We start from the raw sequence: 115,343 nt of genomic DNA on the forward strand, positions 1-115,343 counted from the left end.
GAAAAAGTATAAGAACAAGGACACCCAGGCGCGCCTTGAGACCTTCCTCGACAGCATGCGTCCGACGCCGATCCGCATGGCCGCCGTGCACCGTTACCTGCTGCCGCACGCCAGTCAGGAGAGCTTCAACACGTTCGTGCGCTCGCACCTCACCAACGAAAAACTCACCGAGAAACTCACGGACGAACGCCTGAAACAACTCTACGAAAGTTACGGTCCCGGCGCGTACGACCTGCCGGACCAGGGCTTCATCGCCAAGGTCCACCCGCTGGACCTGTGGATGATGGGTTACCTGCTGGGCCACCCGGACGCCACGTTCAAGGATATCGTCAAGGCCAGTCAGTTCGAGCGCCAGGAAGTTTACAGCTGGCTGTTCAAAAGCCGTCACAAGGGCGCCCGCGACAGCCGTATCCGCACCATTTTGGAGATCGAAGCGTTCCTCGACATTCATCAGCGCTGGCAGAAAGTCGGCTATCCGTTCGATCACCTGGTGCCATCGCTGGCGACCGCCATCGGCAGCTCTGGTGACCGTCCCGCCGCGTTGGCCGAACTGATCGGGACCATCCTCAACGACGGTGTGCGGATGCCGACCTTGCGCATCGACAGCATGCATTTCGCGGCGAATACGCCCTATGAGACCAAGTTGATCAATGACCCGGATGCCGGTAAACGGGTGATGCCTTCCGAAGTGGCAACCGCCATGCGCGAGGCCCTGTCACAAGTGGTGGATGCCGGTACCGCCAAGCGCGTGGCCGGCAGCTTCAAACTGCCCGACGGCACTCCGCTGGCCATGGGTGGCAAGACCGGTACGGGCGACAACCGGATCGAGGCCATCGGTTCTGGCGGACGGATCCTCAGCTCCAAGTCACTCAACCGTACGGCCACGTTTGTGTTCTACATCGGCAGTAACCATTTCGGCACGCTGACCGCTTTCGTGCCGGGACGCTCGGCCGAGAATTTCACCTTCACTTCGGCACTGCCGGTGCAGGTGCTCAAGGGCATGGCGCCGATCCTGACCCCTTACTTGCAACCGGGCACCCACACCATGTGCCAGCCAACCGAGGTCACCGCCGGCCGCTGAGAGAACTCAATGGAAGGGTGGCGGTACCTATGTATTTTTCACTCTTGAATTTTGCGAAATAGGTGCCGACAACGGTGCCGATTCAAACCGATTTTTGCGCTTTTTTTGGGCCTCATGCCTACCTAGTCTGGTCGTCCGATTCATGATCAAAGGACGATCAAGCAATGCCCACTACCCCCTCGACGAGTCAAGGATCAGCCCTGCTCGACCTCCCACCTTTCGATAAAAGCATCCACTTCCATCAAGTCAGAAAGGCGATTCCTGCCTGGCTGCTGAACACCTCGCCATCGCGTGTCGATGCCCTGAAATCGGTCAGGCTGACGCTACCCGACTGGGACAGGAACGCGTCAACAACCGCTCACCGCAAGTTGAAAAAAACCATCCAGCTCGGCTGGACCGCGCAGAACAATGTGGATAAGGCACTGAGCGATGTGCAGGATATTTCCGCCTTTGCCAAACCCTTGCTGCAGAAAGCCTTGAAGAACCGCTTCGGCGTCGAAGACGATGTCGAGCAAACCTGGCTGCGCCTCTATGCCCCGGTGAAAACCGCCTGGTGGGTGCATGACTTTTCTGGCGGAACCACCAGTCGCACCGTCTCGCTGCTGGACGCAGCGCTGCACAACTTTTCCCGGGACGAGGCATTCACCCAGGACTCGGAATTCATCACCCGCCCCGACGCGCGCGGCCATTTCAACGTCAGACAGCTCAAACACAAACTGAGCATCGAGCAGTTCAAATCGCTGTGTCGCGAACTGGACATCGGCGCCCAGTACCAAAAGCACTTGAACGATTCGTTACTCCCGAGCGACAAAGCGGCGAGCAATGTCCTGCGCCAAAAAGTCATTCTCAGCCAGAAAAGTGCGCTGAATGTCGCCGCGCAAATGGCCTTGATGAAAAAGGACATCGACCAGGCCGCCTATGACGTGGTGCAAGGCATGCTCGACGATCGTTCAGGGCTGAAATGGGACGGCAAACCTGTCGACTATTACAACCTGGCAATGATGGACACGCGCCTGAGCGGCATCATCCTGATCGCGGCGGACGCCGCCAGCGCCAGTGGCCCGGTCCCGTTGATCGCCTATGTTCCCCATGACCCGCTGCACCCGCTTAAACAATACCCCTCGTCACTGGCATTCATGGCTGAACTGACGCGCCAGTTGCGCGATGGCGCCTCCGCCAACAGCTATCAACGGTTCTTCAGTCAATTCGTACCGCATGAGCAACGCGGCCATTTTTTTGCCGGGTTGAACGCGCGTCTCAGCACCGTGAAATGGCAGCCGGTGGCAGCAGGCTCCAACCTGCCGACCTGGCGCGAAACGGCTGTGGATAAACCCGATCTGCAATTTGCTGTGTCGAGCATCCAGAGCGACCGCGAGACGACCTTCAACAATGACCTGTGGAGCTACCGCTACCGGCAAACGCTCAACAAGGTGCTCAACGATGCTCGGGAAATCGCCATCGCCACCGCTTACGCCGACCGAATGGCCCGCTGGGCCTGGTGGGACAACCTGGAAAAAATGCTCGCCGACATTCTCAACATTGCCTTGCTGGTGGCGACGCCGTTGGTGCCTGGCCTGGGCCAACTGATGCTGGCGTACACGGCTTATCAATTGACGGACGGAGTGGTCGAAGGCCTGGTCGACCTGGCCGAGGGACGCGTGGCCGAGGCCGGTGAGCAGACCCTCGGCGTGCTCGAAAGCGTCGTGCAGTTGGGCGCGTTCGCGGCGGCAGGCGCCATCGGCAATGTCGCTAGGGCGAAGCTCTCGCCGTTCTTCGAAGGCCTGAAACCGGTGCAGTTGGCAAACGGTGAGACGCGGTTGTGGAACCCTGACCTCAGCCCTTATCAGCGAACCGACGTGGTTTTGCCCACCGACGCCCGGCCTGATACACAGGGTATTCATCAGCATCAGGGTCGGCGTATTTTGCGCCTGAACGAGCAACACTTCGAAGTGCTGGACGACCCGCTCACCGGGCAACAACGCATCCGCCATCCGCAGCGTTTCGATGCCTACACCCCGACCCTGCGCCACAATGGCCAAGGCGCCTGGGTCTGCGAAACCGAAAACCCGCGCGAGTGGCAAGGCTCGACCCTGATGCGCCGCCTCGGCCACAGCACCGAGGGCTTCAACTACGAACAACTGGAGCAGATTCGCCAGATAAGCGGCACCGATGAAGGCGTGCTGCGCCGAATGCACGTTGAAAACGCACCACCGCCGCCGCTGCTGACCGATACCCTGCAACGCCTGTCGTCACCGCCCATTGCAGCCGCTGCGTTGCCCCCTGAAATTGCGCCGCTGTTCAGCGATTTCCCCGAGCTGCCGGCCACCGTCGCGGAGCAAATCCATGCGCGTGCCAGCGCCACGGAACGTCAGCGGATGACCAATGAAAACCGTCTGCCCCTGCGCCTGAGGACCCAGGCACGAGAGCTGGAATTCGAAACGCAAACGGTACGAGCGGCCCAGGGTTTGTATCCGAGCGCCGCCATCACGCCCGAGACCGAGCGCCTGGTGCTCGGCACCCTGCGCTTCAACACCGATACTTTTGGCGACCTGCGCCTGGAGGTTCGTCAGGGAACATTCGATGGCGAACTGCGCTACAGCGTCGGCCCCGATGACGCAACAAAGGTGCGGGTGCTGATTCGTGACGAGGCCGGGCAGTATCAGGTGCGTGATGGCGAGGATCAGCCGATCCATGAAGCCGATGACTTTTTCGAAGCCGTCCTGCAGGCCACGCAGGAGAATGGTCAAAACAGCCTGGGCTACAAACCGGGTGACGGCGACATGTTCCGCCAATGGGTCATGGTCAAATCGGCCCCGCCCAGTGAGCGTCGGACGGTGCTTGCCGACCCGCCCATTCGCCCGGTGGCCGAGCATGAAACGATGTTGTTGGTGCGTGGGGGTGGGTTGAGCCGGGAGGGCCAGACCGTGCACGAACGCATTCATGACCTTTATCCGCACTTCAACGATGCCGAGGTCGATACGTTCGCCAATGCCCTGACCGAACGGGGTGAGCCGATGAGGCTCCTGGAAGAACAGGAAAACGATCTCAACCAACTGCGTAATCTGATCGAACTCTGGCAACTGCAATCCGCCGGGCTGGATGCCGATAATCCGATTCCGTTGCGCGGCGCTCGGCAACACATTTCTCGGTGTTTGCTCGCCTGCTTCGGGCGAAAAAACACCGAGCTCGGCAGCCGTACCGATCTGCATGGCTATGCGCTGGATCTGTCATACGATCAATTTCTTTTGCCTCTGAACCTGCAATCCGAGTGGCCCGCACGGCCGCAACTGCAACAGTTTCTGGACAAGGTCACAATCCTGAAACTCGATAACACACGCTTCTCCAGCAAGTCGAATGGCTTGCTGAAGGACTTCCCCAACCTGCGTGAACTCAGCGCCAACCGATGCTTCCTGACGAGCCTGCCGGAAAACATCAGCGCCCTGCATCGGCTCGAACGCCTGCGCTTGAGTGACAATAAAATCGTGCTGGACGCCGCCGCTGTCGAGCAACTCAAGCACCTGACCTATCTGGAGATCCTGCGTCTCGATAAGAACCCTCTGGGTAGGCCTATCGACATTTCGCGCATGCCTCGGTTGAAGGTCGTCGGGCTGCGGGACACGGCGATTAACAGTTGGCCCGAAGGTACGTTGAGCAAAACCAGGCCTCGCGGTTTTCTGCTGGATCTTCGGGACAACCCGATCAGCCTGATTCCCGAAGTGGTCCCCGGCTCAGCGCAGGCCTGGGTCGTGGCCCGCACCCGGTTGGATGTCGGCAATCTGTCGGAACTCAACCAGGTTCGCTACCAGGCTATCCGCCGCTCGATGGCATTGCCCCCGGAACCCATCGTGCCTGCCAACAGCCAGGCCGGGTGGGTGGTCAGCTCTGACTACAGCGCGAACCACTGGAGCGATGTGCCCGGTTGGGGCGTCGACCGGGCCAATCTCTGGTTGGAGCTGGTCGATGAGCCCCAGGCCGAGCGTTTCCTGAACGTGCTGCTCGATACCCGGCTTTCTGCCGACTACCGGGCCGGCGGCCCGGCGCGGGATCAACTGGTGCAGCGTGTCTGGCGCATGCTCGATGCCGTCTACGTCGACACATCTCTACGGGAAAAGCTGTTCACCATGGCCATCGCGCCGGTGGATTGTGCGGATGCCGGGACGCAATTGTTCAACCACATGGGCATCCATGTGCTCGCCTACGAGGCCTACGCGTACTCCACCAACAACGTCGAAATTGAACGCAAACTGGTCACCCTGGCCAAAGGCGCGGCGCGGCTGGAACAGGTCAACGACATTGCCCGGGCCGATGTCGCCAGTCGTGGCGGCAACCCGGACGAAGTCGAGGTCTACCTGGCCTATCAGACCGGATTGGCAGAGCGCCTCGACTTGCCCTGGCAATCGAAGGGCATGCTGTACCGGCCGGTCTCCGGCGTCACTGACGCAATGATCGATCAAGCCTATGACACAGTGCTGGCCTTGAGCGAAGGCGATGGTCTGGTCGATCGAATGCTCGAACAGGATTTCTGGCAAGACCATTTGAAGGAACGCTATGCGACCCAAATGGAAACCAACAAACATCGCTATCAGCGCCTGTCAAATCAACTCGACACCCTGCGCGATACACAACGTGAATGGGTCGAGTCGACATCGGATCTACGCCGCGCTGAATTGCGCAGTCGGCTCAGGGAATTGATGAACGATATGCCGGCGCCGGACACGGTGGTCTTTGCCGATGAGCCGTTCAGCGATGCGGTTTTCGACCGTTTGCTGGTCGACCTGGGCGACGCCGAGAAAGAACTGTCGAGGCGCTTGACCCGCGAAGCCATGAGGCACGCCGGCCAGTAAAAGCGGAGGCGTGAGTATCAGGTTGGATTGATGCAAGACGTGCTGGCCTCATCGCGGGCAAGCCCGCTCCTACAGTGACCTCGGTTGGTCGCGGATTTTGCGTACGACCATAAAACCTGTAGGAGCTGGCTTGCCAGCGATGGCGGTCTGCCTGCCAGCATCGTTGTTGAATGTACTGGCCTCATCGCGGGCAAGCCCGCTCCTACAGTGACCACGGCCGGTCGCGGATTTTGCGTACAACCACAGAGTCTGTAGGAGCTGGCTTGCCAGCGATCGCGGTCTGCCTTCCTGCATCGTTATTGAATGTACTGGCCTCATCGCGGGCAAGCCCGCTCCTACAGTGACCTCGGTTGGTCGCGGATTTTGCGTACGACCATAAAACCTGTAGGAGCTGGCTTGCCAGCGATCGCGGTCTGCCTGCCAGCATCGTTGTTGAATGTTCTGGCCTCATCGCGGACAAGCCCGCTCCTACAGTGACCTCGGTTGGTCGCGGATTTTGCGTACAGCCACAGAACCTGTAGGAGCTGGCTTGCCAGCGATGGCGGTCTGCCTGCCAGCATCGTTGTTGAATGTACTGGCCTCATCGCGGGCAAGCCCGCTCCTACAGTGACCTCGGTTGGTCGCGGATTTTGCGTACAACCACAGAATCTGTAGGAGCTGGCTTGCCAGCGATGGCGGTGTGTCAGGCAGCGGTGCTGTCTGCCCGACCTCAGATTTCCGAATCCCAGATCACCGTGACCTTGCCCTTGTAGAAGGGACCAGCACCGGGTTCCAGCATGAACTCCATCTGGCTTGGCGGTACTTCGAAGTGCAAAACACCGGGCGCCCTGTCGACGTAGAAACCCGGCTGCAAATACAGCGCATTGGCCGCGCCCGCTCGCAGACGCCTGTGCCTGACGGGTTGCCCGCTCATGTCGGTCAGGCCATTGGGCAAGGTGACATAGACCTGCAGTTCCACGGCTCGCTTGGACACCCGGTCATCGAGCATGCAATCGTAAACAGTGCCCCCCCGCTCACATTCCATGTGCATCTTGAAACGCGATGACGCCGAGATATTGAAGGTCTGGTCACGGAACAACCGTACCGGTGTACGACCCGCCTGCAACCAGCTCTGCCAGCCGCCGGCCGGGACCAACTGGACTTTCTCGCCACCCGGCGGGACATCGACCTTGAGGGTGTGTTGAACCTCGAGGTTGAAATTCAGGGTCAACACCGGACTGCTCGGCAGCATGACATCGCCGAAATCGAAATCACCGCTGGGGCCGACGGTATAGGTCAGCGAGCCCGTGTAATGACCGGCCAACATGCCCAATGGATTGGGTGTGACCAGCTCATAGGAGAAGTCCAGAAAGTCGTAACGCATCCACGGAACATTGAATTTGGCCTGTTTGACACACGCGGCTTCCACCGGTGTCTTCCAGAAAAAACCGTAGTAGTTGGTGTCGTAGTAACCCACACCACTGTAAAGGCATGGCGCCGGGGTATTCACCCAGCTCGATCCCCAGAGGAGGTTGTGCGCAAGCCTGTAATCATCGGCGCCCCCTACCAATTCCATCACATCTTCCGTCACGTACATGGAGCCCACGCCGGTAATCCGCATTTTTACCGTCTCCACCGCTCCGGATTCATGACGAACCGTCAGCTCGCGCCATTGCGCCGGCACCTTGAACGTAGCGCCCTGGCGCGGCGACGCATGGTTGGCCGGGATCGCTTGACTGGAATGGAATTGAATCGGCACTTGCAGGCTGAACGTCTGATTTAAGTCGCATTGCCCAGGGTATCGCTCGCAGTACCCACTGAGTGGCGTGGTGTTCTTGAATTGGTTGAGGTGCGGATACGCCGAATCGGGCTTGAACAGCGCGGTGATTGAAACGTCCTGGGCCAAGGCCTGGGGTATCAGCCACCACACCATCAAAAGATTCCATGACCAAAGACGCCTTGTTGAAAACAAAAAACCTGTGACGTTCATCTGTATCCATCTCCAAAGAAAACCTCCCTGTTCCTTGGGAGGGTCGATATCCACTCGACATTCAAACGCTGAAAAAACCGGCATCACGAAAAGGGATCAGGGCGCAGCAGCGCTGAAAATCAACTGAACCGTTCCGTAGTAAGTGCCCGGCTTATAGCCACCGGCCGGCACCTTCGGCTGGATTTCCAGAGCAAAGCGCCCGCCGGCCCTGGCCTGCGCCGCCGACACAACTTGGCGCGGTTTCGGATCATGGCTCAGCTCCTGACCGTTGAAGCTGACCCGCAAGTAGATGCTCTGGTCTTCACGCCCGTTGAACAGATAGGGCTCGGCGTCCAGCCGTGCTTCGATCGCACTGGTGTCGTGCTTGACGTCGAAGTTTTTGCGCAGCCCGTCGAGCCTCGACGTGTTGAGGTTCCACGGCAGGGTCTGTTCGAGATGGATCCAGTTCGTCTCGGCCGGTGTCACGTAAAAGCCCAGGGTCGGAATATCTACCTGCACCTCGAACGTGCGCTCTTCCCGTGCCGCGAAAACCTGGGCACACGTCATCACGCCCACACATAGGGCAAAGGCCGATTGCTTGATCATGTCAGTTACCTGTTGCGTGAAAAAAAGCGGCGAGTCCTCCAGCGCAACTCGCCTTTGGCGGTGTTACTGGCTGGCAATGCGCAACGCCTTTTTGTCGGCGCCTTCGATCAGGTTGAAGCGGTATTCCCGACCGGGTTTCTTCTCGAACTCGAACGACTTGCCCGCCAGCACGTGATGCTTGGTGGTCGGCTCGCACTCGGTTTCGTTCTTCAGCGAGCAGTTGCGAAACTCATCGATCACCACCACGGTGTTGCCGTTATTGCGCAGTCGATAAACACCGGCGCTGTCATCGATCACGCTGTCGAAACGGCTGTTCTTCGGGCGGACAAAAAACACCGTGCCGAAGCCGGTCATGACGTTGACCCCCGCCGACAGGTTCTCCTTGTAGGCGTCGCGCTCTTCGCTGGACACCGCGAACTCGTCTTCCTTTTCCGGTACCACCGGCACGAAGCGCACACGGAAATAGCGCTCGGTGTCACGGTCTCCCATGAGCAGCAAGCGTGTGCCCTGCATGCCTTTGGCCGGCACGATCAGACGCGCCGGGCTGGCCATCAAGCCATTCCGGCCGCTGCCATCCGCCTGCGTTGCGACCGGTATTTCGCGGTGGCTGCCATCGGCGTCGTAGATGATTTCGAGAATGTTGACCTTGACGAATGCGGTGCTATCGCCGCTGTTGTAAACGCGCTTGAGATAGGTGCTCTTGTCGCTGTCCAGATAGTCGTACACCGTTCCGACGTTGATCTGCGGACCGGCCTGAACCGCCAGAGATATCCCGCTCATACCCAACAGCAACCACAGACGTTTCATACCCTTGAACCTCATGACATTGAACACAACACAGGCGCTGTCCATCGATAGGCGGCCCATCAGATTTCCGAATCCCAGATCACGGTGACAGAGCCGGTGTACGGGCTCGCCACATTGGGTAGCCAAGGCCCAATAGATGAAACAAAAGAACGCGAGACGTTCATGTAAGCCTGACCTCCAATAACCAAATTCAACGGGGCCATTCAGCCCGCTGTCTCGGCGTTGTGGGTGGCATCCGCCAGGGTGTCTGGCGAACAGCGCAAATCACCGATCATCAGCACGTTGTTTTCACTGCGGTGTTTGTCGACATCGAGGCGGAACTGGCACAGCAACTGGTCGGCATAACGCACTTGCAGGGTCGGCGAGCCGGCGTTCATTTCCATCGAGAAGAAGCCATCGACCTCGCTGACCCCACGGCTGGCGTGGTTGATCACGTGGTGGCCCTTGAGCGGCCGCCCCTGCGGATCGAGCAGACGTCCGAGCACGGTCAGGGTTTTCATCACCCGCACCTTGCGATACTCCACACCACCCTTGTTCAGGTGATAGCGGGTACGCGCCGGTTCGATGCTGGCCGCCGGCACGTGATTGCCTTCGAAGTCGAAGCTCACCGAGCTGTTTTTGTAGGCTGTGAGCGGAATGAAATTGCGTCCCGGGCGCAAGGCTGCGCTGCCGCCACTGAGATCGTCGGCGCGCAAGGCGATACCGTCGATGTCGGACTCGACGTCAACGATCATCCCGGCGCCGCGCCCTTGGTGTTGGCTGGTCAACGCCATGCGTTGCGCGCCGACCACCAGCGTGCTGTCGAGGTTCACGCCACCGGTGAATTTGTTGTTGAACGACGAACGCTGGATAAAACCGTCGCCATTGATTTCGTCGGTACGAAAGTTCGCCAGGCTCGAAAGGCCGACGCCATAGGTGTCGGTGAGCGCGGTCACTGACACGCTTTGCAGCACGTGGTCTTGCAGGTCTTTGCGGAAACCGAGCGAGGCGTTGGTGTCACGACTGCCGTCACGGGCGGTGCGGCTGCCGATGCTGCCGGAAATCTGCTGGCCGGGGCTACCCAGGGCCATGTTGATGCTCAGGTCGACCCCGCGATTGCGCGCATCACCGCTGCTGTAGCTGCCCGGACGGTCGAACAGCGACAGGCGCCAATTGGCATCGCTGCCGAACAACTGGGTCCGTTGGGTCCAGCCGAGGTCGATGCCGACACCTTCGACGTTGCCCTCACTGTGGGATACCCGAGCATTGAGCGAATTCTTGCGGCTGATGCGGTGGTTCAGTGCCAGCGACGAGTTGCTGGTCTGGCCGGTGAATACATTGCGTTGGCGCACGCGGGTGCCGTCGGGCAGTGTTTCGTAGGTGTTGGTGGTGTCGAGCCAGCTGCGGTTGTGGCTGATCACCAGGCTGCCAGAGCCATAGTTGTACAGGCCTTGCAGGTCGGCCCCGGTGCCGTGGTCTTCGGTCTGGTAGAGGTTGGCGTAGACACTGGTGCTGTTGCCCAGGGTCCAGTCGATCGAGCTGCCGTACTGGAGTTTTTCCCGCACCTGGCGTGCCGACAGGCCAAGAATCACCCGCGGGTGCAGCAGATAGTTAATCGAGGCGCCTGCCGTGGCATCACCACTGCTTTGTTGGTCCCAGTTGCTCAGCAGTTTGCTTTCCTGGCCGGCGAACAGATTGTAGCGCCAGCGATCATCGTGGTTGCGCCAGTTGCTCGGCTTATAGATCAGTTCCTGAATGGTCGAGGTGATTTGACCGTCCTCGATCAGCCGCACTTCCACTTCGTAAATGCCGCCGGGCAATGGCCGAGTGTCGAGGGTCTGCAAACCGGCCGGGACCGACTGCGTGTTGATCAACAGGCCATCGCGGTAGATTTCCACCGACGCCTGTCGGTTGGCCGTGACATAAACCGGGTACACGCTGGGTTTTGGACTGTCGATGGCCAGGCTATCGGAGCTGCCATACATCACGCCCACGGCCGTGTCAGGGCTGGTGCCGAACGAACGAGGCTGACGCGTCAGGCCTTCGGAGTTGGGCGTGAAGTAGCCCAGGCGGAAAAAACTGCCCTCCAGTTCGCGCTGGGTGAAAAGCTCATGCACGGCGTGGTAGGTCTTGTCGTCCGGCCCACCCAGACGCGCCAGTTGAATGTTGAAGGTCTGGCTCCAGTTGCCCAGGCTGCCGCTGGCCTCCAGACCGAAACGGCCGCCGAGGTCTTGATCCTGGCCACCGTTGAGGTTGAGTTGGTTACGTACCATCAGGCCGCTGCTGCCACCTTCGGGTTGGTCGAAATAGCGTTTGGCTTCGCTGTCGCGCTCGGCATTTTCAGTGACGATCGACAGCAATGAATTTTCCAGGTTGTAGTGAACCGCCAACATTTGTTCCGGGCATTGCCCCGTGCAGGCACCCAGGGCCACGCCAGGCTTGAGGATGTCAGCCCAGGTCTGGCGTTCTGTGGCACCGAAACGGCTTTCACTGGTGTCGGTGAAGTCGAGCAACGTCACCCGGTCATCGCGGGACAACACAATCATCGCCTCGCCGAGCGGTTGCTGGTCGAGTTCGACCCGAACCGCCAAAGGAACGTCGAAGAAATGCTCCTCGAACTCTGCCGGCAAGCCTTTGGCCTGGGCCAGCAAACTTCGCGGTGTATTATCAACGGAGGTGGGCGCCGCAAATGCACTGCTACATAACAGCAACGCAAGCGCAGCCGCGATGGGCGTCATCGGGAACATGAACGAATACTCTAATAACAAAGAAGTTGAATCACGACCGGCAACTTTTAAGATTGCCGGCCGGTCACGTTACTTATGCAAGTAAGCGCTTATGACTCTTGATCAAGGAGCAGGAGGAACAGCATCGAACATCATGGTGACCGCACCGGTGTAGTCACCTGGCGCAAAGGTGGTGCCCAGCGCCTTGATATTCAGTGGGGCGCGATAGTTGACGTTCGATTCGGTTTCGCCGACCACCATTTGCGGCGTCGTAGTGAGGACGACGTTGTTGAGTGCCACTTGCAGGCCGATCTCGGAAGCGCCACCGATCAGCTTCGGCACACTTTCAAGGCTGGCGTGCACCGAGCCATTGTTGTTGCGTACGTCGAAGAAACCGTTGACCTCATCCATAGTGCCCTTGCTTGGCACGTAGTCCATTCTCTGATCCTTGTTGACCAGGTCCGGATCGACCGGCACCACGTAGAAACCATTGGTGGGTACATGAGCGACAAGGTTGATGGAATGACGGGCTTCGCCCGCGGCAAATACGGCGGAAGAACTCAATGCCAGAACAGCCAGAGGAGCAGCGAACGCGATTTTCTTGAACATCTTTCAATACCTGTCTTTAAAAAGGATTAAGTGCTGAAAGTTCATGAAGGGCAAAACCGTCACGAGCAGCTATTTGCCCAGCTGAACTTTCAACGCCGAAAGATGATCAGCCAATTTATCTGGAAAGTAAGCAGGCAAGTTCCTGCAAGTGCGTAGCCAAAGTGCTATCGACACAGAAAGAAAAAACCTGAAATACGATAAAAATCAATGTTTGACTGTAAGAGACAGACTACAAACCGCACATTATAAGCCATGAGAACGAGATACTAACGAAGTAACTTCTGTAAGACCAAGACTACATATCCCGCAATCAATGGGCGAAAACAGAACATTAGAGAGTTAACACTAATTTGAACTTGCGGCCGAGGGAAATTACGATTTTTTTTGATTGAGCACATCGATGGGAATTGCGGAGCGACCTGAAGCCTTCACTCACGAGGCTTCAGGTCCATGGCTTCAGATCACTTCGGAATCCCAGATCACCGTGACATTGCCCGACCAGGTTCGCCCGGTGCTCTCGTCCAGCATCTGTTCGACATGCTCCCGGGCCACTTCAAAGTGCAAGGTGCCCGGCTTGCGTTCGACGTAGACACCCGGTTGAAACAACTCCGTACCAGTGCCATCGAGCAGCAGTGGTCGACGCTGGACCGGTTGGCCTGCAGCATCCGTCAGGCCGCCGGGCAGACTCACGCTGATGTCCAATGGCACCTGCTGCGCAGACTCGGTGTCGCGCAACGCACAGGTATTGCCAGCGGAATACTGGCATTCGAGTTGCACCTTGAAGCGCGATGACGCCGAGACATTGAACGTCTGGTCGCGGAATAACCGCGCTGGTTTGCGTCCCTGATTCAACCAGGCTTGCCAGCCGCCCTGAGGAAGCAGTTCGACTTGATGGCCGCCCGGCGGGATTTCGACCTTGAGGGAGTGCTGGACATCCAGTTTGAAATTGAGGGTGATGGATGTGTCGTTGGGCAGCATGACATCGCCCATGTCGAAGTCACCGCCTGGCCCTACGCTGTAGGTCAATGAACCTCGATATTCCCCCGATGACATACCCAGAGGGTTGGGTGTCTTGAGTTCGTAGACGTATTCGACTGCGGAGTGCTGGAACCAGGGAATATCCTTGGTGGGCACTACGCCGCAGGCCCCTGCGCCCTCAGGAATAAGCCAAAAGAAAAACGCAAAAGCGACTCCGGCGACATTAATATCGAGACCGCTACAGGGGGGCGGCGGTGTTGTCCATGGTTTTCGCCAATAGCTGCTACCCGGCGGCGTCCAGGCACTGACTCCCGGTGGCCTCGCGATGTTCCAAGTACCACCAATTCCGGCGATGCGTACTTCAACGGTCTCTCGCTCACCTGTGCGACTGTGGACAACGTCCACTGGGCGCCAGCTTGACGGCACACTGAAGGTCGCTCCCTGCCTGGGATCGGTATGCCCGGCCGGAATCGGCTGTATAGAGCGAAATTTCAGGTCGGGCACCCGCAGACTGAAGATGCCTAATTGCGCACAACGGGCAGCGATATAGTTTGGGCACACCCCGGTCTGTGGCGTTGTGTTGACAAACCGGTTGACCAACTGGTTCGCCGGATCAGGCACGAACGTCGCGGTTATGTCTTGCTCCACTGCGCCGACAGACGAGACATGCAACCCGGCCAGCAAGCCACCCGCCAACGAGAACGCAGCCATCGTTCCTGGCGAAAAAAATAACTTCATTTTGAATTAACCTGGAATTTCAATAGGGCGAAATAAGCGCCACGCGGTTACCCCTGAGGCATCAAGGAGCGAGGGCCTCAAAAATCATATGCACACTGCCGTAATAGACTCCGGGCTTATAACCATCATCCGGCCTGACTGCCGCAATCAATAACTCCACGCGCTTTCCGGTTTTCCCATCCAGCTCCGAAATGACTTCGGCATTGTCCACTGTGAGTTTTATCCGGTTGAACATGACCTCCAGCGCAATGTTGTCGACGTCCCTGCCGTTACTGATATAAGGCTCTGCACTTAATCGCGCGACGATCCCGCCGTTAGCATTTTTCACATCGAAATATTTACGCAGGGAACTCAACTCCTGCGTTGTCAAATTCCAGTGCAATTCCTGCTCGACTCCCATCCAGCCCGGGTCTACCGGAAGCACATAAAACTCTGCAACAGGGACAGTGACCGACACTTCGAAGGTTTCGCGCTCCACCAATGCAAACGCACAAACACTGGCTAGCGTCAGACACACCATCGAGGTGACAGTGATCCATTTTTTGAACATGACCTTCACCCGCAGCTAACACTTCAATGTTGTAAAAAACTGGATTAATTGAACTGGTTACTTCAAGGAAACTTTATCCGCTCACCTGGGCGGCCTTATCCCTTGACGTCCAGATTTTGGTTTTTACTGCCTTCGACCATCGTAAAACGGTAGTGACGACCGGCCTGCTTTTCGAACTGGAAACTTCGACCCGGCAGAATGTGATGTTTGCTGGGTGGCTGGCACTCCAGTTCGTTCTTTATCGAGCAGTCTTTGAATTCCTCGATCACCACCACGCTATTGCCGTTGTTGCGGATCCGGTACTGCCCTGCATCATTCTCGATCACGCTGTCAAAGCGGGTTTCTTTTGGACGGACGAAGAACACCGTGCCATAACCGGCAAGTACGTTAACCCCGGCCGACAGGTTTTTTTTATAGTCTTCTTTCTCTTGTGCCGACACGGCGAATTCATCTTCTTTTTCCGGTACTACCGGGATATAACGCACGCGGAAGTAACGTTCTTTCTCACGCTCGCCGACGTACAGCAAACGCGAGCCCTGCATGCCGTCGGCCGGCACGATCAATCGCGCCGGGCTGGCCATCAAGCCGTCACGCGAAGTGCCGTCGGCCTGGTTGACCAAGGGTATTTCCCGGGCTTTGCCATCTGCGTCATAAATAATTTCAAGAATATTGATCTTGACGAAAGCTGTACTGTCACCACCGTTGAACACGCGTTTCAGATACGAACTTTTGTCACCATCGAGATAGTCGTAGACTACCCCGACATTAATTTGCGGAGCCGCTAGGGCGGCGTGAGAAAACATGGAAAAACCAAACAATGCCAACAGGCGTTTCATGACTTGCTACCTCAATATTAAATTCAGCGAAACCTGACTATCGGTGTCCAGTTCATTCAACCAGCCTTATAAAAATCACGATTTGCGTCGGCTAACGTCTCCGGCGTACAGCGCAACTCACCAATCATCAGCACATCGTTTTCACTACGCGCGTTGTTCGGGTCCAGACGGAACTGGCAAAGCAACTGATTACCGAAACGCACTTCCAGCGTGGGTGAACCGGCATTCATTTCCATGGAGAAAAAGCCGTCGACTTCACTCACGCCACGACTGGCGTGATTGATGATGTGATGGCCCTTGAGCGGCTTGCCTTGGGGGTCGACAAGACGGCCGAGTACGGTGACGGTTTTGCTGATGGTGATCTTGCGGTACTCCACGCCGCCCTTGTTCAGGTGATAGCTGGAGCGTGGCGGCTGGATGCTCGCGGCAGGCACGTGATTGCCTTCGAAATCGAAGCTCACCGAGCTGCTTTTGTAAGCCGTAAGGGGTACAAAGTTGCGCCCTGGCCGCAGCACCGCGCTGCCGCCGCTCAAGTCGTCGGCGCGCAAGGCAATGCCGTCGAGGTCCGACTCCACGTCGATGATCATGCCCGCGCCCTCACGGTGGGCCTGGCTGGTGATGACCATTTTCCGCGCACCGACCGCGAACGTGCTGTCCAGATTGAGGCCGCCTGTGAGGTCATTGTTGTAGGAAGAACGCTGGATAAAGCCGTCACCGTTGACCAGGTCCGATTGCATCATCGCCATGGCGGACATGCCCACGCCATAAGTGTCGGTGGTCGCCGTTGCCGAGACACTTTGCAGCACGTGATTCTGGAGTTCTTTGCGATAGGTGATCGACGCGTTGTTGTCACGCTCACCGTCACGGGCCGTACGGGTACCGATACTGCCGGACAGTTGTCCCCCAGGTCCGCCCAACTCAATGTTGAGGCTCAAATCGACCCCGCGATTACGGTGGTCTCCGGAACTGAAACTGCCCGGACGATCAAACAGGGAGAGCCGCCAGTTGGCGTCGCTGCCAAACAGCTCGCTGCGCTGGGTCCACCCCAGATCCACGCCGGTGCCTTCGGTATTGCCCTGGCTATGTGATACCCGGGCGCTGACGGAGTTTTTTTGGCTCAAGCGGTGGTTGAGCGATAAAGAGGACTGGCTGGCCTGGCCGACAAACACGTTGCGCTGTCGCACTCGCGTGCCATCGGGCAGGGTGTCGTAGAGGCGGGTCGTGTCGAGCCAGCTACGGTTATGGCTGGCGACGACGCTGCCCTTGCCGTAAGAGTACAAACCTTGCACATCAAGGCCCGTGCCGTAGTTCTCAGTCTGATAGACGTTGGCAAACAAGCTGGCATTATCGACGACCGCCCAGTCGACCGAAGAGCCGAATTGCAATGTATCGCGCACCTGCCGACTACTCATGCCGAGGATCACCCGCGGGTGCAACAAGAAGTTGAGCGCCGCGCCGGCGGTCAAATCGCCGTCGTCCTGCTCTTCCCAGTTGCTCAGCAGTTTTGATTCACGGCCGGCAAACAAACTGTAGCGCCAGCGTTCGTCGTGATGGCGCCAGTTGTTCGGTTTGTAGACCAGTTCCTGAGTGCTGGAGGTGATTTTTCCGTCTTCAATCAGTCGCACTTCCACTTCATAAATCCCCCCGGGCAGCGATCGGGTGTCGAGCGTCTGCAATCCAGCGGGCACGGCTTGCGAGTTGATCAGCAAACCGTTGCGGTAGATTTCCACGGAGCCCTGGCGATTGGCCGTGACGTAAATGGGATAAACCGCCGGTTTGGGGTTGTTGATGACCAGACTGTCGGAACTGCCATACATGACACCTAATGAGGTGTCGGGACCTGCGCCGAACGAGCGTGGTTGACGGGTCAAGCCTTCAGTGGCGGGCGTGAAGTATCCGAGGCGCAGAAAACTGCCTTCCAGTTCACGTTGGGTGTAAAGACTGTGCACGGCGTGGTAAAGCGAGTGGTCGACTCCCCCCGTGCGGGACAATTGCACGTTGGCGGTCTGGGTCCAATTGCCCAGGCTGCTGCTGGCCTCCAGGCCGTATCGCCCGCCCAGGTCCTGGTTCTGACCGCCATTGAGGTTCAATTGATTGCGCACGATCAGGCCGCTACTACCGCCGTCGGGCAACTGGTAATAACGCTGCAGCTGATCGTCGTGCTCGGCATTTTCCGTAAGGATCGAGACCATCGAATTTTCCAGGCTGTAATGCACAGCCAGCAATTGTTCCGGGCACTGGCCCTGACAACTGCCGAGTAATACGCCTTGCTTGAGGTAATTCGACCAGATGTCCCGTTGATCGGGTTTAATCCGGCTGTCGCGGACGTCAGTAAAATCCATAAGGGTGATGCGATCATCGCGGCTCAGCACGACCATCGCCTCCCCGACAAACTGTTGATCAAGTTCCACTCGCACCGCCAACGGCACATCAAAAAAGTGCTCTTCGAACTCGGCCGGCAATCCTTTGGCCTGTGCCAGCAAACTACGAGGTGAATGGCCATTGTCCGTTGGCGCCGCCAAAGCGCTTGCACTTAAAAAAAAAGCGAGCGCTGCCGCGATGGGAGTCATCGGGAACATGAAGTCATTACTCTGGATATAAAGATAAAAACTCGATCGACGAACATTAAATGCCCGCCGACCGATAACACCATCGAACAATCGATGTTTTTAGTTCACAGCGAGTTAAGGACCAACTTTCGGGATCGCATCAAACACGACGACCGGAGTTGCGGTGTAAACACCGTTCTTACCCGCGGCTGGTGTGGCTGGAACAATCGAAAGTTCGGCCTTGATGCCGGGCTTCGCTGCGGCTTCAGTCACAACTTCCTTGGAAACTGCCGTCAGTGCTATACCGTTGAAGGTGTAGGTCAGAGCAATCTCATCAGCACCATTGAACAAAGGCTGCGGACCGCCTTCAACATAGGCGCCTACTGCACCGTCAGTGTGCTTCACATAGTAATCCGCACGCAGCGAACTCAGTGTGCCAGACGGGATGTCGTAATCCATTGTTTCGGCTTTACCGAAGTTCGGATCAACCGGTTGCGCGTGGAAAACGCTGCTTGGGACTTTGGCGGTGATGTTGATGGTGCTGCGAGACTCTTCGACGGCAAATGCGAAAGAAGAGCTCAATGCCAGAATGGCTAATGGAGCGGAAAAGGCGATTTTCTTGAACATACTTTCAGACCTTTCTTAGTAAGTGACAGGCAATTGAAAGTCCAACCAAACCATCAAGCCTTATTGACCGCATAGAAATAAGGATCGTGATTGATAACTTGGCCAGACTTTCAATGGCGCAGATCCTCTAGAAAATCATAAGAAAAGTATGTAGGAATACTCTGAGTACTTAGTAGGTAAAACAAACCAATCCGTAACGATTAATTTATTGATTGAAAAGTCCTACTCATGTGTTTTCAAACACTACAGACACAAGTGCAATATTTTTTTACTTCTTAATTTCTCGCCCTACGCCGGACATTTTTTGTGTGTGGCCCCGTCACCGTTGGTCGACGTCGCTTGCATTCTCCATAAGATATATCTTAAGTTGTATCTAAATAAGACGAGAGAGCACAGAAATGAGAGACCATCATTCCCCCCACCGCGAACACGGCGACGGCCGCGACGGCTTCGAGAAACGCCCCGGCCGCGAACGCGGCGGTCGCGGTCCACGAGTGTTCGCCCCCGGCGATCTGAAACTGCTGCTGCTGGCGTTGATTGCCGAGCAGCCATGCCACGGCTACGACTTGATCCGCCAGATCGAAGGCATGTTCGACGGTGCCTATAGCCCGAGCCCCGGCGTGATCTACCCGACCCTGACCTTTCTGGAAGAAAGCGAAATGATCCAGGGCGACGCCGAAGGCGGGAAAAAACGCTACAGCGTGACCGACGCCGGGCGTCAGTCCCTGACCGAACAAGCCGTCGCCCTGGAAGGTGTGCGGGTGCGCATCGATGTGAGCAAACGCTCGCTGCGCGGCCATGATCGCCCGCCAGAAATTCACGAAGCCGTGCATAACCTGCGTCATGCATTGCAATTGCACCACGGCCGCTGGAGCGCGGAAGAAATCCAGCGCGTCGCTGCCCTGCTCAACGACACCGCCAAAGCCATCGTCGACGGCCCCGCCGTTCAAGCTGCCCAGGAGAAAGCCGAATGACTGAAGTGATTGCACAACAAACGATTCACCGCGTCATGCACGAGATCAAACGCCGTCGTCTGGAGGTCTTGCGCGTGGTCGACCTGACGCCGCGCATGCGTCGGATTACCCTGGGCGGACCTGAGTTGGCGGGCTTCGTCAGCCTCGGTACGGACGACCACGTCAAGCTGCTGTTCCCGCAGAACGCGGCGGAACAAGCGGCGATGGAAACCATGAAACTCGGTGCCGGAAAAAGCGAAGGTCCAATGCCGGCCATGCGCGACTACACACCACGCCGCTACGACCTCGACACCCTGGAACTGGACATCGACTTCGTGCTGCACGGCGATGGCCCTGCCTCGACTTGGGCCGAACAGGCCAAGCCGGGACAATTCCTGCACATCGGCGGACCACGGGGTTCGATGATCGTGCCGGACATGTTCGACAGCTACCTGTTGATCGGCGACGAAACCGCCCTGCCCGCCATTGCCCGGCGTCTTGAAGGCCTGGCCGCGAATCGCCGTGCATTGGTGATTATCGAAGTGGAGAACGGCAAGGAGCAGCAGGTGCTGGAGAGCGCGGCCGAGGTCAATGTGATCTGGGTGCTGCGCGAGGGTGGCAAGGACCATTTGCTGAACACCGTGAAGCAGGTGCAAGTGCCTGCCGGCAATCTGTATGCGTGGGTCGCGACCGAGACCAAAGTGTCACGGCAGATTCGCCGGGTGTTACTCGATGAGCACGGGCTGGATGAGCAGTTCGTCAAGGCTGTGGGTTACTGGCGGCTGGATGACAGCGACGAAGAGTGAATTGTTTCTGTAGGAGCCGGCTTGCTGGCGATGAGGCCCTTCAACCCTGCGTTGAACGTTAAGCCGCCGTCGCTAGCAAGCCAGCTCCTACAGTTTCGGTGTGGAGTGGCCAGGGTTAACGACGTCGATCCAATCCGATCAGCACCAGTGAAATCACCACAAACCCCGCCAACAATCCCCCGGCATTGATAAACACCTGTGGATAACCCAGCTTTTCCACATCAATGAACGGATACGGATATGCAGCCAGCAAATGCCCGCGCAGCAGCGAATAGGCGAAGTACACCAGGGGATAAATTATCCACAACCCGATGTGCCGCATTCGCAACGTACCCTTCGGAACACAACACCACCAATACGCCAGAAACAGCAGCGGCATGACGTCATGCAGCAGCTCATCGGCCAGCCATTGCCAACCTTCGGGATGCCACAAATGGCGCAGCAGCAGGTTGTAGGCCAGGCCCACAATCGCAATGCTCACAGCAATGCCGCTAGTGACCCACGGCTGCAAAAACCAGCGACGCGCCGCCGATTCGCGGGAGGTCAGTTCACAGGTCAGGACGGTCGCCACCAGGGTATTGCTCAGCACCGTGAAGTAGCTGAAGAAACTCACCAGCCCTCCGAGCAAACTGGCTGCCAAGGTCCAGCGCGAATAGAAAATCAGGTACAGCTGAATGCTTAATCCGGCCCAGCCGAGAACGGCAGCCACGGCGACAAAACGACGCCGCGTGGCAGCCGCTGACGTCGACGAAATGAGCATGTTCAGAGCGGACGCTTGGTGCGCATCAGCTTTACGTACAGGCGTTCGACTTTCTCGCGCGCCCATGGGGTTTTACGCAGGAACGTCAGGCTCGACTTGATGCTCGGGTCACTCTTGAAGCATCGGATATCGACGCGCTCGGCCAGCCCCGACCATTCGTAGTGTTCAACCAGGGCGTTGAGGATTTGCTCCAGTGTTACGCCGTGCAGCGGGTCGTTGTTCTGTTCGGTCATGCCGGGCCTTTGAACGAAGAGGATGGGAAGCCGCGCACCTTAGCCGAGGGCTTCGTTGGGGGGAAGCTCATTAAATGTAGGTGAGCCCTGAATATCGCGCCGATCAGACTGTTACCAAATCCGAAACGATGCATGTCAGTAAAAGCCCTTTCTCTATTTGCAACAGAACATTATCCTTGCACCCGCCTTAGCTGAAACGCTTCTGCCAAGCCGTTTTTCTCCCGTCGCTTCCGTTTATCCCCTAGAAAAAGATCAAGAAATTCTCCTCTATGCCTGATTTACACTCCTCGCAAGACAGCGCTGTCTTTACGATGGCCAACTGCCCGAAAGTACTGAACCTGATCGGCGGATTGACCGCTTTGAGCCTTGCCACCTGCGCTCACGCTGCACCGGCATTCGATAGTGACTCTCCTTGGATGCTCGGCGACTGGAACGGCACTCGCACCGAACTTGCGGAAAAAGGCTACGACTTCAAACTCGATTACACCGGTGAAATGGGCAGCAACCTGCACGGCGGCTACGATCACGACCGCACCGCGCGCTACAGCGATCAGTTCGCCCTCGGCACGCATATGGATTTGCAGAAAATCCTCGGCTGGGACGATGCCGAATTTCAGCTGACCGTTACTGAACGCAGCGGCAACAACATCAGCAACGACCGCATCAACGATCCGCGCGTGGGTGGTTTCACCTCGGCTCAGGAAGTCTGGGGCCGTGGCCAGACCTGGCGCCTGACGCAGATGTGGTATCAGCAGAAATTCTTCGACCAGAAGCTCGATATCAAGGTCGGCCGCTTTGGCGAAGGCGAAGATTTCAACAGCTTCCCCTGCGACTTCCAGAACCTGGCGTTCTGCGGCTCGCAGGTGGGTAACTGGGTGGGTGGCATCTGGTACAACTGGCCAGTCAGCCAGTGGGCAATGCGGGTCAAGTATCACCTGACATCGGAGTTGTACGCGCAGGTTGGCGTGTACGAACAAAACCCGTCGAACCTTGATCGCGACAACGGCTTCAAGCTCAGCGGCAGCGGCACCCAGGGTGCAATCCTGCCGGTGGAACTGGTGTGGACGCCCAAGCTCAACGGCCTGCCGGGCGAATACCGCGCCGGTTACTACTACAGCAACGCCAACGCCACCGACGCCTACAAGGACAGCAACGGCCAACCCGCTGCCCTGAGTGGCGAGGCTTACCGCAGTGCGTCGAGCAAGCATGGTGTGTGGCTGGGGATTCAGCAGCAGATCACCAGCATCGCCAGCGATCACAGCCGCGGTTTGAGCGTGTTCGCCAACGGTACGATGCATGACAAGAAGACCAACGCCATCGACAACTACGTCCAGGCCGGCGTCGTCTACAAAGGTCTGTTCGACGCCCGCGCCAAGGATGACATCGGCTTCGCCATGGCTCGCGTGCACGTCAACCCGGCCTATCGCAAGAACGCAGAAGCGACCAATCAGGCCCACACGGTTTTCGACTATGACGACCCGGCCTTTTTGCCGCCGCAAGACACCGAATACAGCGCCGAACTCTATTACGGCGTGCACGTGACCAACTGGCTGACCGTGCGCCCGAACCTGCAATACATCCGCCACCCCGGTGGCGTGAACGAGGTCGATGACGCACTGATTGGCGGGATCAAGATCCAGTCATCGTTCTAAATAGCACCACAAAACCCTGTAGGAGCTGGCTTGCCAGCGATGGCGGCGTATCAGTCAACATTGATGCGACAGGTATACCGCTACCGCCAGCAAGCCGGCTCCTACAGAGAGGTGATCAACCAACCGGTTTTTATCTGAACCCTGCCCGCACAGGATCGTCATCTACAGTGAACTTGCGCGGGACTACTTGAAACATCACGGAGAATCACACTATGAGCACTGATGGTGCCTTGAGTCGAAGCCGTCTATTGCCGAGCCTGCTCGGCATTCTGCTTCTGCTGATGGGCCTGGCCATGCTGGCCGGGGGGATCAAGCTGAGCATGCTGGGCGGCTCACTGTATTACCTGCTGGCCGGTATCGGCCTGGCGCTGACCGGCGTCTTGCTGATCGCCGCCCGCCGCGCCGCGCTGGGCCTCTACGCCCTGGTACTGTTCGCCAGTACCGTGTGGGCCCTGTGGGAAGTCGGCCTCGACTGGTGGCAACTGGTGCCGCGTCTGGCACTGCTGTTTGCCTTGGGCATCGTCATGCTGCTGCCGTGGTTCCGCCGTCCGCTGCTGCGCGCAGGCGCGGCGCCGATGGGCACGGGCGCCCTGGGCGTGGCCGTGGTCATTGCCGGCGTTGCCGCACTGGCCAGCCAGTTCACCAACCCAGGTGAAATCAAGGGTCAACTGGACCGTGACAGCGTGCCAGGCATGACCAACACCGCCCCGGCCATGCCCGACGGTGACTGGAACTCCTACGGCCGCAGCGCCCATGGCGACCGTTACTCGCCACTGGCGCAGATCACCCCGCAGAATGCGCACAAGCTGGTTGAGGCGTGGAGCTATCGCACCGGCGACCTGCCAGGGCCGAACGACCCGGGCGAAACCACCGCCGAAAACACCCCGCTGAAAGTCAACGGCATGCTTTACGTGTGCACGCCGCACAGCCAGGTGATCGCGCTGGACCCGGACACCGGCAAGGAAATCTGGCGTTTCGATCCGAAGCTTTCCACGCAAAACGCGGCGAACTTCAAGGGTTGGGCGCACATGACCTGCCGTGGCGTGAGCTATCACGATGACGCCGTCTACGCCTCCGAACAGAGCCCGACCGGCAGCGCCAGCCCGGCAGCTGTCAACAACGTCTGCCCGCGCCGGATCTTCCTGCCGACCGCCGATACCCGTCTGATCGCCCTCAACGCCGACACCGGCAAGATGTGCGAAGACTTCGGCGACAAGGGCCAGGTTGACCTGCGTGCCAACATCGGCGGCTTCGCTGCTGGCGGTTACTATTCCACCTCGCCACCCGCGGTCACCAAGGATCTGGTGGTCATTGGCGGCCACGTTACCGACAACGTCTCCACCGACGAACCGAGCGGCGTGATCCGTGCGTTCGACGTGCACACCGGCAAACTGGTGTGGAACTGGGACAGCGGCAACCCGGACGACACCACGCCGATTGCCGAGGGCAAGACTTACACCCGCAACTCGCCGAACATGTGGTCCATGTTCGCCGTCGATGAAAAACTCGGCATGCTTTACCTGCCAATGGGCAACCAGACCCCGGACCAGTTCGGTGGTGCTCGCACCCCTGAATCGGAGCTGCACGCCGCCGGCCTGACTGCGCTGGACATCGCCACCGGTCAAGTGCGCTGGCACTTCCAGTTCACTCACCATGACCTGTGGGACATGGACGTCGGTGGCCAGCCAACCCTGATGGACCTGAAAACCGCTGACGGCGTGAAGCCAGCCGTTCTCGCGTCCACCAAGCAAGGCAGCATCTACGTGCTGGACCGCAGCACCGGCCAGGCCATCGTGCCGATCAATGAAATTCCGGTGCCGCAAGGCGCGGTGGAAGGCGACCACACCTCGCCAACCCAGCCGAAGTCCGACCTGAACCTGATGCCGCCTCCGTTGCAGGAACGCGACATGTGGGGTGTCACGCCGTTCGATCAACTGATCTGCCGGATCGACTTCAAGTCCATGCGCTACGACGGCCCGTTCACTCCGCCGTCGCTGCAAGGTTCGATCGTTTATCCGGGCAACTTCGGCGTGTTCGACTGGGGCGGTATCTCGGTTGACCCGGTGCGCCAGATCGCTTTCGTGAACCCGAGCTACATGGCGTTCAAATCGAAAATGATCCCGGCCGCCGAAATCGCTGCCCAAGGCCCGCGCAAAAGCGAAACCGAAGGTGTGCAGCCGAACAAAGGCGCGCCGTACGGTGTAGTCCTCGAAGCGCTGCTGTCGCCTATGGGCCTGCCGTGCCAGGCGCCAGCGTGGGGTTATGTGGCGGCGGTCGACCTGACCACCCACCAAGTCCTCTGGAAGCACAAGAACGGCACCGTGCGCGACAGCTCGCCGGTTCCGATCCCGCTGAGCATGGGCGTGCCAAGCCTGGGTGGCACCTTCACCACCGCCGGTGGCGTCGGTTTCCTGAGCGGCACCCTCGACCAGTACCTGCGTGCCTACGATGTGAAAAACGGTAAGCAACTGTGGGAAGGCCGCCTGCCGGCCGGCGCGCAAACCACGCCAATGACCTACACCGGCAAGGACGGCAAGCAATACGTGCTCGTCGTCGCCGGCGGTCACGGCTCGCTGGGCACCAAGCAGGGTGACTATGTGATTGCGTACAAACTGTCCGAGTAAGTTGTAACGGCAGTAGTACAAAGGCGACGCCCCCACAGGCGTCGCCTTTTTTGTGCCCGTGTGAAAAACACTGTAGGAGCCGGCTTGCTGGCGATTGTGTCAGGCAACATCACCGTGGCTGACACACCATCGCCAGCAAGCCGGCTCCTACAGATGGCTGCATCGTCTCAGTATCCAGCTAACCTGAATCCCTGCTGAACACACCTTCGAATGATCCATTAACGCCAAGGCATCATTGAAACCACCGCCAACCTGCCCCATCTAAGACCCATACCCATTGCGCAGGTGCCCAAATGAGCGACCAGCAAGAATTCCCCGAAGACCCGAGTGAATACGCCGACCCGGAAAACGACACACACCACTCCACCGGCAAAGGCCTCGCCCTGCCCGGCCAGAACCTGCCGGACAAGGTCTATATCATCCCGATCCATAACCGACCGTTCTTCCCGGCCCAAGTGCTGCCGGTCATCGTCAACGAAGAACCGTGGGCCGAAACCCTCGACCTGGTCAGTAAGTCCGAACACCACTCCCTGGCCCTGTTCTACATGGACACGCCCCAGGAAGACCCGCGCCACTTCGACACCTCGGCCCTGCCGCTCTACGGCACGCTGGTCAAGGTGCACCACGCCAGCCGTGAAAACGGCAAACTGCAATTCGTCGCCCAAGGCCTGACCCGCGTACGCATCCGCACCTGGCTCAAGCACCATCGCCCGCCGTACCTGGTGGAAGTCGAATACCCGCACCAGCCCACCGAGCCGACCGACGAGGTCAAGGCCTACGGCATGGCGCTGATCAATGCGATCAAGGAACTGCTGCCGCTTAACCCGCTGTACAGCGAAGAGCTGAAGAATTACCTCAACCGCTTCAGCCCCAACGACCCGTCGCCGCTGACCGATTTCGCCGCCGCGCTCACCTCCGCCACCGGCAGCGAGCTGCAAGAAGTGCTCGACTGCGTGCCGATGCTCAAGCGCATGGAAAAAGTCCTGCCGATGCTGCGCAAGGAAGTCGAAGTCGCGCGCTTGCAGAAAGAGATTTCCGCCGAAGTAAACCGCAAGATCGGCGAACATCAGCGCGAATTCTTCCTCAAGGAACAGCTCAAGGTCATCCAGCAGGAGCTTGGGTTGACCAAGGACGACCGCAGCGCCGACCTCGAACAGTTCGAACAGCGGCTGGAGGGCAAAGTCCTGCCGGCACAGGTGCAGAAGCGCCTCGAAGAGGAAATGAACAAGCTGTCGATCCTCGAAACCGGTTCGCCGGAGTACGCGGTCACCCGCAACTACATCGACTGGGCGACCTCGGTGCCGTGGGGCGTTTACGGCGAGGACAAACTCGACCTCAAGCATGCGCGCAAGGTGCTGGACAACCACCACGCCGGCCTCGACGACATCAAGGACCGCATCCTCGAATTCCTCGCGGTGGGTGCCTACAAAGGCGAAATCAGCGGTTCCATCGTATTGCTGGTGGGGCCGCCGGGCGTGGGTAAAACCAGCGTCGGCAAATCCATCGCCGAATCCCTCGGTCGGCCGTTCTACCGCTTCAGTCTTGGCGGCATGCGTGACGAAGCGGAGATCAAGGGCCACCGCCGCACCTACATCGGCGCGCAGCCTGGCAAACTGGTGCAGGCGTTGAAAGACGTTGAAGTGATGAACCCGGTGATCATGCTCGACGAGATCGACAAGATGGGCCAAAGCTACCAGGGCGACCCGGCCTCGGCGCTGCTGGAAACCCTCGATCCGGAGCAGAACGTCGAATTCCTCGACCACTACCTCGACCTGCGCATGGACCTGTCGAAAGTGCTGTTCATTTGCACCGCCAACACCCTGGATTCGATTCCCGGCCCGTTGCTGGACCGGATGGAAATTATTCGCCTGTCGGGCTACATCACCGAAGAAAAAGTCGCCATCGCCAAGCGTCACCTGTGGCCGAAACAGCTTGAGAAGGCCGGCGTATCGAAAGGCAGCCTGAGCATCAGCGACAGCGCACTGAAAGCCTTGATCGACGGTTACGCCCGTGAAGCCGGGGTCCGTCAGCTGGAGAAAAACCTCGGCAAACTGGTACGCAAAGCGGTGATGAAACTGCTCGACGACCCGAACGCGGTGATCAAGCTCGGCCCCAAAGACCTCGAACCTTCACTCGGCAAACCGGTGTTCCGTAACGAGCAAGTGCTGTCGGGAACCGGCGTGATCACCGGTCTGGCGTGGACCAGCATGGGCGGCGCGACCTTGCCGATCGAAGCGACGCGCATCCACACCCTCAGCCGTGGCTTCAAACTCACCGGGCAATTGGGTGACGTGATGAAGGAATCCGCGGAAATCGCCTACAGCTACGTCAGCTCCAACCTGAAGTCTTTCGGCGGCGATCCGAAGTTCTTCGACGAAGCTTTCGTGCACTTGCACGTACCGGAAGGCGCGACGCCGAAAGACGGCCCGAGCGCCGGCGTGACCATGGCCAGCGCCCTGCTCTCCCTGGCGCGCAACCAGCCACCGAAAAAAGGCGTGGCCATGACCGGCGAACTGACGTTGACCGGGCACGTGCTGCCGATTGGCGGCGTGCGCGAGAAGGTGATTGCAGCGCGGCGGCAGAAGATTTTCGAGCTGATCTTGCCGGAGGCCAATCGCGGGAATTTCGAGGAATTGCCGGAGTATCTGAAGGAAGGGATTACCGTGCACTTTGCCAAGCGCTTTGCGGATGTGGCGAAGGTATTGTTCTGACCTTTCTGTAGTGCCTGCACCGCCGCTATCGCTGGCAAGCCAGCTCCTACAGTGAGCGTGCGTCGTTCATATATTTTTCGATCGACACACAACCACTGTGGGAGCTGGCTTGCCAGCGATGGCGTCGGCACTGTCAACGCCAACTCCCTGGCTGTCACACCTTGTCTCATCTCGGTTATGCTCGCCGTTCGTCGTGAACGCCGGAGCCCCTGACCTTATGTCCCCCACTCGCCTGTTTGTCCCCCTCGCCCTCGCGCTGCTGGCCGCTTGCGCCACGCAACCGAAACACAACGTGACCGTGGAAAAACAAAGCGAATGCCCGGTGAAACTCACCAACGGGCAAAACCTGATCCTGACCCTGCCGAGCAATCCGACCACGGGTTATCGCTGGGCCATTCAGGATTCGGCCGGTGGCGTGTTGCACGCCCTCGGGCCAGAGGTGTATCGAAACCCGGAAGACGCCGGCATCGTCGGCGCGGCGGGTGTGTCGACCTGGCGCTTTCAGGCCTTCGCCCCCGGGACCGGGCGCCTGCGTCTGACCTCGCAACAACCTTGGGCGCCAGAAGTGCTGCCGGTGGATTCCTTCGACTGCAACATCTCGGTCAACTGATCGTGGGCTGGCTGATTCTGGCGCTGATGGGCGCGGTGACTTTTCTCTATGGCCTGAGCGTGCACGCCGCGCTGCTGTGCCTGCTGGTCAAGCCTTTGCCCGTTCTGGCGCTGCTCGGCTGGCTGCACGACGCACCACCCAGCGAGTATCGGCGCTGGATCAGTCTCGGATTGATTTTCTCCCTGATCGGCGATGTGTTGCTGGCGTGGCCGGGGGATTTGTTTGTGTTTGGCCTTGGGGCATTTCTGGTCGCGCACCTGGCTTATCTGAAAGCGTACTTGAGCGATTGCCGGCGATTGGCCGTGTTGCCGCTGATCCTGGCCCTTGGCGTCGGTGCGGTGCTGCTGGGGATTCTGATCTCCCACGGACTCGGGCCGCTGCTGATCCCGGTGATTGTCTATGGTCTGGCGATCAGCGCCATGCTTTGGCGTGCGATGGCGCGACTCGGCACCGATGTTCCGAAACGTTCAGCGTTGCTGGCAGCGGCCGGTGCGGTGGCGTTCGTGTTCTCGGACAGCGTGATTGGCATCAGCCGCTTCGTGGTGCCCTTCGAAGCCGCGCCATACGTGATCATCCTCAGTTATTGGCTGGGGCAATGGGGCATCACTGCCTCGGCGTTCACTCAGCAACCGCGTTGACCCTATCGCGAGCAGGCTCGCTCCCACGGGAACGGTGATCAACCTGTGGGAGCGAGCCTGCTCGCGAAAGCAATATCACTGATGGCGAAGATTCCGAGGCATGCCTCTTTATCAGACAACCCGCGCATCCCCGCGCCAACTTGGCTAAAATGCCGGCCTTTTCCACCTACGCCGCTGGAACCGCCGTGAGCAAAGAACCCGATCGCCTTTTCGCCCAGCCTTTGGCCCAGGTGCCTGACTTCGCCTTCAACGAGGACGTGGTGCGGGTGTTCCCGGACATGATCAAGCGCTCGGTGCCAGGTTATCCGACCATCGTCGAAAACCTTGGCGTGCTCGCCGCGCAGTTCGCCCAGCCTAATAGCGTGCTTTACGACTTGGGCTCGTCCCTCGGTGCCGTGACCCAGGCCCTGCGCCGCCACGTGCGCACCGACGGTTGCCGGGTAATCGCTGTGGATAACTCCGCCGCGATGGTCGAGCGCTGCCGCGAATACCTCAACGGCCAGGACTCGATGTTCCAGGAGTTGTTGCCGGTCGAAGTGATCGAAGGCGACATTCTCGCCCTCGACTTCCAGCCAGCCTCGGTGGTGGCGCTGAACTTCACCCTGCAATTCATCGCCCCGGAGCAACGTACGGCGTTGCTGTCGCGTATCCGCCAGTCGCTGTTGCCGGGCGGTGCGCTGATCCTCTCGGAAAAACTGCGTTTTGAAGACGAACAGGAACACGCGCTGCTCACCGACTTGCACGTCGCCTTCAAACGCGCCAACGGCTACAGCGAACTGGAAATCGCCCAGAAGCGCAGTGCCATCGAAAACGTCATGAAGCCCGACAGCCTTGAAGAACACCGCGAACGCCTGTTGGCCGCCGGCTTCTCGAAAGTCGTGCCGTGGTTCCAGTGTCTTAACTTTGCCTCGTTGATTGCCTTGCCATGATTGATCTGTCTCCACTCGCCCGCCGTCTGGCCGGTACTCCACTGGCCGAATGGGCGAACACCCTGCAAGCGCAACTCGACAAGAAAATGGAAAAGGGTCACGGCGACCTGGAGCGCTGGCAGAGTGCGCTGGACGCCCTGCCGAAGATCCAGCCGAGCGAAGTCGATTTACTCAACGGCCTGAAGCTCGATACCGATTGCGACGACGCAACCCGCGCGCAGATGCGCACCGCGCTGATGGGCTTGTCGCCATGGCGCAAAGGGCCGTTCGACCTGTTCGGCGTGCACGTCGACACCGAATGGCGCTCGGACTGGAAATGGTCACGGGTCGCCCCGCACCTGGACCTGAAGGGCAAACGTATCCTCGATGTCGGCTGCGGCAACGGCTACTACATGTGGCGCATGCTCGGCGCCGGCGCGGACAGTGTGATCGGCGTCGACCCGAATTGGCTGTTCTTCTGCCAGTTCCAGGCCGTGCAACGTTACCTGTCCGAGCCCAACGCCTGGCACCTGCCCTTCCCGTTCGAAGACCTGCCGCCGAACCTCGAAGGTTTCGACACGGTGTTTTCCATGGGCGTGTTCTACCACCGCCGTTCGCCGATCGAGCATTTGCTGGCGCTGAAGGATTGCCTGGTCAAGGGCGGTGAACTGGTGCTGGAAACCCTGGTGATCGAAGGCGACAAACATCAAGTGCTGGTGCCGGAAGACCGATACGCACAGATGCGCAACGTGTGGTTCCTGCCGTCGGTTCCGGCGCTGGAATTGTGGTTGCGGCGTGCCGGTTTCACCGACGTTAAATGCGTGGACGTGAGCGTGACCTCGGTCGAGGAACAACGCGGGACGGAGTGGATGAAGTATCAGTCGTTGAGCGACTTCCTTGATCCGCAAGATCACAGCAAGACCATTGAAGGGCTGCCGGCGCCGATGCGGGCGGTGATTGTGGCGAAGAAGTAACCCAATCCCCCCAAACACCAATTGAACCTGTAGGAGAGCTTGCCAGCGATAGCGCTGCATCAGTCGCCATCAATGTTTGATACGCCGACGCCATCGCTGGCAAGCCAGCTCCTACAGTGTCGAGTTCAGTCTGAGGGCTTCGCGCGGCGGGCCTTGAAGAATTCGCTAAGCACTGCCCCGCATTCCTCCGCCAACACCCCGCCTTCAAACAACACCCGATGATTCAAAAAGCCTTGGGTAAAAAATTGCCCCTGGCTCTGCACGATCCCCGCTTTCGGCTCCAGCGCGCCGTACACCACCCGCGCAATCCGTGAATGGACGATCAGCCCGGCGCACATGCTGCACGGCTCCAGCGTCACATAGAGGGTGCTGCCCGGCAGGCGATAGTTGCTAACAGCCTGGGCGGCGGCGCGGATCGCGACCATCTCGGCGTGAGCACTCGGGTCGTTGCCGCTGATCGGGCAATTGAAGCCGCGACCGATGATTTCACCGTCCTGCACCAGCACTGCGCCCACCGGCACTTCGCCGAGAGCAGCACCTTGGGCAGCCAACGCCAGCGCTTCACGCATGAAGTCGCGATCACGGCTGCGGTCGATGATCGCCGCGGGACGAATCTGACGCATCACACCACCTCGATAGCGGCCATCAGGCCGGTTTCCATGTGGTCGATCACATGGCAGTGGAACATCCACACGCCGGGGTTATCGGCCACCAGCGCCACTTGCGCGCGCTCGTTCTTGCCCAACAGGTAAGTGTCGGTGAAGTACGGAATGACCTTGTGCCGGTTCGAGGCGATGACCTTGAAGCTCATGCCGTGCAGGTGAATCGGGTGCTGATACTGAGTCATGTTTTTCAATTCGAAAATGTAGCTCTTGCCCTTTTCCAGTTTGGCAATCGGGCGGTCGGCGCAGGTCTTGTCGGTGATGTCCCAGGCTTGGCCGTTGATCTGCCACAGGCTCGGCGGTTTGCCGTTATCGACGTTCACCGACACCGAACCGACCCATTCGAAATTGAAGTTGAGTTTCTCGGCATTGGCCAGGTCCGGCTCGGCCACCGGGTTGGCGGGCAGCGCGGGTGGCCATTCGGTCGGGGCGTCCGTGTGGGCGACTGACCGCAACGTTCCCAGTCGCACCGGGCCGTTGCGCAGGGACAATTCTTCACCGGCCGGCGGGGCCTTGATCGCCAGGCAAATGCGCATGCCGGGACCGAGCCAGTATTCCTTGCCAAGCGGACGCGGCTCGATGGGGTTGCCGTCCAGCGCATAGATCTGCGCTTCGACGCCGGGAATGTTCAGGCGATAAGTCAGGGTGTTGTCGAGATTGAGCAGGCGTACTCGGGTGATCTGCCCGGCCGGCAAATCAATCACCGCTTGCGGGATGCCATTGATGGTCGACAGACGCCCCGCCGTTCCGCCACGGGCCGCTTCACGGGGAATACTGAAGTCGACGAACGCACCCTGTTCATCGATGTGCCAGTTCTTCAGGCTCAAGGTTTTTTCATACTTGAATCCGGTGGGCTCGCGCTCTTCGACGATCAGCGGGCCGACCAGTCCACGACCGAGTTCTTCGCTGCTGTTGACGTGGGGGTGATACCAATAGCTGCCGGCATCCGGCACGCGGAATTTGTAGTCGAAGTATTCACCCGGCAGCACCGGCAGCTGCGAGACGTACGGTACGCCGTCCATTTCCAGCGGCAGGCGGATGCCATGCCAGTGGATGGTCGTGGCAACCGGCAGGTGGTTGATGAAGCGCACCCGCAGCCATTCACCCTGGCGCACGCGCAACTCGGTGCCCGGTGCCGACGGGCCGAACGCCCAGGCTTCGGTCTTGTGTCCTGGCACCAGCTCGACGTCCAGCGGTGCGGCAATCAGTTCATAGTCGTGACCGGCATCCGCGTCGGCCCTCTTGCCCAGCCAGTAACGCGACGCACCGCCCGCCCCCACGCCAACCACCACAAGACCGGCCAGACCACCGAGTATTTGTCGACGGGAAAAGGACATGAACTCAACTACCTCACAAATCAGCGTCAGGCCCGGGGCCTGCAAAAGGCGAATACGATACACCTGCAACTGCGAAACAGTAAGGGCGACCTGTGGCCGCACATCAGCCCGGATATAACTATGTAGTGCACAGGCCTTGCACGAACGGGTCATCCTCGACGTCCCGTTCTTCTCAAGGAGAGAGAGTGCATGAACCCGAACGAAATACGTCCGCTACCCAATGCCGCCGACAAAGCCGCGCTAAAAGCCATCGCCAAAAGCGTCATCCAGACCTGCCCCGGCCTGCAGGACACCGCGCACGAAGCCGCCAGTGACCTGCTGAAAAAAACCGGCCTCACCGGCCTCGATCCGGATCAGGTGTATTTCCACCGTTTCGACGCCGCCCAAAGCAGCTCGAGAACTTTTACCGGTTGGGAGCATGTCAAAGCCACGCCGACGTCCTCCATGACCCTGACGCAGTTGGTAATCCACCGCTTTCGCGCCAGCGACCAGGACAATGCCGACCTGCTGGACGTCTATGCGGGCTTCTATACCGCCGGCTCGAACGCCGGCACCTTCAATGAAACCAACGAAGTGCGCCTGCACGGCAACGAAGTGCTCAAGGAATTCTGGAGCATCGATTTCAGTTCGATGTACCGCGAGCGCCTGACAACCTTCTGGAACACATCCGCTGCCGACTTCCGTACCCTGGCCAAGTGCAACTTTCTCATCGAGGCGGTGAAGGCACGGGACAAACGCCAGTTGAGCGACGAGGATTTCCAGTTCGTCACCGACGCTGTCATCGGTCCGGTCACCTGGCCTGTCACCCTGCAATTGCTGCAAGCACAGCATCCTTGCGCGGATAACGTTCGGGCGCTGGATGTCGATGGCTACGTCGCCACCAATGTCCTTCGTTTCGTTGCGCCCAAGGGCCGGCAAATGGTTTACCTGCCCGGTGAAACCGTCGCCTTCAAGGTGCTGGAAACAGAGACGGACATGCACTACTGGATGTTGCAGCAGATGAACAAAGACGCTGCACGTCAGGCGTTCATGACGCACTTTTCCATGGCCGATCGCCAGACCATCGCCGAGAATATCACCGACTTGATGAATCGGCTGGTCAGCACTTGGGGCAAGTACGACCATCACCTCATCAACAAGACAAACCGGATCATCAGCGGTGATGCCTTCAACTGGCTGCGCGATTCGAGCAAAGACGCGATGTTCGCCGAGGCCGATCTTTCATTGACCTCCAATGGCGACCTACGCAAGAAGCTGTGGATCGGCTACCTCAGTGCCGGTGTGAAAGTGTTTGGCCCGATGGCGGTCGTCGGCTGGCCGATTGCATTGCCCCTGGTCGGGGCCAGCATCGCCAACCTGGGCCTGAACATCGATCAGGCCCAGAATGCGAAGACCGCCGAAGAGCGCAAGGCCGGTGTCCTGGGTGCGGTGTTCGCCAGTATCGATGTGCTGTTCAACTTGCTCGTTCTCAAGGGCCCGGGCTCGCTGGAAGAAATCGGCCCCGAAATTGATGCCGCCGAAGCGAGTGAAATGGCCGAGTATCGCGAAGCATTAATACCGGATGAAGGCAGCGAGTCCGTTGGTGAATCGACGGAAACGTCTGAGCCGTCTGGACCTGTAACGGGCACACCCGGCAACACGGGCACAGGCAGTTCACCGTTATCAGTGCCGGATGCCTACAAAGTCGATGTGGTTCTGGACGACGCAACACTTGTCCGTGAGCCGGGCAAGTTCCAGGGGACCTATCGACTCCAGTCCAATCCCTCCAGCGCGATCAAGCTAAGGGGCAATGCCTACTACACACGCTACGAAAACAACCTCAATGGCCGTGGCCAGTGGGCAATCATCGACCCGGCCAACCCCGACTCGTTTTCAAGATCGATTCCGGTGCGGTTTTTGACTGCCGCTGAAGAGTGGGAAGTCGTACCCAAGCTGGGCCTCAAGGGCGGCATGGAAGCACCCATTGAGTTTGCCGAGGGCGTAAGTGGCGGGGCTGACGTCGAAGAGTGGGCACGAACGCCAGGCATTCATCTGCCGGGCCTTGAAGACCCTGCGATGAGGAAATGGGCGCTCGGGGGTGCAGACGTTCGCAGTCCATTCAGGCGAATTTGGTCGGTTGGCGGAATCGACGTCGAGAGCGTGGTGGGACGCGACGTCAGGGCAAACATCCAGAGTTGGCTCAGGCTTCCTGTCGTTGAAGAGGAAGTCAGTTTCAGCGAGTTCGAAATGGCTCAGGAAGTACCTCGCCAAACGCTCGTCAGTGATGCCAGGGCCTGGTACGACCTTCACCCCCCCGTACCCCGTTTACCGGTTGCTTCAGCGCAGTCGATCGCATCGCCCGGCGACCTGCTTGAAACGGCATTCGCGCAAAAACCGGGACTTGTCATCGGCGAAAGCCAAGGCAGCATCGGCAGCAAACAGTTCCTGATCGAGAACATGCCCGCCCTCGCTCAGCGCGGGGTGAAGACGCTGTACTTGCAGGAACTGCTGGTGAACGTCAATCAACCCGAACTGGATGCTTTCGCACGAACCGGCGAAATGCCCGCCGAGCTGGATAACTACCTGCAAAAACTCGATATCAAGGCCGGCAACGATCCCACTGGCAAATTCAATCTGATGAATTTGGTGAAAGCCGCCAATGCCCAGCGCATTCGGGTACAGGCCATCGACATGTCGACGACCTACAACATCAACAAAGAAGCTTTCGCCTGGGAGTCGGATTACCAGTCGTCACGGAGTTTTTTTGCAAGCGAAGTCATTCAATTCAATGAAGCGTTAAAAGCGCCAGCTAAATGGGTGGCCCTGGTCAATCACGAGAACATGGCGACGTTCAGAGGTTATCGAGGCATCAGCGAACAGACGGACGCGTTGAGCATCCGCATCGACGACGTGGCACCAGGACAAGCGCAATCCATTGGCGCCGACCCGGGGTTACCCGTGGAATACGCAGACTATCCGGACTCCCCCGTTTATGAAGTGTCGGACGGGACCGACGTCGACAGCATCCATGACTCGATCAAAGGTGACTGGCGTCTTCAGGTGGAAACCCAATGGGCGTACAGAACCCCGCATGACCTCAGAGTTCTGTTGCCGAAACCGGGGATGTTCACCTTCCAGCGCTACCGAAGCAGCGCCCTGGTGGTGTATCGCAACGCCGAAGGTCGAATGGCCGACAGCGTGATCAGGACGACACCCGGTGGCAGGCTCAACCTGGATACTCCGCTTCGGCCCGCCTACGAATCCATGACGGTGAATAACCTCGATGAACTGAAAGAGGCATTGATCGCCAAAGGCATGAAACCCATGGGTTGGCCCGCCGAACTCGCTGAAGAAGTCGACTCAGCCTTGCCTGAAATCTCCCAACGCGTCGAAGTACCCAGCCACTGGCAAGCCAACGAACTGCTCGAAGGTCAAACGCCAGTGAGCGAGCCTGGGAAATTCCAGGGTATTTATCAGCTCGAGTCCAACCCGTCATCCGCCATCCTGATGAACGACCTCGCGTACTACGTGCGCTACGAGAGCGACCTCAATGGTGCAGGGCACTGGGCAATCATCGACCCGGAAAACCCGAACAGCTTCACGAACTCGATTCCGGTACGCATCAACGCCGAGGGTGAATGGGAAACCCTGCCACGCAACGGTCTACAGGGTGGTGGCAATAACCTGCCGGGAAGGTCACAAATAGCTGTTCCAAACCCTCCACAAGCAAACCCGGGCCGCCCCGTCACTCCCTATGATGTGTCTGGGGGACTGCGCCTGAGAAAGCTCGCGCTGGGCATAAGAGAGACCCACATCAGAATCGTCCGCCAGCCAAACGGCAGTCTGCGCGGAATGTCCACTTACGATGAATACGTTGCAGCGTCTCGTGCCAAGTTGTCGAAAGACGCTCGTGAGTTTTTTTCCCACAGCGGCTTCACACGTTCATTGCCCCCACGCCCGGAGCTTCCTGCCGTTACACCTTCGACTACGGTTACTGAACTGATTCAAAAAGTATTCGACGCGGCACCGGGCCTGGTGGTCGGCGAAAGCCAGGATCGCATTGCCAGCATGCAGTTTCTCATCGAGAACATGCCGACCCTCGCGCGTCAGGGTGTCAAGACGCTCTACTTCCATCGTCTGCTCAATGACTTCAGTCAACTGGACCTCCTCCAATTCTTCCAGACCGGGGAAATGTCCAGCGACCTCGAGGAGTATCTGCAACGGCTGGAAAGCGACCCCTCCGGACGATACACGCCGCTTCAAGTGGTCAAGGCTGCCCGACTCAACGGCATTCGCGTTCAGGCAACAGACTGCCTGGCGAGCTACCGCTACCCCGCTTCGCCACTTCCCGACATGCACGAACAAGCCATCAAGACTTACCTCACCCACTCCATCATGCAGGCGGAAAAATCCCTCAACGGAGCTGGCAAATGGGTGGTACTGACGGATCAGCAAAACATAAACACCTTCCGCGGCATGGCGGGCATCAGCGAAATGCAGGGCGGTATCGGATTGCGCATAGAGGAGGTGCTGCCTGAAAACCACCTGCTGATCGAAACGGACAGAGGGATTGAAATTGGGCGCGGTTTTGCCACTCAACCCGAATCCACAGTCGGCAATTACGACACTCTGTACGCTGACATGAGTTTGCAGTCGCCACTGCCGTTGCTCGAAAGGACACCGGCCGAGCTCGAACGACTACTGTTCCGGCAAGGGATGTTCACCTTCGTGAAATCGAATGGGAACTGGACGCTGATTCATCGCAGCAGAGTCGGTCAACTTGTCCGCACTCTCGTCGAGCATACGGCTGACGGCAAATACCTGATCAATCGCCCGTCATGGACCGATGTGCATCAGGTGCCGTATGACAACATCGTCGAACTGACCTGGGCTCTCAGCCGCATGGGCATGGATCTGGTAGGCCGTTTGCCGCTTTAACTGACCACCCGCTTTTTCACGGGTACGCATCCCCCCGAAATGCAAAAAGCCCCCGATCTCACGATCGGGGGCTTTTTTGTCGCTATCGTTTCGAGCCTGCGTTTATCGGCTCAATCACGATCATTCCCACTCAATAGTCGCTGGCGGCTTGCTCGATACGTCGTAGGTGACGCGGGAGATGCCTTCGATTTCATTGATGATGCGGCCGCTGACGGTTTCCAGCAGTTCGTAAGGCAGGTGAGCCCAACGCGCGGTCATGAAGTCGATGGTTTCCACGGCACGCAGGGCCACGACCCACGCGTAACGACGGCCATCGCCCACCACCCCAACCGATTTCACCGGCTGGAACACCACGAATGCCTGGCTGACCTTGTGGTACCAGTCGGCCTTGCGCAGTTCTTCGATGAAGATGTGGTCGGCGCGACGCAGCAGGTCGGCGTATTCCTTCTTCACTTCACCGAGGATCCGTACGCCCAGGCCCGGGCCCGGGAACGGGTGACGGTAGACCATGTCGTACGGCAGGCCCAGTTCCAGGCCCAGACGACGGACTTCATCCTTGAACAGTTCGCGCAGTGGCTCGACCAGTTTCAGGTTCATTTCTTCCGGCAGGCCGCCCACGTTGTGGTGCGACTTGATCACGTGGGCCTTGCCGCTTTTGGCGCCAGCCGACTCGATCACGTCCGGGTAGATGGTGCCCTGGGCCAGGTACTTGATGTTTTCCAGTTTGTTGGACTGGGCATCGAACACGTCGATGAAGGTACGGCCGATGATCTTGCGCTTCTTCTCCGGGTCGGACTCGCCGGCCAGGTTGTTGAGGAACTGGTCCTCGGCGTTGGCGCGGATCACCTTGACGCCCATGTTCTCGGCGAACATGGCCATCACTTGCTCGCCTTCGTGCAAGCGCAGCAGGCCGTTGTCGACGAATACGCAAGTCAGCTGGTCGCCGATGGCTTTGTGCAGCAGTGCGGCAACCACGGACGAATCCACGCCGCCGGACAGGCCGAGCAGCACGTTGTCGGTGCCGACCTGGGCGCGAACCTGGGCGATGGCATCTTCAGCGATCTTCGAAGGCGTCCACAGTGCTTCACACTCGCAGATGTCGAGGATGAAGCGCGACAGGATGCGGCCGCCCTGCTTGGTGTGGGTCACTTCCGGGTGGAACTGCACGCCGTAGTAGCGACGGTCATCGCTGAACATGCCGGCGATCGGACAGCTCGGGGTGCTGGCCAGGATGTGGAAGTCTTCCGGCATGCGGGTAACTTTGTCACCGTGGCTCATCCATACGTCGAGGCCGAACAGGCCATCGGCGTCGATGTGGTCTTCGATGCCGTCGAGCAGGCGGCTCTTGCCGACCACGTCAACGCGGGCGTAACCGAACTCACGCAGCTCGGAACCTTCAACCTTGCCACCCAGTTGCTCGGCCATGGTCTGCATGCCGTAGCAGATACCGAAGACCGGCACGCCCAGGTCCCAGACCGCTTGCGGGGCACGTGGGCTATCAGCCACGTGTACCGACTCGGGGCCCCCGGCGAGGATGATCCCTTTAGGCGCGAATTCGCGGATCGCTTCATCGTCCATGTCGAACGGATGCAGTTCGCAATACACGCCGATTTCACGCACGCGGCGGGCGATCAATTGGGTGTACTGGGAACCGAAGTCGAGGATCAGGATGCGGTGAGCGTGAATATCGAGGGCCATGATTCAGTCTCGTCTAAGTCATTCAGAAACAGTCGTGATTCAGAAACAACTCGGGGCTGAATAAAACAGCCCCGGTTGCTTAACTTGTCGCTTGAAGGCTCAACCTACGCGGTAGTTTGGCGCTTCTTTGGTGATCTGCACGTCGTGGACGTGGGACTCGGCCATGCCAGCGCCGGTGATCCGCACGAACTCAGGCTTGGTGCGCATTTCTTCGATGTCGGCGCTGCCGGTGTAGCCCATCGAGGAGCGCAGGCCGCCCATCAGTTGGTGGATGATCGCGCTCAGGGTGCCTTTGTAAGGAACACGCCCTTCGATACCTTCCGGAACCAGCTTCTCGGCGCCTGCCGAGGAGTCCTGGAAGTAACGGTCGGAGGAACCTTGAGCCTGGGACATGGCGCCCAGCGAACCCATGCCGCGATAAGCCTTGTACGAACGGCCCTGGAACAGTTCGATCTCGCCCGGCGCTTCTTCAGTACCGGCGAACATCGAGCCCATCATCACGCAGGAGGCACCGGCTACGATGGCCTTGGACAGGTCACCGGAGAAACGGATGCCGCCGTCGGCGATCAACGGAACGCCAGTGCCTTCAAGGGCAGCGGCGACGTTGGCGATGGCACTGATTTGCGGGACGCCGACACCGGCGACGATACGGGTGGTGCAGATCGAGCCCGGGCCGATACCGACCTTGACCGCATCAGCGCCAGCTTCGGCCAAAGCCTTGGCGGCAGCGCCGGTGGCGATGTTGCCGCCGATGACCTGCACTTCAGGGAAATTCTGTTTGACCCAGCGAACGCGGTCGATCACGCCTTTGGAGTGACCGTGAGCGGTGTCGACCACCACCACGTCAACGCCGGCGTTGACCAGGGCAGCGACGCGGTCACCGGTGTCTTTACCGGTACCGACGGCGGCGCCAACGCGCAGACGACCTTGATCGTCCTTGCTGGCCAGCGGGTAAGCCTTGGCTTTTTCGATGTCGTTGACGGTCATCATGCCTTTAAGGGCGAATTTGTCGTCGACGATCAGCACGCGTTCGATGCGGTTCTTGTGCAGCAACTCGCGAACGTCATTCTTGTCGGCGCCTTCCTTGACCGTGACAAGACGTTCTTTCGGCGTCATGACTTCACGGACAGTGGCTTCCAGACGGTTTTCGAAACGCACGTCACGGGAAGTGACGATGCCGACCAGGTCGCCATCATGCAGTACCGGAACGCCGGAGATGTTGTGCATGCGGGTCAGTTCGAACAACTCACGCACGGTAGCGTCGGCGTCGATGGTGATCGGATCCTTGACCACACCGGCTTCGTAACGCTTGACCTTGCGGACTTCGGCAGCTTGCTGCTCGATGGTCATGTTCTTGTGGATGATGCCGATGCCACCTTCCTGAGCCATGGCGATTGCCAGACGGGCTTCAGTGACGGTGTCCATGGCAGCGGAAACCAGTGGAATATTCAGCTCGATGCCACGGGTAAGGCGGGTCTTGAGACTGACTTCGTTAGGAAGCACCTCGGAATAACCGGGCACTAGGAGAATGTCGTCGAATGTCAGAGCTTCTTGGCTGATACGCAGCATCGCGGGGGCTCCCGAGCGGGAAAATGGAAGCGCGCCATTATAGTCAGACACCCCTTCGGGTTCAATGTAAAACTCTGTCTATTATCGATGCGGTGATCGACGGGAGATTTGAAGGGCATCGCCAGCAAGCCGGCTCCTACAGATTTAGCGTGATCTTGTAGGAGCCGGCTTGCTGGCGATCAACGATAACGCGGTCCATCCGACGCGTTACAACTCGACTTTCACCCAACTGACAGGCTGATCGAGCCAATCGGCAAACTCGTCGAGAAAGCTCTGCTTGAACCCGGCTTCGGCCCAGTTGTTGAAGATAAAGCCCAGGTTGGAAAAGCCGCATTCCTGCAAAAACAAAAAGCCGTTGATGTCGTCTTCATGTCCGCATTCCGGGCAGGTGAAGTTATCCGTGCGTCCCGGCATCCAGTCTTCCAGGCTTTCAAACAACGCTTCACCGACTTCCTTGCGGCACTCGGCGCAACCTGCCTCACTGAGAAACCCCTTGGCCGGTGTATAGATGCAACGCTTGGTGACGATCTCGAGGCCATTGATCGGCTCACCGAACGGCAAGGCTTCCGGGTGCAGGACCACCGCGCGGGCGCCGTCGGCGATGGCGTGAGCCATGCGATTGCCGGTGCGACCGCAAGTGGTCAGCTCTTCGTTGATGATGTTCTTGCGCACCAGCCAACGCACGATCGCCCGGGCCCTCGGCTCGTGCACCGGCAGCGTGGAGATTTTCGGGACGATGATGCTTTGCGAATTCATGGGATACAGGCCTGAAGCTTTAATGAAGGGACTTGAATACCCCACAAATAATAGGTCGACCCAGACATGATGCCTGGCACCGACCTTGTAGGAGCTGGCTTGCCAGCGATGGCGTCAGCACTTCAAACATTGATGTCGACTGAACCACCGCTATCGCGGGCAAGCCCGCGCCTACAGAAGAGGGCGGACCTGTCCGAGAGGTTTTTACAGCTCTACGACCACAGCCTGCGAAGCACGGGTCGCCTTGGCACGGGCGGCTTCGATCGACTCGTCACGCGCCAACGCAACGCCCATGCGGCGCTGGCCGTTGACTTCAGGCTTGCCGAACAGGCGCAGCGCGGTATCCGGCTCGCTCAACGCAGCGCCCAGGTTGGCGAAAGCGGTCTGGGTAGACTGACCTTCCACCAGAATCACCGCCGAAGCCGAAGGCCCGAACTGACGGATCAACGGGATCGGCAAACCGAGGATTGCCCGTGCGTGCAGAGCGAATTGCGACAAGTCCTGGGAAATCAGCGTGACCAGGCCAGTGTCGTGCGGGCGCGGCGAGACTTCGCTGAACCACACTTGATCACCTTTGATGAACAGCTCGACGCCAAACAGACCACGACCGCCCAAGGCTTCAGTGACAGCTTTGGCGACGCGCTCGGATTCAGCCAGTGCGATCGGGCTCATGGCTTGTGGCTGCCAGGATTCCTGGTAGTCGCCCTTCTCCTGACGGTGGCCGACTGGCGCGCAGAAGGTGGTGCCGCCGACGTGACGCACGGTCAACAGGGTGATTTCGTAGTCGAAATCGATGAAGCCTTCAATGATCACCCGACCTTTACCGGCACGGCCGCCCTCTTGCGCGTAGTCCCAGGCTGTTTTGACGTCATCGACGCTGCGCAGCAGGCTCTGGCCTTTGCCCGACGAACTCATGACCGGCTTGACCACGCAAGGGAAACCGAGGTCTTCGACCGCCTTGCTGTAGTCCTCGAAGGTGTCGGCGAAGTGGTACGGCGAGGTCGGCAGGTCCAGCTCTTCGGCGGCCAGGCGACGGATGCCTTCGCGGTTCATGGTCAGCTGTGCCGCGCGCGCGGTCGGGATCACGGTGAAGCCTTCGGCTTCCAGCTCGACCAGGGTCGAGGTGGCAATGGCTTCGATTTCCGGCACGATGAAGTGCGGCTTCTCGGCTTCGATCACGGCGCGCAGTGCAGCGCCGTCGAGCATGTTGATTACGTGGCTGCGGTGCGCAACCTGCATGGCCGGCGCGTTGGCATAGCGGTCCACGGCTATCACTTCAACGCCCAGGCGTTGCAGCTCGATCACCACTTCCTTGCCCAACTCGCCACAGCCACACATCAATACGCGGGTCGCGGTCGGCGACAATGGAGTTCCGATACGGGTCATCTGAAGGTCCTCAAGGAGCGGATCATCGAGGGATGCGACGCCTTGCGCGCTTCCCATGGGGAGAAAGCGCGGCATTTTACATGAACTTCAGCCGACGACAGCCTGTTTGCGCAGGCGCCAAGCCATGATTAGCCACACGACGGTGACACCCGCGAACTTCGAGCCCAGGGCGGTGAGGATCACGCCGGGGGTCAGCGCGTCGATCATGCCGAAGAAAATGAAGGTATCAAGGGGAATGCTCAGGGCCGAACTTATCCACAGGCGATCATGCAAAGGACGCTTGGTGATGCTAAACACCAGCCAGTCGATGCACTCGGAGACTGCAAATGCCGTGGCGCTGGCCAGGGCGATGGAGGGATCGGACGTGACATAGGACAGCGCCAGCGCTGCGAGCATCGCCACGATTGCGCCATGGCCAAAGCGGGTTTGCACCATGTCGCGCAAGATAAACACCAACCCACCCCAGGCTGACCAGATGATGTCCAGGTGCGGGGCGGTGGAAAAGGCGAAATTGATCAGCACGACGCTGCTGATGTAGGCGATCAGGAAGAGCATGTAGGCACCTGTTGATTTGGCGCACAGGGTACTTCATCTTCCGTGCACAGATAACCTGTGCACTATTCAAGTGCTGGATTTGGTCGGCAACATCCAGATCAAACCACTGGACTTGGCCCGCTCATGACACAACCCCAGCACCTTGCGGCGCTCCTCGTTGTCCATTCGGCTCCAACGGGTGATTTCTTCCACGGTGCGCTGGCAACCGGTGCAGATGTCATCGTCATCCAGCGCACAGATGTTCACGCAGGGCGATGCCACCGGGCGTTCTGGGGTGCTCATTGTTCTTGCTCGGCCAGATCACGGGCATAACGCTGGGAGTTGTGCACGTAGTGAGCGGCGCTGGCCTCCAGCATCTTCTTCTGCTGTTCCGTCAACTCGCGCACCACCTTGCCGGGCGACCCCATGACCAGCGAACCATCAGGAATCTCCTTGCCTTCGCCGATCAGCGAGTTGGCGCCGATGATGCAGTTCTTGCCGATTTTCGCGCCATTGAGAATCACTGCATTAATACCGATCAGGCTGTAATCGCCCACGGTGCAGCCATGGAGCATGGCGTTGTGGCCGATGGTCACGCCAGTGCCGATGGTCAGCGGGTAGCCCATGTCGGTGTGCATCACGGTGCCGTCCTGGACGTTGCTGTTCTTGCCGATCAGGATCAATTCGTTGTCGCCGCGCAGCACGGCGTTGAACCAGACGTTAGCGCCCTCTTCCAGCTTGACCTTGCCCACCAGCACGGCATTGGGAGCGACCCAGCTCTCTGGGTGGGTTTCGACACGGGCGTCGCCCAGGCGGTATTTCATCGTGTTGTCCTCAAGACTCAGGCAGCGGCGTGTTCAGGCCATTCGAATGATGGCTTCAAGTATTGATAAAGCTTTTCGGGGGTTGGTGCAGGCTGATTTTCGCGTCGTAGAGCAAGTTGATCAACTCGACGATCATGATCGCGGTCAGGCCCCAGATCTTGTACTCGCCATAGCGATAACTCGGCACGTACCAGCTGCGGCCCTGATAATCGATGCGATGGGTGTGTTCACGCGGGTCTTTTCGGAAGAATTCCAACGGAACGCTGAATACGGCGGCGATTTCGGCATCGTTGGCCTGGTATTCGACGAAGTCCGGAATAACCCCGACATAAGGCGTTACTTTGATGCCATGCAGGGAAATCAACGGGCTCAACGGGCCGATCACCTCGACCAGCCCCGGCGGCAGGCCGATCTCTTCTTCGGCTTCGCGCAGGGCCGTGAAAATCAGGTCAGGGTCTTCGGGGTCGCGTCGCCCGCCAGGGAAAGCAACTTCGCCGCCATGGGTCGAGAGTCCGCTGGCACGCAAGGTCAGTACCAACTCCGGCTCATCACTGCGGGTGATGGGCACCAGGACGGCGGCCTCGGGGAAACGTCGGTCGGTCTCCAGCGTTCGCGGTGTGTGGTTACTTACCCGATGCAGTAGCTCGTCCAGCATGAGTGTTCTCGATCTGTGCCTTACCCTGCATCATGCACCAATCGCATCGGTCGCCCAACCCCCCGGACAGCGCCGTGTCGCGAAACGACAACTTGCCGACAGACACCGCCGCACGCCAAGATAGGCGCAGCATTCAGGAACCCAAGCATGAAATTTTGCAGTCAGTGCGGCAACCCGGTGACCCAACGCATTCCCGAAGGCGATTCGCGCCTGCGCTTCGTCTGCGACAGCTGTCACGCCATTCATTACCAGAACCCCAATATCGTCGCCGGTTGCGTGGCGACCTGGGGCACCAAGGTTTTGTTGTGCCGACGCGCCATCGAGCCGCGCCTCGGCTATTGGACCCTACCCGCCGGTTTTATGGAGAACGGCGAGACCATCGAGCAGGCGGCCATCCGCGAAACTGCCGAGGAAGCCTGCGCCCGGGTGCGCAACCTGAGCATCTATACGTTGATCGACGTGCCGCACATTAGCCAGGTGCACGTTTTCTTCCGCGCCGAACTGGCGGACCTGGACTTTTCCGCCGGTCCCGAGAGCCTGGAAGTGCAACTATTCGACGAAGCCGACATTCCTTGGTCCGAGTTGGCTTTCCGCACGGTGGGCCGTACCTTAGAATGCTTCTTCGCTGACCGTCGGACCGAGGTCTACCCCGTGCGGTCAGAATCGATCCCGCCACTGGCTCAGCCTGCAATTATTTGATTACAAATTCGGCACCGTCGCAGGCGCTTAAAGACCGCAGCCTGCGGCAGCTCCTGCAAAAACATCTATAACTAAATAGTCGCGACACCTCTTGGGGAATCGTTTCAATGCGCTGGTTGCTTGCCCTGTTTTGCTTGTCGTTTGTAGCGCTGTCCCAGGCTTCCGCCGTGGAAACGCTCAACGGCAAGCCCATCGAGAAAATCCTGGTTCTCAAGTCTTCTCATCAATTGCAATTGATCAACGACGGCAAGCCGCTCAAGACCTATCGCATTTCCCTGGGTAAACGCCCCAAGGGACCGAAGCTGATGGAGGGCGACAAACGCACCCCGGAAGGTTTCTACTGGATCGATTGGCGCAAGGTCAGCGACCGCTTCAACCTGGCGATGCACATTTCCTACCCGAACATCAGCGATTCCGCCCGCGCCCGCCGCGAAGGTGTCGAACCCGGCGGCATGATCATGATCCACGGCACCCCGGACACCGAAGACACCCCGGAAGACCTGTTCCACACCCTGGACTGGACCGATGGCTGCATCGCCATGCGCAACATGGACATGCGCGAAATCTGGAACCTGGTGCCGGATGGCACGATGATCGAGATTCGTCCATAACCCTTTGGCCACCCGATAAAACGCCATCGCTGGCAAGCCAGCTCCCACATTGATTATGTAGGAGCTGGCTTGCCAGCGATGAGGCCCTTCCGGGCAATAAAAAAACCCGCTGAAATCGCTTTCAGCGGGTTTTTTATTTGAGCGATGGAAAGATTAAAAATCCTCCAACCGCCACACTTCATAAGCCGGTGTCTCGTAGGGGTGACTCTGTTTCAAAGCCGCCACCACTGCGCGAATCAACTCATCCGCCACCACAAGCTCAACTTTCCATTCCTCGACCTGCTCGACCTGCCCCGCTTCGCCAATGAATGGCGCACTGCCATCCAATGGACGAAACTGGCCTTGGCCCAACACCTGCCACGCGCAATGGTCGTAAGCACCGATACGACCGCCACCGGCGGCGAATACGGCACGCTTGACTACTTCGACATGACTGTCGGGAACGAAAAAGCTGAGTTTGTACACAGCGATCAGTTCACCCACACACGAGCGTTACGGAACATGCGCATCAGCGGTGCGTCTTCGTTCCAGTCGTCCGAACGCCACGAGTTCTGCACGGCACGGAACACACGCTCCGGGTGCGGCATCATGATCGTTACGCGACCGTCGCGGCTGGTCAAACCGGTGATCCCGCGCGGCGAGCCGTTCGGGTTGGCCGGATAGTTTTCGGTGACCTTGCCGTGGTTGTCGACGAAACGCATCGCCACGCAACCCGACAGATCGGCTTCCAGCAGTGCTTCTTCGCTGGAAAACTCAGCATGACCTTCGCCGTGGGCAATGGCGATCGGCATGCGCGAACCGGCCATACCTTGCAGGAAGATCGAGTTCGATTCCTGGATCTGCACCATCGCTACGCGCGCTTCGAACTGCTCGGAACGGTTACGCACGAAGTGCGGCCAAAACTCGCTGCCCGGGATCAGCTCGTGCAGGTTGGACATCATCTGGCAACCGTTGCAAACGCCAAGGGTGAAGCTGTCGTTACGCTCGAAGAAGCCTTGGAACGCATCACGGGCGCGGCTGTTGAACAGCGCGGATTTCGCCCAACCTTCACCGGCACCCAATACGTCGCCGTAGGAAAAACCACCGCAAGCGACCATGCCCCTGAACTCGTTCAGGTCGACACGGCCGGCCAGAATGTCGCTCATGTGCACGTCGATCGCGTTGAAACCGGCGCGGTCGAACGCTGCTGCCATTTCCACCTGACCGTTGACGCCCTGCTCACGCAGCACGGCAACCTGTGGGCGGATGCCTTTCTTGATGTAAGGCGCGGCGATGTCCTGGTTGACGTCGTAGCTGAGCTTGACGCTCAGGCCCGGGTTGTCTTCTTCCAGCAGCACGTCGAACTCCTGATCGGCGCAGTCGGCGTTGTCACGCAGACGCTGGATCTGGTAGCTGGTCTCGGCCCACTGGCGCTGCATCAGACGACGCTGGCCTTCGAACACGGTGTCACCGTTGAAGGTGATGCTGATCTGGCCGTTGTTGATCGGCTGACCGATCACCGACACGCATTCGCCCAGACCGGCAGCGCTGAACTGCGCGAGGATGTCCGGGGTGGCGTCCTGACGAACCTGGATCACCGCACCCAACTCTTCGTTGAACAGGATCGCGGCGATGTCGGCGGAGGTTTCCGCCAGACCGTCAAGGTTCAAGCTCAGGCCGCAGTGACCGGCGAAGGCCATTTCCACGGTGCTGGTCAGCAGACCACCGTCAGAACGGTCGTGGTAAGCCAGCAGGTGACCGTCGGCGTTCAGACCCTGGATCACGGCGAAGAAGGCTTTGAGGTCTTCGGCGTCATCGACGTCCGGAGCCTGCTTGCCGAGCTTGCCGTGAACCTGGGCGAGGATAGAAGCGCCCATGCGGTTCTGGCCACGGCCCAGGTCGATCAGGATCAGGTCGGTGGTGCCCTTGTCCATGCGCAGTTGCGGGGTCAGGGTCTGACGGATGTCAGTCACTGGCGCGAAACCGGTCACGATCAGGGACATTGGCGAAGTCACGGACTTGTCCACGCCTTCGTCGTTCCAGCGGGTGGCCATGGACATCGAGTCCTTGCCCACCGGAATGGTGATGCCCAGCTCAGGGCACAGTTCCATGCCGACCGCTTTCACGGTGTCGTACAGACGTGCGTCTTCACCCGGGTGACCGGCCGCCGACATCCAGTTCGCCGACAGTTTAATGTCGGAGATCTTGCCGATGCGCGAAGCCGCGATATTGGTCAGGGTTTCGCCAATGGCCATGCGGCCCGACGCCGGAGCGTCCAGCAGTGCCAGCGGAGTACGCTCGCCCATGGCCATGGCTTCACCGGTGTAGACGTCGAAGCTGGTGGCGGTGACGGCAACGTCGGCCACCGGAACCTGCCACGGGCCGACCATTTGGTCACGGGCCACGAGGCCGGTGATGGTGCGGTCGCCGATAGTGATCAGGAAGCTCTTGCTCGCCACGGCCGGGTGATGCAGAACGCGCTCGACGCATTCGCCGATGTCCAGGGTCGACGGATCGAAATCATCGCCCAGCTCGTTTTCACGCACCACCGAACGGTGCATGCGCGGGGCTTTGCCCAGCAACACCTCCAGTGGCATGTCCACCGGGCTGTTGCCGAAGTGGCTGTCGGTCACGGTCAGTTGCGGCTCGGCAGTCGCTTCGCCGACGACGGCAAACGGGCAACGCTCGCGCTCGCAGATCGCCTTGAAGCGCTCGAAGTCGGCCGGGCCGACCGCCAGAACGTAACGTTCCTGGGATTCGTTACTCCAGATTTCGTGCGGGGCCATGCCCGGCTCGTCGTTTGGAATGTTGCGCAGTTCGAAACGGCCACCACGGTCGCCGTCGTTGACCAGTTCCGGGAAGGCGTTGGAGAGGCCACCGGCACCCACGTCGTGGATGAAGCTGATCGGGTTCTTGTCGCCCAACTGCCAGCAACGGTCGATGACTTCCTGGCAGCGACGTTCCATCTCAGGGTTTTCGCGCTGTACGGAAGCGAAGTCCAGGTCCGCCGAGCTGGTGCCGGTGGCCATGGAGGAAGCCGCGCCGCCGCCCAGGCCGATCAGCATCGCCGGGCCGCCGAGCACGATCAGCTTGGAGCCGACGAGGATCTCGCCTTTCTTGACGTGCTCTTCGCGGATGTTGCCCATGCCGCCAGCCAGCATGATCGGCTTGTGGTAGCCACGAACTTCGTCACCGTGCGGCGTAGTGATCGATTGTTCGAAGGTACGGAAGTAGCCAGTCAGGGCCGGACGACCGAATTCGTTGTTGAACGCAGCGCCGCCCAACGGGCCTTCGATCATGATGTCCAGCGCGGTAACGATGCGCTCAGGCTTGCCGTATGGCACTTCCCACGGCTGTTCGAAACCCGGGATTTGCAGGTTGGATACGGTGAAACCGGTCAGGCCAGCTTTGGGCTTGGCACCGCGACCGGTCGCGCCTTCGTCGCGGATCTCGCCACCGGAGCCGGTGGACGCGCCCGGGAACGGGGCAATCGCGGTCGGGTGGTTGTGGGTCTCAACCTTCATCAGGATGTGCACCGGCTCCTGCACCGCGCCGTACTGGCGGGTCTCAGGGTCCGGGAAGAAACGGCCGGCCACGGAGCCGACGATCACCGAAGCGTTGTCCTTGTAAGCCGACAGAACGCCTTCGCTGTGCATCACGTAGGTGTTCTTGATCATGCCGAACAGGCTTTTTTCCTGGCTCTCGCCGTCGATGTCCCAACTGGCGTTGAAGATCTTGTGACGGCAGTGCTCGGAGTTCGCCTGGGCGAACATCATCAGTTCGATGTCGTGCGGGTTGCGCTTCAAGCCGACGAAGGCGTTGACCAGGTAATCGATCTCGTCTTCAGCCAGGGCCAGGCCCAGCTCGGTATTGGCTTTTTCCAGCGCAGCGCGGCCGCCACCCAACACATCGATCGCGGTCAGGGGCTTGGGTTCGGCGTGGCTGAACAGGCCAGCGGCCTGCTCCAGGTTGCCCAGGACGATCTGGGTCATGCGGTCGTGCAGTGCATCGGCGATCAGTTGGGCTTCAGCATCGCTGAACTGGCCGGCCACATAGAAGGCAATGCCGCGCTCCAGGCGCTGGATCTTGGTCAGACCGCAGTTGCGAGCGATGTCGCTGGCCTTGCTCGACCATGGCGAGATGGTGCCGAAACGCGGCAACACCAGGAACAGACGACCGGTCGGCTCCTGGACCGGAACGCTTGGACCGTATTTCAGAAGGCGCGCGAGCACCTGCTGTTCGTCGCCGGTCAGGACGCCGGTAACTTCGGCGAAGTGAGCGAATTCAGCATACAGGCCGCTGACAGCCGGAACCTTCTGGCTCAGTTGCTCAAGGAGCTTGCTGTGGCGAAAGGCAGAAAGGGCAGGAGCGCCGCGCAGGATCAACATCTTCGGGACAGCCTCGGGAAGGGGTGTGCTTTGAGGCCGTGCATTCTAGCCTAAACAGCCCGCGACATCACCCGAAACGCTACGCACGGTTGCACTCGGGTGCCGATCTGTGTTTCTGCCTCGAAAGTCAGGTTAACCGGGCCTGGAACCACAGCTTATTTTTACGCTGTCAAAATACAGACAAGGCCCATTCCTGCGGGGTTTCGGCCGGTTTTGTGATCTCTAGCAGACAAGCCCCTCGCTGTCGAGATATGGCGCCCGTGGTCCTTTGCGTATACTGCGCACATGTTTTCCCCAACGGCTTTGCGTCCGCGGTACGCCAAATGGCTGATCGCAACCGGACTCTTCCTGATGCTCAGTGGCTGTGTTGATAAACCCAACACGCTTGAGCGCGTAAAGGAGGATGGTGTGCTGCGGGTGATTACCCGAAACAGCCCCGCCACCTACTTTCAGGATCGCAACGGTGAAACCGGCTTCGAATACGAGCTGGTGAAGCGCTTCGCCGACGATCTGGGGGTCGAACTGAAGATCGAGACCGCCGACAACCTCGACGACCTGTTCAATCAGGTCGGCAAGCCCAACGGCCCGGTGCTGGCCGCTGCCGGTCTGGTCAGCAGTGAAGAACGCAAGAAGCAGGTGCGTTTTTCCCACTCTTATCTGGAAGTCACCCCGCAAATCATCTATCGCAGCGGCCAGTCCCGCCCTACTGACGCCAAGGATCTGGTCGGCAAGAAGATCATGGTGCTCAAGGGCAGCACCCACGCCGAACAACTGGCGCAGCTGAAACAGAAATTTCCTGGTATCGAATACGAAGAGTCCGACGCCGTTGAAGTCGTCGACCTGCTGCGCATGGTGGATGAAGGTCAGATCGACCTGACCCTGGTCGACTCCAATGAAGTCGCGATGAACCAGGTGTATTTCACCAACATCCGGGTCGCCTTTGACCTGGGCGACGCCAGCAACCAGAGCTGGGCGGTGGCGCCCGGTGACGACAACAGCCTGCTCAACGAGATCAACGACTACCTCGACAAGGTCAAGAAAAACGGCACCCTGCAACGCCTCAAAGACCGCTATTACGGGCATGTCGACGTCCTCGGCTACATGGGCGCCACCACCTTCGCCCAGCACTTGCAGCAGCGCCTGCCCAAGTACGAACAGCACTTCAAGGCTTACGCCAAGAAAGAAAAAGTCGACTGGCGCCTGCTAGCCGCCATCGGTTATCAGGAATCGCTGTGGCAACCGGCAGTGACGTCCAAGACCGGCGTGCGCGGTTTGATGATGCTGACCCAGAACACGGCACAGGCCATGGGCGTGTCCAACCGGCTAGATCCCAAGCAGAGCATCATGGGTGGCGCCAAGTACCTGGCCTACATGAAGGATCAACTGGACGGATCGATCCAGGAACCGGATCGCACCTGGTTTGCCCTCGCCGCCTACAACGTCGGCAGCGGCCACCTTGATGACGCACGCAAACTGGCGGCCAAGGAAGGCCTGAACCCGGACAAGTGGCTGGACGTGAAGAAAATGCTGCCGCGCCTGTCGGAAAAGAAGTGGTACAGCAAAACCCGTTATGGCTATGCCCGTGGCGGCGAGCCAGTGCATTTTGTGGCGAACATCCGTCGCTACTACGACATCCTGACCTGGGTCACGCAGCCGCAGCTTGAAGGCGACCAGGTGGCCGAGGGCAACTTGCATGTGCCTGGCATCGACAAATCAAAACCGGCCCAAGAGCCAGCCCCGCTTTAAAGCGTTAACACCATCGCTGGCAAGCCGGCACCTACAGGGTCCCGCATGATTCAGTAGGAGCTGGCTTGCCAGCGATGGGAGCGCCGCAGATGTCAGCCCTTGAGCGCCGCCGCCAGAATCAGCGCCTTCATCTCCGAAACCGCCGACTTGAAGCCAACGAACAACGCATGAGCCACCAGCGCATGGCCGATGTTCAGCTCGTTGATACCCTTGATTGCCGCCACGGCTTCAACGTTGTGATAGTGAAGACCGTGACCGGCGTTGACGATCAAGCCCTGGGCCAACCCAAAAGCCACACCATCGGCAACGCGCTTGAGTTCTTCCGCGACTTCGGTCGGCGTCTCGGCATCGGCATAACGTCCGGTATGCAGCTCGATGGCCGGCGCACCTACTCGACGGGACGCCTCGATCTGCCGCTCATCAGCATCGATGAACAACGACACTTCCGAGCCGATCTTCGACAGGCGCTCCACCGCCGCTTTGATCCGTGCCTCCTGCCCCGCCACGTCCAGGCCACCTTCGGTGGTCAATTCCTGGCGGGTTTCCGGCACCAGGCAGATGTGCGCCGGGCGAATCCGCTCGGCGAACGCCATCATTTCTTCGGTGACGCCCATTTCAAAGTTCATGCGGGTTTGCAGCACGTCCTTGAGCAGCAATACGTCGCGCTCCTGAATGTGCCGACGGTCTTCGCGCAAGTGCACGGTGATACCGTCAGCGCCCGCCTCTTCGGCGTCCAGTGCTGCCTTGACCGGATCCGGATAGCGAGTGCCCCGGGCCTGACGCAGGGTGGCAACGTGGTCGATGTTCACGCCAAGAAGAATACGGGTGCTGGTGGTCACGGAAAGCGCTCCAGAAGAAGAGAAAGTTCGGTGCACAGCATACACGGGGAATTTACGGCTTTCGAAACAACTCTCGGGAAACCAGCGGCCGACCGCCCAGATGAACAGCCAGCGCCTGGCGCATCAAACGTTTGGCCGCGGACAAGGCACCTGGAGCGTTCCAGTCAGCGTCGGCCATGGCCAGTAATTCCGTGCCGTTGAACAGGCCGGGTTGCAGCAAGTAAACCCGTTCCAATCCCGCGTCCACTTGCAAGCGATAGAGACCGTCCGCAGCGATAGGCTGGTCATGGATATCAGTGCTCATGGAAAAGCCGTAGCCAAGATCATCCAGCAACCGCCATTCGAACGAACGCAACAATGGCTCCAGCGGACGCCCTTCTGCCAGGGCCAGCAACGTTGCGGCATAGTGATCGAACACAGCGGGATGCGGGTCTTCGGCCGGCAGCAGGCGAATCAACAACTCGTTAAGATAAAGACCGCTGAACAGCGCCTCGCCGTTGAGCCAGGTGGAAACGCCGGCGCTTTCCATACGACCGACATTCTTCAGCTCGCCTCGCCCGCGAAACTCGACTTCCAACGGCACGAACGGCCGTGCCAGCGTTCCGGCCTTGCCCCGCGCACTGCGCAACACCGCCCGCAGCCGACCTTGCGGCGTGAGGAAGTCCACCAATGCACTGCTTTCGCGGTAGGCGCGGGAGTGCAGGACGTAGGCGGGTTGGGGGATGGGTTGGGACATGGAAATCGCCGATCTCAATGAGTAAGCAGGGTATTACTGACAACCCTAAAACCACTGTGGGAGCGAGCCTGCTCGCGATGGGGGACTAACATTCAACACTGTTGTTGACTGACAGACCGCTATCGCGAGCAGGCTCGCTCCCACAGGGAATCTTCGTACATCCAGATCAGGTATTACAGATCGCCATAGCCCAGCGAACGCAAGGCGCGCTCGTCATCGGACCAACCACCCTTCACCTTGACCCACAGGTTCAGCATGATCTTGGAGTCGAACAACAACTCCATATCCTTGCGCGCTTCAGTGCCGATGCGCTTGATGCGCTCGCCCTTGTCGCCAATGATGATTTTCTTCTGGCCGTCACGCTCTACGAGGATCAAGGCATGGATGTGCAAGGTTTTGCCTTGCTGCTTGAATTCTTCGATTTCAACGGTGATCTGGTACGGCAGCTCGGCGCCCATCTGACGCATGATTTTCTCGCGCACCAGTTCGGCGGCGAGGAAGCGGCTGCTGCGGTCGGTGATCTGGTCTTCGGGGAAGAAGTGATCGTTTTCCGGCAGATGCTCGGCAATCACGCGCTCCAGCGCGTCGAGATTGTGACCGTGCTGAGCCGAAATCGGGATGATCTGCGCGTTCGGCAGCTGTTCCTGCAACCAGGAAAGGTGCGGCATCAACTCGGCTTTGTCTTCAATGCGGTCGGTCTTGTTCAGCGCGACGATCAGCGGGCCGGTCACGTACTGGACGCGCTCGAGAACCATCTGGTCTTCCTCGGTCCACTTGGTGCGATCCACCACGAAGATCACCACGTCGACGTCTTTCAACGCCGCCGAAGCGGTCTTGTTCATGTAGCGGTTCAGGGCCTTTTCGCCGCCCTTGTGCATGCCGGGGGTATCGACGTAGATCGCCTGCACATCGCCCTCGGTCTTGATACCGAGCATGTTGTGACGGGTGGTTTGCGGCTTGCGCGAAGTGATCGCCAGTTTCTGACCGAGGATGTGGTTAAGCAACGTGGACTTGCCCACGTTCGGACGGCCGACGATGGCAACATAGCCACAGCGAGTTGCGTTTGTATCAGTCATTGCCATTCTCCACACCCAGGGCAATCAGTGCTGCGGCGGCCGCTACCTGTTCGGCAATACGACGACTCACACCCTGACCTCGGCTTTTTTCATTCAGTAAGATGATTTCGCATTCGACGAAGAACGTCCGGCAATGCGGCTCACCCTGGATATCCACCACTTCGTAACGCGGCAGCTCACAACCACGGGACTGCAGGAATTCCTGCAGACGGGTTTTCGGATCTTTGTTGGTGTCGACCAGTGTCAGGCCTTCGAACTCACCGGCCAGCCAAGCCAGCACGCGTTCGCGTGCCACTTCCATGCCGGCGTCCAGATAGATCGCACCAATCAGCGCTTCGAGGGCATCGGCCAGAATAGACTCGCGACGGAAACCGCCGCTTTTCAATTCACCGGACCCCAGGCGCAGGTATTCGCCCAGATCGAAACCACGGGCCAGTACGGCCAGGGTTTCACCTTTCACCAGGCGCGCGCGCAAACGCGACAATTGACCTTCGCGGGCCAACGGGAAGCGATCGAACAACGCCTCGCCGGCCACGAAGTTGAGGATGGCATCACCGAGGAATTCCAGGCGTTCGTTGTTACGCCCCGCAAAGCTGCGGTGAGTCAGGGCCAGGACCATCAACTCTTGATCCTTGAAGGTGTAGCCGAGCTGACGCTCGAGACGGCTTAAGGAGACGCTCACGGTTTACCCACGCTGAGTTCGTGGTTGGATTCCACCGCCATCGCCGGGATTCGGCGCAGGCTTGGGACAATTAACGCTGTGTTCAAAAATAACGTCCTGAATATCATTGGCTTCATGCTTCCGGTGCCGAATGTGTCGGCTCCAGAAATGCATTCGGCGCTGTGTTCAACAGCGCCGTGTGTGATTACTGGATCAGGCCAACCCGCGAGAAATTCGGCAGGTGACTGAGTTTGGGTTCCGGCCAGCTCATCCAGACTGCGAAGGCCTTGCCGACAATATTCTTGTCGGGAACCATGCCCAGCAGATCCTTGGGAATGCTCGGATCATCCCAGTAGCGACTGTCGTTGGAGTTGTCGCGGTTGTCGCCCATCATGAAATAGTGCCCGGCAGGCACGGTCCAGGTATGGTCCGGCGTTGCGCGGTAGCGGCTCATTTCCTTGCGGATCAAGTGCTCGGCAGCGCCGAGTTTTTCCTTGTAGAGCTCGGCGCTGCCCAACGTACCCGGCTCGGAGCCGACCAGTTTTTCGGCAATCGACTCGCCGTTGACGAACAGACGCTTGTCGGCAGTGTATCGAACCTGATCACCCGGCAAGCCCACTACACGCTTGATGTAGTTGACGTTCGGATCGCTCGGATAGCGAAACACCATCACATCGCCGCGTTGTGGCTCACCGACTTCGATGATTTTCTTGTCGATCACCGGCAGGCGGATCCCGTAAGAAAACTTGCTCACCAGAATGAAGTCGCCGACGTCCAGGGTCGGTTTCATCGAGCCGGAAGGAATCTGGAACGGTTCCACCAAGAACGAACGCAGGACCAGCACGATGAACAACACCGGGAAGAACGACTTGCCGTACTCAACCAGCAGCGGCTCCTTGTTCAGTTTCTCGACCACCACCACATCAGGCTGGCTGACGCTGCCCTGATAGGAAGCGATGGCGGCACGCCGACGCGGTGCCAGGATCAACAGATCAAGCAACGCCAACAGGCCGCAGACAAATACGGCGATGACCAGCAACAGCGGGAAATTTAGTGACATAGGACCTAACTATCCAACCTGAGCACGGCAAGGAAGGCTTCTTGTGGAATTTCCACGTTGCCGACCTGCTTCATGCGTTTTTTACCGGCCTTTTGCTTCTCCAGCAGTTTCTTCTTACGGCTGACGTCACCACCGTAGCATTTGGCCAATACGTTCTTTCTGAGCGCCTTGACGGTTGTCCGCGCCACAATCTGCCCGCCAATGGCGGCCTGGATTGCCACGTCGAACATCTGCCGCGGAATCAGTTCTTTCATCTTCTCGGTCAACTGGCGACCTTTGTAGTGCGCATTGTCACGGTGCACGATCAACGCCAGGGCGTCGACCTTGTCGCCGTTGATCAGCACGTCCAGTTTCACCAGACTAGCCGATTGGTAACGATCGAAATGGTAATCCAGCGAAGCATAGCCCCGGCTTGTGGATTTCAGGCGATCGAAGAAGTCCAGCACCACTTCGTTCATCGGCAAGTCATAGGTCACCTGGACCTGAGTACCGAGGAACAGCATGTCGACTTGCACACCACGTTTTTCGATGCACAGAGTAATGACGTTGCCCAAGTGCTCTTGCGGCACAAGAATGTTGGCCCGCACGATCGGCTCGCGCATATCTTCGATCGACGACAGGTCCGGCAGTTTCGACGGGTTATCGACGTAGATCGTTTCACCGGTCTTGAGCAACAGCTCGAAGATTACCGTCGGCGCGGTGGTAATCAGGTCCAGGTCGTACTCGCGTTCGAGGCGCTCCTGGATGATTTCCATGTGCAGCATGCCGAGGAAGCCGCAACGGAAGCCGAAGCCCAGGGCGTCGGAGCTTTCCGGGGTGTACTGCAGCGACGAGTCGTTCAGGGTGAGCTTTTGCAGCGCTTCACGGAAGTCTTCGAAATCGTCGGAGCTGACCGGGAACAGACCGGCGTAAACCTGCGGCTGGATGCGTTTGAAACCTGGCAGTACATCAACGTCCGGCGTCGAGCTCAAGGTCAGGGTGTCACCGACTGGCGCACCGTGAATGTCCTTGATACCGGCGATGATGAAGCCCACTTCACCGGCCTTCAGGTCAACAGTGGCGGTGTGTTTCGGATTGAATACACCAACGCTGTCCACCAGGTGGATCTTGCCGGTGGACTTGACCAGAATCTTGTCGCCCTTCTTCACACGGCCGTGGCGCACGCGTACCAGGGACACAACGCCCAGGTAGTTGTCGAACCAGGAGTCGATGATCAACGCTTGCAGCGGATCTTCGATGTTGCCGGTTGGCGCGGGAATGGTGGTAACCAGGCGCTCCAGCACTTCATCGACGCCCAGACCGGTCTTGGCACTGCAAGTGACCGCGTCGGTGGCATCGATGCCGATGATTTTTTCGATTTCTTCTTTGACGCGGTCCGGATCGGCCTGCGGCAGGTCGATCTTGTTCAGCACCGGCATCACTTCCAGGCCTTGCTCGATCGCGGTGTAGCAGTTGGCTACTGACTGAGCTTCAACGCCTTGACCGGCATCGACCACCAGCAACGCGCCTTCACAGGCCGCCAGCGAACGGCTGACTTCATAGGTGAAGTCAACGTGGCCGGGGGTGTCGATGAAGTTCAGCTGATAGGTGACGCCATCACGGGCCTTGTAATACAGGGTAACGCTATGGGCCTTGATGGTGATGCCGCGTTCACGCTCAAGGTCCATGGAGTCGAGGACCTGGGCTTCCATTTCGCGCTCGGCCAGGCCGCCACACATCTGGATGAAACGGTCGGCCAGCGTCGACTTGCCATGGTCAATGTGGGCGATGATGGAGAAATTGCGGATATGACTCAAATCACTCACGGATCAACACTCAAAAAGGCTGCAGGCATAGCCCGCCGAAAAATAGCCGGGAATTGTACCTGATCCACGGCGCAAGCGTCACGTTCGCAGGTCAGACGGCACGTACAAAAACGCCCCGGTCTTGCGACAGGGGCGTTTTTTTGACCAGTGAACCCGGGAATACCCCGATCTTAACCGGCGCGACGCAACAACCAGAGCCCGGCCAGGGCACAGATACCGGCCGGCACCAGCACCGCAAACAGAGGCGAGAACCCGAACACCAGGCTTGAAGGCCCCAGCAAATCCTGGGCAATGCGGAAGGTGAAGCCCACCAGAACGCCGGTAAACACCCGTTGACCGAGGGTCACCGAACGCAACGGACCGAAGATGAAGGAAATCGCCATCAGCACTAGCGCAGCGGTGACCAACGGCTGCAACACCTTGACCCAAAATGCCAGCCAATAGCGGCCATTACTCAGCCCCTGATCGGCCAGGTAGTGGATGTAGCCCCACAAGCCGCTGATCGACAGCGTGTCCGGCGACATCACTACCGTACTCAACAATTGCGGGCTCAAGGCCACGTCCCAGCGCTCGACCGGTGCGGTAACCACCTCGGTATTTTTCTCATGGAACAGCGTGGTGGTGACGTCGCTCAATTGCCAGTGATCCTGGTCAAACTGCGCCCGCTTGGCGAAGCTGGAAGACAGAATATGACGCTCGTTATCGAAACGATAACGGGTGACACCGTACAGCAGGCCATTAGGCTGGACAGAGTTGACGTGAATGAACTCGTCACCCTGCCGGTGCCACAGGCCATGCTTGGCGCTTTGTGCATCGCCACCGCCCTGAGCCAGGGAACGGTTGGCCTGAGCAGTCACTTCGGTGGCCGGCGCGACGTATTCACCGATCAAGACACCTACAACCATCAGGATCAGCATCGGCTTCATCACGGCCCAGACGATCCGTCCGATCGATACGCCAGCCGCGCGCATGATGGTCAGCTCGCTGTTGCTGGCCAGGCTGCCGAGGCCGATCAGGCAGCCGATCAACGCTGCCATCGGCAGCATGTCATAGAGACGGCGCGGGGCAGTCAGCAGCACGTAACTCGCCACATCGACCAAGGTGTAGGTATCACTGACTTCGCTCATCTCGTCGATGAACGCAAACAGTGTCGCCAGACCCAGAATGATCCCCAGCACTGCCAGGATCGCCATGAATACGCTGCTACCGATGTAGCGATCAAGCTTAACCACGGGCCACCTCCAGCGCACTGCGGCGACTCGCTATCTTCAGGCGCAAGGGCTCCCAATAGAGCAGGCCCAGGCCAATGACCAGGAAGATCCCGTGTACCCACCACAACCCCAGGGCCGGCGGGATCTTGCCCTTTTCCAGGGCACCGCGGGCAGCAATCAGGATGGTCAGGTAAGCCATATAAAGAAGAATTGCCGGAAGCAACTTGAGGAAACGCCCCTGGCGCGGATTGACCCGCGACAGTGGCACCGCCATCAAGGTCACGATGAACACGAGCAACGGCAAGGACAGGCGCCATTGCAGCTCGGTGCGGGAACGGATGTCGTCACTGCCCAACAAGGAAGCGGTGGTCATTGCATCGCGGTCGGTCACTTCGTCGCTGACGTCCGGTTTGGGCAGCAGTACTCCGTACTCCTCGTACTTGATCGCGCGGTAATCGGCTTGACCCGGGTTACCGTCGTAGCGGTAGCCGTTGTCGAGGATCAGGTAGCGGTTGCCGTCAGGGCGGATTTCCTGACGGCCCTTCTCGGCCACCAGCACGGAGATTCCGCGATCCTTCTTGTCGGAATTGATGTTCTTTTGCGAGATGAACACCCCACCCAGATTGACGCGGTCATCCGACAACTGTTCGGTGTAAGTCACCCGGGTTCCGTCGCGCAGGGCCTGGAAACGGCCAGGCTCCAGGGTATCGAATTCGGTCAGGGCATCCTGTTTGTTCAGCAGCAACTGGAACTGATTGGCACCTTGTGGCGCCAGGCTCAGGCTCAACCAGGCAACGACCAGAGCGACCAGCGTGGCCGGGAACAGGGTCATGCGGAACAGGCGTTGCTGGCTCATGCCAGTGGCCGAGAGCACGGTCATTTCGCTTTCGAGGTACAAGCGACCGTAGGCCAGCAGGATCCCGAGAAACAGCCCCAGCGGCAGGATCAGTTGAAGGAAGCCGGGCAGACGGAAGCCCATGATCAGGAACAGCGAGCCCGGGTCCAATTGACCGGAAGCCGCCTGGGCGAGGTATTTGATGAAGCGTCCGCTCATGATGATGACCAGCAGCACGGCGCTGACGGCGCTCAAGGTCAACAGGACTTCGCGGGATAGATAACGGAAGACGATCAAACCAGACACTCCAGGGTTGTCAGGCTAAGGCGGCCAAACAAGCAAACACATCAGGCAGCCCGCAAGGCAGAGCCGCCGAAAAAAGATGGCGCATTATCCTGTGATTGAGTGCGCCTGTCACTGCGCATGCTCACCGAGGCTGTCAAAGCGCTGAAGATCGTACAACCGAGGGTTGTCAGGCGCCGTTGGCGAGGTTCAAACTGCGGCCTTTGTCGCCTGCTGGTAATGGCGCCTTTCTATTGCTTTCTATTTCAGATGCTGGCAAGCGACGCACACACCCGTCGAGCGCTTGCGTGATGACCATCAATTCAGGGACCCGGACATGGAACTGGTTGTAAAAAGCGTTAACCCGGAAACGTTGAAGACCGCCACGCTGGTCGTCGCCGTTAATGAAGGCCGCAAGCTCGGCGCCGCAGCCAAGCAACTCGACGAACTCAGCGGCGGCGCGATCAGCGCTGTGCTCAAGCGCGGCGACCTGGCCGGCAAAGTCGGCCAAAGCCTGTTGCTGCACAGCCTGCCGAACCTGAAAGCCGAACGCGTGCTGCTGGTGGGCGTGGGCAAGGATGAAGAACTGGGCGACCGCCCATTCCGCAAAATCATTGCCAGCGTGCTCAACACGCTGAAAGGCCTGGCCGGCAGCGATGCAGTCCTGGCGCTGGATGAAGTGATGGTCAAGGGTCGCGACAGCTACGGCAAGACCCGTCTGCTGGCCGAAACCCTGGTGGACGGCGAATACCAGTTCGATCAGTTCAAGAGTCAGAAAGCCGAACCGCGCGCCCTGAAAAAAATCACCCTGCTGACCATCAAGGCTGCCCAGGCTGAAGTGCAGCGCGCCGTAAACCATGCCACGGCCATCGCCAACGGCATGGCCTTCACCCGTAACCTCGGCAACCTGCCGCCGAACATTTGTCACCCGACTTTCCTTGGCGAACAAGCGAAAGACCTCGGTAAAGAGTTCAAGGATCTGAAAGTCGAAGTCCTCGACGAGAAGAAGATCAAGGCACTGGGCATGGGTTCGTTCTACGCGGTTGGCCAGGGCAGCGCCCAGCCTCCGCGCCTGATCGTCATGCAATACAACGGCGGCAAGAAATCCGAGAAGCCATACGCGCTGGTCGGCAAGGGCATCACCTTCGACACCGGTGGCATCAGCCTGAAACCGGGCGCCGGCATGGACGAAATGAAGTACGACATGGGTGGCGCTGCCAGCGTGTTCGGCACCCTGCGTGCCGTGCTGGAATTGAAGCTGCCAATCAACCTGGTGTGCATTCTGGCCTGCGCCGAGAACATGCCAAGCGGCAACGCTTCGCGTCCTGGCGACATCGTCACCACCATGAGCGGCCAGACCGTGGAAATCCTCAACACCGACGCCGAAGGCCGTCTGGTGCTGTGCGACGCCCTGACCTACTCCGAGCGCTTCAAGCCGCAAGCGGTGATCGACATCGCGACCCTGACCGGCGCCTGCGTGGTTGCACTGGGTTCCCACACTTCGGGCCTGCTGGGCAACAACGACGAACTGATCGGCCAACTGTTGAGCGCCGGCAAGGCTGCTGACGACCGTGCCTGGCAACTGCCGCTGTTCGATGAATACCAGGAGCAACTGGACAGCCCGTTCGCCGACATCGCCAACATCGGCGGACCGAAAGCCGGCACCATCACCGCTGCCTGCTTCCTGTCGCGCTTCACCAAGAACCTGAACTGGGCTCACCTGGACATCGCCGGCACCGCATGGACCAGCGGCGGCAAGGACAAGGGCGCCACTGGCCGCCCGGTTCCTTTGCTGACCCAATACCTGCTGGACCGCGCCAAAGCCTGAAACCAATGACCTTTGGCGGCGGCGCTTTCGAGCAACGCCGCCAAGGCTCCGGAACCGCAATGACCAAAGTCGACTTCTATATCCTGCCTAGCGCCGATCCTTCGGCACGTCTGGATTTTGCTTGCAAGCTCACCGAGAAGGCATGGCGCATGGGCCATCGCATCTACTTGCATTGCAGCGATGCGGCCCAACGCGACGATCTCGATGCGCGCCTGTGGACCTTCAAGGGTGAAAGTTTCGTACCCCACGGCCCTGCTGAAAGCGAACCGGATAGCCTGATCGTGCTGGGTTTCGGCGATGACTGCGGTCAGCATCAGGACTTTCTGGTCAATCTCGACCTGAAAGTGCCGGCCTTTGCCCAACGTTTCGCCCGCGTGGCGGAAGTGGTGGTCGAAGATCCGGTGATACGCCAGGCCGCGCGGGAGAGTTTCCGTTTCTACCGAGAACAGGGCTATCCTCTGCAAGATCACCGTTTACAGCGACTCTGAGCATTCCGATGGACACCCAAAAACCGCTGCAAGATTCCGCGCATCTGCTGGACGACCTTGAGTCAATCCGCCAATTGCTCGGCGATGACAACCTGCAACCACCGTTGCTGACCGACACGGTCGAAGACGGTGACCAGGAACAGATTCCAATGCTGTTCGATACCGTCAACGAACCTGCGCTGACGACCGAACCGCCCCCGCCCAAGCCTATCGTCGAACCAGAGCCAGCACCCGCGCCGAGCGCCAGCAAGAACGCCGACGCGCTGCTGTACCTCGACAACGAACTGCGCGCCGCCGCGCAACTGATCATGCAAGACGTGATCGACGACTTCGCGCCGCACATCGAAACCGAAATCAAACGTCGCCTGAGTGCACGGCTTGAGCGGTTGTTGAGTCAGTACAACGACTGAAACAGAAGACCGGTACGAACCGCTCTCTGTAGGAGCCGGCTTGCTGGCGATTGCACTCTTGAAGAGGCCATCGCCGGCAAGCCAGGCTTCTACAGGGAGCGAGTCCGATCAAGCGCTGAGATAGCGACCGATCAGGGCGATCCCGCTGGCCAACACCAACCAGGTCACCAATCGCACAAACGCTTCCCGGGACAAACGCATGGTCAGCCGCCGGCCGATCCACAGCCCCAGCGCCATCGCCGGCAACAAGCACAACGCCAACACCAGCAACGGTAACTCGGCATACACGCCCGCAATCGCAAACAAGCTCAAACGCACCACCGTGCTGCAACTGATCAACGCACTTTGCGTCGCCCTCGCCTCGTCCTTCGGCAGACGACTGTTCAGGTAGATCGCATACAAAAAACCGCCACTGCCAAACAACGCACCGAACATCCCGCCCACCGTGCCCATCGGCACCGCCCAGGCGGCAGACAATTGTTCCGGCCGGGCTTTTATCCACAGGCTATAAATCGCATAGACACTGATAAACAGCCCCATCAACAGCAGCAACAGATCGGATTTCAGGTTCAGCAGAAAAATCACCCCCAACGTGCAGCCCACGGCCATGCACGGCAGCAAACGCAACAGCTCCGGCCTGGCCACATCACGCCGCGAGGGCAACAGATTGCCGAACGCCGCGACGAAATCGAGCAACACCAGCAACGGCACGATTTTCGATAAAGGCATGAACAAAATCAGAATCGGCCCGGCCACCAACGCAGTGCCAAAACCAGCAATGCCAAACACGATATACGCCAGGGCGATCCCCGCACCGATCACCAGCCAGCCCACCCCTCCAACATTCCATTGACCCAACAAATCGAACATTTCACCCAATCCCTGTAGGAGCTGCCGCAGGCTGCGATCTTTTGATCTTGCCCTTTCAGGACCGAAAGATCGCAGTCTTCGGCAGCTCCTACAAGGGATCGTGCATTCAGCGGGAGAATGCCTTTATCATGCGCCCCATGATTAAAGATCCCTTTGCAAGACTCGGCCTCGACCGCGAAGTCCTGACCGTCAGCCAGCTCAACGGCCGCGCGCGGGTGTTGCTTGAAGACGTGTTCAGCAACATCTGGGTCGAAGGCGAAATCTCCAACCTCGCCCGCCCGGCATCCGGCCACGTGTATTTCACCCTCAAGGACAGCGGCGCCCAAGTGCGTTGCGCACTGTTTCGACAAAACGCTGCGCGGGTCCGTCAGGCGTTGAAGGACGGTCTGGCAGTCAAGGTGCGTGGCAAGGTTTCGCTGTTCGAGGGACGCGGCGATTACCAGTTGATCCTCGACAACGTGGAGCCAGCCGGCGATGGCGCCTTGCGCCTGGCCTTCGATGCCTTGAAGGAAAAACTCAGCGCCGAAGGCCTGTTCAGTGCCGAACGCAAAGTACCTCTGCCGGCACATCCGCAACGCATTGGCATCATCAGTTCGCCCACGGGCGCGGTGATCCGCGACATCATCAGCGTGTTCCGCCGCCGTGCGCCGCAGATACAACTGACGCTGATCCCCACCGCCGTACAAGGCCGCGAAGCCACCGCGCAGATTGTCCGCGCCCTGAAACTCGCGGATGCCCGTGGTTTCGATGCGCTGATTCTGGCCCGTGGCGGCGGCTCGCTGGAGGACCTCTGGTGCTTCAACGAAGAAGCCGTGGCCCGCGCCGTGGACGCCTGCGTGACGCCCATCGTCAGTGCTGTCGGCCACGAAACAGATGTGTCGATCAGCGACTTCGTTGCGGACGTTCGCGCGCCGACGCCTTCGGCCGCCGCCGAACTGCTGGCACCGGATTCCAGCGATCTGGTACGCCGGGTCGAAAGCTTGCACCGTCGGCTGGTGATGCGCATGCGCGACCGCCTGATGCGCGATCGGCTGCGTCTGGAAGGCATCTCTCGTCGCCTGCGGCATCCCGGCGAACGCCTGCGCCAGCAAGCGCAGCGTCTGGATGATCTGGACATGCGTATGCGGCGCGCCTTCGAACGCAGCCTCAATACCCGTCGCGAACGACTGATCCGCCTGGAAACCCGCCTGGCCGGACAACATCCCGGTCGGCAATTAGCAATGTTGCGCCAACGACTCGACAGCCTCGCCGAACGCCTGCCCCGCGCCATGCGCGAGGGTCTGAAAAGCCGCCGATTGCAGTTGCACAGCCAGATGCAGACGCTGCATGTGGTCAGCCCACTGGCGACTCTTGGCCGTGGCTACAGCATTTTGCTCGACGAGCGTGGCAACGCGATCCGCAACGCCAGCCAGACTCACACCGGCCAGCGCCTGAAGGCCAAGTTGGGTGAAGGCGAACTGCAAGTGCGGGTCGAAGACAATCACCTGACGCCCGTCACTCTTTCTTTACTGGATTGATCCATGCCGCGTTTCCTAGCTCCGCTGCTGTTGCTATGCCTGACCTTCAACGCTCACGCCGACAGCTACATCACCCGCCTGTTGAACAAACCGGTGCCGGGCGGCGTGGCCGTCGTGGACCTGGGTGCGTCGGCGCAAGCACCGAAAGCCAGCTATCAGGGCAAACCGGTGTTGGTGGTCAAGGAACAAAACAACTGGCTGGCGATTGTCGGTGTGCCGTTGACCGTGAAACCCGGCACTCAGTCCATCAGCAGCGGCGGTCGCAACCTGAGTTTTACCGTCGGCAACAAGAAATACCCGGAACAACGCATCACCCTGAAAAACACTCAGCAGGTCAATCCGGACCCGGAGAATCTCAAGCGCATCGAGCGTGAACTGGCCGAGCAGATTGCCGCCTATCGCACCTTCAGCCCGAACACTCCAAGCAACCTGTTGTTGGACAAACCGGTCAACGGCCCGCTGTCGAGCAAGTTCGGCGTTCGCCGGTTCTTCAACGGCGAAGAACGCAATCCCCACTCCGGTCTGGATTTCGCCGTAGGCGCTGGCACACCGATCAAGACCCCGGCCGCCGGCAAGGTGATTCTGATCGGCAATTACTTCTTCAATGGCAATACGGTGTTTGTCGATCATGGCCAGGGCTTTATCAGCATGTTCTGCCACATGTCGAAAATCGATGTGAAGGTTGGCCAGCAAATGGCGCGCGGCGGCGTGGTGGGCAAGGTTGGTGCGACTGGCCGGGCGACCGGGCCGCACATGCACTGGAATATCAGTCTGAACGATGCGCGGGTGGATCCGGCGATTTTTATCGGGGCGTTTCAGCCCTGATTACTGAGCAAGAGGGCTGACGCTATCGCGAGCAATCACAGCGCAATCCTTGTAGGAGTGAGCCTGCTCGCGATGAGGGCCTCACAGGCACCGCCTATTCCGCCTCCAAATCCTCAATCCCATGGACTTCCCGGTCTGCCAGGCAGTGTTTGATCCACTCCTGAGTCTCCTGCGAGAACCCCGTCAACTCTTCAGCCGTGATCAACTCCCGCGCGCACAACCCAAGCAAATGCGAGCGAGCTTCGTGTCGGGAGAACCTGAAGACGCCAAACGCCCAGTACAATTCTTTCTGCCCGGCCTTCAGCAGTTCTTCACTGGCATCGATTCGCTCGTAGGGCGCGATGCTCTTGTCCAGCACGATCTTTTCAACGTCAGTCATGATGCGGGTGCACATCCGCTCATGGGCCACCGGGCGCAACACGCAATAGCATTTCCAATCGGACTCGTTCATTGCCGACTCCTGCCTGCCAGTCGAGTGCCTTAAGAATAGCCCCACTCCCCGCACTCGACGCCCAATCCATCGATTGCGCATCGTTCAAACCTTGCGCAAAAACCTCGAAGATCATGGGCATCACGAGCAATAAAATCTCGATAAACAAGCGCTCACGAGTATTCCTCTCAATTTTTTTCGACTGCTTGCCATCCTTCCCACTCGCGGTTAGGGTTGAAGGCATGAAAACCTCTCACACCCTCATTCAGCTTCGCCAGCACCGCAGCCTGTGCCTAGTCAGCGCACGACTGCCGGGCTGAATCGCGGCACCTCGTCCTACGCTCTACCCCAGAACATTTTGATCCACCGGCAGGCCGCCTTTTTTCGGCCCACACAATAAGGATTACCCCGATGAGCATGCTCAAAGACCCGTCTTCGAAATACCGCGCGTTCCCCACCATCGATATTCCTGATCGTACCTGGCCGTCGAAAACCATCACCACCGCGCCGATCTGGTGCAGCTCTGACCTGCGTGACGGCAACCAGTCGCTGATCGAGCCGATGGACGCCGTCAAGAAGCTGCGTTTCTGGAAAACCCTGGTGCAGGTCGGCGTTAAGGAAATCGAAGCATCGTTTCCGGCCGCTTCGCAAACCGACTTCGACTTCGTCCGCACCCTGATCGAAGGCAACCACATCCCGGACGACACCACCATCCAGGTGCTGACCCAGGGCCGTGAAGACCTGATCGAGCGCACCTTCGAATCCCTGCGCGGCGCGAAGAAAGCCATCGTTCACCTGTACAACGCGACCTCCCCGTCCTTCCGCCGCATTGTCTTCAACCAGGACAAAGACGGGATCAAGGAAATCGCCGTCAGCGCTGCCAAGCTGTTCGTCAAATACGCAGCCATGCAGCCGGACACCGAGTGGACCTTCGAATACTCGCCGGAAACCTTCAGCGCCACCGAACTGGAGTTCGCCAAGGAAGTCTGCGATGCGGTCATCGAGGTCTGGAACCCGACGCCCGAGCACAAGATGATTCTCAACCTGCCGGCCACCGTCGAATGCGCGACCCCGAACATCTACGCCGACCAGATCGAATGGTTCGGCCGTCACATCAACCGTCGTGACAGTGTGATCATCAGCCTGCACACCCACAACGACCGTGGCACTGGCGTTGCCGCTACCGAACTGGGCCTGATGGCCGGCGCCGACCGTGTCGAAGGCTGCCTGTTCGGCAACGGCGAGCGTACCGGTAACGTCGACCTGGTCACCGTGGCCCTGAACATGTACACCCAAGGCCTCGACCCTCAGCTGGACTTCTCCGACATCGACGGCGTGCGCAAAGTCGTCGAAGAGTGCAACCAGATCCAGGTGCACCCGCGTCACCCGTACGTCGGCGACCTGGTGCACACCGCGTTCTCCGGCTCGCACCAGGATGCGATCCGCAAGGGCTTCGCCCAGCAGAAATCCGACGCACTGTGGGAAGTGCCGTACTTGCCAATCGACCCGGCCGATATCGGCCGCAGCTACGAGGCGGTCATCCGCGTCAACAGCCAGTCGGGCAAAGGTGGTATCGCCTACCTGCTGGAACAGGAATACGGCATCAGCTTGCCGCGTCGCATGCAGATCGAGTTCAGTCAGGTCGTGCAGCGTGAAACCGATCGCCTGGGCCTGGAAATGACCGCCAAGCAGATTCACTCGCTGTTGATCAGCGAGTATCTGCAAGCCAACACCCCGTACGCGCTGGTCAGCCATCGCCTGCAGGAAGAAAACGGCAACAGCGCCGTCGAAGTCGAAGTGGCCAGCAAAGGCCAGGGTGAAACCAACCTGCATTGGCGCGGCAAGGGCAATGGCGCCCTGGAAGCACTGGTGGCTGGCCTGCCGATTCCGGTGGAAATCATGGACTACAACGAACACGCCATCGGCGCGGGCACCAATGCCAAGGCCGCGGCCTACATTGAACTGCGCGTGAACGGCGAACGTGCGGTGCACGGCGTGGGTATCGATGAAAACATCACCACCGCCAGCTTCAAGGCACTGTTCAGCGCGCTCAACCGTTCGCTGAGCCAGCCGGAAGCGAAAGCGGCGTAAGCCATCGCAGAAATGCAAAAGGCCCCAAGGTGCAAACCTCGGGGCCTTTTTTTGCCTGCTGGTTTTGTGTTGTCTGAACTGGCCCATCGCCAGCAGGCTGGCTCCCACAGGAAATCGCCTTTCCAATGTGGGAGCCAGCCTGCTGGCGATGAGGCCCTGTCAGGCGCAGCGAATGTCAGGTGAATTCGAAGGTATCGGCATCCAGATTCGCCGGAAACCGCGTGCGATAAGCCGCCAGTTCCGCCGCATCCAGCGTCACCTTGAACACGCCATCCGCCTCACCCGCACTGAGCAAGGTCTCACCCTGGAAATCCAGTACCTGACTGTCACCGGTATAGGCAAAACCTTTGCCATCGGTGCCGATGCGATTCACCGCCGCGACATAGCACAGGTTCTCGATCGCGCGCGCCGGCAACAAACGATTCCAGTGCTGGCGACGCGCGCCTGGCCAGTTGGCGGTGTACAGCAGCAGGTCAGTGTCCTGGGCATCGCGGCTCCAGACCGGGAAGCGCAAGTCGTAGCAAATCAGCGGACGCACGCGCCAACCCTTGAGCTCGAACTGCACCTGGCGCTCGCCGGGGGTGTAGTGATTGTGCTCGCCGGCCATGCGGAACAAATGGCGCTTGTCGTAGTGCAACACCTCGCCGTCCGGCCGCGCCCACAACAGTCGATTGCGGTGACTGCCGTCGGTGGCCTGAACGATCACGCTACCGGTGATCACCGCATCAAGTTTCGCCGCTTGAACGCGCAGCCATTTGCTGGTGGGGCCGCTTTCCGCTTCCGCGAGAGTTTCAGACTCCATCGAGAACCCGGTGGTGAACATTTCCGGCAGGATGATCAGATCAGCGCCGCGAGCCTGCTCCAGCAACGGCTCGAAATGCTCCAGATTTGCCTGACGATCATGCCAGGCCAGGGAGGTCTGAATCAGCGCGACGGTCAAATTCGGCAGCGCACTCAAATCACGCATAGTTTTTCCGCTGCTTCACGCAGGGTCTCCTCGCGCTTGGCAAAGCACAGCCGCACCAAGCGCTGGCCTTCAGGCGGCGTCTGGTAGAACACCGAGATCGGGATACTCGCCACGCCGTGTTCACGGGTCATCCACAGCGCCATCTCAACGTCATTGAGGTCGGGACGGATCTGCGAGTAGTCGACCAATTGGAAATACGTGCCGGTCACCCGGGTGAAACTGAAACGCGACGGCGCCAGCAGATCGCAGAACAGGTCACGCTTGGCCTGATAGAAGCCCGGCAACTCAGCGATGTGTTCCGGATGCTCGGCCATGAAGTCGGCCAACGCGTATTGCAGTGGAGTCACACCGCAGAAACTGACGTATTGATGCACCTTGCGCAGCTCCGCCGTCAGGGCCGGCGGCGCGACCACGTAGCCGGTTTTCCAGCCCGTGACGTGGTAAGTCTTGCCAAATGAACTGACCACAAATGCGCGCTGATACAGCTCTTCGTGATTCAGCACGCTGACGTGAGGCACACCGTCGAAAACCAGGTGCTCATAAACCTCGTCACTGACGATGTAGATGTCTTTTTCACGGATCAAATCCGCCAGCTGATCCAGCTCGGCCCGGCTGATCAGCGCCCCACTCGGATTGTGCGGCGAGTTGAGCACGATCATCCGTGTGCGCGGCGTAATCGCCTCAGCCAGCTTTTGAAAGTCGATAGAGAAGTCATTCAAACCGAGTTGCACATGCACGCAACGACCACCAGCCAGCTCCACCGACGGCTCGTAACTGTCGTAACACGGATCGAAGACGATCACTTCATCGCCGCTGTGGATAACCGCCTGAATCGCACAGAAGATCGCTTGAGTGGCGCCGGGAGTGATGGTCACTTCATTGTCGGCATCGACAGTGACGCCGTAGCTGCGCGCAATTTTCGCCGTCACTTGCTGACGCAATGCCGGCAGGCCGGTCATCGGTGAATACTGATTGTGCCCATTGGCAATATGCCGCCCAACGGCGTCGCAAAGGGCCTGCGGAGCATCGAAATCGGGGAAGCCCTGGGACAGGTTGATTGCCCCGGTCTGCGCCGCGAGTTGAGACATCTGAGTGAAGATAGTGATGCCGACATTCGGCAGCTTACTGGTGATCATCGGTGATTCCCTGCTCTACACCCGGCTCTACGTCGGCGCGGGGAGTCCGAGGATAGCCCAAACGTCGCCCATAAAAAAAGGGCGCTCTGGCGAGCACCCTTTTTACTGCCGAACCCTGTAGGAGCCGGATTGCTGGCGATCCTATCACTGCGGTATTTCAGATGAACCGCGGTGGTGCCATCGCCAGCAAGCCGGCTCCTACGCAAGCGTCAGCGCTTGTCGCGGCGCTTCTTGTCGGCCTTCTTGTTATGCGACATCAAGCGACGCTTCTTGTTGACCTGGCGGTCTGTCAGCGAGTTCTTGTTGCCTTCGTACGGGTTCTCGCCGCCCTTGAACTCGATGCGGATCGGCGTACCGACCAGCTTCAGCACACGACGGTAAGTGTTTTCCAGGTAACGCACGTAAGACTTCGGCACCTTCTCGATCTGGTTACCGTGAATCACGATGATCGGCGGGTTCGCACCACCCAAGTGGGCATAGCGCAGCTTTATCCGGCGATTGTTGACCATCGGTGGCGCGTGCTCGCCAACCGCGTCTTCCAGGATCTGGGTGAGGCGGTTGGTCGGCCAGCGGGTGACCGCGGACTTGAACGAGTTCTGAACGGAGGCGTAGAGGTTGCCTACGCCAGTGCCGTGCAGTGCCGAGATGAAGTGGATGTCGGCGTAATCAACGAAGAACAGGCGACGCTGCAGTTCGACCTTCACGAAGTCGCGCTCGCTCGGCGTCATGCCATCCCACTTGTTGATCGCGATAACCAGCGCACGACCCGACTCAATGGCGAAGCCCAGCAGGTTGAGGTCGTGGTCGACCACGCCTTCGCGGGCATCCATCACGAAGATCACCACGTTGGCGTCTTTGATCGCTTGCAGGGTTTTGACCACGGAGAACTTTTCGACTTCTTCGTGGATCTTGCCGCGCTTGCGCACACCAGCGGTGTCGATCAGCGTGTACTTCTCGTCGTTACGCTCGAACGGGATGTAGATACTGTCGCGGGTGGTGCCGGGTTGGTCATAGACGATTACCCGGTCTTCACCGAGCATACGGTTGACCAGGGTCGACTTGCCGACGTTCGGGCGGCCAATGATCGCGATCTTGATCCCGTCTTTTTCGCTCGGGCCAGGAATGCGCTTGGCTTCCTCGCCTTCGGCAACGATCTCTTCCTCGCCTTCTTCCGGCTCTTCTTCGTCTTTCGGGAAATCGCTCAGGGCGATTTCCAGCATCTGGGTGATGCCACGGCCGTGAGCACCGGCGATCGGGATCGCGTGGCCCATGCCCAACGGAGCGAATTCGGCGCGGGCCATTTCAGGGTCGATGTTGTCGACCTTGTTGGCAACCACGTAGGAACGCTTGTTACGTTTGCGCAAATGCTCGGCGATCATCTGGTCAGCGGCAGTGAAACCGGCCTTGGCATCTACCAGGAACAACACAACATCCGCTTCTTCAATGGCCAGCAGCGACTGCTCGGCCATTTTTTCGTCCATACCGTGCTCGTCACCGGAGATACCGCCGGTGTCGACCAGAATGTAGGAACGCCCTTGCCACTTGGCCTCACCGTATTGGCGATCACGGGTCAGACCGGACAAGTCGCCGACGATGGCGTCACGAGTCCTGGTCAGGCGGTTGAACAAGGTGGACTTGCCGACGTTCGGTCGGCCCACCAGGGCGATTACGGGAACCATGCGGCTCTCCACTTCGTTATTTCAGAAAATACAAAAGCCGCTGCGAGGCAGCGGCTGGTGCTCGGGGCAGCGCCTGTTAGCACTGCGAGCCCCGCAGAACGGGGCCGCTTGGGGAACTAACCCCAAGCATAGTCAAACCATTACTTAATGGTCAGGGCTTCCAGTTTGCCGCTGTTGCCATATACATAAATCGTGTCACCCACCACCAGCGGACGAGCACGCAGGCCGTCGCTGTCGATGCGCTCGCGGCCGACGAAACGACCGTCCACCTGGCTCAGCAGGTGCAGGTAACCTTCCAGGTCACCAACTGCAACGTAGCTGGAGAACACTTCCGGAGCCGACAGTTGACGGCGGGCCAACGCATCGTTGCTCCACAAGGCGGAGGTGGAACGTTCGTCGACGCCTTCAACGGTGCCCGAAGACAGGCTCACATAGACGCTGCCAAAACCCTGGGCGACACCGGCATAGCTGGAAGCATCACGCTGCCAGAGCTGACGACCGCTTTGCAGGTCCAGTGCCGCAACGCGCCCCTGATAGCTCGCGACATAAATCGTCTCGCCGGACAGCAGCAAGCCACCGTCGATGTCGACCACGCGCTCCAGTTCCGAACGACCTTGTGGGATCGCTACACGCTGTTCCCACACCGGCACGCCGTTGGAAATGTCGAGAGCAACCACTTTACCGGTCGAAAAGCCAGCCACCGCGAGGCGGTTGGTAACGATCGGTGCGCTGGTTCCGCGCAGGGTCAGGACCGCAGGCGTGCTGTCATACAACCAGCGCTGGTTGCCGGTCGCGGCATCCAGACCGATCAGACGGTCGTCCTGAGTCTGAACCACCACCACGTCGCCGTTGTTGGCGGGTGGCGCGAGGACTTCGCTGGACACGCGAGCGCGCCATTTCTCTTCGCCGTTGATGGCGTCCAGGGCAACGATTTCACCCTTGATCGTACCGATCGTCAGCAGACCGTAACCCACGCCAACGGCGCCGGAAACAGGCAGTTCGAGATCTTTCTTCCATTTGACGTCGCCGTTGCTGCGATCCATCGCCATCACCACACCGGTAACGTCGGCGGCATAGATGGTATCGCCATCGATTGCCGGAACCAGCATGTTGTAGCTTTCGCCCTGACCGTCACCGATCGAACGGCTCCACTGCTTCTGCAAAACCACTTCTTCTTTGAAGTCGGTCAACTCGGCCGGCGGCAATTCTTTTTTACTGTTGCTGCTGCAACCCGCGGCCATAACGGCCAGAGCCAGCAATGCTGCATGTTTCCAACGGATCACGTCACGCATCCCCTTTGGCCAGATCGTCCAGCTTGATTTGTAGGCCACCGACCGCCGCTTCATCCGACAGTGCCGCCTTGGCTTTTTGATACGCCGCGTGTGCTTCGTCAGTACGACCCAACTGCACCAGCAGGTCGCCCTTGAGTTCTTCGCGAGTGGCCAGGAACGCTTTGTCGGCATCGCCTTCAAGCAGTTTCAGGGCTTCATCGGCCTTGTTCTGCGCCCCCAGAACCTGCGCCAGGCGCTGACGGGCGATTTCGCCCAGTGCCGGGTTGGCAGGTTTGGCAACGATGGCTTTCAGCTCGCTGACTGCGTCATCCAGCTTGCCGCTGTCGACAGCGACTTTCGCTACGAACAGGCTGCCGTACTGCGCATAGGCACTGCCGCCGAACTCGCTGTTGAGCTTGCCGGCGAGATCGGAAACCCGGGCCGCATCAGGCTTGCCATCTGGCGTCAGCGTGGTCTCCAGCAATTGCTGATAGAGCATCGAGGCGCCTTGCGACTGGTTGTTCTGATACTTGTGAAAGGCTTGCCAGCCGAACACGATAACCAGCGCCAACAAGCCGCCAGTGACCAGGGGCTTGCCGTTGCGTGACCACCAGTCCTTCAAATCCGCCAGCTGTTCGTCTTCGGTACTCGACACCCCAATACTCCTTAATCGCTAAATCGGCTGTTTAAGACAGCTTCAACCCTGCACGACGCAGGTGGCCAGGTGAGCGGCAAGCGCATCCCAGGCAATGCTTTGTTGTTCGCCCTGGCCACGCAGGGGTTTGAAACCTACCACTTGCTGGGCCATCTCATCGTCACCGAGGATCAGTGCATACAGCGCACCGCTCTTGTCGGCTTTCTTGAACTGGCTTTTGAAGCTGCCGGCGCCGGCATTCACTTGCAGGCGCAGGTTTGGTAACTGGTCACGCACGCGCTCGGCCAGGGCCAGACCGGCCAGCTCGGCTTCTTCACCGAAGGCGCAGAGGTAGACATCGACCTGACGAGAGATCTCTTCCGGGATCTGCTCCAGGGTTTCCAGCAGCAGAACCAGACGCTCGATACCCATGGCGAAACCCACACCAGCGGTCGGTTTGCCGCCCATCTGCTCAACCAGGCCGTCGTAACGTCCACCGGCACACACGGTGCCTTGGGCGCCCAGTTTGTCGGTGACCCATTCGAAAACAGTCTTGCTGTAGTAATCCAGCCCGCGCACCAGCTTCGGGTTGATCACATAAGGAATGCCGGCGGCGTCCAGGCGAGCCTTGAGGCCCTCGAAGTGCACGCGGGATTCTTCGTCGAGGTAGTCGGCCATCTTCGGCGCATCGACCAGAATCGCTTGTGTGTCGGCGTTCTTGGTGTCCAGAACCCGCAGCGGATTGGTCTTCAGGCGGCGCTGGCTGTCTTCGTCCAGTTTGTCCAGATGCCCGGACAGGAACTCGACCAGTGCTTCGCGGTAACGACCACGGGATTCGCTGGTGCCCAGGCTGTTGAGTTCGAGCTTGACCGCATCGCGGATACCCAGCTCGCCCCACAGGCGCCAGGTCAGCACGATCAGTTCGGCATCGATGTCCGGACCGTCGAGGTTGAACACCTCGACACCGATCTGGTGGAACTGGCGATAACGGCCTTTCTGCGGACGCTCGTGACGGAACATCGGGCCGATGTACCAAAGTTTCTGCACCTGGCCACCGCCGGTGATGCCGTGCTCGAGCACTGCACGCACGCAGGCGGCGGTGCCTTCAGGACGCAGGGTCAGTGAATCGCCGTTGCGGTCGTCGAAGGTGTACATCTCTTTTTCGACGATGTCGGTCACTTCACCGATGGAGCGCTTGAACAACTCGGTGAACTCAACGATCGGCATGCGGATCTGCTTGTAACCGTAGTTATCCAGCAGACGCGAAACGGTGCCCTCGAAATGACGCCACAACGGAGTCTGTTCGGGCAGGATGTCGTTCATGCCACGAATGGCTTGCAGAGACTTGCTCACAATAAATCCTTAAATTCGTTCGGCTCTTTAGTCAGTCTCAACCGCGCGCGATTACGGCAGCGTCAGCTTCGACCTTTTCGGCCGCTTTCTCGCGGATCAAGCGTTCGAGCTCATCCACCAGATTGTCATTCGTCAGTTTCTGCGACGGCTTGCCGTCGATGTAAATCAGGTTTGGCGTGCCGCCGGTCAAGCCGATATGGGCTTCCTTGGCTTCACCCGGGCCGTTGACCACGCAACCGATGACCGCGACATCCAGCGGTACCAACAGGTCTTCGAGGCGCCCTTCCAGTTCGTTCATGGTTTTGACCACATCGAAGTTCTGCCGCGAGCAGCTCGGGCAGGCAATGAAGTTGATGCCACGTGAACGCAGATGCAGGGACTTGAGAATGTCGTAGCCGACTTTCACTTCCTCGACCGGGTCGGCCGCCAACGAGATGCGAATAGTATCGCCAATCCCTTCGGCGAGCAGCATACCGAGGCCCACGGCAGATTTCACTGTGCCGGAACGCAAACCACCGGCTTCAGTGATGCCCAGGTGCAGCGGCTGAACGATTTCTTTCGCCAGCAGGCGGTAGGCTTCGACGGCCATGAACACATCGGAAGCTTTCACGCTGACCTTGAAGTCCTGGAAATTCAGGCGTTCAAGGTGCTCGACGTGGCGCAAGGCCGATTCGACCAGCGCGGCCGGCGTCGGCTCGCCGTATTTCTTTTGCAGGTCTTTTTCCAGGGAACCGGCATTCACACCGATGCGAATCGGAATGCCGCGATCACGGGCTGCGTCGACCACGGCACGTACGCGATCTTCACGACCGATGTTGCCCGGATTGATCCGCAGACAGTCCACGCCCAGTTCGGCGACGCGCAAAGCGATCCGGTAATCGAAATGGATATCGGCAACCAGCGGAACCTTGACCAGTTGCTTGATCTTGCCAAACGCCTCGGCAGCGTCCATGTCCGGGACGGATACCCGCACGATATCGACACCGGCTGCTTCCAGACGATTGATCTGGGCGACGGTGGCTGCGACATCATTGGTGTCGCTGTTGGTCATGCTCTGCACAGCGATAGGCGCATCGCCGCCTACCGGTACGTTGCCGACCCAGATCTTGCGCGATTCGCGACGTTTGATTGGAGATTCGCCGTGCATGACTTATTGACCCAACTTCAGGCGAGCAGTCTCGCCACTGGTGAACGGAGCAACATCGACTGCCTGACCGTTGTAGCTGACCTGCGCGCCACGGGCGTAGCCCAGGCGTACGGCGAACGGCGGCTTGCCACTGACGGAAACACTGTCGCCCTTGCGCTTGAGGCCGCTCAACAACACCTTGCCAGTGCCGTCGGTGACTTGTGTCCAGCAATCAGCAGTGAATTGCAGTTGAACCTGACCCTGGCCGGCAACTGGAGCAGCCGTTGAAGCAGGAGCCGCCGGTGCTGGAGCAGTCGGAGCAACCGGTGCAGTCACAGTCGGGGCTGGAACGGCAGGAACAGCTGGAGCCGGGGTCGCAGGCGTCGCAACAACCGGGGCAGCGTTGTGCGTCGGCGCTGCTGGAGCAGGAGCGGTTGGTGCTGGCGAAGGTGCGGCTTCCGGGCCCTGGGCTGATGTATCTGCCGAGGTTTCGGCCTGCGGCAACGCCAGCGCAGTTGCACCTTCAGCCTGACCTTCGGCGACGGCCTGGTCTTCCGGCTCGTCCAGAGGATGGATCTGGGTGGTGCCGTCAGCGCCTTCGACTTCGACGTGTTCCGGACTGAGGCTGATCGGGTCTTTGGTGCGCAGTGAGGTCTGGTCCTGCCACCAGACGAAACCGCCGCCGATCACAGCGATCAGCAACAATAGGCTGACGATTCGCAAAATGGTGTGGGAAACCCGAACCGGCTCTTCGATACGACCCAGGCTATGAACGCTGCTGCCTTTGGAGTCGGTACCGGTGGATTGGTCGAACTGCTGGACCAGAACGGCCTGGTCCATACCGAGCAATTTAGCGTAGGCACGGATATAGCCACGGGCGAAGGTGTGCCCAGGCAGCTTATCGAAAGCGCCGGCTTCCAGATTACTCAGGGAATTGACGGTAAGGTTGAGCTTGAGAGCCACTTCGGCCAGCGACCAGCCATTGCTTTCGCGGGCCTGGCGCAAGGTCTCACCGGGATTTACGCGATTCGCTGCTACAACTTCAGGATGCGCCGCTTTCATCATTGCTCCGACAGGTATTGCTGATATTCCGGTGTACCGGGATAGAGTCGTTTTAATTGCAGGCCCGCACTGGCAGCCTTGTCGCGATCTTCGAACACTATTGCCAGCCGAACGCCGAGCAATAGACTACGTGCATTTTGCTCGGCAAGCAGGCTAAAACGATCGTAATAGTCACGCGCGGGCACATAATGCCTGTCTTCGTAAGACAACTCAGCCATTTCCAGCAAGGCACGAGGTTGTTGACGATTCAAGCGCAAGGCTTTTTCCAGTTGCTGCTGGGCCAAATCCCGCTGGCCGAGCATTGAAGCGGTCATGCCGAGGTTTTCGAATACTCGCGAACGCTCAGGATACAGGGTATCGGCAGCAGCCTGTTCGAAGCGCTCGTAGGCTTCCTTGTAACGTTTCTGCTCGAAAAGAAAACTGCCGTAGTTGTTGAGGATGCGCGCATCGGCGGGACGAGAAGACAGCGCCTTGCGGAAATGCTGGTCTGCCAGTTCCGGCTCCATCTCGGCCTGGAATACCAGCCCCAGTGCCGCATTGGCGTCAGGATCCGCGTCATCCAGCTCCAGTGCCTTCTTCAATGGCACTTTTGCCCGCTCGGTCATACCCTGTTGCAGATAACCGATGCCCAACTGCACGTACGCCTCACGCGCTTCGTCACGGCCCTTGCTGGTCTTCATCGGGTTGTAATCGCCCGAAAGCACGCAGCCCGAACACAGGCTGGCCAACAGCAAAAGCAGCGCAAAGCGCAGGGACATAGAGATCCTCTCTTAATTATTTCGCGGCGTTCTGCGCCATATCGTTGTCGGCGCTCAGTTCGCGCACGGCGATATAACGTTCGCTGCGACGGGTGCGATCCAGCACCTGCCCTACCAATTGACCACAAGCCGCGTCGATGTCTTCACCACGAGTGGTGCGGACAGTGACGTTGAAACCGGCGTGATGAAGCTGATCCTGGAACCGACGAATGGCGTTGTTGCTCGGCCGCTCGTACCCGGAGTGCGGAAACGGATTGAACGGAATCAGGTTGATCTTGCACGGGATGTTCTTAAGCAACTCGATCATCTCGACCGCGTGCTCGACCTTGTCGTTGACGTCTTTGAGCAAGGTGTACTCGATGGTCAGCACGCGCTTTTCGCCCAGGGACGACATGTAGCGCTGGCACGACTCGAGGAGCATCTTAAGCGGATATTTTTTGTTGATCGGCACCAATTGGTTACGCAATGCGTCATTCGGTGCATGCAGGGACAACGCCAGGGAGACGTCGATGTGCTTGGACAGCTCATCGATCATCGGCACCACACCGGAAGTCGACAGGGTCACACGGCGCTTGGAAATGCCGTAGCCCAGGTCGTCCATCATCAGATGCATGGCTGCGATGACGTTGTCGAAGTTCAGCAGCGGCTCACCCATGCCCATCATCACCACGTTGGTGATGGCACGGTCGACGGTCGCCGGGACGCTGCCAAAGGATTTGTTGGCAATCCACACCTGACCGATCACTTCGGCGGCGGTGAGGTTGCTATTGAAGCCTTGCTTGCCGGTGGAGCAGAAACTGCAATCCAGGGCACAGCCTGCCTGGGACGAAACGCACAAGGTGCCGCGCTTGCCCTGGGGAATGTACACGGTCTCGACGCAGCTGCCGGACGCCACGCGCACCACCCACTTGCGGGTGCCGTCGCTGGAGATGTCCTCGCTGACCACTTCTGGACCACGGACTTCAGCAACAGCCTTGAGCTTTTCGCGCAAGGCCTTGCTGACGTTCGTCATGGCGTCGAAATCATCGACGCCAAAGTGGTGAATCCATTTCATTACCTGACCGGCACGGAAACGCTTCTCCCCGATTGAGTCGAAGAATTTTTCCATTTCCTGTTGAGTCAGACCCAGCAGGTTGGTTTTTACAGTCGATGTAGTCATGGATTCACCTTCACTCTTAAGCCAATGCTTAGCGAGTGGTTACTTCAGTAGCTGCGAAGAAGTATGCGATTTCGCGAGCAGCAGCGGCTTCGGAGTCCGAACCGTGTACGGCGTTGGCGTCGATCGATTCAGCGAAGTCTGCACGGATGGTGCCGGCAGCAGCTTCTTTAGGGTTGGTAGCGCCCATCAGCTCACGGTTGCGAGCGATAGCGTTTTCGCCTTCCAGAACCTGAACAACAACCGGACCGGAAGTCATGAAGGCAACCAGATCACCGAAGAAACCGCGCTCGCTGTGCTCAGCGTAGAAGCCTTCGGCTTCGGCTTTGGACAGTTGCTTCAGTTTCGAAGCTACAACGCGCAGGCCAGCGTCTTCGAAGCGAGTGGTGATCTTGCCGATCACGTTTTTAGCAACGGCGTCAGGCTTGATGATGGAGAAAGTACGTTGAACAGCCATGGTGTAACTCCAGAAACGGTAATTTGCGAAAAATTAAACCCGCGAATTATACGCGGGTTCTTGGGTATTGCCTAACCTGCAGCGTGGCTCAGTCGCGTTCTTCGATCCAGTGGGCCTGAATGGCCTCCAGGATCTTTTCGCCACAATGCTCAGGCTTGTCGTCGAACTCGGGCAATTCCATCACCCATTTGCGCAGATCGACGAAGTTGACCGACATAGGGTCAACATCGGGTTTGCTTTCTTCCAGCTGGATCGCGATTTCCAGCACATCAGTCCACTTCAGACTCATGATAATTCCTTGAATCAGTGCGGCGCTTCGGCTGCGTGGTTGAGCGAGTATTTCGGAATTTCGACGGTCAGGTCTTCGGTACCGACCTTGGCCTGGCAACCCAGCCGGGATACAGGCTCCAGCCCCCAGGCCCGATCAAGATAATCCTCTTCCAGCTCGTCAGCCTCTTCCAGCGAGTCGAAACCTTCGCGAATCAGGCAATGACATGTGGTGCAGGCACAGACGCCGCCGCAGGCACTTTCCATCTCGATGTGGTGTTCGTGGGCCAGTTCGAGGATAGAGGTACCGGTCTCGGCCTCAACAACCATGCCGTCCGGGCAAAACTTTTCGTGTGGCAGAAAAATGACCTGCGGCATCGTTATTCCTCTATCTCATTCAGGTTGCGGCCCGCCAGAGCGGCTTTCACGGTCGAATCCATGCGACGGGCGGCAAAAGCATCGGTCACTTGCGACAGACGCTTGGTCTGCTGCTCGATGGCGTAACCATCGGTACCTTTCATCAGTTCGGTCAGCTCCTGCACCTGAGCCTCGATGACCATGCGCTCTTCGGCATCGAGCAGGCGGTCACCATCAGCTTCCAAGGCAGCCTGAACGGCTTCAATCAGCCGCCGCGCATCGACTTGTTGCTCACGCAATACGCGGGCAACCTTGTCATCGTTGGCGTGCTGGAACGAATCCTTGAGCATCTTGGCAATTTCGCCGTCGGTCAGGCCGTAGGACGGCTTGACCTGGATGCTGGCCTCAACGCCCGAACCCAGTTCGCGGGCGGAAACACTGAGCAAGCCATCGGCATCAACCTGGAAGGTCACGCGAATTTTCGCTGCACCGGCCACCATCGACGGAATACCGCGCAACTCGAAACGTGCCAGGGAACGGCAGTCGCTGATCAGCTCGCGCTCACCCTGCAACACGTGGATTGCCATGGCCGACTGGCCGTCTTTATAGGTGGTGAAGTCCTGGGCGCGGGCAACGGGGATGGTGGTGTTGCGTGGAATCACCTTCTCCATCAGGCCGCCCATGGTTTCCAGCCCCAGGGACAACGGAATCACGTCCAGCAGCAGCAGTTCATCGCCGTCGCGCTTGTTGCCCGCCAAGGTATCGGCCTGGATCGCAGCACCAATGGCCACCACTTGATCCGGGTCGATTTCAGTCAATGGCTGACGACCGAAGGCTTCCGCCACGGCCTCACGAACGCGAGGCACGCGAGTCGAGCCGCCGACCATGACAACCGCATGCACGTCTTCCAGCTCAACACCGGAATCACGTACCGCGCGACGGCAGGCTTTCAGGCTGCGCGCGACCATCGGCTCGATCAGCGCATCAAAGGCTTCACGGGTCAGTTCGGCCTTCCAGTCGCCGTGAACCACTTCGACCGACGGGGCATTGGTCAGCGCTTCTTTGGCCGCACAGGCGGTTTGCAGCAGTTGACGCTGCGCGCCCGGATCGAGATCGGCAGACAAGCCCGCGCTCTCAATGATCCAGCCAGCGATGGCGTGGTCGAAGTCATCGCCGCCCAGGGCGCTGTCGCCACCGGTAGCCAGGACTTCGAAGACACCGCCGGTCAGGCGCAGAATCGAAATATCGAAAGTACCGCCACCCAGGTCGTAAATCGCGACCAGGCCTTCGGCGTGTTGATCCAGACCATAAGCCACAGCGGCTGCGGTCGGCTCATTGAGCAAACGCAGCACATTCAGACCGGCGAGCTTGGCCGCGTCCTTGGTGGCTTGACGCTGAGCGTCGTCGAAATAGGCTGGAACGGTGATCACCGCGCCGACCAGTTCACCGCCCAGGGTCGCTTCAGCGCGCTGACGCAGGACCTTGAGGATATCGGCAGAGACTTCGACCGGGCTTTTCGGGCCCTGGATCGTGTCGATGAACGGCATGTGTGATTCGCCACCGACAAAGCGGTACGGCAGTTGGTCGCCCAATTGCTTGACGTCGGACAGACCACGACCCATCAAGCGCTTGACCGACAGCACAGTGTTCAAGGGATCGGTAGCGGCAGCCAGTTTGGCGGATTCGCCAACTTCGACGCGATCGGCGTGATAGCGCACGGCAGACGGCAGGATGACCCGCCCTTCTGCGTCGGCAAGCGGCTCGGAAAGACCACTGCGCAATGCAGCGACCAGCGAATTGGTAGTGCCCAAGTCGATCCCCACAGCCAGACGACGCTGGTGCGGTTGAGGACTTTGGCCGGGTTCGGCGATCTGCAGTAGGGCCATCGTTATCAGGACTTATCTGTATATCAGGCGTGCGACCGGAGCGGCACTGGGTTAATCGTCGAGGCGCTCTTCTAACTGGCGCACTTCGTAGGTGAGCTTGTCAAGGAACTGCATGCGCCGCATCAGGCGTTCGGCCTGTTCGCGGTGCGCGGCATCGTTCCAGCAAGCTGCGAAGCTTTGGTTCAGTTCATCCTGGGCAGCCTTCAGGCGTCGCTTGAAGACGGCAACGCCATTGAGGTCGGCGCTGTCCTGCAGGTCTTCGAGCTCTTCACGCAACTCCATCTGTTGCAGAAGAAACTCCGGATCATGCACCGTGACCTCCAGCGGCAGCTCACCCCCATTCAAGGCGAGCAGGTAACGCGCGCGCTTGGGTGGACTCTTGAGCGTCTGGTAGGCCTCATTGAGGCTCGCGGATTGCTCTAGCGCCAGCCGCTGCTCACGCTCGGAAGCGTCAGCGAAGCGGTCCGGATGAACACTGCGCGCCAACTCACGGTAGCGCGTAGCCAGCTGGTCGAGGTCCAGATTGAAACTCGGTTGCAGCTCAAATAAAGCGAAATGACAAGGAGTACCCACGAGCAGCCTCAGATGTTGAAGCTTTCGCCGCAGCCACATTCACCGCGTACGTTGGGGTTGTTGAACTTGAAGCCTTCGTTCAACCCTTCCTTGACGAAATCGAGCTCGGTGCCGTCCAGGTAGGCCAGGCTTTTCGGGTCGATGATCACTTTTTCGCCGTGACTCTCGAACACCTGATCCTCTGCAACCACCTCGTCGACAAACTCCAGCACGTAGGCAAGGCCGGAACAGCCCGTGGTGCGAACACCCAGACGAATCCCTTCACCTTTGCCGCGCCCGTCGAGGGAGCGCCGCACGTGTCGAGCAGCCGCTTCTGTCATGCTGATAGCCATCGGTGACTCCTTACTCGTCGCCAAAACTCGAAAATCAGATCAAGCCTTTCTTCTGCTTGTAGTCGCGAACGGCAGCCTTGATGGCGTCTTCAGCGAGTACCGAGCAGTGAATTTTCACTGGCGGCAGGGCCAGTTCTTCAGCCAGCTGAGTGTTCTTGATGGTTTCCGCTTCGTCCAGAGTCTTGCCCTTCATCCACTCCGTGGCGAGGGAGCTGGAAGCGATAGCCGAACCGCAGCCGTAGGTCTTGAACTTGGCATCTTCGATGATGCCGGCGTCGTTGACCTTGATCTGCAGGCGCATCACGTCGCCACACGCCGGCGCGCCGACCATGCCGGTGCCGACATCAGGATCTTCCGCGTCCATCTTGCCGACGTTGCGCGGGTTTTCGTAGTGGTCGATGACCTTTTCGCTGTAAGCCATGATTCTTAATCCTCACTCATCAGAGAGTCGCTCTTTAAGCCCCGTCACTATCGTGCGCGGGGCCGGTTCGCGGCGACTTGAAATCAGTGTGCCGCCCACTCGATTTTCGAAATGTCGACACCGTCTTTGTACATGTCCCACAGCGGCGACAGAGCGCGCAGCTTGGTAACGGCCTCGCAGACTTTCTGCGCGGCGTAGTCGATTTCTTCTTCGGTGGTGAAGCGGCCGAAGGTAAAGCGAATCGAGCTGTGTGCCAGTTCGTCGTTGCGGCCCAGGGCGCGCAGAACGTACGAAGGCTCAAGGGACGCCGAAGTGCAGGCCGAACCGGACGAAACCGCCAGATCCTTGAGCGCCATGATCAGCGACTCGCCTTCAACGTAGTTGAAGCTCAGGTTCAGGTTGTGCGGAACGCGGGCGGTCAGGCTGCCATTGACGTACAGCTCTTCCAGGTGCTCGACCTGCTTGTAGAAACGGTCGCTCAAGGCTTTGATGCGCACGTTCTCGGCAGCCATGTCTTCCTTGGCTACGCGGAAAGCTTCACCCATGCCGACGATCTGATGAGTCGCCAGGGTGCCGGAACGCATCCCGCGCTCGTGACCGCCGCCGTGCATGGTCGCTTCGATACGAACGCGTGGCTTGCGGCTTACGTACAGGGCGCCAATGCCTTTAGGACCGTAGGTCTTGTGGGCGGAGAAGGACATCATGTCGACTTTCAGCTTCTGCAGATCGATTTCGACCTTGCCGGTGGACTGAGCGGCGTCGACGTGGAACAGGATGCCCTTGGAACGGAGCAGTTCGCCGATCGCAGCAATGTCATTGACAGTGCCGATCTCGTTGTTCACGTGCATGACCGAAACCAGGATGGTGTCGTCGCGCAGTTCGGCTTCGATCATCTCAGGAGTGACCAGACCGTCGGTGCGAGGTTCGATGTAGGTAACTTCGAAGCCTTCACGCTCCAGTTGGCGCATGGTGTCGAGGACAGCCTTGTGCTCAATCTTGGTGGTGATCAGGTGCTTGCCTTTGGTGGCGTAGAAATGTGCCGCACCCTTGATTGCCAGGTTGTCGGACTCGGTGGCACCAGAGGTCCAGACGATTTCACGCGGATCGGCGTTGACCAGGTCAGCGACCTGACGACGAGCGTTTTCAACGGACTCTTCAGCTTTCCAGCCGAACACGTGGGAACGGGACGCCGGGTTACCGAAGTTTCCGTCGACCAGCAGGCATTCACTCATCTTTTGCGCGACACGCGGATCAACCGGGGTAGTCGCAGAGTAATCAAGGTAAATCGGCAATTTCATGGACTATCTCCTAAATCAGGCTGGCTGGCGTCCCGCTTAGCTCTCTGGCTGTCATTCGACGGCGGACGCTTCAATCTTGTCCAGGCGTGGCGCCTTGCTGTTGCAACGGCGTTGATCCTGACGCTGGGCTACTTCTTGCACCTCACGGCGAGTCACAAGGTCAGCCAAGCTGATACCGCTCAGAAATTCGTGAATCTGCAGGCTCAGATCGCACCACAAGTGGTGGGTCAAACAGGTGTCGCCTTGATGGCAATCACCCTGGCCCTGGCATTTGGTCGCATCGACCGATTCGTTCACCGCATCGATCACCTGGGCAACCTGAATGCCCTGCATGTCGCGGGACAACTGGTAGCCACCGCCCGGACCGCGGACGCTGGACACCAGATTGCTGCGGCGCAATTTGGCAAAAAGCTGTTCGAGGTAGGACAGGGAGATGCCTTGGCGCTCGGAGATATCGGCCAGGGACACGGGCCCGTGCTGCGCGTGTAACGCCAGGTCAAGCATGGCGGTCACGGCGTATCGGCCTTTTGTAGTCAGTCGCATGGACAATTACCACGGAGTTCGGAATGGGGCGAGTATGCAATTCCCGAGTATTTAAGTCAACTATAAGACCTAGTACTTTAGTCAGGTTTACCCGCAAAAGAGCGGGCGCATCATAGCAAAGGCTGGCCGGTTACAGCCAGTGATTGCGCGTTATCGTTTATCGCGAGCAGGCTCGCTCCTACAGGGGAACGCGTTTCAAATGTAGGACTGCTCGCGATAAGGTCGACTCGGTCTAGCTGGCCTGACTCTGATCCTTGTCCTTCACACAGGCGAAGTCTTCTTCGCGCAGTTCAGGCAGATCTTTCGCACAGTAATTACTGCCCAGGTCCTTCAACGCTCCGCACACCCCCTCCAGACGACCATCGACTGCCTGCAAGTGATCGAGCAATTGATTGATGGCGCGAGCCACCGGGTCCGGCATGTCTTCGGTCACGCCATAGGCATCGAAGCCGATTTTCTCGGCCATCGCCTTGCGCTTGGCGTCCTGCTCTTCGTCGGGCTTGACGATGATTCGCCCCGGAATGCCCACCACTGTGGCGCCCGGCGGAACTTCTTTGGTCACAACGGCATTGGAACCGACCTTGGCCCCGGCACCGACCGTGAACGGGCCAAGTACCTTGGCGCCCGCGCCGACCACCACGCCATCACCCAGCGTTGGGTGACGCTTGCCTTTATTCCAGCTGGTGCCGCCCAGGGTCACGCCCTGATAAATGGTCACGTCATCGCCGATTTCGGCGGTTTCACCAATAACGATGCCCATACCGTGGTCAATAAAGAAGCGACGGCCGACCTTGGCGCCGGGGTGAATCTCTATCCCGGTCAACCAGCGACCGAAGTTCGACACCAGCCGTGCCAGCCATTTCAGGTCGGCGCGCCAGAGCATTGCCGACAAACGGTGGATCCAGATGGCGTGCATGCCTGGGTAGCAAGTCAGGACTTCAAAAGCGTTACGCGCCGCCGGGTCTCGATGGAATACGCTTTGGATATCTTCACGCAAACGCTCAAACATCATTAATCCTTCCGCTTTAGAAGCTCACCACGGGCCGCTTTTTGGGTTTCCGTGAGGATGCCACGCAATATATTCATTTCCGCCCGGCTGACCGAGCTGCGTCCGTACAACCGGCGCAGGCGCGCCATCAAGTGCCGTGGCTTTTCCGGATCGAGGAATTCAATGGCCACCAGGGTTTGCTCCAGGTGCTCATAGAATCGCTCAAGCTCATCCATGGTCGCCAGCTCAGCGCTTTTGACCGATGCCACTTCTTCCTTCTCGACCTTGCTTGGCTGACCTTGGGCCGCCAGCCAGGACATGCGCACTTCATAACTCAACACCTGCACCGCTGCCCCAAGGTTCAGAGAGCTGAACTCAGGGTCTGATGGGATGTGCACGTGATAATGACATCGCTGCAGCTCTTCGTTGGTCAGGCCGGAATCTTCACGACCGAATACCAGGGCGATTTCCGCGCCCTGCCCGGCTTCCTCGACCACTTTGGTGCCGCATTCGCGGGGATCCAGCAGCGGCCAGGGAATACGCCGGTCGCGGGCGCTGGTGCCGAGCACCAGGTTGCAGCCGACCAAGGCATCTTCCAAGGTGGCGACAACTTGCGCGTTTTCAAGGATGTCACCGGCACCGGAAGCACGGGCGTCGGCCTCGTGGTGCGGGAACAGACGAGGCTCTACCAGCACCAGCCGCGACAGGCCCATGTTCTTCATGGCACGCGCAGCCCCGCCGATATTGCCCGGATGGCTGGTATTGACCAGGACGACACGAATGTTTTGCAGCAAGGGAGGCGCTCTCGAACACGATAATCGGGAGCGGAATCTTACAGCGCCAGCTACCGTTAAGCCATGAAAGCGAACGTCGACCTTCTCCTGTAGAAACTTTCTGATAGAATGCCCGGCTTTCTTTAACAACCTTAGGTGACACATCCATGCAGCCCATGCTGAATATCGCGCTGCGCGCCGCCCGCAGCGCCAGTGAATTGATCTTCCGCTCCATCGAGCGCCTGGATACCATCAAGGTCGACGAAAAAGACGCCAAGGATTACGTATCCGAGGTGGATCGCGCCGCTGAACAGAAAATCATCGACGCGCTGCGCAAGGCATACCCGAACCACTCGATCCTGGGTGAAGAGACTGGCCTTCACGCCGGCTCCGGCATCGAAGGCGAAGAGTACCTGTGGATCATCGATCCGCTGGACGGCACCACCAACTTCCTGCGCGGCATTCCTCACTTCGCTGTCAGCATCGCCTGCAAATACCGTGGTCGTCTTGAGCACGCTGTGGTTCTGGACCCGGTTCGCCAGGAAGAATTCACCGCCAGCCGTGGTCGCGGCGCTCAACTGAACGGTCGTCGTCTGCGCGTCAGCGGTCGCACCAGCCTCGACGGCGCCCTGCTGGGTACCGGCTTCCCATTCCGTGACGACCAGATGGACAACCTCGACAACTACCTGGGCATGTTCCGCGCTCTGGTTGGCCAGACTGCCGGCATCCGCCGCGCTGGCTCGGCGAGCCTGGACCTGGCCTACGTGGCTGCCGGCCGTTTCGACGCATTCTGGGAGTCGGGCCTGTCCGAATGGGACATGGCTGCTGGCGCCCTGCTGATTCAGGAAGCAGGCGGTTTGGTGAGCGACTTCACCGGCGGTCACGACTTCCTTGAAAAAGGCCACGTTGTTGCCGGTAACACCAAGTGCTTCAAGGCAGTACTGACAGCGATCCAGCCGCACCTGCCAGCCTCGCTGAAGCGCTAAGCTTCCAGCGACAGAAAAAAGCACCCTTCGGGGTGCTTTTTTTATGCCCGAAATTCAAGCGCCCTCTGTAGGAGCCGGCTTGCTGGCGATTCGGTCTGACATCCACCATTAATATCGGCTGTTACACCGCTATCGCCAGCAAGCCGGCTCCTACAAATCCAACAACCCCCACGCCTTTGTGGGAGCTGGCCTGCCAGCGATAGCGGTGCATCTGACAAACCGCTCGGCATCATTCGCCAGCAAGCCGGTTCCTACAGGCCAGCAGTAAATCTTGGGCACAAAAAAAGCACCCCGCAGGGTGCTTCTTTTTACGCTGAGCTACTCACTGAGCCGGCTCGTTCTGAGACAGGATCAACTTGCCTTCCTTATCTACCGGAATCTGGTTGCCCGGATCGCGATCCATCCGCACCTTGCCTTCCTTGCCCTTCAGCGAATAACGCACGTCGTAACCCACGACCTTGTCACTGATGTCGTTCACCGTATTACAACGGGTCTGGGTCGTGGTGTAGGTGTCACGCTCTTGCATGCCCTCCTGCACCTTGTTACCGGCATAACCACCGCCGACCGCGCCTGCAACCGTGGCAATCTTCTTGCCGGTGCCGCCGCCGATCTGGTTACCCAGCAAACCACCTGCCAGCGCACCTACCACGGTACCAGCGATCTGGTGTTGATCTTTCACCGGCGCTTGCCGGGTGACAGTTACATCCTTGCACACTTCACGTGGAGTCTTGATTTGTGTCTTGACCGGCTCAACGGCGAGTACTTGCGCGTACTCAGGACCGTTATCTTTAACCAGGCTGTAGGTGGCCACAGCGCCCCCGGCAGTCACACCGACAGCACCCAATACCGCACCAACCAGCATCGACTTGTTCACATGAACCTCCTGACCATCATATGCGGCACTTGTCCGCGCTTCTCCCAGCCTTGGAGCATAAAAAAAGGCGCGAGTTCAACTCGCGCCTTTTTTGGACTACGCCGCCAAGAGAATTTTCCCTCAAGGACGGTCGTCGACTTCCTTCTCGGTATTAGCCGGAGGAATCAGGTCTTCAGTGCTCAGGTTCAGCCAGATCAGCACCACGTTCGCGATGTAGATCGACGAGTAAGTACCCGCCAGAACACCGATGAACAGGGCGATGGAGAAGCCGAACAGGTTGTCGCCACCGAAGAACAGCAGTGCCGCAATCGCCAGCAACGTGGAGATCGAAGTCGCCATTGTCCGCAGCAGGGTTTGCGTGGTCGAGATGTTGATGTTCTCGATCAGGCTGGCCTTGCGCAGCACCCGGAAGTTCTCACGAACCCGGTCGAATACCACGATGGTGTCGTTGAGCGAGTAACCGATGATCGCCAGTACCGCCGCCAGCACCGTCAGGTCGAAGGTGATCTGGAAGAACGACAGGATACCGATGGTCACGATCACGTCGTGTATCAGCGAAACGATCGCACCGACTGCAAACTTCCACTGAAAGCGGAACGCCAGGTAGATCAGGATGCCGCCCAGCGCCATCAGCATGCCGAGGCCGCCCTGGTCGCGCAGCTCTTCACCCACCTGCGGGCCGACGAACTCGACGCGCTTGACCGTCGCCGGGTTTTCGCCGCCGACTTTCAACAGCGCTTCTGCCACTTGATGGCCCAACTGCGGATCTTCACCCGGCATGCGCACCAGCAAATCGGTAGTCGCACCGAAGCTCTGCACGATCGCCTCGTGATAACCCGCGGTCACCAGTTGCTCACGCACTTTGGTGACGTCGGCCGGACGCTCGTAGGTCAGCTCGATGAGCGTACCGCCGGTGAAGTCCAGGCCCCAGTTCATGCCCTTGGTGAAGACACTGAACAGTGCCAGGACCGTAAGGAACAATGTGACGCCGAACGCAAAGTTGCGAACGCCCATGAAGTTGATTGTACGTAACATGGCAGCCCCTTAAATCCACAACTTCTTGAAGTCACGACCGCCGAAGATCAGGTTGACCATCGCGCGGGTCACCATGATGGCCGTGAACATCGAGGTAAAGATCCCGAGGGACATGGTCACTGCGAAGCCTTTGACCGGGCCGGTGCCCATCGCAAAGAGAATCCCGCCGACCAACAATGTTGTCAGGTTGGCGTCGAGAATCGCAGTGAATGCCCGGCCGAAGCCTTCGTTGATTGCCCGTTGTACGGTCATGCCCGCCGCGATCTCTTCACGAATACGCGAGAAGATCAGTACGTTGGCGTCCACCGCCATACCCATGGTCAATACGATACCGGCGATACCCGGCAGGGTCAGCGTTGCACCCAGCAGCGACATCAGGGCCAGCAGCAGCACCATGTTCACCGCCAGTGCGACGGTGGCGATGATGCCAAAGAAGCGGTAGATGGCGATGATGAACAGCGAGACGAACAGCATGCCCCACAGCGATGCGTCGATACCTTTGGTGATGTTGTCCGCACCCAGGCTTGGACCAATGGTGCGCTCTTCAGCGAAGTACATCGGTGCAGCCAGACCGCCGGCACGCAGCAGCAGCGCCAGTTCGGACGACTCACCCTGACCGTTCAGGCCAGTGATGCGGAATTGAGCACCCAGCGGCGACTGGATGGTCGCCAGGCTGATGATCTTCTTCTCTTCCTTGAAGGTCTGAACCGCTACGTCTTTCTCGACGCCGTTGACCACTTGCTTGGTGTAGGTGGTCACCGGACGCTGCTCAATGAAGATCACCGCCATGCTGCGACCTACGTTCGAACGGGTCGCACGGCTCATCAGCTCGCCGCCGTGGCCATCCAGACGGATGTTCACTTCCGGCGTGCCGTGCTCACCGAAACCAGCCTTGGCGTCAGTTACCTGGTCACCGGTGATGATCAGGCCACGCTCGATCAACGCAGGAGGACGCTTGCCTTCGCGGAATTCGAACTCTTCGGAAGTGGCTTTCGAAGCGCCAGGCTCAGCGGCCAGACGGAACTCAAGGTTGGCCGTCTTGCCGAGGATACGTTTGGCTTCGGCGGTGTCCTGCACGCCCGGCAGCTCAACCACGATGCGGTTGGCGCCCTGACGCTGGACGATCGGCTCGGCAACACCCAGCTCGTTGACGCGGTTACGTACCGTGGTCAAGTTCTGCTTGATGGAGTATTCGCGGATTTCCGCCAGCTTGGCTGGGGTCATCGCCAGACGCAGCACCGCCTGACCATTGAGGTCGGCCGGAACAATGTCGAAATCGTTGAAGTTCTTGCGAATGATCGAACGGGCCTGTTCACGGCTGTCTTCATCAGCGAAGCCCAGCTGAATGGCACCGTTGAGTTGCGGCAGGCTGCGATAACGCAGTTTCTCTTTGCGCAGCAGGCTCTTGACGTCGCCTTCGTAGACTTTCAGGCGTGCGTCGAGGGCTTTGTCCATGTCCACTTCCAGCAGGAAGTGCACACCACCGGACAAGTCCAGACCCAGCTTCATCGGGTGCGCCCCGAGGTTGCGCAGCCATTGCGGAGTGGTTTGCGCCAGGTTCAGTGCGACGACGTAGTCATCACCCAATGCCTTACGCACAACGTCCTTGGCTGGCAGCTGGTCTTCAGCCTTGGTCAGGCGAATCAGCCCGCCCTTGCCGCCGGCAGCCAAAGTGGCAGCTTTGACGTTGATCCCGGATTCCTTGAGCGCAGCGCTCACGCGATCCAGATCAGCCTGATTGACTTGCAGCGCAGTGCTTGCACCGCTGACCTGAATGGCCGGGTCATCAGGATAAAGATTGGGAGCGGAATAAATCAGACCGACCGCCAGCACCGCCAGGATCAGAATGTATTTCCACAGAGGGTATTTGTTCAGCATCACGCCGCCCGTTTATGACGCGGGGCGCCTTGCGCGCCCCGTCGATTGAATATGAAGTTGAAACTTAGATCGCTTTCAGCGTGCCTTTTGGCAGCGTGGCGGCGATAGCGCCTTTCTGGAATTTCATTTCGACGGTGTCGGAAACTTCCAGAACAACGAAATCGTCAGCTACTTTGGTGATCTTGCCGGCGATGCCGCCAGTGGTCACAACTTCGTCGCCTTTCTGCAGGCTGCTCAGCAGGTTTTTCTGCTCTTTGGCGCGCTTGGCCTGTGGACGCCAGATCATCAGGTAGAAGATGACCAGGAAGCCGACCAGGAAAATCCACTCGAAACCGCCGCCCATTGGGCCGGCAGCAGCAGGTGCAGCGGCGTCAGCCATGGCATTAGAGATAAAAAAGCTCATTTAGCACTCCAGTTGCAAATGTTGAATCTTGGGGTCAGAAAACTCAGTCCAAAGGCGGAACAGGTAACCCGCGTTTGGCGTAGAAGGCATCGACAAAGGCGGCCAATGTACCCTGTTGAATAGCCTCGCGCAAACCAGCCATAAGCACTTGATAATGACGCAAGTTATGGATGGTATTGAGCATGCTTCCCAGCATTTCGCCGCACTTGTCCAGGTGATGCAGATAAGCGCGGGAGAAGTTCTGGCAGGTATAGCAATCGCAGGTCGGATCGAGCGGCGAATCATCATGGCGATGGAACGCATTTCGGATCTTCAGCACGCCGGTATCAATGAACAGATGCCCATTGCGGGCATTACGGGTTGGCATCACGCAATCGAACATGTCCACACCGCGGCGCACACCCTCAACCAAGTCTTCCGGTTTGCCAACGCCCATAAGGTAACGAGGTTTGTCAGCCGGCATCATGCCCGGCAGGTAATCCAGCACCTTGATCATTTCGTGCTTCGGCTCGCCTACCGACAGGCCGCCGATGGCCAAGCCGTCGAAACCGATCTGGTTGAGGCCTTCCAGGGAGCGCATGCGCAGGTCCTGGTGCATGCCGCCCTGAACGATACCGAACAGCGCCGCCGTGTTCTCGCCATGGGCTTCTTTCGAACGCTTGGCCCAACGCAGGGACAATTCCATGGAGATACGAGCAACGTCTTCGTCCGCCGGGTACGGCGTGCATTCGTCGAAAATCATCACGATGTCGGAGCCCAGGTCACGCTGGACCTGCATCGACTCTTCCGGGCCCATGAACACCTTGGCGCCGTCGACCGGGGAAGCGAAGGTCACGCCCTCCTCCTTGATCTTGCGCATGGCGCCCAGGCTGAACACCTGGAAACCGCCGGAGTCGGTCAGGATCGGGCCTTTCCACTGCATGAAATCGTGCAGGTCGCCGTGCTTCTTGATCACTTCCGTGCCCGGGCGCAACCACAGGTGGAAGGTGTTGCCCAGAATGATTTCAGCGCCGGTCGCCTCGATATCCCGTGGCAGCATGCCCTTGACCGTGCCGTACGTGCCCACCGGCATGAAGGCCGGGGTCTCGACGGTACCGCGCGGGAAGGTCAAACGACCGCGACGAGCCTTGCCATCAGTGGCCAGCAGCTCGAAAGACATACGACAGGTGCGACTCATACAGTTTCCTCTGGGCCCGATTCTTTAGGGGCAGTCGGCGCAGGATTACGCGTGATGAACATCGCATCACCGTAGCTGAAAAAGCGGTACCCGTTGTCAACCGCAGCCTTGTAAGCCGCCATGGTCTCGGGATAACCGGCGAACGCCGAAACCAGCATCAACAGCGTGGATTCGGGCAAATGGAAGTTGGTGACCAGGGCATCGACCACATGAAACGGCCGGCCAGGGTAGATGAAAATGTCTGTATCGCCGCTGAACGGCTTGAGCACGCCATCGCGGGCGGCGCTTTCCAGGGAACGCACGCTGGTGGTCCCCACCGCCACCACGCGACCACCGCGAGTGCGGCAGGCAGCCACGGCATCGACCACGTCCTGGCCGACTTCCAGCCATTCAGTGTGCATGTGGTGGTCTTCAAGCTTCTCGACGCGCACCGGCTGGAACGTGCCAGCGCCGACGTGCAGGGTCACGAACGCAGTCTCGACGCCCTTGGCGGCAATCGCCTCCATCAGCACCTGATCGAAATGCAGCCCCGCCGTCGGCGCCGCCACCGCGCCCAAACGCTCGGCGTAGACGGTCTGGTAACGCTCGCGGTCGGCGCCTTCATCCGGGCGGTCTATATAAGGAGGCAGCGGCATGTGCCCGACGCGGTCAAGCAGCGGCAACACCTCTTCAGCAAACCCCAACTCGAACAACGCATCGTGCCGCGCCAGCATCTCGGCCTCGCCACCGCCGTCGATGAGGATCTTCGACCCAGGCTTGGGCGACTTGCTGGAACGCACATGGGCCAGCACGCGATGACTGTCGAGCACCCGCTCCACCAGGATTTCCAGCTTGCCGCCGGAAGCCTTCTGGCCAAACAGCCGCGCCGGAATCACCCGGGTATTGTTGAACACCATCAAGTCGCCAGGGCGCAAATGCTCCAGCAAATCAGTGAATTGACGGTGTGCCAGGGCGCCGCTGACCCCATCAAGGGTCAACAGGCGACTATTGCGCCGTTCGGCCAGCGGATGGCGGGCGATCAGCGAATCAGGGAGCTCAAAAGTAAAGTCAGCAACGCGCATGATGGGGTGTCGTCTAGCAGGGCCGGGAAGTCTAGCGGAAATATCAAAATTTCTCCATGTACCTGATTGACCAGCGGTTATCTCATCTCTATACTCCGCGGCCATTGCCCTGATGGCGGAATTGGTAGACGCGGCGGATTCAAAATCCGTTTTCGAAAGGAGTGGGAGTTCGAGTCTCCCTCGGGGCACCATGTATATATGTCCAGCGGTCCCTACCAGACCCTGAACACCAGAGAAACCGGCCTTGTAGCCGGTTTTTTTGTGCCTACGATTCCCAGCGGTTCCCTTGTAAGCCCGGTTTTATGTGAGTAGATTTGTGAGTAGATCGAGTTCGGTCCATATTTCTACTCACATTACGACCGCCAAGAGGCAACCGCCGTGGCTCTCACCGACACCGCTGCTCGCACCGCCAAGCCCCGCGACAAACTCTACCGGCTGACCGACGCTGCAGGCTTGTGCCTGGAAGTCACCCCCGGCGGCTCGAAACTCTGGCGATTCCGCTACCGCTTCGGCGGCAAAGCAAAAATGATGGGGTTGGGTGCATACCCCTCTGTCACTTTGGCCAAGGCCAGGGAGCGCCGCGAGGATGCTCGCCGCCTGCTGGCCGATGGTATCGACCCCACCACTCACAAGCAGGACGAGAAACGCGCTCAAGCCGCACACGTCCACACCTTCGAAGAACTGGCCCGCGAGTGGTACGCCTACAACTCTCCGCGCTGGGCGCCCGCCACTGCCGCCAAGGCGCTGCAATACCTGGAGGCCGACATTCTCTCGGTTATAGGTCCGCGCCCACTGCAAGAGATCACCCGGCCCGAGCTGGTCGCCCTGGTGCGCAAAGTCGAGACTCGCGGCGCGCTTAATGTTGCCGGGAAGGTTCGCCAGTGGCTGAGTCAGATATTCCGATACGGCCTGGCAAAGGGTTCGGTTGAGTCAAATCCCGCGACCGATCTGGACGTGGTAGCGGCCATCGCCCCGAGGACGAAGAACCACCCGCACGTGCCGCTTTCGGAGATTCCCGCGCTGCTGGGAAAACTGGATGCTGCCAAGTGCGACGTGATGACCCGCATCGCTGTGCGCTTGCTACTGCTGACTGGCGTTCGCCCTGGTGAGTTGCGCCATGCGCCTTGGGATGAGTTCGACCTGGAGTCGGCAACCTGGACAATTCCCGCCGCCCGGATGAAAGCCCGCCGACCGCACATAGTGCCCCTGCCCCGTCAAGCTGTGGCCACGCTGCTGGAACTCAAGGAAATAACCGGCAGTTATCCCATCGCCTTCCCTGGGCGCAATAACCGCGAACGACCACAGTCGGAGAACACCGTGAATAAGGCCCTACACCAGATCGGCTATGAAGGTCGGCAGACCGGCCACGGATTCCGCCACCTGCTGAGTACCGAGCTGAACAGTCGCGGCTATAACCGGGACTGGATCGAGCGCCAGCTTGCCCACGGCGACCAGGACGAGATCCGCGACACCTATAACCACGCTCATTACCTTCCGCAACGTCGCCAGATGATGCAGGAATGGGCTGACTCAGTAGAGGCGCTATGCACTGGCGCGAATGTAGTAGCGATCAGGAGCGTAAAAAGTTGAGTAAGCTTTGCCATTATCTACGGCATATCGACTTGAAAGCAGTCTACGAGCAACTTCCGGATTACACGCCCTTTTGGAGTGGCGAGACTCCCTTAGCCAATATACAGCCACAGTTCCGTGACACGCTGGCTGAATGGTTTGATGGTATTGCAGAAGCTGTTTTTGACGACCTATTTGGTCAGCCTTGGGAAGAATTTCGGCCAATCGATGTCGCGATTGAAGTAGGAGACTTCATAGAGCGTTCACTTGACGAACTAGAAATTAATTACGCGCTCGAAACAGGGAGTTTCAAAGAAGGCCAATTTGAGGAGGAGGAAGATACTTGTGACAAGTTCCTGCCTCGTACCGGCGAATCCACGAGAGAGGTATTAGATACTTTTTCGGTCATGGTTCTGACAAAGTCTTACGACAACGCCGACTATTGGCAGCTAAGCGGTCTACTTATTTACCAGTACGACTACCTATGCTGGCTTCACAAAGAAGAATCTTTTAACGAAGCCTTCGAAATGTGCGAATACATCGCGCGGACAAGATGCAAAATCCAGAACATTATCTCCGTTGGATTCGATAAAAAATACAGCTCAACGGCGGCATCCCAACGAGCAAAAAAAGCTGCAACACAGCGCCATGCCCCAAGTAACGAGATAAAAGCACAGCTGCTGGCAGAATGGGATAAAGATTCCGGTGAGTACAAAAGCCGTGCGGACTTTTGTCGCGTCGTCGGGCGCATATCAGGGATCAAAGAACGAACGCTTGGCGAATGGATTGCCAAACACGAAAAAAGTAAATGAACTGATTACGGTCTGCGCCGCAAACTGTACGGTCTGCCTCGCAAACTGTACGGTCTGCTCCGCACACCGGACTGCCAAGAAATGCCCTTGACCTGCAACATCCCTAGCCATCCCCAGCACGCCTTAGGAGGCGCACGGAATGGCTACTCAAGAAACCCGCCGCTTTATCCGCATCAAAGAAGTCCTGTCGATCACATCCCTGAGTCAGTCAGAGCTGTATCGCCGCATCAAGGCCGGCACGTTCCCTGCTCAGGTGAAGTTGGCGCCAGGTCATGTCGTTTGGGTGCAATCCGAGGTCGATACCTGGGTTGCTGAGCGCATTGCTGAAGCTCGCGCCGAGGCTGCGTAATGGGTGCCCTTTTCATCATTCGTGCCCTTTTTTCCCATTCGTGCCCATACCCAAGGCTGGGCACGAGTGAGGGCACGAGGGCACGAATGGATAAATTTCCGGTTGCTACTGGCAGCTTTCACGGCTATCGTTCGCCTGTCGCTGCCAAATCAGCGACCGACCTTGGCGGGTCGACCAGTAGACGGCGCGACAGCGCCCCCATTACGATTGCAGGCGCTTTTTTTGTGCCCGCATCATTGCGTTATGGCGGGTTGCGTAGGAGCACCTTAGGGTGCGCCGGGCTCCGTTTACCCCGGTCCGCCAATCCTATGCAACTCGCCACCCTTATCTGCTTGGCGGCAGAACGCGGTGGCTCCAGTGAAGTAAACGGAGCTACACCCATGAAGCAAGCCCTCATTCCGTCCGCAATTCGCGCCCTCGCTCACCGCCGCATGGCCTTAAGCGCCCTCCGCGCAAACTCGTCCCTATCTGTACGCTTGAAACGCTACAACCACCACATGGATCAGGCCCGCGCCCTGGAAGCGCAAGGCGGTGTCCAATGAACAGCCTCCCAGTAATCTTGCTGCTTGAAGGCGAGATCATGCGCGACGTGCACATCAGCCCCGAAAAAATGGCTCGAATGAATGATGCTCGCGCCACATTCAAAGAACTACGTTCAATCCTCATGTTCCAGGTTATTCCAGAGCTTGGCGGGTTCAATAATCCGATAGCGAGCGAACTTGAGCGTCGTCTTGAATCCATAATTTTCGACAGTGATAACTTCCTTTATCTACATCGTTACTCTGGCGCGGCGCCTGCCGCTGTAACCGTCGGGGGTGTCGTATGAACACCAAGGACACCATTACTAATATCGCCAATGAAGCCGTTGATCAATTGGAAGTAGCAAGCGAATACCTCGCCTGGTTTGATTCATTGAGTTTCGCTATTAGCTCTTCACTCAAAAACGGCCATGAAAATCACGCGGTAAAACTTGCAAGCATTGCTCAGTACTTAGCGTCGGATTACCGAAGTATTGTTGAACAGGATGTTAAGACCTTCAACGATCGACTAATTGTAAATCGCGTAAGGGGCTAACCATGAATACTCAAAACGGCGCACCTGCGCTGGCGGGTTCGGCTTGCCTGGATAAAGTACTTAGCTGCCTCGACAAAGTTAAACCGGCTGGCGCCAATAAGTGGAAAGCGTGTTGCCCTGCGCATAACGACAAGAACCCGAGCTTGGCAATTACCGAGACTTCGAAGGGAACAATTCTGCTCAAGTGCTGGGTCGGTTGTACCGCTCAAAGCATCGTGTCGGCGATGGGACTGGAGTTTCGAGATCTGTTCCCTGGCGAGAAACGCGAACGCCGCGGGCCCAGTGCGGCAGCCATAAAACATGAGCGGGCCGTTTACCTAATCGGAAAGTCACTGCTCGATGACGGCAAGTTGTCCGGCGACGATCTGCAGCGCTTCAACCTCGCTAAGCAGCGTCTGGGGGTCATATGAGCAACAAGGACAGATTTGCGGATCAGTGGACAAACCCAGTTACCCCGCTTCAAGTGGTTCCCTCTGTTTGGAAGGTCAACGCTGTCAGCGCAGCAAACATCAAGCCGGTGGCGATTCGCTGGCTATGGCCTGGCTGGTTGGCGAAGGGGAAGTTGCACATCCTGGCTGGCGCTGGCGGTACCGGGAAAACCACGCTGCTGATTAGCTTAATCGCAACCATCACCACGGGCGGGCGGTGGCCAGACGGTGAAATTTGCCAGGAGCGCGGCAACGTCCTGATTTGGTCGAGCGAAGACGACCCGGCAGACACGCTGGTGCCGCGTTTGATCGCTGCTGGTGCTGACGTAAGCCGGGTGCACATTATCCAAGGCCGCCTCAACGCCAAGGGTGAAGCTGACCCATTCGACCCATCGAACGATATCGGTTTGCTGCGTGACACCGTGCTCGAACTGGGCGGTGTGTCATTGCTGATGCTCGATCCGGTGGTCAGCGCCGTCAAAGGGGATATGCACAAGGCCAATGATGTTCGGCGCGGGCTGCAAGGTGTGGTGGATTTCGCCGAGGCCAATCTCTGTGCCGTAGTGGGAATTTCCCACTTCGCTAAAGGTGGCGCCGGTTCCTCGCCGGCGGATCGGGTAATCGGCTCCCAAGCATTCTCGGCGCTGGCGCGGACGGTGCTGGTGGCCGCCAAGCAACAAGACTCCGATGCCCGGGTGCTGGCGCGGGCCAAGTCCAATATCGGCACGGACGAGGGCGGCGTCTCTTACACGATTGAGCCCTGCACCATCGACGGCGACATTGAAACGACGCACGTTGCGTGGGGAGATCTGATCGAGGGCTCAGCCAGGGAGATTCTGGGGGACGTTGAGGGATCAGACGATGACACACGGATGGATGACGATGATCCATCAGAGGCACTGAAACGAATCCTCAAAGATGGGCCGATGACCGGCAAGCAAGTGAAAGGCTTGATGGCGGAAAACGGATACAGCGCGAAGCAGACTCGAACCGCTCGCGAAAAATTGTCAGTAGTGACAGCCAGAGAGGGTTTCGGAAAGGAGATTAAAACCCTTTGGTCGCTCCCACAGGCCACCGGTCCTTACTCGGCATTTCCTCCATTCGTGCCCTTGTGCCCTGACTCGTGCCCAGCCTTAGACATGGGCACGAATGGAGAAAAAGGGCACGAATGGGAGAAATCTGGCGATGGGGCACCAATGCCAAGCTTCGCAGAAGACGACGCGGAGGAAGTCTGATGGCCGCCCTCGCCTACCTGCTCAATCTTGGATTTTCGGCGAAATTGAGCGGAAAGCGTGTTCGGGTTTCGCCCGCAAGCAGGCTCAACGACCAGGTGCGGGCCTACATCAAGAATCACCGCCTCGAGCTGCTGGCTGAGCTGGCGTCGAATGATGGCATTGAGCGCCGTTGCCACTGGCAGGTCATGCGCTATGGCAAGCCGCTGTGCACGATGATCGGCGAGCCAATGACACGAGCGGAAGCCCTCGATGTGATCCGCTGGCGCTGGCCGGACGCTGACCTTGCATAGCCCCCAGGGGGATGGAGCGGATCTGCGCCATCCCTATCACCGCCCGGGTGTCGTTGCGAGGAACGACACCCTCCATTGGAGGAAACCTCCATCAGGGGTGTCCTCAGTTTTGAGGTCTCCCACCACCGGTGAAAGACGCCGTTTTAACGTTAACGACCCGTTAGAGCAGCGTTATCCATCGTTGGAGATGCATCCAAAACTGGTGACATCTCTATCGCTTGCTGGCGCTGGGCTGAAACACCAGCTCAGTAACGCTCGCACCGTTACCAATGCGTTAGCCGATGACCGAACCCATGAGTTTCAGGAGATGCCCTGAGATGTGAGGACATCTGCTCACATCTTGATGGCTCTGATTTGAGCGCATCAATTCCCTCAATTTGAGGAAATCGGGAAGCCCATTAGATCGGCAGAATTTTCTGCCTATCTGCTCACATCAAATTGAGGAATTAGATAAGCCGAGTTTTCGGCGCATCTCACAGGCTGGAGGGAGGTTGAAACAAGAACGCTGCATATCCGCTGTAGGCCACGACCTACAAGGGTTGCAGGCCGATAGCGAAACAACCATAGCGGAGGTGAGTTTAGCTAGATCGAACTGGGTAATTGCTACTTCACACCTTGACCGGCTTTAGATCGGGAGATTCTGGTAATCAGCTACAGCCCACGGAATACGTGGCTTTGAGTGCTATTCCAAAAACAACCATACGCGAGGTTTCAAAAATGAAACGCGACATAAAACTAATCCGCTCATTCGAGCGGTATCTGCGATCGGCCGGCGTTCCGCGTTCACTCGCCGTTCAATTTACAGGCTTGGTGCCGGATCACGTCGCGCGCCGGCTGTTGCCTTGGCACCTACGTTTCATGATTGCTTTGCGGGACTGGACCGCTAGAATAAGGTCATCGGAACGGCCAGTGGTCACCGATGCGACAACTCCAAAACCTAGGTCGGCGCGAGGCTGCCCTACGGTGAAAGAGGCCAGTTCCGGAGTGAATCCGGCGGGACGCGAAAGCAAACAACAGCGCGAGAGACACGCACCCAGCGTGGACAAGGCGCGTCCCCCATTTCGGAATAAAGGTCATCATCATGCTTAACGCTATGAGCAACAACGCCCGCCGTGAACTGAAAACCAAGAGCGGCGGCGATCAAATCGAGGACCTGATCCTCAAAGAGCTCCAGACCCGCGACGTTGAAATCAAGAATTTCAGCGAGAACGCAGTAAAAGAAATCACAGCCCTCAAAGACCGCCTGATTGACCTGGAGCAGAAAGGCCAGCGCCGTGGCGGCAACGCGCCAGCCGGTGGCGTTGACGCGGTCGGCAAGATGGCCGATGAGTTCACGAAGTCCGGCCAGTTCGCCGCAATGAAGTCTGGTGGCCCGACCACTGGCCGCGTCACCGTTGATAGTGTCAGCATCAAAGCGTTGACCAACGCCGGCCAGGGCATCACCGGATCCACCAGCTACTCCGCCACCGCCCAGCGTCAGCCAGGCCTGCACAACGATCCTCGCCGGGACCTCTCCCTGCTGGACTACCTGCCCTCCCTGCCCGCTACCACCAGCACTTTCGAGTATATGCAGCTCAAGGACTACGTGAACAACGCCACGGAGCAGGAGGAGGAAGGCCAGCAAAAGGCAGAAAGCAACATCGATGCCGAGCTGGAAACAGCGAACATTGCAACGATTGCCCACTTCACCCGGGCGTCCAAACAGGTGCTGGACGATACGCCAGCTCTGGGCCAGCAGATCGGCAACCTGCTGGACTATGGCCTGCTGGAAAAACTGGAAGCTCGTTTGATTGCCGGCCCAGGCGGCAAAGGCAAAATCAAAGGCTTGATCGGTTACGCGGTACCACACGTTGTCGTCGGCACTCTGTTACCGGTTGATGCGATTGGCCAGGCAGTGACCGCAATGAAGACCAGCGGTTGGCAAGCCCGACTGATCATCATGAACCCAAACGATTGGTTCAACATTTCCAGCGAGCGCGATGCGGACGGCCAATATGTGCTGGGCTCCCCTCGTGATCCAGCGCCAGCGGTTCTGTGGGGTGTGCCGCTGATCACTTCGGGCTCGATGCCAGCCGGTACCGTACTGCTGCTGGATACCAGCCAGGTCGCGATGCTCGACCGCGAGCAACCAACCCTGATGCTGAGCCGCGAAGACGGCAACAACTTCACCAGCAACATGGTCACCTTGCTGGCAGAGCTTCGCGCTGGTCTGGCTGTGTTCTCCACCGGCGCCGTACGCTCGGTCGATATCACTCCTGCCGCTGGCGGCTGATAGCACCTGGTGAAGCCTCGATCCTTATGCAGCAACTGCATTCGGATCGGGGCACTTACCACACCCCGTTGCCTGAGCTTCACACCACCGGTGGAGACATTAATGAATAACCCTGCCTACGACTACACGCGTCCTCAGCGTGCTCCCTTCCCTACTGAGCTGGCATCCATGATTGCCCGAAAGGCTTCGATCATGGCGAGTCGACTGGAAGATCAAGCCATACGATCGATGGTGCGCGATGCACAGCGCGCACTGGATCGAGGCGTTAAGGCAGAGGAAATAGCCCGAGAGATGGAGTTGACCGGGCAAAAAAGCAAAAACTTTTGAAAAAAACAGAACAAATCAGGCGAAACGATGTGAATCAGCCTCCAGGACAGGGGGCGGGTCCAAAGTCTAGAGCCTTTCGCTTCTAGACCGCGCCCTCAGCCTTTCTTTCACACCCGCGAAATTAAAAACTCAGGAGTGGCGATGTCACCCCATCAAATCCAGTTCACCCAGGCTTGTAAAACCACGGACTTTGACGCTGACCCAATCACCATTGGCGGCTACATCGCCTGGCACGTTCAGCACCTTCGAGACGGCGAAAAGGTAGACATCGAAGGCCCGTTTTTCACCGAGGCCGAAGCCAGAATCTCCGCTGACCTGATGCGCATCGAATATCCGGGCGCCCGCGCCTACCAGTCCGGATATTGCGCATCCTGGAACCCAGATGTGAATCGCGAAATAGCAATCCGAAACGAGGCCGTGGCCGCGCGCATGATTCTTGCGGGGCAACTCGGCATGGAAATTCCCACGGTAAGCGCCCCAGGCGCCCAGGAGTAGATCATGGCCATGGCCATCAGTTACGGCAGCAAAACAAGAATCCTGCTCAGCGGATCGGCCGCAAAGCTCTTCGGCAGAGAGCATATTTACGAATTGTCTAGCGGCAGTACCCGTGAAGCTGTGAAGGCTATCGATGTAAACCATCCCGGTTTCGCGAAGTATCTTGCCAATGCCAAGGCCCGCGGACTGGAATTCGCCGTCTTCCGGAATCGTCGAAACATCAGCGAGAAAGAACTGGGCCTGGGCAGAGCGAACGAGATTCGTATCGTCCCCGTGATACACGGCAGCAAGCGCGCCAGCATACTTCAAACCGTTCTCGGGGTGGTTCTGATTGCCGCGAGCTCAATCACGAACGGCGCGACCCTCGCACCTGGTATCGCAATGGTGGCCGGTGGCGTGATCCAGATGCTCAGCCCGCAGGCATCAGGCCTTAAGCAAAGCTCATCCCCCGAAAACGCACCGTCCTACGCCTTCGGTAGTGCCAAGAACACCACGGCCAGCGGTAACCCCATACCAATCTGCATTGGCGAGCGTCGATGGGGCGGCATCATCATTTCCGCTTCGATCTATGCTGAGGACAAGGTATAGAGATGCAGAACAGCCATGAAATTGATAACTCTCGAAGCGTGGGCATCCCGAAAATTCGAAACTGCCCCCAGCATGAACACGGTCAGGAGATGGGCCAGAGACGGGCTGCTCACCCCGCCTCCCACTAAGCATGGGCGCAGCTATTACATTGACCCTGATGCACTCTATGTCCCACATAAGCGATGCCGAGTGCCGAACGGGAATCTTGTTGAAAGAATACGGATCGCAAGGCAAGGCTGCCGGAATACTACGAAAAAAACGTAGTTTGCGTATCTGTCTCTGACAGCTCATAACAGGTTGCGCACTGTAATACCCATTTGCTTGCGTAATAATTCGGCGGCCGTACCAGCCTGGAGAGATACCGGAAAAGGCCACAGATTCAAATGTGAGTAGGATTGTGAGTAGCCAGCCACAACAAAAACTTGATAGCCTTTATCCACAAGCCCTGCAAGGCAAAGTTCGAGTCTCCCTCGGGCACCAAAATTAAGAAAGGTCTTGCTTAGCAAGGCCTTTTTTTCGCCTGCGATAAAGCGCCTGACACCCCACCGCCCTGTGTAGGAGCTGGCTTGAACTGCGATGCTTTTAATCCTGCCCTACAACGCCACCCGCACCGCCGGAACATTTCACAAGGATTCCCCCCCCCATGGAATTGCACCTGGAAACCGTCGCCCTCTTCTCCCTCAAACTGGCTTATGAATCGGAAGATTCAAGCCCGATCTTGCGTGACGATCTGGTCATGGGTGATTACCAGCGGGATGTGTTTGAGTTGTTGGTGCGGCGGGGGGATGTCGAGGCGATCCAGGCTAAGGTGGATGAGTGTGTCGGGTTAGCGCTGGAGGCGATTGGGGGTGTGGATAAGCCGTTGGGGCGGGAGCTGGGGAGGTTGGCAGGTGAATTTGGCAGCATTCAGACGATGGAGCAGCTTGATGCCCCGCTCGCTGCGCTCAAGGTTTATCTGAAAGAGATTCAGTGAACGAAGGTGGCCGAGATGAAAATTGGGAACGTACGAAAGCCAGACGGATGTTGGTCGCCACGTCTTTGCTCATAAAAAACCCGCCTCGATTTCAGCCCTCGTTACGAAGCGCTGCGCCAATCTAAAGATCGGCAAGACGCAGATCGCACCAGTGGCTACATTGAACCAAAATCTAAGAAATTTGCTCAACCCGATATGGCGCTTCGCCACGACTTGAGTTTACTCTAGTCATACGGGCAACCCAAAAGGCGAAGCTTTAGCTTAATAGCATTTAGAAAACTAACTACCAGATTAAACTCAAACAAATCAAAACGCTCACAATCTACATTTGAATTTTCGGACAAATACAGTTAATCATGGATAGATCTCGACGGCAATTAAACCAATCAACTAACCCACCAAGGCATAAACCTTACTTGCCTTATCAATTTCACATACAAAAAAACAAACTGGGGGTGGCGTATTTCTAGCAAAAATTTAATACCATACGAAAAATTGTATAATTCGGTGAGCCTCACCTCTGACTATCGATTTAATACTTATAGAAGATTAAATAGCTTAGAGGGAGCCTCCAATGTCGCCTTGATATTAGCCTCTACCGCACTAATCGTCGTATCATTTATCGTAGCCCTATACACTGGAAAACTTGGAAGAGAAGAAATATATATAACCATCGGCCAAAACTGCTTACCGATTATCATGTTAGCCCTATCTATCTTGGTTTCCGGAGCAAAATATGGTGCCCGATCAGAAAAAATCCACGACTGCGCTCAATCTCTTAATCACTTTAAGAAGCTTTTAAAGTTTGACATTGAAGATCACAACTTCTCACCTTCCTCTGATAACTTTAAAGAATACGCAAAACAATACGCCGAAATCATTGCAAAACATGAAAACCACAGCAAAGTAGACTTGAGCATCGAAAGTCTAAGAACAACAAAAAGCACTGGATTTTTGAAATTACTGCTGGAACTTGCCGCCGGACTGATAGGCCGCGGACTACTGTACTATCTTTACATATCAATCTCTGTAATGTCTGTGTTCTGGATGCTCTTGGGAATCTATCTAGCAATAAGAGGAGTAACACCTTGCTAGATCAGAACTTTACGGGGAAAAGCCTACTACGACTAACATCAATTAACGATATAATCAGATTTAAACTTGGTAGAAAGCGAAGCGAATACCTCGAAAAACTAGAATTAGTTGCAAAAAAAATTGTAGATGACGGCTGCGACTTCTCAGGACTTACCTTTTATGAGAAGAGAGGAAAAAAGATTTTTAAACCTTCCTCATTAGAAAGCGTTTACAGTCTGCGACGTGTTAATAAAATCCTAAGCAGAATATATAAAGTTAAACAGGCGGATCGCGACACCATCACCAAACAAATAAGCTCGTTAGTTTCAGATACTAGTCGCTACAGCATTGTAAAAGGTGATATCAAAGGCTTTTATGAGTCCATTCCAAGAGAGTCAGTCATAGCCAAGGTAGAGTCAAACCGAATCCTTTCATATCAAAACAGACGAATTGTAAAACAAGTTTTTTCTTGCCCGAGCGTATCTACTGCATCTGGACTACCAAGGGGAATCAGCATTAGCTCTTCCCTCTCAGAATTATACATAAGGGAGTTCGACAGATATGTCAGAGCGCTAGACGGTGTTTATTACTACGCCCGATACGTTGACGATTTTATTATTTTTTGCCACACAAAAACCGACAAACTACTCGAAAGCATTGAAAAACTCAAACAGCTAGATCTGACTTTAAACTATAAAAAAATAAAAACAATACATTCAGAAACGCTATCAAATAAGCACCCTGAGAATAATGGACATCTTAGCTTTCTCGGGTATGAACACTTTTTTGATAGCGATTCGTCGGTAAAAATCCGCATCTCACGCAACAGAGTCAGAAAAATAAAGACACGTATTGTTCTGTCATTTTTGGATTATGTGAGAAACAAGGACATATCCTTACTTTGCCTTCGACTAAAATTCATTACAGGAAATTATCTAATTCGTGAACCCTCACATCCCAATGAGAGTTCACAGGGCCTGATGGCGGGATTTTACTACAACAATAAAACATTATCAGACCTCCAGCAAATTAAAGAACTTGATAAATTCCTGATGAAACTTTGCCGTTCAAAACAGGGAAGTATATATAGAACAATTGGTGCTACTGACATGCGCTCTATCTGCATAGCAACTCAAGGCATTAGTTTTGACAAGGGATTCAACCAAAGAAAAGTTTACGAAATAGCAAAAAATGAATTCTCACAAATCAAAGATTGCTGGAAAAGAGAAAGCAACTATGAAAAATAGCAGTAAGGAAGGCCGACTAAAACGGGTATACAAGTCAAATTATCGCCGAGTCTTACTTACCGAAGTCCTCCCTTATGAAGTCCCTATACTCTTAACTAACGAAGGATTCTATTCAAGACCTGTAGAACTTCAAGACGAAGGATTTTTGAGCACTATATTGCGACCAGGTAAGGAAACCCATCCGTTTACATATAAAATCGTTAAAACCGCCTCGAGCTATAGAACGCTTCACCTTATTCACCCTTCCAGCCAACAAGACTTTATTAGTTTTTATAAAACTTATAGCAGTCTGCTGTGCGGGCTAACCTCTCGCAGTGAATTCAGCCTTCGCGCACCTGCGGAAGTAGCCGCCTGGTATTATGAGCCAGACAACTCCCTGCGGGACAACTCAGTGAAAGACGAAGGAGCTGAGGCTAATATAGATGATGCCATGGCCGTGCAATTTAAATACGCAAGCTCTTTCTTTCTATACAAAAAATATGCTTTTTTGTATAAATTTTATGATTCGTACGAGTTCCACCGACTAGAGAAAAAATTTAAAAAACTTCTCAAATTTGACATTTCAAAATGTTTTGACAACATCTCTACAAAGAGACTCGGCGAAGCAGTAAAGAACGAGATCTATCACAAGGAACATTTAGGAAAAATAAACTTTGAGAACAAATTTTCCAAACTAATGGAGTCGGCCAATTTTGGCCGTAACGATGGTCTAGTCATAGGCCCAGAATTCAGCAGAATTTTTGCCGAAATAATACTTCAAAACATAGACAATCGGGTTCTTCAGAAAGCCATCCAACACCAAGGCTCTTATGACGTCAGACGCTATGTCGATGATTATTTTCTATTTTATAACGATGATAAAGTTGGAGAACATATACTTAGCGAATTCCAAAACTCGTTGGAAAATGTAAAACTTTATCTAAATGAATCAAAAATTTCGCGCCATAAAGCACCATTTTTGACCGGCATCACAATGGCAAAGAAAGATATTCAGGATATATTCTCTGCGCTGTTTGATACATTTGACGAGTCAAAAAAAGGTGTAACCCCTGACATCGATGTACCTGAGAACGCAGATAGTCACTCTGACCAGCCTGAGGAAAAAATAACCTTTATAAAATACTTCAAGGGCCCAGGTGTAGTCGCAAACAGATTAATAAGAGATATCAAAGCGATAGTCAGAAGCAATGATATAGAATTTGAAACCATTACAGGTTACTTTTTCACTGTAATCAAAAACAAAATTCACGAAGTTTATGGATACAGTGCAACTTTGGATGATGCGCAACAAGAAAACGTACTAAAATTCTTGCTAGTAATTATTGACGTAACTTTCTTTGTTTACTCCATGGATGTTAGGGTTAGAAGCACATTCTTGGTCAGTCAAATCTCAATACTCTGCTGCAGAATCGCCAAACTGATGAAGCCAGTGTACGGAGATGAAATTGTAAAAAAAATACAAGACGAAATTACCTTTACAATGAAAAACAAACGAGCAGACAAGGTGTCCTCGGGAGTAGAGGTTATCAATCTTTTAATCGCGCTTAGAGAAATATCTGGAGAGGCCGATCTAGTTTCAGAAGATGACGTATCAAAATTTATATTCAATGAACCAACAGAAAACATCGGCAGCATCAACTACTTCCAGGTAATTTCCGTTTTATTTTACATAAAAAACAATCCGATTTATGAAAACCTAAAGCAAAAAATGAAGACCCTAGTTCTTTCTATATTATCCACTCAGAGAGCATCGGTTTATTCTGAGGCGTCTCACCTTTTACTTGACCTTGTGCGCTGCCCTTACCTAGATAGAGCATTTAAAGCAAAAATGATTATCAGCTCTTTTAGAACCGAATTTGGCAGAAATCCAACTTCATCAGAACTCAAGAAGCAGAAAAAATATATGGCGCTGCATGACTGGTTCGTAGACTGGAGTGAAGCAGGAATTAAGATTGAAAGACTGCTACAGAAAAAAGAGTTGAAAACTGCATACGAGTAGCAGCACAATGACATTGCAGGCGTGCTTACAGGTTAAGTGCAAAATACCCATGCGAGGACGTTTCTCCCATGATGATTCCGACATCTATGTCGGACACACACCAATGACTTTACCTCAGCGCCTGCCTCCCCCACTTACCTCGATAGCTACGCAGATTTTCGAGGTTGCAGTAAAGAAGTCCACACGATACCCTCCCCGCCGTCGCTGCCAATTCAGCGACCGGGTGTGGTAACCCGAGTTATTCAAGGCGCAACAGCGCCCCAATCACGTCATCAGGCGTTTTTTTTATGCCTGCGGCGTGAGTTATGGCGGCTGTGCGTGGGACGCCCTCGGGCGTGCCGGTTTCCTTGATTCCCGGTTTACCACCCTGCGCACAGCTGTCACCCATTCGTGTGGTAACGAAAGTGGCAGCTCCTCATATCAAGGAGTTGGATAATGCGCAGTATCAATCCGTTTGAAATTTGGCTTTCCCCTCTACGCAATTCCCAATCGCGTAACGCCCTCCGCCATGGCCTCTCCATCCTCGGTGGTGGCCAATGACTGAACAATCTGAACTCAAAACCATCGGCCTGACACCGGCCATCTACTGCGCGGATCAACCGCTGTTTCATGTCACTCGCGGGGTTCCTCTTGGTGATGCGTTGTCCATGGCTTCCGATTTTCTGTTCCTGGCCAAGGCGCTCACTGAAGATGCTGCTTATGCCAGAGACACTGATCGTCGTGCTTGGGCTGCGCATTATTTGACTTCGATGAGTAAGGCGTTGGTGGATGATGCGGTGAAGGTGCTGACTCGGGATCGGGTTTATGTGCCGGTGTCCAAGCGGGCGGGGGCTAAGGCTGAGGGTTAGTGGTTGAGGCCTGTGGGGGTGGTTTGTGAGGGTGGTGGCTGATTCGGCATTTGTGTTGGCTGAGTGGGCGCTATCGCTGGCAAGCCAGCTCCCACAGGGGTTGCGCGTGATGACTGGCATACAGGATTAGCCCCGAGGTTTCGGGGCTATTTAGTATTCGACTCTGGGTATGGCTTTGCGCTTAAAGCGCAATAGATCAACGCATCAGCACGCAAGGTTCAATGCCTGCGGCTCTGTGTACTTCAGAGAGCCTGAAACTTCATGTAACTGAGTCAAATTGACCGGAAAGCGAGCGGCCCGACAATCTCCCCCAGCAGCCAACAACGAAAGTCTTTTTCGGCATCACAAGGACGTATCAATGCGGCAAATCGCCCTCAGCAACAAGCCACTCAGAGGCATTCATCGTCGCCTTCGCGCTCTGGAATACTGGGCCTCCGGTTTTCGCGACCAATTTTACCCGCGATCTGTGCACATGGAGCGCTACACACATTGGAAGATTCCGGTGCACGAGGCCCTCGTCCAAGGCCCTCAGGCCAGGATCGAAGTTAAAGCCTTCTGCATTCAGCAACTCCTCGAAGCGGCTAGCCATCTCTCCAGCGCCGCTGACCACTCACAGGGTTATTACCGGGTCGCTTGCCTGCTGGTGTGGCCATGGGTTCATCAGAGCGAGATCACCCTCTTCTATGACCGGGACTACTATCTGGGTTTTCTCGGTGACACCAACTCGCTCAAGCCAGAGCGGATCAGTCATGCCTTGGCGTTGCGCACACCAGCGCAGTTCATCGAGCACGGGCATGACGTCACTCAACCTGACGATGAGGTCGCAGTGCAGTGGTGGTGCATTGGGGAACCGGCCTGACGGCTTTGGCGAGCAGGCTCGCTAAAGGAAGCGCTATCGCGAGCTCCCACAGGGGTTGTGGTGAGTGGCAGGCATCGGTTGGCCCTGGTATGTGAGCGGGTTTGCGGTGCATCTCAGCATTGAGGGCGGTTGGGCTGGCGCTATCGCCAGCAGGGCTAGTCCCACAGGGGGATGCGCATCAGCAGGGAGTGCGCGTCAGCCCTGGGTTTCGGGGTTTCGATTAGAGCGGGTCAGAGCAGGTGTTGGGAGATCAGTTTTGAGATTTCTACCATGGACGTCCTGCCGGTGAATTCGAATTGAACTTTGCCCAGGGACGAGAAGTAGATCTCCAGTTCCGAATCCAGGTCGAAGGTGCCGGAGGTTTCTACGGAGTAGGCGACGATGTTTTTGTAGGGCAGTGAGGTGAAGTCTTTTTTGCTGCCGGTGAGGCCCTGAACGTTGACGGCGATGATGCGTTTGTTGGTGAATACGACGCCGTCGCGCATGGATTTGTAAGCGTCGATTACCTGCTCGCCTTCCAACAGCAGGGCACTGACGCGTTCTGCGTATTCTTCGTTTTGCTTGAGTTTGAAGAAGCCTTTGTTGTTGAAATCAATCATGTGCTTTTCCCTGTTTACTGGCGGAGAGTTCCGGGCTGATCGTGACGTACCTGAGCATCGGGGTAAATCAAGACAGGGGAATTTCCCACAAGCTGCACAGAAAACGGCGACGCAAATTGTGACAGGGTGAAACCGGGGCATTACGCGCCCCGGTCTGACGCTCTACAGGTCACGCGTCAGAAATGCACCTTCAGCAACAGACTCAACGCATTCTGGTCTGTTTCAAATCCTGAAGTGTCTTCAATCCCGTATTTATTCGACCAGTAATCCCACTCGATCCCCGCATAAAACTGCTTCTGCCGTTGCCCCAGCGCCTTGCCCACGTCGTATTTGATCTGTGGATTAAAGTGAAAGCTCTTGGCCACGTAGTTGGAGGTGCCTTTGTTGCCGACGTCGTTGACGTACCACTCCAGGTAGCCGTCGAAGAGGATGTCCGAGCGGCCCACCGGGAGGGTCATGGACCAGGTGGGGTTGATCTGCCATTGGCCGGAGGCTTTGCCGGTGATGCCGTCGGGTTTGCGGTAGTAGGTGTTCAGGGAGAAGCGATCGAACCCTGGCAAGGCGAGGTCGACGGCGGGGCCGAGCAGATATTTGCGGTTGCGGTCTTTGCCGCGTTCGTAGGTGGCGGCGATGAGCACGTCCTTGACGATGCCGTAGCTCAGGGACCGGTCGCTGATTTTGCCCAGGGACAGGCGCGGGGAGAATTCACCGTAGTAGGAATAGCCGTCGTCACCCGAGAGGCCGTTGGACCATTTGTTGTCGACGAACATGAAGACGTCGCCCCAGGTCCAGCCGCTGGCGTGTTCGAAGCTCACCGTTTGCTGGGTGTCGTCGCCGGTGCCGTCGACTTTGAAGTGCTGGCCGTAGAGGTAGCTCAGGCTGTTGTCGTTCCACAACATCGGGCCGGCTTCGACGCCGGCGCTGGCCAGGGCGAACAGCGGCAGCAGGCTGCGACGCAGCAGTGAAGGTGCAAGTAATGGAATACGCGATGCTTTCATGGGCTGCCCTTGTCAGGTGATTGGCGGATATCACCGGCAAGGCGTGCCCGAGCTGCGGGTTAGCCACTGTTCTGGCCCTCAATTTACTGAGGGGCGCCCCTTGCCGGGTACGCGGCGTAATGCCGCCAGAGCAATGCCCTGCACCTTGGGTCCTATATGGAGCCACTCAGTGCTGACCGCTTCTACTCGATACGGGACTTAGCACGGGTTGTGCCAACTGATCGAATACAATCAGCAAGCCTTATTCAGCACAATCCACGATTGAAACTGCACACTCCATCCGCGAATACGCTGCGCACCAACTTGAGGCTCGTCCAAAAAATTCGCACCATCGCGATTCATCCCCCCACTGCTCCCCGAGCGCCTGAAACGCCGAATCCCCTC

The 115,343-nt window shown here is 58.0% G+C and carries 104 protein-coding genes and 1 tRNA gene; 42 read left to right on the forward strand and 63 right to left on the reverse strand.

The genetic code is table 11. The annotated features are described in order from the left end of the window. Positions 1–283: 283 nt before the first annotated feature. A complete protein-coding gene (locus ABVN21_RS18325) occupies positions 284–1,081 on the forward strand; it encodes a penicillin-binding transpeptidase domain-containing protein (RefSeq protein ID WP_353637252.1) in 798 nt (265 codons plus the stop codon). Positions 1,082–1,245: 164 nt separating this feature from the next. Then, positions 1,246–5,925 carry an NEL-type E3 ubiquitin ligase domain-containing protein gene (locus ABVN21_RS18330; protein ID WP_339554341.1) on the forward strand — a complete coding sequence of 1,560 codons (4,680 nt, stop codon included), beginning with the start codon at positions 1,246–1,248 and terminating at the stop codon, positions 5,923–5,925. A gap of 709 nt (positions 5,926–6,634) precedes the next feature. On the opposite strand, the gene ABVN21_RS18335 is transcribed toward ABVN21_RS18330, so the two are convergent. The 10 genes from ABVN21_RS18335 to ABVN21_RS18380 form a co-directional block, all read right to left on the reverse strand. Next, positions 6,635–7,837: a hypothetical protein gene (locus ABVN21_RS18335; RefSeq protein ID WP_339553518.1), complete on the reverse strand. Its 1,203-nt coding sequence runs from the start codon at positions 7,835–7,837 to the stop codon at positions 6,635–6,637. A 153-nt stretch (positions 7,838–7,990) separates the two neighbouring features. Continuing rightward, on the reverse strand, positions 7,991–8,479 hold the full coding sequence (locus ABVN21_RS18340) for a CS1 type fimbrial major subunit (protein ID WP_339553517.1): 489 nt from the start codon (positions 8,477–8,479) through the stop codon (positions 7,991–7,993). 63 nt (positions 8,480–8,542) lie between these two features. Beyond that, complete coding sequence (locus ABVN21_RS18345) at positions 8,543–9,286, reverse strand: molecular chaperone (RefSeq protein WP_339553516.1); 744 nt, start codon at positions 9,284–9,286, stop codon at positions 8,543–8,545. A gap of 203 nt (positions 9,287–9,489) precedes the next feature. Continuing rightward, positions 9,490–12,012: a CS1-pili formation C-terminal domain-containing protein gene (locus ABVN21_RS18350; RefSeq protein ID WP_339553515.1), complete on the reverse strand. Its 2,523-nt coding sequence runs from the start codon at positions 12,010–12,012 to the stop codon at positions 9,490–9,492. Positions 12,013–12,114: 102 nt separating this feature from the next. Then, the gene (locus ABVN21_RS18355; RefSeq protein ID WP_339553514.1) at positions 12,115–12,600 is read right to left on the reverse strand and encodes a CS1 type fimbrial major subunit; all 486 of its coding nucleotides are present in this window, start codon (positions 12,598–12,600) and stop codon (positions 12,115–12,117) included. Between the two features lie 456 nt (positions 12,601–13,056). Next, positions 13,057–13,734 carry a hypothetical protein gene (locus ABVN21_RS18360; RefSeq protein WP_339553513.1) on the reverse strand — a complete coding sequence of 226 codons (678 nt, stop codon included), beginning with the start codon at positions 13,732–13,734 and terminating at the stop codon, positions 13,057–13,059. 643 nt (positions 13,735–14,377) lie between these two features. Further along, the gene (locus tag ABVN21_RS18365; RefSeq protein WP_339553512.1) at positions 14,378–14,866 is read right to left on the reverse strand and encodes a CS1 type fimbrial major subunit; all 489 of its coding nucleotides are present in this window, start codon (positions 14,864–14,866) and stop codon (positions 14,378–14,380) included. Positions 14,867–14,961: 95 nt separating this feature from the next. Then, entirely contained in the window at positions 14,962–15,702 is a 741-nt protein-coding gene (locus ABVN21_RS18370) for a molecular chaperone (protein WP_339553511.1), read from the reverse strand. 56 nt (positions 15,703–15,758) lie between these two features. Beyond that, positions 15,759–18,281, reverse strand: a complete 2,523-nt coding sequence (locus ABVN21_RS18375) for a TcfC E-set like domain-containing protein (RefSeq protein ID WP_339553510.1) — start codon at positions 18,279–18,281, stop codon at positions 15,759–15,761. A gap of 105 nt (positions 18,282–18,386) precedes the next feature. Further along, positions 18,387–18,878 carry a CS1 type fimbrial major subunit gene (locus ABVN21_RS18380; RefSeq protein WP_339553509.1) on the reverse strand — a complete coding sequence of 164 codons (492 nt, stop codon included), beginning with the start codon at positions 18,876–18,878 and terminating at the stop codon, positions 18,387–18,389. Positions 18,879–19,276: 398 nt separating this feature from the next. Between ABVN21_RS18380 and ABVN21_RS18385 the strand changes: the two genes are divergently transcribed. After that, a complete protein-coding gene (locus tag ABVN21_RS18385) occupies positions 19,277–19,852 on the forward strand; it encodes a PadR family transcriptional regulator (RefSeq protein ID WP_339553508.1) in 576 nt (191 codons plus the stop codon). Next, positions 19,849–20,637: a siderophore-interacting protein gene (locus tag ABVN21_RS18390; protein WP_339553507.1), complete on the forward strand. Its 789-nt coding sequence runs from the start codon at positions 19,849–19,851 to the stop codon at positions 20,635–20,637. The genes ABVN21_RS18385 and ABVN21_RS18390 overlap by 4 nt, the downstream gene beginning before the upstream one ends. Before the next feature lie 115 nt (positions 20,638–20,752). Here the strand turns inward: ABVN21_RS18390 and ABVN21_RS18395 are convergent, their stop codons facing one another. Both ABVN21_RS18395 and ABVN21_RS18400 read right to left on the reverse strand, forming a co-directional pair. Then, positions 20,753–21,397 (reverse strand): Pr6Pr family membrane protein, encoded by a 645-nt coding sequence (locus ABVN21_RS18395; RefSeq protein ID WP_339553506.1) that lies wholly within the window; start codon positions 21,395–21,397, stop codon positions 20,753–20,755. Between the two features lie 2 nt (positions 21,398–21,399). Then, a complete protein-coding gene (locus ABVN21_RS18400; protein WP_339553505.1) occupies positions 21,400–21,630 on the reverse strand; it encodes a VF530 family protein in 231 nt (76 codons plus the stop codon). 269 nt (positions 21,631–21,899) lie between these two features. Between ABVN21_RS18400 and ABVN21_RS18405 the strand changes: the two genes are divergently transcribed. The 7 genes from ABVN21_RS18405 to cmoB all read left to right on the forward strand — a co-directional run bounded on the left by ABVN21_RS18405 (position 21,900) and on the right by cmoB (position 31,747). Then, entirely contained in the window at positions 21,900–23,282 is a 1,383-nt protein-coding gene (locus tag ABVN21_RS18405; RefSeq protein ID WP_339553504.1) for a carbohydrate porin, read from the forward strand. A gap of 212 nt (positions 23,283–23,494) precedes the next feature. Beyond that, positions 23,495–25,906, forward strand: a complete 2,412-nt coding sequence (locus tag ABVN21_RS18410; RefSeq protein ID WP_339553503.1) for a glucose/quinate/shikimate family membrane-bound PQQ-dependent dehydrogenase — start codon at positions 23,495–23,497, stop codon at positions 25,904–25,906. 293 nt (positions 25,907–26,199) lie between these two features. Further along, positions 26,200–28,617 (forward strand): endopeptidase La, encoded by a 2,418-nt coding sequence (gene lon, locus ABVN21_RS18415; RefSeq protein ID WP_339553502.1) that lies wholly within the window; start codon positions 26,200–26,202, stop codon positions 28,615–28,617. 217 nt (positions 28,618–28,834) lie between these two features. Then, the gene (locus ABVN21_RS18420; protein WP_339553501.1) at positions 28,835–29,227 is read left to right on the forward strand and encodes a protease inhibitor I42 family protein; all 393 of its coding nucleotides are present in this window, start codon (positions 28,835–28,837) and stop codon (positions 29,225–29,227) included. Between the two features lie 2 nt (positions 29,228–29,229). Further along, positions 29,230–29,865, forward strand: coding sequence for a lysoplasmalogenase (locus ABVN21_RS18425; protein ID WP_339553524.1), 636 nt, complete (start codon positions 29,230–29,232; stop codon positions 29,863–29,865). Positions 29,866–30,014: 149 nt separating this feature from the next. Next, positions 30,015–30,794 (forward strand): carboxy-S-adenosyl-L-methionine synthase CmoA, encoded by a 780-nt coding sequence (cmoA, locus tag ABVN21_RS18430; RefSeq protein ID WP_339553500.1) that lies wholly within the window; start codon positions 30,015–30,017, stop codon positions 30,792–30,794. Beyond that, positions 30,791–31,747, forward strand: a complete 957-nt coding sequence (gene cmoB, locus ABVN21_RS18435) for a tRNA 5-methoxyuridine(34)/uridine 5-oxyacetic acid(34) synthase CmoB (protein ID WP_339553499.1) — start codon at positions 30,791–30,793, stop codon at positions 31,745–31,747. The genes cmoA and cmoB overlap by 4 nt, the downstream gene beginning before the upstream one ends. Positions 31,748–31,872: 125 nt before the next feature. Here cmoB and tadA read toward each other — a convergent pair whose 3' ends face one another. Both tadA and ABVN21_RS18445 read right to left on the reverse strand, forming a co-directional pair. Then, on the reverse strand, positions 31,873–32,370 hold the full coding sequence (gene tadA / locus ABVN21_RS18440; RefSeq protein WP_339553498.1) for a tRNA adenosine(34) deaminase TadA: 498 nt from the start codon (positions 32,368–32,370) through the stop codon (positions 31,873–31,875). Beyond that, positions 32,370–33,746: a multicopper oxidase family protein gene (locus tag ABVN21_RS18445; protein WP_339553497.1), complete on the reverse strand. Its 1,377-nt coding sequence runs from the start codon at positions 33,744–33,746 to the stop codon at positions 32,370–32,372. Before ABVN21_RS18445 ends, tadA begins: the two co-directional genes overlap by 1 nt. 189 nt (positions 33,747–33,935) lie before the next feature. On the opposite strand from ABVN21_RS18445, the gene ABVN21_RS18450 reads away from it, so the two are divergent. Further along, a complete protein-coding gene (locus ABVN21_RS18450) occupies positions 33,936–38,663 on the forward strand; it encodes a membrane-targeted effector domain-containing toxin (protein WP_339553496.1) in 4,728 nt (1,575 codons plus the stop codon). A gap of 120 nt (positions 38,664–38,783) precedes the next feature. Here the strand turns inward: ABVN21_RS18450 and guaA are convergent, their stop codons facing one another. The 8 genes from guaA to ABVN21_RS18490 form a co-directional block, all read right to left on the reverse strand. After that, complete coding sequence (gene guaA, locus ABVN21_RS18455; protein ID WP_339553495.1) at positions 38,784–40,361, reverse strand: glutamine-hydrolyzing GMP synthase; 1,578 nt, start codon at positions 40,359–40,361, stop codon at positions 38,784–38,786. A 99-nt stretch (positions 40,362–40,460) separates the two neighbouring features. After that, entirely contained in the window at positions 40,461–41,930 is a 1,470-nt protein-coding gene (gene guaB / locus ABVN21_RS18460; protein WP_339553494.1) for an IMP dehydrogenase, read from the reverse strand. A gap of 207 nt (positions 41,931–42,137) precedes the next feature. Further along, the gene (locus tag ABVN21_RS18465; protein WP_339553493.1) at positions 42,138–42,686 is read right to left on the reverse strand and encodes a sugar ABC transporter ATPase; all 549 of its coding nucleotides are present in this window, start codon (positions 42,684–42,686) and stop codon (positions 42,138–42,140) included. A gap of 204 nt (positions 42,687–42,890) precedes the next feature. After that, a complete protein-coding gene (purT, locus tag ABVN21_RS18470; protein WP_339553492.1) occupies positions 42,891–44,072 on the reverse strand; it encodes a formate-dependent phosphoribosylglycinamide formyltransferase in 1,182 nt (393 codons plus the stop codon). Between the two features lie 87 nt (positions 44,073–44,159). Then, positions 44,160–44,627, reverse strand: coding sequence for a preQ0 transporter (locus ABVN21_RS18475; protein ID WP_339553491.1), 468 nt, complete (start codon positions 44,625–44,627; stop codon positions 44,160–44,162). 66 nt (positions 44,628–44,693) lie between these two features. After that, complete coding sequence (locus ABVN21_RS18480) at positions 44,694–44,909, reverse strand: DUF1289 domain-containing protein (protein WP_339553490.1); 216 nt, start codon at positions 44,907–44,909, stop codon at positions 44,694–44,696. After that, positions 44,906–45,430 carry a gamma carbonic anhydrase family protein gene (locus ABVN21_RS18485; protein ID WP_339553489.1) on the reverse strand — a complete coding sequence of 175 codons (525 nt, stop codon included), beginning with the start codon at positions 45,428–45,430 and terminating at the stop codon, positions 44,906–44,908. Before ABVN21_RS18485 ends, ABVN21_RS18480 begins: the two co-directional genes overlap by 4 nt. A 55-nt stretch (positions 45,431–45,485) precedes the next feature. After that, positions 45,486–46,085 carry a CoA pyrophosphatase gene (locus tag ABVN21_RS18490; RefSeq protein ID WP_034150810.1) on the reverse strand — a complete coding sequence of 200 codons (600 nt, stop codon included), beginning with the start codon at positions 46,083–46,085 and terminating at the stop codon, positions 45,486–45,488. Between the two features lie 147 nt (positions 46,086–46,232). On the opposite strand from ABVN21_RS18490, the gene ABVN21_RS18495 reads away from it, so the two are divergent. After that, a complete protein-coding gene (locus ABVN21_RS18495) occupies positions 46,233–46,784 on the forward strand; it encodes an NUDIX hydrolase (protein ID WP_339553488.1) in 552 nt (183 codons plus the stop codon). A 107-nt stretch (positions 46,785–46,891) separates the two neighbouring features. Continuing rightward, complete coding sequence (locus ABVN21_RS18500; protein ID WP_339553487.1) at positions 46,892–47,395, forward strand: L,D-transpeptidase family protein; 504 nt, start codon at positions 46,892–46,894, stop codon at positions 47,393–47,395. A gap of 153 nt (positions 47,396–47,548) precedes the next feature. On the opposite strand, the gene ABVN21_RS18505 is transcribed toward ABVN21_RS18500, so the two are convergent. Then, positions 47,549–47,860, reverse strand: a complete 312-nt coding sequence (locus ABVN21_RS18505; RefSeq protein WP_339553523.1) for a YqfO family protein — start codon at positions 47,858–47,860, stop codon at positions 47,549–47,551. A gap of 5 nt (positions 47,861–47,865) precedes the next feature. Then, a complete protein-coding gene (purL, locus tag ABVN21_RS18510) occupies positions 47,866–51,762 on the reverse strand; it encodes a phosphoribosylformylglycinamidine synthase (RefSeq protein WP_339553486.1) in 3,897 nt (1,298 codons plus the stop codon). 285 nt (positions 51,763–52,047) lie between these two features. Here purL and mltF point away from each other — a divergent pair, with 285 nt between their 5' ends. After that, complete coding sequence (gene mltF, locus ABVN21_RS18515; protein WP_339553485.1) at positions 52,048–53,508, forward strand: membrane-bound lytic murein transglycosylase MltF; 1,461 nt, start codon at positions 52,048–52,050, stop codon at positions 53,506–53,508. Between the two features lie 92 nt (positions 53,509–53,600). Here the strand turns inward: mltF and pdxJ are convergent, their stop codons facing one another. The 8 genes from pdxJ to lptF all read right to left on the reverse strand — a co-directional run bounded on the left by pdxJ (position 53,601) and on the right by lptF (position 62,028). Beyond that, positions 53,601–54,347, reverse strand: coding sequence for a pyridoxine 5'-phosphate synthase (pdxJ, locus tag ABVN21_RS18520; RefSeq protein WP_137804799.1), 747 nt, complete (start codon positions 54,345–54,347; stop codon positions 53,601–53,603). Between the two features lie 52 nt (positions 54,348–54,399). Further along, positions 54,400–55,089 carry a DNA repair protein RecO gene (gene recO / locus ABVN21_RS18525; RefSeq protein ID WP_339553522.1) on the reverse strand — a complete coding sequence of 230 codons (690 nt, stop codon included), beginning with the start codon at positions 55,087–55,089 and terminating at the stop codon, positions 54,400–54,402. 167 nt (positions 55,090–55,256) lie between these two features. Beyond that, complete coding sequence (era, locus tag ABVN21_RS18530) at positions 55,257–56,159, reverse strand: GTPase Era (RefSeq protein WP_007973959.1); 903 nt, start codon at positions 56,157–56,159, stop codon at positions 55,257–55,259. Next, a complete protein-coding gene (gene rnc, locus ABVN21_RS18535) occupies positions 56,152–56,841 on the reverse strand; it encodes a ribonuclease III (protein ID WP_018927089.1) in 690 nt (229 codons plus the stop codon). The genes era and rnc overlap by 8 nt, the downstream gene beginning before the upstream one ends. 184 nt (positions 56,842–57,025) lie before the next feature. After that, complete coding sequence (gene lepB / locus ABVN21_RS18540) at positions 57,026–57,880, reverse strand: signal peptidase I (RefSeq protein ID WP_339553484.1); 855 nt, start codon at positions 57,878–57,880, stop codon at positions 57,026–57,028. A 5-nt stretch (positions 57,881–57,885) separates the two neighbouring features. Next, entirely contained in the window at positions 57,886–59,685 is a 1,800-nt protein-coding gene (gene lepA / locus ABVN21_RS18545) for a translation elongation factor 4 (protein WP_034150820.1), read from the reverse strand. A 170-nt stretch (positions 59,686–59,855) separates the two neighbouring features. Next, positions 59,856–60,917, reverse strand: a complete 1,062-nt coding sequence (gene lptG, locus ABVN21_RS18550) for an LPS export ABC transporter permease LptG (protein ID WP_339553483.1) — start codon at positions 60,915–60,917, stop codon at positions 59,856–59,858. After that, entirely contained in the window at positions 60,910–62,028 is a 1,119-nt protein-coding gene (gene lptF / locus ABVN21_RS18555) for an LPS export ABC transporter permease LptF (RefSeq protein WP_339553482.1), read from the reverse strand. Before lptF ends, lptG begins: the two co-directional genes overlap by 8 nt. A gap of 322 nt (positions 62,029–62,350) precedes the next feature. On the opposite strand from lptF, the gene ABVN21_RS18560 reads away from it, so the two are divergent. Genes ABVN21_RS18560 through ABVN21_RS18570 form a run of 3 tightly spaced genes read left to right on the forward strand, consistent with a single transcriptional unit; the run spans position 62,351 to position 64,739 of the window. Beyond that, positions 62,351–63,841, forward strand: a complete 1,491-nt coding sequence (locus ABVN21_RS18560; protein WP_339553481.1) for a leucyl aminopeptidase — start codon at positions 62,351–62,353, stop codon at positions 63,839–63,841. 59 nt (positions 63,842–63,900) lie between these two features. Continuing rightward, positions 63,901–64,329, forward strand: coding sequence for a DNA polymerase III subunit chi (locus ABVN21_RS18565; RefSeq protein WP_339553480.1), 429 nt, complete (start codon positions 63,901–63,903; stop codon positions 64,327–64,329). Between the two features lie 8 nt (positions 64,330–64,337). Then, positions 64,338–64,739 (forward strand): DNA polymerase III subunit chi, encoded by a 402-nt coding sequence (locus ABVN21_RS18570; protein ID WP_339553479.1) that lies wholly within the window; start codon positions 64,338–64,340, stop codon positions 64,737–64,739. 108 nt (positions 64,740–64,847) lie between these two features. Here ABVN21_RS18570 and ABVN21_RS18575 read toward each other — a convergent pair whose 3' ends face one another. Next, positions 64,848–65,609, reverse strand: a complete 762-nt coding sequence (locus ABVN21_RS18575; protein WP_339553478.1) for a sulfite exporter TauE/SafE family protein — start codon at positions 65,607–65,609, stop codon at positions 64,848–64,850. Positions 65,610–65,746: 137 nt separating this feature from the next. Here ABVN21_RS18575 and xseA point away from each other — a divergent pair, with 137 nt between their 5' ends. Continuing rightward, positions 65,747–67,126: an exodeoxyribonuclease VII large subunit gene (gene xseA, locus ABVN21_RS18580; RefSeq protein WP_339553521.1), complete on the forward strand. Its 1,380-nt coding sequence runs from the start codon at positions 65,747–65,749 to the stop codon at positions 67,124–67,126. Positions 67,127–67,129: 3 nt separating this feature from the next. Then, the gene (locus ABVN21_RS18585) at positions 67,130–67,951 is read left to right on the forward strand and encodes a peptidoglycan DD-metalloendopeptidase family protein (protein ID WP_339553477.1); all 822 of its coding nucleotides are present in this window, start codon (positions 67,130–67,132) and stop codon (positions 67,949–67,951) included. Between the two features lie 94 nt (positions 67,952–68,045). Here the strand turns inward: ABVN21_RS18585 and ABVN21_RS18590 are convergent, their stop codons facing one another. Continuing rightward, positions 68,046–68,402 carry a hypothetical protein gene (locus ABVN21_RS18590; protein WP_339553476.1) on the reverse strand — a complete coding sequence of 119 codons (357 nt, stop codon included), beginning with the start codon at positions 68,400–68,402 and terminating at the stop codon, positions 68,046–68,048. A 390-nt stretch (positions 68,403–68,792) separates the two neighbouring features. Between ABVN21_RS18590 and leuA the strand changes: the two genes are divergently transcribed. Next, complete coding sequence (leuA, locus tag ABVN21_RS18595) at positions 68,793–70,472, forward strand: 2-isopropylmalate synthase (protein WP_339553475.1); 1,680 nt, start codon at positions 68,793–68,795, stop codon at positions 70,470–70,472. A gap of 175 nt (positions 70,473–70,647) precedes the next feature. On the opposite strand, the gene ABVN21_RS18600 is transcribed toward leuA, so the two are convergent. The 21 genes from ABVN21_RS18600 to trmJ all read right to left on the reverse strand — a co-directional run bounded on the left by ABVN21_RS18600 (position 70,648) and on the right by trmJ (position 89,530). Further along, a complete protein-coding gene (locus ABVN21_RS18600) occupies positions 70,648–71,439 on the reverse strand; it encodes an amidohydrolase (protein WP_339553474.1) in 792 nt (263 codons plus the stop codon). Beyond that, on the reverse strand, positions 71,427–72,575 hold the full coding sequence (locus ABVN21_RS18605; RefSeq protein ID WP_339553473.1) for a pyridoxal phosphate-dependent aminotransferase: 1,149 nt from the start codon (positions 72,573–72,575) through the stop codon (positions 71,427–71,429). Before ABVN21_RS18605 ends, ABVN21_RS18600 begins: the two co-directional genes overlap by 13 nt. Positions 72,576–72,784: 209 nt before the next feature. Next, a complete protein-coding gene (der, locus tag ABVN21_RS18610; RefSeq protein WP_339553472.1) occupies positions 72,785–74,254 on the reverse strand; it encodes a ribosome biogenesis GTPase Der in 1,470 nt (489 codons plus the stop codon). A 140-nt stretch (positions 74,255–74,394) separates the two neighbouring features. After that, complete coding sequence (gene bamB, locus ABVN21_RS18615; protein WP_339553471.1) at positions 74,395–75,546, reverse strand: outer membrane protein assembly factor BamB; 1,152 nt, start codon at positions 75,544–75,546, stop codon at positions 74,395–74,397. Then, on the reverse strand, positions 75,539–76,180 hold the full coding sequence (locus tag ABVN21_RS18620) for a tetratricopeptide repeat protein (RefSeq protein WP_339553470.1): 642 nt from the start codon (positions 76,178–76,180) through the stop codon (positions 75,539–75,541). Before ABVN21_RS18620 ends, bamB begins: the two co-directional genes overlap by 8 nt. Before the next feature lie 42 nt (positions 76,181–76,222). After that, complete coding sequence (gene hisS, locus ABVN21_RS18625) at positions 76,223–77,512, reverse strand: histidine--tRNA ligase (protein WP_008057744.1); 1,290 nt, start codon at positions 77,510–77,512, stop codon at positions 76,223–76,225. A gap of 37 nt (positions 77,513–77,549) precedes the next feature. Beyond that, positions 77,550–78,659 (reverse strand): flavodoxin-dependent (E)-4-hydroxy-3-methylbut-2-enyl-diphosphate synthase, encoded by a 1,110-nt coding sequence (gene ispG, locus ABVN21_RS18630; RefSeq protein ID WP_020795607.1) that lies wholly within the window; start codon positions 78,657–78,659, stop codon positions 77,550–77,552. 3 nt (positions 78,660–78,662) lie between these two features. Then, positions 78,663–79,700, reverse strand: a complete 1,038-nt coding sequence (locus ABVN21_RS18635) for a RodZ family helix-turn-helix domain-containing protein (protein ID WP_339553469.1) — start codon at positions 79,698–79,700, stop codon at positions 78,663–78,665. Beyond that, on the reverse strand, positions 79,700–80,458 hold the full coding sequence (pilW, locus tag ABVN21_RS18640) for a type IV pilus biogenesis/stability protein PilW (RefSeq protein WP_339553468.1): 759 nt from the start codon (positions 80,456–80,458) through the stop codon (positions 79,700–79,702). Before pilW ends, ABVN21_RS18635 begins: the two co-directional genes overlap by 1 nt. 16 nt (positions 80,459–80,474) lie before the next feature. Beyond that, positions 80,475–81,617: a 23S rRNA (adenine(2503)-C(2))-methyltransferase RlmN gene (gene rlmN, locus ABVN21_RS18645; RefSeq protein ID WP_056855164.1), complete on the reverse strand. Its 1,143-nt coding sequence runs from the start codon at positions 81,615–81,617 to the stop codon at positions 80,475–80,477. Between the two features lie 28 nt (positions 81,618–81,645). Continuing rightward, on the reverse strand, positions 81,646–82,071 hold the full coding sequence (gene ndk, locus ABVN21_RS18650; RefSeq protein ID WP_024014216.1) for a nucleoside-diphosphate kinase: 426 nt from the start codon (positions 82,069–82,071) through the stop codon (positions 81,646–81,648). An 88-nt stretch (positions 82,072–82,159) separates the two neighbouring features. After that, positions 82,160–82,360: a Fe-S cluster assembly protein IscX gene (gene iscX / locus ABVN21_RS18655; protein ID WP_339553467.1), complete on the reverse strand. Its 201-nt coding sequence runs from the start codon at positions 82,358–82,360 to the stop codon at positions 82,160–82,162. Positions 82,361–82,374: 14 nt separating this feature from the next. After that, entirely contained in the window at positions 82,375–82,716 is a 342-nt protein-coding gene (fdx, locus tag ABVN21_RS18660; protein ID WP_339553466.1) for an ISC system 2Fe-2S type ferredoxin, read from the reverse strand. Positions 82,717–82,718: 2 nt separating this feature from the next. Further along, positions 82,719–84,581: a Fe-S protein assembly chaperone HscA gene (gene hscA, locus ABVN21_RS18665; RefSeq protein WP_339553465.1), complete on the reverse strand. Its 1,863-nt coding sequence runs from the start codon at positions 84,579–84,581 to the stop codon at positions 82,719–82,721. 51 nt (positions 84,582–84,632) lie between these two features. Then, the gene (hscB, locus tag ABVN21_RS18670; RefSeq protein ID WP_339553464.1) at positions 84,633–85,154 is read right to left on the reverse strand and encodes a co-chaperone HscB; all 522 of its coding nucleotides are present in this window, start codon (positions 85,152–85,154) and stop codon (positions 84,633–84,635) included. A gap of 8 nt (positions 85,155–85,162) precedes the next feature. Further along, entirely contained in the window at positions 85,163–85,486 is a 324-nt protein-coding gene (gene iscA / locus ABVN21_RS18675; RefSeq protein ID WP_003227904.1) for an iron-sulfur cluster assembly protein IscA, read from the reverse strand. Positions 85,487–85,520: 34 nt separating this feature from the next. Then, positions 85,521–85,907, reverse strand: coding sequence for a Fe-S cluster assembly scaffold IscU (gene iscU, locus ABVN21_RS18680; RefSeq protein ID WP_007974006.1), 387 nt, complete (start codon positions 85,905–85,907; stop codon positions 85,521–85,523). An 83-nt stretch (positions 85,908–85,990) separates the two neighbouring features. Continuing rightward, positions 85,991–87,205: an IscS subfamily cysteine desulfurase gene (locus ABVN21_RS18685; protein ID WP_034150842.1), complete on the reverse strand. Its 1,215-nt coding sequence runs from the start codon at positions 87,203–87,205 to the stop codon at positions 85,991–85,993. A 51-nt stretch (positions 87,206–87,256) separates the two neighbouring features. Then, positions 87,257–87,748, reverse strand: coding sequence for a Fe-S cluster assembly transcriptional regulator IscR (iscR, locus tag ABVN21_RS18690; protein WP_007903581.1), 492 nt, complete (start codon positions 87,746–87,748; stop codon positions 87,257–87,259). 232 nt (positions 87,749–87,980) lie between these two features. Next, a complete protein-coding gene (gene cysE / locus ABVN21_RS18695) occupies positions 87,981–88,757 on the reverse strand; it encodes a serine O-acetyltransferase (RefSeq protein ID WP_339553463.1) in 777 nt (258 codons plus the stop codon). A 2-nt stretch (positions 88,758–88,759) separates the two neighbouring features. Next, on the reverse strand, positions 88,760–89,530 hold the full coding sequence (trmJ, locus tag ABVN21_RS18700; protein WP_008025492.1) for a tRNA (cytosine(32)/uridine(32)-2'-O)-methyltransferase TrmJ: 771 nt from the start codon (positions 89,528–89,530) through the stop codon (positions 88,760–88,762). A 146-nt stretch (positions 89,531–89,676) separates the two neighbouring features. Between trmJ and suhB the strand changes: the two genes are divergently transcribed. Then, the gene (suhB, locus tag ABVN21_RS18705) at positions 89,677–90,495 is read left to right on the forward strand and encodes an inositol-phosphate phosphatase (protein WP_034150845.1); all 819 of its coding nucleotides are present in this window, start codon (positions 89,677–89,679) and stop codon (positions 90,493–90,495) included. 322 nt (positions 90,496–90,817) lie between these two features. Here suhB and ABVN21_RS18710 read toward each other — a convergent pair whose 3' ends face one another. From ABVN21_RS18710 to queA, 6 genes are all read right to left on the reverse strand, one after another. Beyond that, positions 90,818–91,369: a glycine zipper 2TM domain-containing protein gene (locus tag ABVN21_RS18710; protein WP_339553462.1), complete on the reverse strand. Its 552-nt coding sequence runs from the start codon at positions 91,367–91,369 to the stop codon at positions 90,818–90,820. Between the two features lie 120 nt (positions 91,370–91,489). Then, positions 91,490–92,404: a protein translocase subunit SecF gene (gene secF / locus ABVN21_RS18715; RefSeq protein WP_339553461.1), complete on the reverse strand. Its 915-nt coding sequence runs from the start codon at positions 92,402–92,404 to the stop codon at positions 91,490–91,492. Positions 92,405–92,413: 9 nt separating this feature from the next. Beyond that, positions 92,414–94,282 (reverse strand): protein translocase subunit SecD, encoded by a 1,869-nt coding sequence (gene secD, locus ABVN21_RS18720; RefSeq protein ID WP_339553460.1) that lies wholly within the window; start codon positions 94,280–94,282, stop codon positions 92,414–92,416. A gap of 64 nt (positions 94,283–94,346) precedes the next feature. Next, the gene (yajC, locus tag ABVN21_RS18725; RefSeq protein WP_007916913.1) at positions 94,347–94,685 is read right to left on the reverse strand and encodes a preprotein translocase subunit YajC; all 339 of its coding nucleotides are present in this window, start codon (positions 94,683–94,685) and stop codon (positions 94,347–94,349) included. 43 nt (positions 94,686–94,728) lie between these two features. Continuing rightward, on the reverse strand, positions 94,729–95,844 hold the full coding sequence (gene tgt / locus ABVN21_RS18730; protein WP_339553520.1) for a tRNA guanosine(34) transglycosylase Tgt: 1,116 nt from the start codon (positions 95,842–95,844) through the stop codon (positions 94,729–94,731). 14 nt (positions 95,845–95,858) lie between these two features. Continuing rightward, positions 95,859–96,923, reverse strand: coding sequence for a tRNA preQ1(34) S-adenosylmethionine ribosyltransferase-isomerase QueA (queA, locus tag ABVN21_RS18735; protein ID WP_339553459.1), 1,065 nt, complete (start codon positions 96,921–96,923; stop codon positions 95,859–95,861). Positions 96,924–97,029: 106 nt separating this feature from the next. Here queA and ABVN21_RS18740 point away from each other — a divergent pair. The 20 genes from ABVN21_RS18740 (at position 97,030) to ABVN21_RS18835 (ending at position 113,362) form a co-directional block, all read left to right on the forward strand. Continuing rightward, positions 97,030–97,114: transfer RNA gene (locus tag ABVN21_RS18740), tRNA-Leu, on the forward strand. 187 nt (positions 97,115–97,301) lie between these two features. Next, a complete protein-coding gene (locus tag ABVN21_RS18745) occupies positions 97,302–98,513 on the forward strand; it encodes an integrase arm-type DNA-binding domain-containing protein (RefSeq protein ID WP_339553458.1) in 1,212 nt (403 codons plus the stop codon). A 32-nt stretch (positions 98,514–98,545) separates the two neighbouring features. Then, positions 98,546–99,304: a hypothetical protein gene (locus tag ABVN21_RS18750; protein ID WP_339553456.1), complete on the forward strand. Its 759-nt coding sequence runs from the start codon at positions 98,546–98,548 to the stop codon at positions 99,302–99,304. Between the two features lie 139 nt (positions 99,305–99,443). After that, complete coding sequence (locus ABVN21_RS18755; RefSeq protein WP_339553455.1) at positions 99,444–99,653, forward strand: AlpA family phage regulatory protein; 210 nt, start codon at positions 99,444–99,446, stop codon at positions 99,651–99,653. 538 nt (positions 99,654–100,191) lie between these two features. Continuing rightward, positions 100,192–100,479: a hypothetical protein gene (locus ABVN21_RS18760; protein WP_339553454.1), complete on the forward strand. Its 288-nt coding sequence runs from the start codon at positions 100,192–100,194 to the stop codon at positions 100,477–100,479. Then, on the forward strand, positions 100,476–100,727 hold the full coding sequence (locus ABVN21_RS18765; RefSeq protein WP_339553453.1) for a hypothetical protein: 252 nt from the start codon (positions 100,476–100,478) through the stop codon (positions 100,725–100,727). Before ABVN21_RS18760 ends, ABVN21_RS18765 begins: the two co-directional genes overlap by 4 nt. A 2-nt stretch (positions 100,728–100,729) precedes the next feature. After that, positions 100,730–101,137, forward strand: a complete 408-nt coding sequence (locus tag ABVN21_RS18770) for a virulence-associated protein E (protein WP_339553452.1) — start codon at positions 100,730–100,732, stop codon at positions 101,135–101,137. Beyond that, positions 101,134–102,390 carry an AAA family ATPase gene (locus ABVN21_RS18775; protein ID WP_339553451.1) on the forward strand — a complete coding sequence of 419 codons (1,257 nt, stop codon included), beginning with the start codon at positions 101,134–101,136 and terminating at the stop codon, positions 102,388–102,390. The genes ABVN21_RS18770 and ABVN21_RS18775 overlap by 4 nt, the downstream gene beginning before the upstream one ends. Further along, positions 102,390–102,680 (forward strand): hypothetical protein, encoded by a 291-nt coding sequence (locus tag ABVN21_RS18780; protein ID WP_339553450.1) that lies wholly within the window; start codon positions 102,390–102,392, stop codon positions 102,678–102,680. The genes ABVN21_RS18775 and ABVN21_RS18780 overlap by 1 nt, the downstream gene beginning before the upstream one ends. Before the next feature lie 1,081 nt (positions 102,681–103,761). Then, positions 103,762–104,952 (forward strand): phage major capsid protein, encoded by a 1,191-nt coding sequence (locus ABVN21_RS18785; protein ID WP_339553449.1) that lies wholly within the window; start codon positions 103,762–103,764, stop codon positions 104,950–104,952. 102 nt (positions 104,953–105,054) lie between these two features. Further along, entirely contained in the window at positions 105,055–105,279 is a 225-nt protein-coding gene (locus ABVN21_RS18790; RefSeq protein ID WP_339553448.1) for a hypothetical protein, read from the forward strand. A 141-nt stretch (positions 105,280–105,420) separates the two neighbouring features. After that, positions 105,421–105,774 carry a hypothetical protein gene (locus ABVN21_RS18795; protein WP_339553447.1) on the forward strand — a complete coding sequence of 118 codons (354 nt, stop codon included), beginning with the start codon at positions 105,421–105,423 and terminating at the stop codon, positions 105,772–105,774. Positions 105,775–105,777: 3 nt separating this feature from the next. Continuing rightward, positions 105,778–106,362: a tail assembly protein gene (locus ABVN21_RS18800; protein WP_339553446.1), complete on the forward strand. Its 585-nt coding sequence runs from the start codon at positions 105,778–105,780 to the stop codon at positions 106,360–106,362. A 72-nt stretch (positions 106,363–106,434) separates the two neighbouring features. After that, a complete protein-coding gene (locus ABVN21_RS18805; protein WP_353637253.1) occupies positions 106,435–106,626 on the forward strand; it encodes an excisionase in 192 nt (63 codons plus the stop codon). 379 nt (positions 106,627–107,005) lie between these two features. Next, complete coding sequence (locus ABVN21_RS18810) at positions 107,006–107,335, forward strand: hypothetical protein (RefSeq protein ID WP_339553444.1); 330 nt, start codon at positions 107,006–107,008, stop codon at positions 107,333–107,335. 507 nt (positions 107,336–107,842) lie between these two features. Beyond that, positions 107,843–108,430 carry an SLATT domain-containing protein gene (locus ABVN21_RS18815; protein WP_353637209.1) on the forward strand — a complete coding sequence of 196 codons (588 nt, stop codon included), beginning with the start codon at positions 107,843–107,845 and terminating at the stop codon, positions 108,428–108,430. Next, entirely contained in the window at positions 108,424–109,656 is a 1,233-nt protein-coding gene (drt3a, locus tag ABVN21_RS18820; RefSeq protein ID WP_353637210.1) for an antiviral reverse transcriptase Drt3a, read from the forward strand. The genes ABVN21_RS18815 and drt3a overlap by 7 nt, the downstream gene beginning before the upstream one ends. Further along, positions 109,601–111,655, forward strand: a complete 2,055-nt coding sequence (drt3b, locus tag ABVN21_RS18825) for an antiviral reverse transcriptase Drt3b (RefSeq protein ID WP_339553441.1) — start codon at positions 109,601–109,603, stop codon at positions 111,653–111,655. The genes drt3a and drt3b overlap by 56 nt, the downstream gene beginning before the upstream one ends. A 536-nt stretch (positions 111,656–112,191) precedes the next feature. Beyond that, on the forward strand, positions 112,192–112,503 hold the full coding sequence (locus tag ABVN21_RS18830; protein WP_339553440.1) for a DUF3077 domain-containing protein: 312 nt from the start codon (positions 112,192–112,194) through the stop codon (positions 112,501–112,503). A gap of 472 nt (positions 112,504–112,975) precedes the next feature. Next, positions 112,976–113,362 carry a DUF3916 domain-containing protein gene (locus ABVN21_RS18835; RefSeq protein WP_339553439.1) on the forward strand — a complete coding sequence of 129 codons (387 nt, stop codon included), beginning with the start codon at positions 112,976–112,978 and terminating at the stop codon, positions 113,360–113,362. Positions 113,363–113,592: 230 nt separating this feature from the next. Here the strand turns inward: ABVN21_RS18835 and ABVN21_RS18840 are convergent, their stop codons facing one another. After that, complete coding sequence (locus ABVN21_RS18840) at positions 113,593–113,961, reverse strand: PH domain-containing protein (RefSeq protein ID WP_339553438.1); 369 nt, start codon at positions 113,959–113,961, stop codon at positions 113,593–113,595. Between the two features lie 176 nt (positions 113,962–114,137). Then, complete coding sequence (locus tag ABVN21_RS18845) at positions 114,138–114,959, reverse strand: outer membrane protein OmpK (protein WP_339553436.1); 822 nt, start codon at positions 114,957–114,959, stop codon at positions 114,138–114,140. Between the last annotated feature and the right edge of the window lie 384 nt (positions 114,960–115,343).

The sequence above is a fragment of the Pseudomonas sp. MYb327 genome (assembly GCF_040438925.1).
In the GTDB taxonomy this organism is placed as follows: Bacteria; Pseudomonadota; Gammaproteobacteria; order Pseudomonadales; family Pseudomonadaceae; genus Aquipseudomonas.

Excerpts from the sequence above, each read along its gene's own strand:
- ABVN21_RS18325 (WP_353637252.1), top strand. The coding sequence starts at position 284 with ATGGGTTACCTGCTGGGCCACCCGGACGCCACGTTCAAGGATATCGTC.
- ABVN21_RS18330 (WP_339554341.1), top strand. The coding sequence starts at position 1,246 with ATGCCCACTACCCCCTCGACGAGTCAAGGATCAGCCCTGCTCGACCTC.
- ABVN21_RS18335 (WP_339553518.1), bottom strand. The coding sequence starts at position 7,837 with ATGGTGTGGTGGCTGATACCCCAGGCCTTGGCCCAGGACGTTTCAATC.
- ABVN21_RS18340 (WP_339553517.1), bottom strand. The coding sequence starts at position 8,479 with ATGATCAAGCAATCGGCCTTTGCCCTATGTGTGGGCGTGATGACGTGT.
- ABVN21_RS18345 (WP_339553516.1), bottom strand. The coding sequence starts at position 9,286 with ATGAAACGTCTGTGGTTGCTGTTGGGTATGAGCGGGATATCTCTGGCG.
- ABVN21_RS18350 (WP_339553515.1), bottom strand. The coding sequence starts at position 12,012 with ATGTTCCCGATGACGCCCATCGCGGCTGCGCTTGCGTTGCTGTTATGT.
- ABVN21_RS18355 (WP_339553514.1), bottom strand. The coding sequence starts at position 12,600 with ATGTTCAAGAAAATCGCGTTCGCTGCTCCTCTGGCTGTTCTGGCATTG.
- ABVN21_RS18365 (WP_339553512.1), bottom strand. The coding sequence starts at position 14,866 with ATGTTCAAAAAATGGATCACTGTCACCTCGATGGTGTGTCTGACGCTA.
- ABVN21_RS18370 (WP_339553511.1), bottom strand. The coding sequence starts at position 15,702 with ATGAAACGCCTGTTGGCATTGTTTGGTTTTTCCATGTTTTCTCACGCC.
- ABVN21_RS18375 (WP_339553510.1), bottom strand. The coding sequence starts at position 18,281 with ATGTTCCCGATGACTCCCATCGCGGCAGCGCTCGCTTTTTTTTTAAGT.
- ABVN21_RS18380 (WP_339553509.1), bottom strand. The coding sequence starts at position 18,878 with ATGTTCAAGAAAATCGCCTTTTCCGCTCCATTAGCCATTCTGGCATTG.
- ABVN21_RS18385 (WP_339553508.1), top strand. The coding sequence starts at position 19,277 with ATGAGAGACCATCATTCCCCCCACCGCGAACACGGCGACGGCCGCGAC.
- ABVN21_RS18390 (WP_339553507.1), top strand. The coding sequence starts at position 19,849 with ATGACTGAAGTGATTGCACAACAAACGATTCACCGCGTCATGCACGAG.
- ABVN21_RS18395 (WP_339553506.1), bottom strand. The coding sequence starts at position 21,397 with ATGCTCATTTCGTCGACGTCAGCGGCTGCCACGCGGCGTCGTTTTGTC.
- ABVN21_RS18400 (WP_339553505.1), bottom strand. The coding sequence starts at position 21,630 with ATGACCGAACAGAACAACGACCCGCTGCACGGCGTAACACTGGAGCAA.
- ABVN21_RS18405 (WP_339553504.1), top strand. The coding sequence starts at position 21,900 with ATGCCTGATTTACACTCCTCGCAAGACAGCGCTGTCTTTACGATGGCC.
- ABVN21_RS18410 (WP_339553503.1), top strand. The coding sequence starts at position 23,495 with ATGAGCACTGATGGTGCCTTGAGTCGAAGCCGTCTATTGCCGAGCCTG.
- lon (WP_339553502.1), top strand. The coding sequence starts at position 26,200 with ATGAGCGACCAGCAAGAATTCCCCGAAGACCCGAGTGAATACGCCGAC.
- ABVN21_RS18420 (WP_339553501.1), top strand. The coding sequence starts at position 28,835 with ATGTCCCCCACTCGCCTGTTTGTCCCCCTCGCCCTCGCGCTGCTGGCC.
- cmoA (WP_339553500.1), top strand. The coding sequence starts at position 30,015 with ATGCCGGCCTTTTCCACCTACGCCGCTGGAACCGCCGTGAGCAAAGAA.
- cmoB (WP_339553499.1), top strand. The coding sequence starts at position 30,791 with ATGATTGATCTGTCTCCACTCGCCCGCCGTCTGGCCGGTACTCCACTG.
- tadA (WP_339553498.1), bottom strand. The coding sequence starts at position 32,370 with ATGCGTCAGATTCGTCCCGCGGCGATCATCGACCGCAGCCGTGATCGC.
- ABVN21_RS18445 (WP_339553497.1), bottom strand. The coding sequence starts at position 33,746 with ATGTCCTTTTCCCGTCGACAAATACTCGGTGGTCTGGCCGGTCTTGTG.
- ABVN21_RS18450 (WP_339553496.1), top strand. The coding sequence starts at position 33,936 with ATGAACCCGAACGAAATACGTCCGCTACCCAATGCCGCCGACAAAGCC.
- guaA (WP_339553495.1), bottom strand. The coding sequence starts at position 40,361 with ATGGCCCTCGATATTCACGCTCACCGCATCCTGATCCTCGACTTCGGT.
- guaB (WP_339553494.1), bottom strand. The coding sequence starts at position 41,930 with ATGCTGCGTATCAGCCAAGAAGCTCTGACATTCGACGACATTCTCCTA.
- ABVN21_RS18465 (WP_339553493.1), bottom strand. The coding sequence starts at position 42,686 with ATGAATTCGCAAAGCATCATCGTCCCGAAAATCTCCACGCTGCCGGTG.
- purT (WP_339553492.1), bottom strand. The coding sequence starts at position 44,072 with ATGACCCGTATCGGAACTCCATTGTCGCCGACCGCGACCCGCGTATTG.
- ABVN21_RS18475 (WP_339553491.1), bottom strand. The coding sequence starts at position 44,627 with ATGCTCTTCCTGATCGCCTACATCAGCAGCGTCGTGCTGATCAATTTC.
- ABVN21_RS18480 (WP_339553490.1), bottom strand. The coding sequence starts at position 44,909 with ATGAGCACCCCAGAACGCCCGGTGGCATCGCCCTGCGTGAACATCTGT.
- ABVN21_RS18485 (WP_339553489.1), bottom strand. The coding sequence starts at position 45,430 with ATGAAATACCGCCTGGGCGACGCCCGTGTCGAAACCCACCCAGAGAGC.
- ABVN21_RS18490 (WP_034150810.1), bottom strand. The coding sequence starts at position 46,085 with ATGCTGGACGAGCTACTGCATCGGGTAAGTAACCACACACCGCGAACG.
- ABVN21_RS18495 (WP_339553488.1), top strand. The coding sequence starts at position 46,233 with ATGAAATTTTGCAGTCAGTGCGGCAACCCGGTGACCCAACGCATTCCC.
- ABVN21_RS18500 (WP_339553487.1), top strand. The coding sequence starts at position 46,892 with ATGCGCTGGTTGCTTGCCCTGTTTTGCTTGTCGTTTGTAGCGCTGTCC.
- purL (WP_339553486.1), bottom strand. The coding sequence starts at position 51,762 with ATGTTGATCCTGCGCGGCGCTCCTGCCCTTTCTGCCTTTCGCCACAGC.
- mltF (WP_339553485.1), top strand. The coding sequence starts at position 52,048 with ATGTTTTCCCCAACGGCTTTGCGTCCGCGGTACGCCAAATGGCTGATC.
- era (WP_007973959.1), bottom strand. The coding sequence starts at position 56,159 with ATGACTGATACAAACGCAACTCGCTGTGGCTATGTTGCCATCGTCGGC.
- lepB (WP_339553484.1), bottom strand. The coding sequence starts at position 57,880 with ATGTCACTAAATTTCCCGCTGTTGCTGGTCATCGCCGTATTTGTCTGC.
- ABVN21_RS18560 (WP_339553481.1), top strand. The coding sequence starts at position 62,351 with ATGGAACTGGTTGTAAAAAGCGTTAACCCGGAAACGTTGAAGACCGCC.
- ABVN21_RS18565 (WP_339553480.1), top strand. The coding sequence starts at position 63,901 with ATGACCAAAGTCGACTTCTATATCCTGCCTAGCGCCGATCCTTCGGCA.
- ABVN21_RS18570 (WP_339553479.1), top strand. The coding sequence starts at position 64,338 with ATGGACACCCAAAAACCGCTGCAAGATTCCGCGCATCTGCTGGACGAC.
- ABVN21_RS18575 (WP_339553478.1), bottom strand. The coding sequence starts at position 65,609 with ATGTTCGATTTGTTGGGTCAATGGAATGTTGGAGGGGTGGGCTGGCTG.
- xseA (WP_339553521.1), top strand. The coding sequence starts at position 65,747 with ATGATTAAAGATCCCTTTGCAAGACTCGGCCTCGACCGCGAAGTCCTG.
- ABVN21_RS18585 (WP_339553477.1), top strand. The coding sequence starts at position 67,130 with ATGCCGCGTTTCCTAGCTCCGCTGCTGTTGCTATGCCTGACCTTCAAC.
- ABVN21_RS18590 (WP_339553476.1), bottom strand. The coding sequence starts at position 68,402 with ATGAACGAGTCCGATTGGAAATGCTATTGCGTGTTGCGCCCGGTGGCC.
- leuA (WP_339553475.1), top strand. The coding sequence starts at position 68,793 with ATGAGCATGCTCAAAGACCCGTCTTCGAAATACCGCGCGTTCCCCACC.
- ABVN21_RS18600 (WP_339553474.1), bottom strand. The coding sequence starts at position 71,439 with ATGCGTGATTTGAGTGCGCTGCCGAATTTGACCGTCGCGCTGATTCAG.
- ABVN21_RS18605 (WP_339553473.1), bottom strand. The coding sequence starts at position 72,575 with ATGATCACCAGTAAGCTGCCGAATGTCGGCATCACTATCTTCACTCAG.
- der (WP_339553472.1), bottom strand. The coding sequence starts at position 74,254 with ATGGTTCCCGTAATCGCCCTGGTGGGCCGACCGAACGTCGGCAAGTCC.
- bamB (WP_339553471.1), bottom strand. The coding sequence starts at position 75,546 with ATGCGTGACGTGATCCGTTGGAAACATGCAGCATTGCTGGCTCTGGCC.
- ispG (WP_020795607.1), bottom strand. The coding sequence starts at position 78,659 with ATGCACGGCGAATCTCCAATCAAACGTCGCGAATCGCGCAAGATCTGG.
- ABVN21_RS18635 (WP_339553469.1), bottom strand. The coding sequence starts at position 79,700 with ATGAAAGCGGCGCATCCTGAAGTTGTAGCAGCGAATCGCGTAAATCCC.
- pilW (WP_339553468.1), bottom strand. The coding sequence starts at position 80,458 with ATGTCCCTGCGCTTTGCGCTGCTTTTGCTGTTGGCCAGCCTGTGTTCG.
- rlmN (WP_056855164.1), bottom strand. The coding sequence starts at position 81,617 with ATGACTACATCGACTGTAAAAACCAACCTGCTGGGTCTGACTCAACAG.
- ndk (WP_024014216.1), bottom strand. The coding sequence starts at position 82,071 with ATGGCTGTTCAACGTACTTTCTCCATCATCAAGCCTGACGCCGTTGCT.
- iscX (WP_339553467.1), bottom strand. The coding sequence starts at position 82,360 with ATGAGTCTGAAGTGGACTGATGTGCTGGAAATCGCGATCCAGCTGGAA.
- fdx (WP_339553466.1), bottom strand. The coding sequence starts at position 82,716 with ATGCCGCAGGTCATTTTTCTGCCACACGAAAAGTTTTGCCCGGACGGC.
- hscA (WP_339553465.1), bottom strand. The coding sequence starts at position 84,581 with ATGGCCCTACTGCAGATCGCCGAACCCGGCCAAAGTCCTCAACCGCAC.
- iscA (WP_003227904.1), bottom strand. The coding sequence starts at position 85,486 with ATGGCTATCAGCATGACAGAAGCGGCTGCTCGACACGTGCGGCGCTCC.
- iscU (WP_007974006.1), bottom strand. The coding sequence starts at position 85,907 with ATGGCTTACAGCGAAAAGGTCATCGACCACTACGAAAACCCGCGCAAC.
- ABVN21_RS18685 (WP_034150842.1), bottom strand. The coding sequence starts at position 87,205 with ATGAAATTGCCGATTTACCTTGATTACTCTGCGACTACCCCGGTTGAT.
- iscR (WP_007903581.1), bottom strand. The coding sequence starts at position 87,748 with ATGCGACTGACTACAAAAGGCCGATACGCCGTGACCGCCATGCTTGAC.
- cysE (WP_339553463.1), bottom strand. The coding sequence starts at position 88,757 with ATGTTTGAGCGTTTGCGTGAAGATATCCAAAGCGTATTCCATCGAGAC.
- suhB (WP_034150845.1), top strand. The coding sequence starts at position 89,677 with ATGCAGCCCATGCTGAATATCGCGCTGCGCGCCGCCCGCAGCGCCAGT.
- secF (WP_339553461.1), bottom strand. The coding sequence starts at position 92,404 with ATGTTACGTACAATCAACTTCATGGGCGTTCGCAACTTTGCGTTCGGC.
- secD (WP_339553460.1), bottom strand. The coding sequence starts at position 94,282 with ATGCTGAACAAATACCCTCTGTGGAAATACATTCTGATCCTGGCGGTG.
- yajC (WP_007916913.1), bottom strand. The coding sequence starts at position 94,685 with ATGAGCTTTTTTATCTCTAATGCCATGGCTGACGCCGCTGCACCTGCT.
- tgt (WP_339553520.1), bottom strand. The coding sequence starts at position 95,844 with ATGTCTTTCGAGCTGCTGGCCACTGATGGCAAGGCTCGTCGCGGTCGT.
- queA (WP_339553459.1), bottom strand. The coding sequence starts at position 96,923 with ATGCGCGTTGCTGACTTTACTTTTGAGCTCCCTGATTCGCTGATCGCC.
- ABVN21_RS18755 (WP_339553455.1), top strand. The coding sequence starts at position 99,444 with ATGGCTACTCAAGAAACCCGCCGCTTTATCCGCATCAAAGAAGTCCTG.
- ABVN21_RS18760 (WP_339553454.1), top strand. The coding sequence starts at position 100,192 with ATGAACAGCCTCCCAGTAATCTTGCTGCTTGAAGGCGAGATCATGCGC.
- ABVN21_RS18765 (WP_339553453.1), top strand. The coding sequence starts at position 100,476 with ATGAACACCAAGGACACCATTACTAATATCGCCAATGAAGCCGTTGAT.
- ABVN21_RS18770 (WP_339553452.1), top strand. The coding sequence starts at position 100,730 with ATGAATACTCAAAACGGCGCACCTGCGCTGGCGGGTTCGGCTTGCCTG.
- ABVN21_RS18775 (WP_339553451.1), top strand. The coding sequence starts at position 101,134 with ATGAGCAACAAGGACAGATTTGCGGATCAGTGGACAAACCCAGTTACC.
- ABVN21_RS18780 (WP_339553450.1), top strand. The coding sequence starts at position 102,390 with ATGGCCGCCCTCGCCTACCTGCTCAATCTTGGATTTTCGGCGAAATTG.
- ABVN21_RS18785 (WP_339553449.1), top strand. The coding sequence starts at position 103,762 with ATGCTTAACGCTATGAGCAACAACGCCCGCCGTGAACTGAAAACCAAG.
- ABVN21_RS18790 (WP_339553448.1), top strand. The coding sequence starts at position 105,055 with ATGAATAACCCTGCCTACGACTACACGCGTCCTCAGCGTGCTCCCTTC.
- ABVN21_RS18795 (WP_339553447.1), top strand. The coding sequence starts at position 105,421 with ATGTCACCCCATCAAATCCAGTTCACCCAGGCTTGTAAAACCACGGAC.
- ABVN21_RS18800 (WP_339553446.1), top strand. The coding sequence starts at position 105,778 with ATGGCCATGGCCATCAGTTACGGCAGCAAAACAAGAATCCTGCTCAGC.
- ABVN21_RS18805 (WP_353637253.1), top strand. The coding sequence starts at position 106,435 with ATGAACACGGTCAGGAGATGGGCCAGAGACGGGCTGCTCACCCCGCCT.
- ABVN21_RS18810 (WP_339553444.1), top strand. The coding sequence starts at position 107,006 with ATGGAATTGCACCTGGAAACCGTCGCCCTCTTCTCCCTCAAACTGGCT.
- drt3b (WP_339553441.1), top strand. The coding sequence starts at position 109,601 with ATGAATTCTCACAAATCAAAGATTGCTGGAAAAGAGAAAGCAACTATG.
- ABVN21_RS18830 (WP_339553440.1), top strand. The coding sequence starts at position 112,192 with ATGACTGAACAATCTGAACTCAAAACCATCGGCCTGACACCGGCCATC.
- ABVN21_RS18835 (WP_339553439.1), top strand. The coding sequence starts at position 112,976 with ATGGAGCGCTACACACATTGGAAGATTCCGGTGCACGAGGCCCTCGTC.
- ABVN21_RS18840 (WP_339553438.1), bottom strand. The coding sequence starts at position 113,961 with ATGATTGATTTCAACAACAAAGGCTTCTTCAAACTCAAGCAAAACGAA.
- ABVN21_RS18845 (WP_339553436.1), bottom strand. The coding sequence starts at position 114,959 with ATGAAAGCATCGCGTATTCCATTACTTGCACCTTCACTGCTGCGTCGC.